This window comes from Streptomyces sp. NPDC002057 (assembly GCF_040296665.1).
Classification (GTDB): domain Bacteria; phylum Actinomycetota; class Actinomycetes; order Streptomycetales; family Streptomycetaceae; genus Streptomyces.
Genome location: NZ_JBEOXR010000009.1, coordinates 115,343 through 212,847, shown reverse-complemented (window position 1 = coordinate 212,847; position 97,505 = coordinate 115,343). Strand labels below are relative to the sequence as shown.

At 71.1% G+C, this 97,505-nt stretch carries 76 protein-coding genes and 2 pseudogenes (1 of these 78 cut by a window edge); 53 read left to right on the top strand and 25 right to left on the bottom strand.

Features of this window, described 5'->3' with window-relative positions; genetic code table 11:
• The 7 genes from ABT129_RS10910 to ABT129_RS10880 all read left to right on the top strand — a co-directional run.
• Window positions 1–2,308, top strand: a 2,308-nt coding sequence (locus ABT129_RS10910) for an amino acid adenylation domain-containing protein (RefSeq protein WP_351899345.1), incomplete at its 5' end; no start/stop codon positions are given.
• Window positions 2,309–2,659: 351 nt separating this feature from the next.
• Entirely contained in the window at window positions 2,660–3,577 is a 918-nt protein-coding gene (locus ABT129_RS10905; RefSeq protein ID WP_351899343.1) for a GHMP family kinase ATP-binding protein, read from the top strand.
• A 1-nt stretch (window position 3,578) separates the two neighbouring features.
• On the top strand, window positions 3,579–4,670 hold the full coding sequence (locus ABT129_RS10900; protein WP_351899341.1) for a PLP-dependent cysteine synthase family protein: 1,092 nt from the start codon (window positions 3,579–3,581) through the stop codon (window positions 4,668–4,670).
• Window positions 4,667–5,926: an ATP-grasp domain-containing protein gene (locus tag ABT129_RS10895; protein ID WP_351899339.1), complete on the top strand. Its 1,260-nt coding sequence runs from the start codon at window positions 4,667–4,669 to the stop codon at window positions 5,924–5,926. Before ABT129_RS10900 ends, ABT129_RS10895 begins: the two co-directional genes overlap by 4 nt.
• Complete coding sequence (argH, locus tag ABT129_RS10890; RefSeq protein WP_351899337.1) at window positions 5,923–7,530, top strand: argininosuccinate lyase; 1,608 nt, start codon at window positions 5,923–5,925, stop codon at window positions 7,528–7,530. The genes ABT129_RS10895 and argH overlap by 4 nt, the downstream gene beginning before the upstream one ends.
• On the top strand, window positions 7,527–8,945 hold the full coding sequence (locus tag ABT129_RS10885; RefSeq protein ID WP_351899335.1) for an MFS transporter: 1,419 nt from the start codon (window positions 7,527–7,529) through the stop codon (window positions 8,943–8,945). Before argH ends, ABT129_RS10885 begins: the two co-directional genes overlap by 4 nt.
• A 70-nt stretch (window positions 8,946–9,015) precedes the next feature.
• Window positions 9,016–9,873, top strand: coding sequence for a 4'-phosphopantetheinyl transferase family protein (locus ABT129_RS10880; RefSeq protein ID WP_351899333.1), 858 nt, complete (start codon window positions 9,016–9,018; stop codon window positions 9,871–9,873).
• Window positions 9,874–10,028: 155 nt separating this feature from the next.
• Here the strand turns inward: ABT129_RS10880 and ABT129_RS10875 are convergent, their stop codons facing one another.
• From ABT129_RS10875 to ABT129_RS10865, 3 genes are all read right to left on the bottom strand, one after another.
• The gene (locus ABT129_RS10875; RefSeq protein WP_351899332.1) at window positions 10,029–10,493 is read right to left on the bottom strand and encodes a hypothetical protein; all 465 of its coding nucleotides are present in this window, start codon (window positions 10,491–10,493) and stop codon (window positions 10,029–10,031) included.
• Between the two features lie 16 nt (window positions 10,494–10,509).
• Window positions 10,510–10,764 (bottom strand): hypothetical protein, encoded by a 255-nt coding sequence (locus tag ABT129_RS10870; protein WP_351899330.1) that lies wholly within the window; start codon window positions 10,762–10,764, stop codon window positions 10,510–10,512.
• Between the two features lie 132 nt (window positions 10,765–10,896).
• Complete coding sequence (locus tag ABT129_RS10865) at window positions 10,897–11,586, bottom strand: TetR/AcrR family transcriptional regulator (RefSeq protein WP_351899328.1); 690 nt, start codon at window positions 11,584–11,586, stop codon at window positions 10,897–10,899.
• 157 nt (window positions 11,587–11,743) lie between these two features.
• Here ABT129_RS10865 and ABT129_RS10860 point away from each other — a divergent pair, with 157 nt between their 5' ends.
• The 5 genes from ABT129_RS10860 to ABT129_RS10840 all read left to right on the top strand — a co-directional run bounded on the left by ABT129_RS10860 (window position 11,744) and on the right by ABT129_RS10840 (window position 18,669).
• Window positions 11,744–12,652 carry an MBL fold metallo-hydrolase gene (locus tag ABT129_RS10860; protein WP_351899326.1) on the top strand — a complete coding sequence of 303 codons (909 nt, stop codon included), beginning with the start codon at window positions 11,744–11,746 and terminating at the stop codon, window positions 12,650–12,652.
• 77 nt (window positions 12,653–12,729) lie between these two features.
• On the top strand, window positions 12,730–13,347 hold the full coding sequence (locus tag ABT129_RS10855; protein WP_351899323.1) for an isochorismatase family protein: 618 nt from the start codon (window positions 12,730–12,732) through the stop codon (window positions 13,345–13,347).
• Between the two features lie 168 nt (window positions 13,348–13,515).
• Window positions 13,516–16,239, top strand: a complete 2,724-nt coding sequence (locus tag ABT129_RS10850; RefSeq protein WP_351899322.1) for a YfhO family protein — start codon at window positions 13,516–13,518, stop codon at window positions 16,237–16,239.
• Window positions 16,240–16,290: 51 nt separating this feature from the next.
• Window positions 16,291–17,256 carry a glycosyltransferase family 2 protein gene (locus tag ABT129_RS10845; RefSeq protein ID WP_351899319.1) on the top strand — a complete coding sequence of 322 codons (966 nt, stop codon included), beginning with the start codon at window positions 16,291–16,293 and terminating at the stop codon, window positions 17,254–17,256.
• A 3-nt stretch (window positions 17,257–17,259) separates the two neighbouring features.
• Window positions 17,260–18,669: a polysialyltransferase family glycosyltransferase gene (locus ABT129_RS10840; RefSeq protein ID WP_351899317.1), complete on the top strand. Its 1,410-nt coding sequence runs from the start codon at window positions 17,260–17,262 to the stop codon at window positions 18,667–18,669.
• Here the strand turns inward: ABT129_RS10840 and ABT129_RS10835 are convergent.
• Complete coding sequence (locus ABT129_RS10835; protein WP_351899314.1) at window positions 18,650–19,423, bottom strand: VOC family protein; 774 nt, start codon at window positions 19,421–19,423, stop codon at window positions 18,650–18,652. The genes ABT129_RS10840 and ABT129_RS10835 overlap by 20 nt on opposite strands.
• Window positions 19,424–19,596: 173 nt before the next feature.
• Between ABT129_RS10835 and ABT129_RS10830 the strand changes: the two genes are divergently transcribed.
• Window positions 19,597–20,424, top strand: coding sequence for a sulfurtransferase (locus tag ABT129_RS10830; RefSeq protein ID WP_351899312.1), 828 nt, complete (start codon window positions 19,597–19,599; stop codon window positions 20,422–20,424).
• Window positions 20,425–20,501: 77 nt separating this feature from the next.
• Here ABT129_RS10830 and sepH read toward each other — a convergent pair whose 3' ends face one another.
• Window positions 20,502–21,536: a septation protein SepH gene (sepH, locus tag ABT129_RS10825; protein ID WP_351899309.1), complete on the bottom strand. Its 1,035-nt coding sequence runs from the start codon at window positions 21,534–21,536 to the stop codon at window positions 20,502–20,504.
• 498 nt (window positions 21,537–22,034) lie between these two features.
• Between sepH and ABT129_RS10820 the strand changes: the two genes are divergently transcribed.
• Window positions 22,035–22,955 carry a hypothetical protein gene (locus ABT129_RS10820; RefSeq protein WP_351899306.1) on the top strand — a complete coding sequence of 307 codons (921 nt, stop codon included), beginning with the start codon at window positions 22,035–22,037 and terminating at the stop codon, window positions 22,953–22,955.
• A 3-nt stretch (window positions 22,956–22,958) separates the two neighbouring features.
• Here the strand turns inward: ABT129_RS10820 and ABT129_RS10815 are convergent, their stop codons facing one another.
• Complete coding sequence (locus ABT129_RS10815; protein WP_351899303.1) at window positions 22,959–24,308, bottom strand: D-arabinono-1,4-lactone oxidase; 1,350 nt, start codon at window positions 24,306–24,308, stop codon at window positions 22,959–22,961.
• Complete coding sequence (locus ABT129_RS10810) at window positions 24,247–25,509, bottom strand: MFS transporter (RefSeq protein ID WP_351899300.1); 1,263 nt, start codon at window positions 25,507–25,509, stop codon at window positions 24,247–24,249. The genes ABT129_RS10815 and ABT129_RS10810 overlap by 62 nt, the downstream gene beginning before the upstream one ends.
• 174 nt (window positions 25,510–25,683) lie before the next feature.
• On the opposite strand from ABT129_RS10810, the gene ABT129_RS10805 reads away from it, so the two are divergent.
• Window positions 25,684–26,811, top strand: coding sequence for a ferrochelatase (locus ABT129_RS10805; protein WP_351899297.1), 1,128 nt, complete (start codon window positions 25,684–25,686; stop codon window positions 26,809–26,811).
• 27 nt (window positions 26,812–26,838) lie between these two features.
• Window positions 26,839–27,639: an inositol monophosphatase family protein gene (locus ABT129_RS10800; RefSeq protein ID WP_351899294.1), complete on the top strand. Its 801-nt coding sequence runs from the start codon at window positions 26,839–26,841 to the stop codon at window positions 27,637–27,639.
• 111 nt (window positions 27,640–27,750) lie between these two features.
• Here the strand turns inward: ABT129_RS10800 and ABT129_RS10795 are convergent, their stop codons facing one another.
• Window positions 27,751–27,924 carry a hypothetical protein gene (locus ABT129_RS10795; protein WP_351899291.1) on the bottom strand — a complete coding sequence of 58 codons (174 nt, stop codon included), beginning with the start codon at window positions 27,922–27,924 and terminating at the stop codon, window positions 27,751–27,753.
• A gap of 361 nt (window positions 27,925–28,285) precedes the next feature.
• Between ABT129_RS10795 and ABT129_RS10790 the strand changes: the two genes are divergently transcribed.
• The 4 genes from ABT129_RS10790 (at window position 28,286) to ABT129_RS10775 (ending at window position 31,930) form a co-directional block, all read left to right on the top strand.
• Window positions 28,286–28,939: a response regulator transcription factor gene (locus tag ABT129_RS10790; RefSeq protein WP_030146958.1), complete on the top strand. Its 654-nt coding sequence runs from the start codon at window positions 28,286–28,288 to the stop codon at window positions 28,937–28,939.
• Between the two features lie 4 nt (window positions 28,940–28,943).
• Window positions 28,944–30,182: a sensor histidine kinase gene (locus ABT129_RS10785; protein WP_351899288.1), complete on the top strand. Its 1,239-nt coding sequence runs from the start codon at window positions 28,944–28,946 to the stop codon at window positions 30,180–30,182.
• Window positions 30,183–30,578: 396 nt separating this feature from the next.
• The gene (locus ABT129_RS10780; protein ID WP_003955561.1) at window positions 30,579–30,875 is read left to right on the top strand and encodes a DUF4193 domain-containing protein; all 297 of its coding nucleotides are present in this window, start codon (window positions 30,579–30,581) and stop codon (window positions 30,873–30,875) included.
• 11 nt (window positions 30,876–30,886) lie between these two features.
• Window positions 30,887–31,930, top strand: coding sequence for a hypothetical protein (locus ABT129_RS10775; protein ID WP_351899285.1), 1,044 nt, complete (start codon window positions 30,887–30,889; stop codon window positions 31,928–31,930).
• A 209-nt stretch (window positions 31,931–32,139) separates the two neighbouring features.
• Here ABT129_RS10775 and ABT129_RS10770 read toward each other — a convergent pair whose 3' ends face one another.
• Window positions 32,140–32,649 carry a DUF3093 domain-containing protein gene (locus ABT129_RS10770; RefSeq protein WP_351899282.1) on the bottom strand — a complete coding sequence of 170 codons (510 nt, stop codon included), beginning with the start codon at window positions 32,647–32,649 and terminating at the stop codon, window positions 32,140–32,142.
• Window positions 32,650–32,707: 58 nt separating this feature from the next.
• On the opposite strand from ABT129_RS10770, the gene ABT129_RS10765 reads away from it, so the two are divergent.
• The 8 genes from ABT129_RS10765 to ABT129_RS10730 all read left to right on the top strand — a co-directional run bounded on the left by ABT129_RS10765 (window position 32,708) and on the right by ABT129_RS10730 (window position 40,253).
• Window positions 32,708–33,292, top strand: coding sequence for a PaaI family thioesterase (locus ABT129_RS10765; RefSeq protein WP_351899279.1), 585 nt, complete (start codon window positions 32,708–32,710; stop codon window positions 33,290–33,292).
• Window positions 33,292–33,804, top strand: coding sequence for a dUTP diphosphatase (gene dut / locus ABT129_RS10760; RefSeq protein ID WP_073819644.1), 513 nt, complete (start codon window positions 33,292–33,294; stop codon window positions 33,802–33,804). Before ABT129_RS10765 ends, dut begins: the two co-directional genes overlap by 1 nt.
• A gap of 1 nt (window position 33,805) precedes the next feature.
• Window positions 33,806–34,570, top strand: a complete 765-nt coding sequence (locus ABT129_RS10755) for a DUF3710 domain-containing protein (protein WP_351899276.1) — start codon at window positions 33,806–33,808, stop codon at window positions 34,568–34,570.
• A gap of 164 nt (window positions 34,571–34,734) precedes the next feature.
• Window positions 34,735–35,463 (top strand): ABC transporter ATP-binding protein, encoded by a 729-nt coding sequence (locus tag ABT129_RS10750; RefSeq protein WP_351899273.1) that lies wholly within the window; start codon window positions 34,735–34,737, stop codon window positions 35,461–35,463.
• Between the two features lie 111 nt (window positions 35,464–35,574).
• A complete protein-coding gene (locus ABT129_RS10745) occupies window positions 35,575–38,121 on the top strand; it encodes a DUF4118 domain-containing protein (RefSeq protein WP_351899272.1) in 2,547 nt (848 codons plus the stop codon).
• Window positions 38,122–38,369: 248 nt separating this feature from the next.
• Entirely contained in the window at window positions 38,370–39,056 is a 687-nt protein-coding gene (locus tag ABT129_RS10740) for a response regulator (protein WP_351899269.1), read from the top strand.
• A 57-nt stretch (window positions 39,057–39,113) separates the two neighbouring features.
• Window positions 39,114–39,512: an OB-fold nucleic acid binding domain-containing protein gene (locus ABT129_RS10735; protein ID WP_015036728.1), complete on the top strand. Its 399-nt coding sequence runs from the start codon at window positions 39,114–39,116 to the stop codon at window positions 39,510–39,512.
• 3 nt (window positions 39,513–39,515) lie between these two features.
• Entirely contained in the window at window positions 39,516–40,253 is a 738-nt protein-coding gene (locus ABT129_RS10730; protein WP_351899266.1) for a DUF3159 domain-containing protein, read from the top strand.
• A gap of 81 nt (window positions 40,254–40,334) precedes the next feature.
• On the opposite strand, the gene ABT129_RS10725 is transcribed toward ABT129_RS10730, so the two are convergent.
• On the bottom strand, window positions 40,335–41,015 hold the full coding sequence (locus tag ABT129_RS10725; protein WP_351899265.1) for a potassium channel family protein: 681 nt from the start codon (window positions 41,013–41,015) through the stop codon (window positions 40,335–40,337).
• Window positions 41,015–41,683: a potassium channel family protein gene (locus ABT129_RS10720; RefSeq protein ID WP_189832557.1), complete on the bottom strand. Its 669-nt coding sequence runs from the start codon at window positions 41,681–41,683 to the stop codon at window positions 41,015–41,017. Before ABT129_RS10720 ends, ABT129_RS10725 begins: the two co-directional genes overlap by 1 nt.
• 234 nt (window positions 41,684–41,917) lie before the next feature.
• On the opposite strand from ABT129_RS10720, the gene ABT129_RS10715 reads away from it, so the two are divergent.
• From ABT129_RS10715 to ABT129_RS10690, 6 genes are all read left to right on the top strand, one after another.
• Window positions 41,918–43,969 carry an APC family permease gene (locus ABT129_RS10715; RefSeq protein ID WP_351899263.1) on the top strand — a complete coding sequence of 684 codons (2,052 nt, stop codon included), beginning with the start codon at window positions 41,918–41,920 and terminating at the stop codon, window positions 43,967–43,969.
• 99 nt (window positions 43,970–44,068) lie between these two features.
• Window positions 44,069–45,397: a class I SAM-dependent RNA methyltransferase gene (locus tag ABT129_RS10710; protein WP_351899260.1), complete on the top strand. Its 1,329-nt coding sequence runs from the start codon at window positions 44,069–44,071 to the stop codon at window positions 45,395–45,397.
• Window positions 45,398–45,766: 369 nt separating this feature from the next.
• Entirely contained in the window at window positions 45,767–47,728 is a 1,962-nt protein-coding gene (locus ABT129_RS10705) for a protein kinase domain-containing protein (RefSeq protein ID WP_351899258.1), read from the top strand.
• A 338-nt stretch (window positions 47,729–48,066) separates the two neighbouring features.
• A complete protein-coding gene (locus ABT129_RS10700) occupies window positions 48,067–48,723 on the top strand; it encodes a DUF6928 family protein (protein ID WP_351899256.1) in 657 nt (218 codons plus the stop codon).
• Between the two features lie 66 nt (window positions 48,724–48,789).
• Window positions 48,790–50,439 (top strand): restriction endonuclease fold toxin-2 domain-containing protein, encoded by a 1,650-nt coding sequence (locus ABT129_RS10695; protein WP_351899253.1) that lies wholly within the window; start codon window positions 48,790–48,792, stop codon window positions 50,437–50,439.
• A gap of 14 nt (window positions 50,440–50,453) precedes the next feature.
• Window positions 50,454–50,906, top strand: coding sequence for a hypothetical protein (locus ABT129_RS10690; protein WP_351899251.1), 453 nt, complete (start codon window positions 50,454–50,456; stop codon window positions 50,904–50,906).
• A gap of 181 nt (window positions 50,907–51,087) precedes the next feature.
• On the opposite strand, the gene ABT129_RS10685 is transcribed toward ABT129_RS10690, so the two are convergent.
• Window positions 51,088–51,375 (bottom strand): hypothetical protein, encoded by a 288-nt coding sequence (locus ABT129_RS10685; protein ID WP_351899248.1) that lies wholly within the window; start codon window positions 51,373–51,375, stop codon window positions 51,088–51,090.
• Window positions 51,376–51,559: 184 nt separating this feature from the next.
• Between ABT129_RS10685 and ABT129_RS10680 the strand changes: the two genes are divergently transcribed.
• The 7 genes from ABT129_RS10680 (at window position 51,560) to ABT129_RS10650 (ending at window position 59,924) form a co-directional block, all read left to right on the top strand.
• A complete protein-coding gene (locus ABT129_RS10680; RefSeq protein WP_351899246.1) occupies window positions 51,560–51,745 on the top strand; it encodes a hypothetical protein in 186 nt (61 codons plus the stop codon).
• Window positions 51,727–53,157 (top strand): N-6 DNA methylase, encoded by a 1,431-nt coding sequence (locus ABT129_RS10675; RefSeq protein WP_351899244.1) that lies wholly within the window; start codon window positions 51,727–51,729, stop codon window positions 53,155–53,157. Before ABT129_RS10680 ends, ABT129_RS10675 begins: the two co-directional genes overlap by 19 nt.
• Before the next feature lie 4 nt (window positions 53,158–53,161).
• Window positions 53,162–54,355: a restriction endonuclease subunit S domain-containing protein gene (locus ABT129_RS10670; protein WP_351899241.1), complete on the top strand. Its 1,194-nt coding sequence runs from the start codon at window positions 53,162–53,164 to the stop codon at window positions 54,353–54,355.
• 29 nt (window positions 54,356–54,384) lie between these two features.
• A complete protein-coding gene (locus ABT129_RS10665) occupies window positions 54,385–55,773 on the top strand; it encodes an N-6 DNA methylase (RefSeq protein WP_351899240.1) in 1,389 nt (462 codons plus the stop codon).
• A 262-nt stretch (window positions 55,774–56,035) separates the two neighbouring features.
• Window positions 56,036–56,872 (top strand): vWA domain-containing protein, encoded by an 837-nt coding sequence (locus ABT129_RS10660; protein WP_351899238.1) that lies wholly within the window; start codon window positions 56,036–56,038, stop codon window positions 56,870–56,872.
• A 17-nt stretch (window positions 56,873–56,889) separates the two neighbouring features.
• Window positions 56,890–57,729 carry a hypothetical protein gene (locus tag ABT129_RS10655; RefSeq protein WP_351899235.1) on the top strand — a complete coding sequence of 280 codons (840 nt, stop codon included), beginning with the start codon at window positions 56,890–56,892 and terminating at the stop codon, window positions 57,727–57,729.
• Window positions 57,730–57,731: 2 nt separating this feature from the next.
• On the top strand, window positions 57,732–59,924 hold the full coding sequence (locus tag ABT129_RS10650; RefSeq protein WP_351899233.1) for a protein kinase family protein: 2,193 nt from the start codon (window positions 57,732–57,734) through the stop codon (window positions 59,922–59,924).
• A gap of 19 nt (window positions 59,925–59,943) precedes the next feature.
• Here ABT129_RS10650 and ABT129_RS10645 read toward each other — a convergent pair whose 3' ends face one another.
• Entirely contained in the window at window positions 59,944–61,530 is a 1,587-nt protein-coding gene (locus tag ABT129_RS10645; RefSeq protein WP_351899230.1) for a CBS domain-containing anti-phage protein, read from the bottom strand.
• Between the two features lie 238 nt (window positions 61,531–61,768).
• Between ABT129_RS10645 and ABT129_RS10640 the strand changes: the two genes are divergently transcribed.
• From ABT129_RS10640 to ABT129_RS10630, 3 genes are all read left to right on the top strand, one after another.
• On the top strand, window positions 61,769–63,169 hold the full coding sequence (locus ABT129_RS10640) for a protein kinase domain-containing protein (protein ID WP_351899228.1): 1,401 nt from the start codon (window positions 61,769–61,771) through the stop codon (window positions 63,167–63,169).
• Window positions 63,170–63,296: 127 nt separating this feature from the next.
• A complete protein-coding gene (locus tag ABT129_RS10635; protein WP_351899226.1) occupies window positions 63,297–66,485 on the top strand; it encodes an SNF2-related protein in 3,189 nt (1,062 codons plus the stop codon).
• Window positions 66,486–66,567: 82 nt separating this feature from the next.
• Window positions 66,568–72,078: an Eco57I restriction-modification methylase domain-containing protein gene (locus tag ABT129_RS10630; RefSeq protein WP_351899223.1), complete on the top strand. Its 5,511-nt coding sequence runs from the start codon at window positions 66,568–66,570 to the stop codon at window positions 72,076–72,078.
• A 78-nt stretch (window positions 72,079–72,156) separates the two neighbouring features.
• On the opposite strand, the gene ABT129_RS10625 is transcribed toward ABT129_RS10630, so the two are convergent.
• The 3 genes and pseudogenes from ABT129_RS10625 to ABT129_RS10615 form a co-directional block, all read right to left on the bottom strand.
• A complete protein-coding gene (locus ABT129_RS10625; RefSeq protein ID WP_351899221.1) occupies window positions 72,157–72,345 on the bottom strand; it encodes a DUF397 domain-containing protein in 189 nt (62 codons plus the stop codon).
• Window positions 72,342–73,223 (bottom strand): annotated as a pseudogene (locus ABT129_RS10620) (helix-turn-helix domain-containing protein). The gene ABT129_RS10625 and the pseudogene ABT129_RS10620 overlap by 4 nt, the downstream one beginning before the upstream one ends.
• A gap of 119 nt (window positions 73,224–73,342) precedes the next feature.
• Window positions 73,343–73,468, bottom strand: coding sequence for a hypothetical protein (locus tag ABT129_RS10615; protein WP_351899357.1), 126 nt, complete (start codon window positions 73,466–73,468; stop codon window positions 73,343–73,345).
• On the opposite strand from ABT129_RS10615, the pseudogene ABT129_RS10610 reads away from it, so the two are divergent.
• The 6 genes and pseudogenes from ABT129_RS10610 to ABT129_RS10585 all read left to right on the top strand — a co-directional run bounded on the left by ABT129_RS10610 (window position 73,452) and on the right by ABT129_RS10585 (window position 86,756).
• A pseudogene (locus ABT129_RS10610) lies at window positions 73,452–73,869 on the top strand (ATP-binding protein). The gene ABT129_RS10615 and the pseudogene ABT129_RS10610 sit on opposite strands and share 17 nt — an antisense overlap.
• Window positions 73,870–74,026: 157 nt before the next feature.
• Window positions 74,027–81,121 carry a DEAD/DEAH box helicase gene (locus tag ABT129_RS10605; RefSeq protein WP_351899218.1) on the top strand — a complete coding sequence of 2,365 codons (7,095 nt, stop codon included), beginning with the start codon at window positions 74,027–74,029 and terminating at the stop codon, window positions 81,119–81,121.
• Window positions 81,118–83,520, top strand: coding sequence for a UvrD-helicase domain-containing protein (locus ABT129_RS10600; protein WP_351899216.1), 2,403 nt, complete (start codon window positions 81,118–81,120; stop codon window positions 83,518–83,520). The genes ABT129_RS10605 and ABT129_RS10600 overlap by 4 nt, the downstream gene beginning before the upstream one ends.
• Before the next feature lie 814 nt (window positions 83,521–84,334).
• Window positions 84,335–84,748 carry a hypothetical protein gene (locus tag ABT129_RS10595; RefSeq protein ID WP_351899214.1) on the top strand — a complete coding sequence of 138 codons (414 nt, stop codon included), beginning with the start codon at window positions 84,335–84,337 and terminating at the stop codon, window positions 84,746–84,748.
• 256 nt (window positions 84,749–85,004) lie between these two features.
• The gene (locus ABT129_RS10590) at window positions 85,005–86,303 is read left to right on the top strand and encodes an ArsB/NhaD family transporter (protein WP_351899212.1); all 1,299 of its coding nucleotides are present in this window, start codon (window positions 85,005–85,007) and stop codon (window positions 86,301–86,303) included.
• Window positions 86,304–86,477: 174 nt separating this feature from the next.
• Window positions 86,478–86,756 carry a DUF3040 domain-containing protein gene (locus ABT129_RS10585; protein WP_351899210.1) on the top strand — a complete coding sequence of 93 codons (279 nt, stop codon included), beginning with the start codon at window positions 86,478–86,480 and terminating at the stop codon, window positions 86,754–86,756.
• 54 nt (window positions 86,757–86,810) lie between these two features.
• On the opposite strand, the gene ABT129_RS10580 is transcribed toward ABT129_RS10585, so the two are convergent.
• Window positions 86,811–88,061, bottom strand: coding sequence for a cation:proton antiporter (locus tag ABT129_RS10580; RefSeq protein WP_351899207.1), 1,251 nt, complete (start codon window positions 88,059–88,061; stop codon window positions 86,811–86,813).
• Between the two features lie 6 nt (window positions 88,062–88,067).
• Window positions 88,068–88,538 carry a cation:proton antiporter regulatory subunit gene (locus ABT129_RS10575; RefSeq protein ID WP_351899206.1) on the bottom strand — a complete coding sequence of 157 codons (471 nt, stop codon included), beginning with the start codon at window positions 88,536–88,538 and terminating at the stop codon, window positions 88,068–88,070.
• Window positions 88,539–88,827: 289 nt separating this feature from the next.
• On the opposite strand from ABT129_RS10575, the gene ABT129_RS10570 reads away from it, so the two are divergent.
• Window positions 88,828–89,781 carry a HAMP domain-containing sensor histidine kinase gene (locus ABT129_RS10570; protein ID WP_351899355.1) on the top strand — a complete coding sequence of 318 codons (954 nt, stop codon included), beginning with the start codon at window positions 88,828–88,830 and terminating at the stop codon, window positions 89,779–89,781.
• Here ABT129_RS10570 and ABT129_RS10565 read toward each other — a convergent pair.
• Both ABT129_RS10565 and ABT129_RS10560 read right to left on the bottom strand, forming a co-directional pair.
• Complete coding sequence (locus tag ABT129_RS10565) at window positions 89,768–90,466, bottom strand: response regulator transcription factor (protein ID WP_351899203.1); 699 nt, start codon at window positions 90,464–90,466, stop codon at window positions 89,768–89,770. The genes ABT129_RS10570 and ABT129_RS10565 overlap by 14 nt on opposite strands.
• Window positions 90,463–91,413 carry a HAMP domain-containing sensor histidine kinase gene (locus ABT129_RS10560; protein WP_351899201.1) on the bottom strand — a complete coding sequence of 317 codons (951 nt, stop codon included), beginning with the start codon at window positions 91,411–91,413 and terminating at the stop codon, window positions 90,463–90,465. The genes ABT129_RS10565 and ABT129_RS10560 overlap by 4 nt, the downstream gene beginning before the upstream one ends.
• Before the next feature lie 338 nt (window positions 91,414–91,751).
• On the opposite strand from ABT129_RS10560, the gene ABT129_RS10555 reads away from it, so the two are divergent.
• Window positions 91,752–92,237, top strand: a complete 486-nt coding sequence (locus ABT129_RS10555; RefSeq protein WP_351899200.1) for a cation:proton antiporter regulatory subunit — start codon at window positions 91,752–91,754, stop codon at window positions 92,235–92,237.
• Window positions 92,238–92,244: 7 nt separating this feature from the next.
• Window positions 92,245–93,498: a cation:proton antiporter gene (locus tag ABT129_RS10550; protein WP_351899198.1), complete on the top strand. Its 1,254-nt coding sequence runs from the start codon at window positions 92,245–92,247 to the stop codon at window positions 93,496–93,498.
• Between the two features lie 23 nt (window positions 93,499–93,521).
• Here the strand turns inward: ABT129_RS10550 and ABT129_RS10545 are convergent, their stop codons facing one another.
• From ABT129_RS10545 to ABT129_RS10525, 5 genes are all read right to left on the bottom strand, one after another.
• Window positions 93,522–94,946 carry a flotillin family protein gene (locus ABT129_RS10545; RefSeq protein WP_351899196.1) on the bottom strand — a complete coding sequence of 475 codons (1,425 nt, stop codon included), beginning with the start codon at window positions 94,944–94,946 and terminating at the stop codon, window positions 93,522–93,524.
• Between the two features lie 110 nt (window positions 94,947–95,056).
• Window positions 95,057–95,551 (bottom strand): NfeD C-terminal domain-containing protein, encoded by a 495-nt coding sequence (locus tag ABT129_RS10540; protein WP_351899193.1) that lies wholly within the window; start codon window positions 95,549–95,551, stop codon window positions 95,057–95,059.
• 146 nt (window positions 95,552–95,697) lie between these two features.
• Window positions 95,698–96,042: a hypothetical protein gene (locus ABT129_RS10535; protein WP_351899191.1), complete on the bottom strand. Its 345-nt coding sequence runs from the start codon at window positions 96,040–96,042 to the stop codon at window positions 95,698–95,700.
• Between the two features lie 104 nt (window positions 96,043–96,146).
• A complete protein-coding gene (locus ABT129_RS10530; RefSeq protein WP_351899188.1) occupies window positions 96,147–96,602 on the bottom strand; it encodes a tellurite resistance TerB family protein in 456 nt (151 codons plus the stop codon).
• A gap of 124 nt (window positions 96,603–96,726) precedes the next feature.
• Window positions 96,727–97,505: the 3' portion of an arsenic transporter gene (locus tag ABT129_RS10525; RefSeq protein WP_351899187.1), read on the bottom strand. 469 nt of this gene lie beyond the right edge of the window; only the last 779 of its 1,248 coding nucleotides appear in the window; its start codon lies beyond the right edge, outside the window; it ends in the stop codon at window positions 96,727–96,729.

Sequence of the window (97,505 nt, the reverse complement as noted above, 5' to 3'; positions counted from 1 at the left end):
GCTGGATCCGCTGTTCCCGGTGGAGCGGTTGAACGGTGTGCTGGGTCAGGTGGCGCCGGCGGCGCTCATCACCCAGACGCACCTTCCGAGGCTGAGTACGGACGCGGTCGTCGTCGATCTGACGGCCGAGATCGCCGAGGTCAGCGGGTTGTCGGGCGCGGCCGTGGACACGTCCGGATCTCCGGAGTCGGTGGCGTGTGTGATGTTCACGTCGGGTTCGACGGGTCTGCCGAAGGGTGTGATGGCTTCGCACCGGGCGCTGGCGGCGACGTTCGTGGGTCCGGACTATCTGGCCTTCGGTCCGCAGCAGACGTTCCTGCAGTGCTCGCCGGTGTCATGGGACGCGTTCGCCCTTGAGGTGTTCGGCCCGCTGCTGCACGGCGGCGTGTGTGTCCTGCAGCCCGGTCAGCACACCGACCCGCATCTCATCTCCGAGCTGGTCGAGCAGCACCAGGTGACCACGCTCCAGATGTCCGCGAGCCTCTTCAACCACATGCTCGACGAGCACCCGCAGACCTTCTCCCACCTCAAGGAGGCGATGACCGCCGGCGAAGCGGCGTCCCCGGCCCACACGGCCCGGGCGCTGGTCCGGCACCCCCGGCTGCACCTCCTCAACGGTTATGGTCCGGCGGAGAGCATGGGTTTCACGACGGCGTTCGTGATCGAGCCGGGTGCGGCGGCCGGTGCGGTGAGCATCCCGGTCGGCGGTCCGCTGGCCGGCAAGCACGCCTACGTCCTGGACGCGAGCCTGGAGCTGGTGCCTCCGGGTGTGCCGGGGGAGCTGTATGTCGCCGGGCATGGTCTGGCGCACGGCTACATCGGTCAGCAGGCGTTGACGGCGGACCGGTTCGTGGCGGACCCGCACGGTCCCGCAGGTTCGCGGATGTACCGCACGGGCGACCTGGCCCGGTGGAACAAGCAGGGCGCCCTTGAGTACCTCGGGCGGGGTGACGAGCAGATCAAGCTGCGCGGGTTCCGCATCGAGCCCGGTGAGATCGAGGCGGCGGTCCTCGCCCACCCGGCCGTCATCCAGGCCGCCGCGGTGGTACGGGAGGACCGGCCCGGCGACAAGCGGCTGGTCGCCTACGCGGTCGGTGCGGTGACGCCCGAGGACCTGCGGCGGCACGTCACCGCACGCCTGCCCGAACACCTCGTGCCCTCCGCGTTCGTCGTCCTCGACGAGCTCCCCCGTACGGTCAACGGCAAGCTCGACCGTCGTGCCCTGCCCGCCCCCGACGACAGCACCCGTTCCGAAGGCGGACGCGCCCCGCGCAACCCCGCCGAGGAGATCCTCTGCGGACTCTTCGCCGACACCCTCGGCCTCGACACCGTCACCATCGACGACAACTTCTTCCACCGCGGCGGACACTCCCTCCGCGCCACCCTCCTGATCAGCCGCATCCGCGCCGTCTGGAACACCCGCACCACCATCAGCGACCTGTTCCGGAGCCCCACCCCGGCCCTCCTCGCCGAGCACATCGCGGCGGGCGGCGGGGGAGACCCCCTCGGAACCGTGCTGCCCATCCGGGCCGTCACGGAGACGAACTCCGGCGAACCGCCCCTGTTCTGCGTCCACGCCGTGTCCGGGATGAGCTGGGGGTACGCGGGGCTGCTGCCCCACCTCGACCAGGACCGGCCGGTCATCGCGCTCCAGTCCCGCAGGCTCGGCGGCTCCCACGACGCCCCCTCCTCCATCGAGGAGATGGCCGACGACTACCTCGCCGAGATCCGCAGGATCCAGCCGCAGGGCCCGTACCACCTGCTCGGCTGGTCCTTCGGCGGCATGGTCGCGCACGCCGTCGCGGCCCGTCTCGAAGCGGCCGGGGAAGAGGTCGCCCTGCTGGCCCTCCTCGACTCCTATCCGCTGCCCGACGGCTTCAGCGCCCCGGAGATCGACGGCCGGCACGTACTGACCGCCCTGCTCGGCTCCCTCGGCGAGACCGTGCCCGTGCGCTGCGCGGACACGGCCCCGGACATCGCCGAACTCGCCGAGGCGCTGCGCCGGTCGGACCCGGTGCTCGGCGCCCTCGAACACGCCCAGGCGGCGGCCGTCGTGGAGGCCACCCTCGACAACCTGCGGATGCGCTACCGCTACGTGCCGGACGTCCGGTTCGGCGGAGACGCGGTGTTCTTCGACGCCACCGGCACGCCGGCTCCCCTGTCCGGCGCCGAGGCCTGGGCGCCGTACGTGGCGGGCCGCGTCGAGGAGTTCGCCGTCGACTGCGAGCACGCCCGGATGACGGAGGCGGAGCCCCTGCGGGCGATCGGCCGGGTCCTGGCCCGCAGGCTGCGGCCCGCGCGTATCTGACCGGCATCCGATCCGCAGCGGCTCAGATCCCTGCCCGATCCCTACCCGTTCCTATCGGATCCGCGTCCGATTCCCATCCGATCCGATCCCAGTCGATCCCAACCGATCCCATCCGCTCCGAAGGAGCGACCCCGGGGCCCGTACGGCAGCGTGACCGCCGTACGGGCCCCGGCCTGTCCCTGCTCGGTTCCCCCGGCGCCCGCGCCGACCGGCGCGCCCCGCGCGGAACTGCCCGCATACTGCCGCCCGACCAGCCGGATCCGTCCCCCCGCGCTGCCTAGCGTGAGGGTGTCCGCACGATCGGCCACGCCTTGTGAGTGGTGCGGCCGGCCCTCAGAGGAAGTCAAGGACATGGTGGATCATTCCGGTTGGCGGGTCGGCGTCGCCTCGGCCCCCATACATCACGGCGAAATTCTCCAGGGCGTCTTTCCGCACCAGGGCCAGCTCACCCGGGGACTGGTCACCCTGCCCTGCACCGTCCACACCACCCGGGCCTCGTTCATCCCCGCGCGGGGCGAGGAGCTGACCGTCTCCCCGGTCTGGAAGTCCAAGGCACGGCGGGCCGCCCAGCTCACCGCCGAGGCCTGCGTCCCGCCCGGGGAGGGACCGGTCGGCGGGCATCTCGAACTCACCGGCGACGTCCCGCTCTGCCGTGGCTTCGGCTCGTCCACGAGCGACGTCCTGGCCGCGGTCTGGGCCGTACAGGACGCCCTGGTGTGCCCCCTGCCGCCGGAGGAGGTCGCCCGTATCGCGGTGAAGGCCGAGACGGCGTCCGACTCGCTGATGTTCAACGAGAGTTCGGTCCTCTTCGCCCAGCGCGAGGGCAAGGTCATCGAGGACTTCGGGTACCGCATGCCGGCCGTACGGGTCCTCGGGTTCGGCTCGCGGCCCGAGAACGAGGGCAAGGGCATCGACACACTGGCCTTCCCGCCCGCCGAGTACGGCGGCGCGGAACTCGAACTCTTCGCCGAACTCCAGGTCATGCTGCGCGAGGCCATCCACACCAAGGACGTCGCCCTCATCGGGGCAGTCGCCACCGCCAGTACCGACATCAACCAGCGGCACCTGCCCATCCCGCGCCTCGACTCCCTGCGCGCCATCGTGCGGGAGACCGGCGGCCTCGGCATCCAGGCCGCGCACAGCGGCGACATCGCGGGGCTCCTCTTCGACCGCGACGACCCCGAGGTCGAGGCCCGTACCGAGCACGCCCAGCGACTGCTGCACAACATCGGCATCCACGAGCAGTGGATCTTCACGACGGGTGACTGACATGACTACGACCACGATCGCGGGCGCCGTCAAGCTGCACGACTCGGTGGTGGACGCCACCGAACTGCCCCGCATCATCCAGGTGACCGACAACCTCTACGCGGCGGCGTTCAGCCTGATGAAGCTGCTGCCGGCGCGGTTCATCATCGACCGGGCCGAGGCCGCCGGCGTGCTGCGGCCCGGCAGCCGCGTCATCGAGACCTCCTCCGGCACCTTCGCGCTCGGCCTGGCGATGGTCTGCCGCCTGCGCGGCTACGACCTGACCATCGTCGGCGACTCCGCCATCGACCGCGACCTGCGCAACCGCCTGGAGATGCTGGGCGCCACCGTCGAGATCGTCGAGTACGCCGGCCAGAGCGGCGGCATCCAGGGCGCCCGCCTCGCCCGCGTCGAGGAACTGCGCCGGCTCCACCCGGACAGCTTCGTGCCCGGCCAGTACGACAACCCGGACAACCCCGGTGCCTACGCGGTGGTCGCCGACCTCATCGGGGAGACCGTCGGCTCCGTGGACTGCCTGGTCGGACCGGTCGGCTCCGGCGGCTCCACCGGCGGCCTCGCCGCCGCCCTGCGCCCCGCCGACCCGGCGCTGCACCTCGTCGGCGTGGACACCCACGGCTCGATCATCTTCGGCACGCCCGACGGCTCGCGCACCCTGCGCGGCCTCGGCAGCAGCATCCACCCGGGGAACGTGCGCCACAGCGCCTACGACGAGGTGCACTGGGTCACCGCCCCCGAGGCCTTCCACGCCACCCACGAACTCTTCCGCAACCACGGCCTGTTCATGGGCCCCACCAGCGGCGCCTCCTTCCAGGTCGCCTCCTGGTGGGCCGCGCGCAACCCCGACAGCAAGGTCGTCATGGTGCTGCCCGACGAGGGCTACCGCTACCAGTCCACCGTCTACCACGCCGAGTGGCTGCGCGAGCAGGGCATCGAGCCGGCCCCCACCGTCGGCGGCCCGGTCACCGTCGACCACCCGCTGGACGCCCCGTCCACGTGGACCCGCCTGGTGTGGGCCCGCCGCGGCTTCGACGACGTGATGACGCCCGAGGTCCACGCCCTCGACGGCGTGACGACGCCGGAGGCCCAGTCATGAGCACCCCCCTGCTGCTGCTCGTCGAGTCCAACACCACCGGCACGGGACGCCAGTTCGCCCAGCGGGCCCGCGGGCTCGGGACCGAACCCGTCCTGCTGAGCGCGGACCCCGCCCGCTATCCGTACGCCGCCGAGGACGGGCTGCGCACCGTCGTCGTGGACACCGCCGACGACGAGGCGCTCCGGGCCGCCGTCACCACCCTGGCGGCCGGTGCGCCGGTCGCCGGAGTGCTCTCCAGCTCCGAGTACTACGTCGCCACGGCAGCCGGCCTCGCCCGGCGCCTCGGACTGCCGGGGCCGTCCGCCGACGCCGTCCGCGCCTGCCGCGACAAGGCCCTGCAGCGCCGCACCCTGACCGAGGCGGGAGTGCCCGTGCCCCGCTTCTCGGTGGCCGGCTCCGTCGCCGAGGCGATCGCCGCGGCCCAGTGGCTCGGCGGCCCGGTCGTCGTCAAGCCCGTCCAGGGGTCGGGGAGTCTGGGCGTACGCCTCTGCCGCGACCGGGATGAGGTCGCCGAGCACGCCGGGAGCCTGCTGGCCGCCACCGTCAACGAACGCGGGCTGACCACGCCCGGCGTGGTGCTCGTCGAGCAGTACCTGACCGGGCGGGAGTTCTCCGTGGAGGTCTTCGGCGAGGACGTCGTCACCACGGTCGCCAAGCACGTCGGCGCGCCGCCGGTCTTCGTCGAGACCGGACACGACGTGCCCGCCGTCCTGCCCGCCGAGCGGTCCGCCTCCCTCGTCGACAGCGCCGTGCACGCGGTCAAGGCCCTCGGCCTCGGCTGGGGCGCCGCCCACGTCGAGCTGCGGCTCGACGGCGACGTCGCCCGCGTCATCGAGGTCAACCCGCGGCTCGCGGGCGGCATGATCCCGGAGCTCGTCCGCCGGGCCCTCGGCGTCGACCTGGTCGGCGCCCAGGTTCGGGCCGCGCTCGGCGCGCCCGTCGACCTCACCGGGACACCGGACGCCGTCGGCGCGGCCTCGATCCGCTTCCTCACCGCCGGCGACGACAGCGTCCTCACGCACGTGGTCACCGCCGAGTCCGCGGCCCGCGCGGTGCCCGGCGTCGTCGACGCGTCCTTCTACCGCCCGGCCGGAACCCCGGTCGCCCCGGCCGAGGACTTCCGGGGACGGGTGGGGCACGTGATCGCGGCCGGCACCGATCCGGGGGAGACGGCCGAGGTGGCCGGAACCGCCCTCACGCTCGGACTGGCCACCGCCCTGGTGCCCGCGGCCGCGCGGGCGGCGGTGCCGGCATGAGCGGCCCGCAGCAGACGGAGTCCCGGCCCGAAGCCCCCGCCGGGACGTCGCACGAGATCCCGGCCGGGGCCTCCGCCGGGGCATCGGCCGGGCTACCCGCCGAGCCCTCCGCCGAAGCCCCCGCCGGCGTCCACACCGGGCGTCTGCGCACCGGGCTCGACCCGCGGGCCCACCGCATCGTCTACGACCAGTACCGGACGGACGACGGCGACCCCATCGGCGACGAACTGCGGCTGATCAGCGAGGTGGACCGGGCCCACCTGGTGATGCTCGCCGAGCGCGGCATCGTCGACGCGTCCCGCGCCGGGGCCCTCCTGGAGACCGTCGACGCCCTGCGCGCCGAGGACTTCGCCCCCGTCCGCTCCCGCCCCATGCCCCGCGGCCTCTACCTGGCCTACGAGGGCTGGCTGGTCGACCGGCTCGGCCAGGAGACCGGCGGCGTGCTGCACACCGGGCGCTCCCGCAACGACCTCAACGCCACCACTGTACGACTGAGGGTGCGCGGCCCCTACGGCGAGCTCCTCGACGAGGTGGCCGAGCTGGCACGGGTGCTCCTGGACCGGGCGGAGGCGTACCAGGACGTCGTCATGCCCGCCTACACCCACGGCCAGCCCGCCGTGCCCATCAGCTACGGCCACTACCTGACCGGGATCGCCGGCGCCGTGCTGCGGTCGCTGGAGGGACTGCTCGACGCCGGTCGGGAGATCGACGTCAACCCGCTCGGCGCGGGAGCCGTCGGCGGCACCTCCGTGCCCGTCGACCCGGCCCGTACCGCCGACCTCCTCGGCTTCACCGCCGCCGTGCCCAACTCGGTCGACGCCGTCGCCTCCCGCGACTTCGTGCTGCGCATGCTGTCCGCAGCCGCCGTCCTCGGCGTCCTCATGGCCCGGGTGGCCCGCGACCTGACCTGGTGGACCACGGAGGAGTTCGGGCTCCTGCGGATGGCCGACGACCTGGTCGGCTCCAGCTCGATGATGCCGCAGAAGCGCAACCCCTTCCTCCTGGAGCACATCCAGGGCCGCTCGACGGCCGCCCTCGCCGGCTTCACCGGCGCCGCCGCCGCCATGTCCACCGCCGGCTACACCAACGCCATCGCCGTCGGCACCGAGGCCGCCCGCCACCTCTGGCCCGGCCTGGCCGACACCACCCGGGCGGTGACCCTGCTCCGGCTCGTCGTCGACGGGGCGGAACCCGAACGCGACCGGATGCGCGACCGCGCCCGGGAGGGCTTCACCTCGGCGACCTACCTCGCCGAACGCCTCGTCGTCGACGGCATGCCCTTCCGCACCGCCCACCACCTCGTCGGCGAGACCGTCCTCACCGCCCTGGACGGCGGCACACCCCTGTCCGAGGCGGCCCGTTCCCAGCCCGACGTGGCAGCGGCCGCCGCCGGATACCCGGCCGACTGGCTTGACCCGGAGACCGTGGCCGCCGCGTGCGCCCACGGCGGTGGCCCCGGCGGCACCGCGACGGCCGGGGCCCTCGCCCGGGCCCGCGCCGAACTCGCCCTGCTCACCGCCGAGTCGGCCGCCCGGCGGGCCCGCTGGTCCGAGGCCGCCGAGCGGCTGTCCGCCGAGGCCGCCAAGGTGGTGGCGGCCGGATGAACACGCGGCGCGGGGACGGGCTGCTGAGGCAGCGCGACTTCCGGCTGCTGTGGGCGGGGGAGACCACCAGCCGCTTCGGCAGCAACATCACGGGCGTCGCCATGCCCCTCGTCGCGGTGGTCACCCTGGACGCGAGCACCTTCTGGGTGAGCGCCCTGGCCGCCGCCGCCTGGCTCCCCTGGCTCCTCCTCGGGCTGCCGGCCGGCGCCTGGGTGGACCGCCTTGCGCGCAAGCCGCTCATGGTGGCCTGCAACCTCGGCTCGCTGCTGCTCCTGCTCAGCGTGCCGGCCGCCGCCTGGCTGGACGTGCTGACCATGACCCAACTGGTCGTGGTGTCCCTGCTGACCGGGCTCGCCAACGTCTTCTTCTCCATCGCCTACCGGGTCTACGTGCCGTTCGTCGTCCCCCGGAAACACCTCACCGAGGCGAACGCCAAGCTCCAGGGCAGCGAATCGGCGGCGCAGCTCGCCGGGCTCGGCGGCGGCGGCGTCCTGGCCGGCGCGTTCGGAGCGGTCAACGGCCTCCTCGCCGACGCCGCGACCTTCCTGGTCTCCACGCTGTGCCTGCTCGGCATCCGCGCGAAGGAGCCGCCGCCGAAGCGACCCGAGCGGCCCACGACGCTCCGCAAGGACGTGGCGGTGGGCCTGCGGCACACCGTGCGCGACCCCTACCTGCGCGTCCTGACCACCTACGGCACCGTCACCAACCTGCTGCTCACCGGCTACCAGGCCATCCTGACCGTGTTCCTCGTGCGCGAACTCCACGTCGGCGAGGTCGCGGTGGGGTGGCTGCTCGCGGGCAGCAGCGTGGGCGGACTGCTCGGCGCCGTCGTCGCCACCCCCGTGGCCCGACGCTTCGGCACCGCGCGCGGGATGCTGCTCTGCAAGTTCGCCACCGCCCCCTTCGGACTGCTCATCCCGCTCGCCGAACCGGGCTGGCGGGTCGTGCTGCTGCCCGTCGGCGGAGCCGTCCTCGCCCTCGGCGTGGTCTCCGCCAACGTCATCCAGGGCACGTTCCGCCAGCAGTACTGCCCGCCGCACCTGCTCGGCCGGATCACCGCTACCGTGTCGGTCGCCAACTTCGGCGCCATTCCGATCGGTTCGCTCCTCGGCGGTGTGCTCGGCGGCGTGCTCGGACTGCGGCCCGCGCTCTGGCTGCTCACCGGCGGCCTCGCGGTCAGCTCCGCACTGCTGCTCGCGGGCCCCCTGCGCGCCCGCCGCGACCTGCCGACCGAACCTCCCGCCGAGCCGACCGAACCGCCCACCGAGCCGACCGAACCGCCCACCGGGACGGCCGAAGCCTCCACCGAGCCGGCCCCGCCGGCCCCCGAGCCACCGCAGCCACCCGTGCCCTCCGAGGAGCCCGCCGCGTCCGAGCGGCGGGCCGCTCGGCACACCGTTCCCGAACGGGGCTGATCCGTCCCGACGGCCACCCGCGCCCGCGCATCCGTCATCGAACAGGACGTCATCGAACAGGAGGGGCCCCGTGAGTGATCCCAGAAGCGGCTACCGGAGTTCCGCGAGCGGCCTGCTGCTGCCCGCGCACCCACCGGGCGGTCCGCCGCCCGCGCCACCCCCCGGCGCCCTGCCGCTGCTTGCCCCCGGGCCGCCGCCGCGCGCCCTGCCGCGGCCGGGCTCCCTCGACCTGTGGCTGCTCAGGGTCTCCGACGCCCGGGGCACCGGGCTCGACACGGGAGTCCTGGACGCCTCGGAACGGGAGCGCGCCGCGGGAATGGCGTACGCGGAGGACCGGGTCCGCTTCACCGCCGCCCATCTGGCGCTGCGCCGACTGCTCGGCGCGTACCTCGACATGCTGCCGCAGGACATCCGCTACGGCCGGGAGACCTGCCCGTGCTGCGGCGGCCCGCACGGGCGGCCGACCGTCCTGGGCGCCCGGCGGGGACTGCACTTCTCGCTCTCCCACCGCGGCGACCTCGTCCTCGTGGGGACGGCGGTGGTGCCCATCGGCGTCGACGTCGACCTGGTCGCCGATCCGGGGGGCGCCGCGGAGCTCGCCACCATGCTGCACCCCGCCGAGCAGCGCGAGATCGCGGCGCTGCCGCCCCCGCGCCGCCCCAGGGCGCTGGCCCGGCTGTGGACCCGCAAGGAGGCCTACCTCAAGGGTCTCGGGACCGGTCTCGGCCGTGACCCGGCGGCCGACTACGTGGGCTCGGGCAGCCCCGACGGAGCGGAGCCACCCGAGGGCTGGACCCTGCTCGACATCCCCGTCGACCGCGGCTACGCGGCGGCGGTGGCCGTCCGGGGCGAGCTCACGACGCCCTCGCCCCGGGTGAACCGGATGTCGGAGCGGGACATCCGGGGAGACCCGCCCCGGCGCGAGTGAGACGGGGAGACCCGCCCCGGCGCGAGTGATGCGCGGAGACCCGCCCCGGCGCGGGTGAGGGAGACCGTCCCGGCGCACAGGGAGACGGGCCGGATGTACGCGGAAGGTCCCCGGACGGTTCGTCCGGGGACCTTCCGCGTATCGGGACCGGGGACTCAGCCCGCCACCGCGATCCACTCGTCGAGCTGTTCCTGCGTGGTGGCCGGGTCGGCCACGAGTTCGGCCAGCTCGTCGTCGGCGCGGTGGAGGGTCGAGACCGCGGGGCAGCGCACGCACGCGGCGACCCCGGTCTGCTTCCACCACTGGCACCGCGCCCTGAGGTGACACCGTGGGACGTTGCCGTCCTCCTGCGCGGCGGGCCGGGACAGCACCCGCTCGACGAGCGTGCAGTCGTCGCCCCTGCGGTTGAGACAGTCGCTCACACAGTGCGAGGCGAAGCGCAGGAGGCGCCGCGGTTCGATGCCCTCCGGCACCTCTCCGAGCACCTCGGCCGCCGGCACGGGATCGGCCAGGTAGACCACGCGCCCGTCCTGCCCGGACCGTACGCCCAGGACGACGGACTCGGGCGCGTGCGCGTCTCCGCTGGGGCACCAGGTCTGCGAGGAGGTCGCCTCGCCCACGGTGGTCACCCCGGCCTCAGCAGTCGACCGAGCGGGAGCCGGCGAGGCCCGTGATCCGACCGCCGACGCTCTGGCTCAGCGCGTCGGCCCCGGTCGGCTCCTCCTGGGCGGCGGCGAGCCTGATGCCGTCCTTGAGCTGCGCGACCGAGGTGATGCGCTCGTTCTTCTCGGCCGCCGACGCGCTGGCCGTACCGGCGCCGGTGACGACGAGCCCGGCGGCCAGCAGCGCCGCGGCACCGGCCGCGGCCACCTTACGGGTCGGGTTCTCCATGGCGTACTCCTCTGTCTCCTGGTGATGGGAGCTGCGAGCGTAGGCGCGTGGAGAGCCGTGAACGGCAGGTGGCGGCGGCAGCCGACCGGCGGTTTCCTGGCGGGATTCCGCCTCTCGGACGGCCGGTTCGGGTCAGGGCTCCGAGGGCGGGGCCGTCGGGAGCAGCGCCTCGGCCAGCCGGCCGAGGCCGGCGGCGTCGACGGGCGCCGTCCCCGTGAGGGTGCCGACGAGGGCCTGCGCGAGGACGGTCGCCGTACCGATCCGGGCATCCTCCCGTTCGTCCCCGGTGACCTTCCCGATCACCGCGTCCCGCACGGCCGGTGAGATGTCGGAGCCGCCGAACAGGTCGGGGAACGACAGCGCCGTCATGCAGACGCCCACGTTCGCGGAGAGGATCGACTGCCCCGCGAGCTCCGGAGCCATCCGGAGGCGTCCGGCGTCACGGCAGCGCTCGACGGCCTTCAGGAGGATCGCCTGCGCCTCCTTGATGGCCCCCGGCCTGGCGTCGCCGGTCGGCGTGAACATCAGGCGGTAGAGGTACGGGTTGCGGAGCGCGAACGCGACGTGGCTGTCCCACGCGGTCCGCAGGTCCGCCACTGGGTCGTCGGTGAGCGGGTTGCGCCGCTTCTCGGCGAGGAAGCGGGCGAAGCCGAGGTCGGCGACCGCCGTGAGCAGACCCTGCTTGTCGCCGAACTGGCGGTAGATCTCGGGCATGCCGACCTTGGCGCGGTCGCAGATGGCGCGGGTCGAGATCGCCAGCGCGTCCTTGGTGGCGAGAAGTTCCTCGGTGGCTTCCAGGATGCGCTCTCGTGCCGTCGACATGGCTCCCACGATAACAGCGCTAACACCCCGGACCTGGGGAATCCCATGACTTTGTAAGCGATGCTTACGAACTGTGTTAGCGTTGCAAACGTCTTGGGGGACGGCCGCTCCCGAGCCGCTGTCCGACCCTTCGCAACGAGAGAGCTGGTGTTCCCCCATGAACCGTCCGACGTTCCGTCGCGCGGCCCCAGGCGTCGTCGCGGCCGCCGTGGGCGTGACCCTCCTCGCCGGCTGCGCCGGCGAGGCCACGGGCCGGGACGAGAGCCCCGACCCCGCCGCGGAACCCGCCGCGTTCACCGCCACCCACGTCGGCGGGCCGACCACGATCCTGGAGGTCGGCGGCCTGCGCGTCCTGCTCGACCCCACGTTCGACGCGCCGAGGAAGTACAGGAGCGGCCTGGAGAAGATCCAGGCACCCGCCTTCGGCACCGACGGGCTGGGCAGGATCGACGCCGTCCTGCTCTCGCACGACCAGCACGACGACAACCTCGACGACGCGGGCCGCGCGCTGCTCGACGAGGTGCCCGTCGTGCTCTCCACGCCCGGCGCGCGCAAACGCCTCGGGGACCACGTCACCGCCCTGAGGAGCTGGGACTCCCAGGAGCTGAGGACCGCCGGCGGCACCGTCAGGGTCACCGCCGTACCCGCCCTGCACGGCCCCGACGGAGTGGACCGCGGCGCGGACGGCGAGGTCACCGGCTTCGTCCTGAGCGGCAAGGGCGTCCCCACCACGTACATCTCCGGTGACAACGCCTCCGTCACGGTCGCCGGGCAGGTCGGCGACCGGATCAGGAAGGAGATCGGTCCCGTCGACACGGCCGTCCTCTTCGCCGGCGCCGCCCGCACCCCCGCGATCCTCGACAACGCGCCGCTGACCCTGACCTCGAAGAACGCGGCGCTCGTGGCGAAGCGCCTCGACCCGCGCAAGGTCGTCCCGGTCCACACCGACAGCTGGAACATCTACTCCGAGGACATGGGCTCCCTCGTGCAGGCCTTCCGCGACCAGGGCATCGAGTCCAAGCTCGTCGACCTCGCGCCGGACGGCACCCCGAAGAACCTCTCGTAGGGGCCCCTTCCGCGAGAGCCCCGCCCGTCAGTACTTCCCCTTCCCCGTCCTCTTCCCCGTCCTCGAAAGGATCCGCCATGACCGCCTCCACCACCCTCCGTGATGTGATCGGCCTTCCCCAGGAGCTGCCGCGGCTGGGCGAGTCGGCCCTGATCATGATCGACTTCCAGAACACCTACCGCACCGGTGTCATGCGGCTCGACGGCGCGGAGCGGGCCGTCGCCGCCGGGGCGCGTCTGCTCGCCGCCGCCCGCGCCGCGGGTGCCCCCGTCGTCCACGTCGTCAACGACGGCGGCGAGGGCACCCCGTACGACATCCGGGCCGAGATCGGCGCGATCAGTGCCGAGGTCGCCCCGGTCGAGGGCGAGAAGGTCGTCGTCAAGCAGGTCCCCGACGCCTTCCACGGCACGGACCTGGAGGAGACCCTGAAGGACCTCGGGGTCTCCGGCGACCTGGTCATCGCCGGGTTCATGACGCACATGTGCGTCCTCTTCACCGCGCAGGGCGCCTTCAACCGCGGCTACCGACCCACCGTGGTCGCCGAGGCCACCGCGACCCGTCCCCTGGAGGGCCCGGACGGCGCCGTCCTGCCGTCGGACGCCCTGCAGACGGCGAGCCTGACGACGGTCACGGACCTGTTCGGCACGGTGGCCCGTACGGTCGACGAGCTCGTCGCCCCGACACCGGCGGGCTGACCCGCGGGCGGCGGCCGGCCACCCGCCCCGCCGACCCCGGGAGTTCACCCGAGGTGTGCCGGAACACCGCCTGATGATGGGTTACGGGTCGTCCGACTCGGCGGTAATGGCGGTCGGCCCGTGACGCCTCACCCGGGCTTCCCCGTTCCGTACGCCCCTGGAGGACGTGTGCCACCCGCCGCCGAGACCCTGCCGGCCGAGGTCGACGGCGAGGACGGGGCGGGTGGCGCCCCGCTCCGTCCCGGCACACCGCGGCGCGGCCCGCGCTCCCCGGCCGTCGCCGGTCCGCTCGCCGCCGCCCTGCTCACCGCCACGCTGCTCGCCCTCGCCACCCGGCTCTCCCGCAGCTACCCCTTCGGGCCGGTGACCAGGAACATCGTCGACCTGGGCCAGCAGTACCTGCCGTTCCACGCCTACTGGCGCTCGTTCCTCCTCGGCGAGACGCACGGCGACGCCTTCCTCAACTGGAACTCCGGCTTCGGCTCCAACTTCCTCGGCGACATCGGCACCTATCTGAGCAGCCCCTTCGACCTGCTCGTCGTGGCCTTCCCGGCCGACCGCGTCGAACTCGCCCTGTACGTCGTCACCGCCGTCAAGATCAGCGCGGCCGGAGCCGCGATGGCGCTCCTGCTCCTGCGGCTGCGCCCCGGCCCCTGGCCGGTCGCCGCCGTGCTCGGCACCGCGTACGCCCTCTCCGGCTGGACCTTCAACTTCGGCGCCACCGTCCCCATGTGGCTCGACGGGCTCGTCGCCTTCCCGCTGCTCTGCCTCGTCGGGGAGTGGGCCCGCACCGGGCGCCGCCCCGTCCTCGGCCCCCTGGTCGTCGCCCTGGCCTGGATCGCCAACTTCTACACGGCGTACATGGCCACCCTCGGCGCCGCCGTCGTCCTCCTCGTCCGGCTCCTCACCGCGGAGGAGACGGCCACCGCCCGGCAGCGCCTCGCCGGGGCGCTGCGCGCCGCGCGGGGCGTCCTCATCGGCATCGGTCTCGCCGCACCGCTCGTCGTGGTGGTCTTCCTGGCCACCAAGGTCGCCGACCCCACCCCCGAGACCACCTTCGCGCCCGCGGCCTGGGCCGACGTCCTCGCCCGGTTCCTGCCCGCCACCGCGAGCGTGGCCAGCCCCGCCCTCTTCGTCGGCACGCCCGCGCTCGCCCTGGCCCTCACCCTGCCGTTCAACCGGGCCGTCGCCCCGCGCGTCCGGGCCGGCCTGTCGGCCGCGATCGTCCTGGTGACCCTCTCCCTCCAGTGGGAGCCGACCCATCTGCTCTGGCACGCCGGAGCCTCGCCGAACGGCGCTCCGTACCGTCAGACCTTCGTCCTGTGCGGGCTGCTGCTCGTCGCCGCCTGGTTCTCGGCGGCCGGGGGCGTGCCGCGACCGGCCGCGCTGCTCGCGGGCGGCGCGCTGCTCGCGGTCCTGGCGTGGGGGGCTTCGGGGAGCGTGGACATCGACGGATGGACCTATCCGGCCTTCGGCGTGGCCGCGGCCCTCGGGCTCGCCGCCGTCCTCCTCGCCCTGCTGAACGACCGCCGGAACACCGCACGCGGAACGTCCCCTTCGGGTACGCGGCCCCTCACGCGCGGAGCGTCCCCCGCGGCTACGCCCCTCGGAACCTCCCCTTCGGGTGCGCCCTCCCTCCCGGGCGTACGGCCCACCTCGCGCGCGCTCTCCGTCCGCACCGCGCGCGTCCTGCCCGTCCTGGCCGTGGTCCTCCTCGTCGCCGCGCAGGCGGGCGAGGCGGTCGTCACGGGGAAGCGGATCGAGGAGCAGCAGCGCGCCAAGGTCTCCTGGTCCCCCCGGATCGGCCCCTGGCACACCTCCGTGGCCGACGAGGCGGCCCGCGCGGACGCCTGGCCCCGCCACCGTACGGACCCCGGAGAGGTCCCCGGCGGCAACGACGTCCTGATCGTGGGCGGACAGGGCGCCGACTACTACAGCAGCCTCACCGCCGAGGTCACCTCCGGCACCCTGTCCTCCCTGGGCTTCGGCCACTACGCTAAGGGCCGGCACCCGGTCACCCTCGACAACCCGGTGACCGACGCCCTCTTCTCCATCGGCACCCGCATCCGCTCGCGGCCCACGGAGCCGGTACGCCAGGACGCCCTGCCCCGGGCCACGGTCTCCGTCACCACGACCCCCGTACCGCCCCTGGTCACCGTCCGTCCGGCGCGGCGGCCGGCCACCCACCCCGGGGACTCCGCCTTCGCCCTCCAGGAACGGCTGCTCGGCGCCGACGTGTACGAGCTGCCGGCCGTCTCCCGTACCGGACGGACCCTCACCGCCCGCTGCCCGGCGGGCTCCCAGGTTTGGTTCTGGGCCCCCGAGTACCGGGGCGCGGCCGCCCTCGCGGGGGAGCGGCCGGTGGACTTCGAGGGCAGACCGCCCGCCGTCCGCGCCCCCATGCGGAGCCTCGGCACCGCGCCCGCCGCCGGGGACGTACGGATCGAGCTGACCCCCGGGGGAAAGCTCAGGCTGCCCGCCCAGCCGCTCGGCTGCCTGCTGCCCGCCCGGCTCGACTCCGCCGTCCGGCAGCTGACCGCCACCGGTGCCACCGAGGTGCGCGCCACCGGACACACCGTCACGGCCGAACTCCCCCCGGGCAGCACGGGGACCGCCGTGCTCGCCGCGCCCCGCATCTCCGGCTGGCGCTGCGCCGCGGGTGACGCGGAACTCCGCCCCGCGCGCGCCCATCACGGCCTCGTCGCCGTTCCGCTCGACGGCCGGGCGCAGACCGTCACGTGCTCCTTCCGCCCCCCGGGCCTCAAGCTCGGCGGCGCGGTCGGCCTGGCCGCGCTCCTCGCCCTGATCGCGACGGCGACTTTCCACGGGAGACGACAAGAGTTCACCCGGAGTGCACGCGCGGATCGTTCACCCGGAAAAGCGGAGGGTTAACGTACCCGCCGTAGCGGCGTTTAATTGTTCGATTCAGTGTGGGGATTCCGCGTGCCGAAACTGTCCGTCGTCGTACCGTTCCACAATGTCGGGGCATACGCGCCCGACACCCTGCGCAGTCTCGCGAACAACGCGGATCCGGAATTCGAGTTCCTGCTGATCGACGACTGCTCGACCGACGACACCCCGGAAATCCTCGACCGCTGGCGGGACCGTCTGCCGAACGCCACCGTCATCCGGCACGAGACGAACCGCGGCGTCGCCCAGGCGCGCAACACGGGAATCGACGCGGCACGCGGCGACTACCTCACCTTCCTCGACGGGGACGACTGGTACGCGCCCGGCCACCTGAGCGCCACCGTGGCCGGAATCGAACGGCTGGGCTGCGATTTCGCCCGCACCGACCACGTCCTCTCGGAGGGCCGGAAGCGGCAGATCCGATACGCCCCCGCCAAACGCCGCGACACGGTGATGGACCCCCGCGACGGAATCTCGCCCGCCAGCATGGTGACGATGGTGGACTATCCGTTCGTCCCCTTCGGCATTTACGGAGCCGGTCTCTTCGAGAACGGCGCCTCGCGTTTCGAGACCTCGCTGAGAACGGCCGAGGACCGGCTCTGGATCTGGCGGCTCCACCTCAAGGCCCGCACCTTCGCCGCGCTTTCCCTGCACGGGGTCTTCTACCGGCGGGGCGTCACCACCTCGCTCACCCAGATCACCGACAACCGCCAGCTGGACTTCATCCCGTCGTACGACCTGCTGCTGGACGACATCTCCCGGGACCCGGAGGCGGACCGCTTCCTCCCGAAGGCGGTCCGCACCTACTGCGCGATGATCGCCTTCCACATGGGCAAGGTCGACACGTACGAGCCCGCCGTCGCCGGACGACTCCGCGCCGACGTCGCCGACGCCCTGCACCGGATGCCGCAGCAGGTCCTCGACGAGACCCTCGCCACCATGGACACCCCCCGCAGCACCCTCCTCCGGAGCCTGCGCGACACCGTAAGGACCGCCTGACCCATGGCCCCCGCCCCCGACAAGGCCCCGGCCCCCGCCCCCGCCGAGCGGGCACCGGCGTACGACCCGGCCACCGACGGCCGCCCGGTCCAGATCTTCCAGGTGTCCACCCTGTACGGCGCGGCCACCCTCGCGGCCTCCCTGGACGCCGGACAGTTCGGCCGCCGCGAGGACGCCCGCAGACTCCTGCTGATCTCGCACAACGCCGAGATCCCGGAGACCGCGCTGCGCCTGGAGACCATGACCGGCTACGGGCGGATCGCCGCCCGCTTCGACGCCACCCTCGACTGGAACGAGACGATCCACCCGTACCACCCCGCCACCTGGGCCCCCCGCCCCGAAGAGGCACCCCTCTGGCAGCGCGTGCTGCGCACCGCCTGGGACCTCGGCACCGCCCCGGTCGAGCTGATCGTCGAATCCATCCAGGTCAACCCCGCCAAGGCACTCGCCGGCGCCTTCCCCGAGAGCGCCGTCCACGTCTACGCGGACGGCCTCATGAGCTACGGCCCGACCCGCAACGACCTCGCGCAGTCCCTCGCCTGCCGCATCCGGCGCGTCCTCCACCTCGACCTGGTGCCGGGCCTGCGGCCACTCCTCCTGAGCGAGTACGGGGTCGAGCCCGAACTCGTCCCCGACGGCGCCTTCCGCGCGGTCCTCGCCGAGATCGCCGAGGAGGCGGCCGCCGACCCGGCCGTCGCGCGCGCGGCCGCCGCCGGGCCCACGGCCCTCCTGCTCGGCCAGTACCTCGCCGCCCTCTCCCTCCTCACCGCCGAGGAGGAGGAGGAACTGCACGTACGGATGCTGCGCGGAGCGGCGGCGGCCGGCCACCGCTCGATCGTCTTCAAGCCGCACCCGACCGCGCCCCCCAGCTACTCCCTGGCCCTCCAGGAGGAGGCGGAACGGTCCGGCGTACGGCTCACCGTCCTCGACGGACCCCTGCTCGCCGAGACCTTCTACGAACGGTGCGCGCCCCGGCTCGTCGTCGGCTGCTTCTCCACGGCGATGCTCACCGCCGCCGTCTACTACGGCATCCCGGTCGCACGGGTGGGCACGGCCGAGGTCCTCGAACGGCTCACCCCCTTCGAGAACAGCAACCGCGTCCCGCTCACCGTCGTCGACCACCTGGTCGCGGACCTGGAAGGCGGCGAGGAGCCCGCGGTCCCCGGACCGGCACCGGAGTCGCTCACCCCGCTCGTCCGCGCCGTCGGCTACTGCATGCGGCACAAGAGCCACCCGGGGATGCGCGAGGAGACCACGCGCTTCCTCGCCGCGCACCACGCCGACCCGGACGTCGCGCACCACTTCTCCGCCGAACGGCTGACCCAGCTCGGCCTGCCGGGCGGCACCGCGACCTCCGGCAGGAGCGGCGGCGCCGGGTGGATCAGGACGCGGATCAGGACGGGGCGGACCTGACCAGGGTGAAGACCGCGCCCTCCGGGTCCGCCACCAGGGCGAGCCGCCCCGCCGTGGCGTCGCGCGGCGGTTGCAGCACCTGACCGCCGAGCTGCAGGACGAGCCGGGCGGCCGCGTCGGTGTCGGCGACCTCGAAGTACGTCATCCAGTGCGGGCCCCGGTCCCGGGGCAGCGCGTTGCCGACGCCGTGCAGGGACGCCACCGGCCGCCCGTCCACCAGGAGCGTCGCGTAGTCGTGGTCGGCGGACACGACCGGCTCCACCTCGTACCCGAAGACCGACCGGTAGAACTTGCCGACCGAGGACGTCTCGTACGTGATGAGCTCGTTCCACACCGAGGTCCCGGGCGGTCCGGCCGTCGCCGTCCCGTGGTGCGCCGCGGCCTCCCAGACGCCGAAGACCGCGCCCACCGGGTCGGAACAGATCGCGAGCCGGCCGGCCTCGCCCGCGTCCAGCGGTCCCACCGCCACGGTGCCGCCGCAGCCGCGGATGCCCTCGGCCGTCTCGTCGGCGTCGACGGTGGCCAGGTACGGCGTCCAGGCGATGGGCAGGTGCTGGTCGGGCGGCAGCTGGCCGATGCCCGCCACCTCCCTGCCGTCGAGCAGCGCGCGCACGTACGGCCCGAGCTGCTGCGGTCCCGGCACGAACTCCCACTCGAAGAGCGCGTTGTAGAACTCCTGCGTGGCGTCAAGCCCGTGCACCATCAGGCTCACCCAACAGGGTGCGCCGGGTGTGTGCCGAGTCGCCTCGGTCATCGTGACTCTCTCCTCGGACCATCGTCGTGGCCGTGCCCCGGCTCCGATGGTGTCACCGAAGGGGGCGCGGCGCGCCCCGGTCGCACCAAAGAGTGGCGCGATCCCGCCGCGCTGACGCGGGAGGACGCCTGGTGACGTCCCCGCGCCCGTGCGGCTGCGCGAGGATGGCACCCATGAAGCCCATCATCTCCGCAAGCGAACTGCTGAGCGAGTCGGCCGGGGCCCGGCCGCCGGTCCTCCTGGACGTCCGCTGGACACTGGGCGGGCCGCCCGGACGGCCCGCGTACGAGGCCGGACACCTGCCCGGCGCGGTCTACGTCGACCTGGACGCGGAACTGGCGGGACCGGCCGGCGGCGGCGGTCGCCACCCGCTGCCCGACCCGGAGGCCTTCGGCGCCACGATGCGCCGTGCGGGTGTCTCGGCGGACACCCCGGTCGTGGTCTACGACGGCGGCCTCGGCTGGGGCGCGGCCCGCGCCTGGTGGCTGCTCCGCTGGGCGGGCCACCCGGACGTACGCGTCCTGGACGGTGGCCTCGCGGCCTGGACGGGTGAGCTCACGGAGAAGGTGCCCGCGCCGGAGCAGGGCGACTTCCGGCCGGAGCCGGGCGGGCTCGGTCTGCTCGACGCGGACGGGGCGGCGGCGCTCGCCCGTTCCGGGCTGCTCCTGGACGCGCGGGCGGCCGAGCGCTACCGCGGGGACGTGGAGCCGATCGACCGGATCGGCGGGCACATCCCGGGCGCGGTCTCGGCCCCGACGACCGAGAACGTCGACGCGGAGGGGCGCTTCCTGGACGCCGACGCGCTGCGGGACCGTTTCGCCGCCCTCGGCGCGGCCGGGGGGACCCCGGTCGCGGTCTACTGCGGCTCGGGCGTCTCCGGCGCCCACGAGGTCCTGGCCCTGGAGATCGCGGGTCTGCCCGCCGCCCTCTACGCGGGCTCGTGGTCGGAGTGGTCGTCGGACCCCTCCCGCCCGGTGGCCACGGGCCCGGACCCGCGGTAGTCCGTACGAGAAGGGCCCGCGACCGTGACGGTCGCGGGCCCTTTCCGTACGCGCACGCGTCCCGTACGGGTACGGCGTCAGTCCTGCTTCTTCCTGCGGGTGCCGAAGACGATCTCGTCCCAGCTCGGCACCGCCGCGCGGCGGCCCGGGCGGACGCCGTCCGCCTCGGCCTGGCGGTCCGTGGTGCCGGTGAGGCGGTCCCGGTGGCCCGACACCGCGCGCGGCATCAGGACGTCGGCGTACGCGGAGCCGGCACCCGCCGACGCGGCCGGAGCCGGCGGCTCCTCCGCCTCGGCCTCTTCCGAGGGCTCCGAGTCCGGCTGCTCGGGCACGATCATGTCGCCGCGGAAACTCGGCACGGCCTCCAGGAGGCTCGTCAGGGAGTCCCGCTCCTCCTCCGGCTCGGCGGGCGCGGAGGCCCGCTCCAGCTGGCGGTGGTCGAGCTGACGGTCCAGGGCGCGGTCGAGCGGCCTGTCCCGGGGCAGCCGGGCGATGCGCGGCACGAACGGAAAGCTCGGCTCCGGCGCGGCGGCGATCGTGTCGTCCGTCTCGCCGATCAGGGCACGGGCCTCGTCGTCCACGGCCTGGACGAGCCGCCGGGGCGGGTCGTAGGTCCAGCTGGCCGTGTGGACCTCACCGGCGACCCGGTAGACGAGCAGCACCTCCCAGGTGCCGTCGTCGCGCCGCCAGGAGTCCCACTGGACGGTGTCCTTCTCGGCGCCGCGCAGCAGCAGCCGCTCCTGCACGGCCTCGCCGAGCTGGGGTCCGCTGTTCTCACCGGGCCTGCGGACCGGGGTCTTGCGGGCCCGCTCCGCCATGAAGGCGCGCTCGGCGAGCACGGGGCCCTCGAAGCGGCGTACGCGGTCGACGGGGATGCCGGCGAGCTGTGCGACCTCCTCGGCGGAGGCACCGGCTCGTATCCGTGCCTGGATGTCGCGGGGGCGGAGGTGGCTCTCCACCTCGATCTCGATCTGGCCGAGGCGCGCGCGGTCGTTCCGCACGGCGGCGCGGAGCCGCTCGTCGATCGGAAGTGTGTACTCCGTGCTGTCAGCAGCCTTCAGCACCAGTCGTGTGCCGTCGTTGGAGACGGCCACGACACGCAGTTCGGGCATGGGGACCTCCCGGGTGGTGCCTGCCGACGTCACGTGCGTCGCTGCTTCCGCTAGTCGAGTGTGGCCTGCCCGGGTGCAGCCTGCCACTACCTTGCCGAGTTGCCCGGCGTGTCGGGCGTGGACCCTGGAACGCCGTTATGACACGGTTACCTGTTGACTACCCGGAGTGACGGGCGGTCACTCTGTGCAGTCGATCCCCGTGCGATGCCTTGGCGCCGCTGGTTCGAGTGCCGTGTCCGGCCCCCTCTCCATGATCCAGGGCACCCGTGAAGGCGTCCGGACCCAGGGTTCGTCAATGTACTCCATTCGGGCCACCTGGGTGGACCGGCGCGCCGCCCAACTTTGCGGGCGGTACGGGAGTTGAGTGTCCGCGATCTTCCCCCGTACGTGTCGCTCTTCACAGAAAGAGTGGAAACGGAACTATTCGCTTCGCCCATTTGTCCCTTCTGGGTGCAAGGCGAACGGATGAGCCACGAGGGGCTGGATCAGGGGTTGGAGATGCGTCACAGGCCGGATACCGACACGGGCGAGCCGGAGGAGAAGGAGGGCGGGAGGCGACGGATCGACCTGAGCGTCGCCCAGGTCTCGGGCAGCGCCCTCGCCGCGGTCATCGCCGCCAAACTCGCCTCCACCCTCGGCGTGTACGGCACGATCGTGGGCGCCGGTGTGATCAGTGTCATCGCCACCTGCGGCGGCCCGCTCTTCCAGCACCTCTTCCGGCGCACCGGTGAACAGGTGCGCGACGCGACCGCCGCGGCCAAGCCGAAGGCGCGTCGGACACCGCTCCAGGGCGGCCCCCGGGACGACCGCACCCTGATGCTCGGCACGGTCCGGGCCACCCTCCCGCACGCCGGGGAGGCCGACGAGGAGTTCGGCGCGGCGACCACCCACGGCACCCGCGTCCGGGGCTGGAAGCGCCCGGCGATCGCCGCCGCCCTCGTCTTCGGCGTCACCATGGGCGGCATCACCACCTACGAGCTGGTCTCCGGCCAGGACTTCAGCGGCAAGCAGGGGACCACCACCTTCGGCTCCGTCGTCCGCGGCGGCGCGAGCGAGGGCCAGGAGAAGCCGGCCGGGAACGAGGACCCCACGCCCACGCCGTCCGGGTCCACGGACGGCACCGGGCGGCCGGGGGACGGCGCCGGCACCCCCTCCCAGGGGGACACCCCGTCCCCGGACGACCGGGGCGACGGGCGGAGCGGCATCGCGACCCCCTCGCCGGAGCCGACGCCCTCCGGCTCCACCGGCGGTGAGCCGACCCCCACCCCGACGCCGACCGGCCCCACCACCGAGCCGACGACGCCGACCCAGGAGCCGACCCCGGGGACCGGCGGGCCCGAGACCCCCTCGGCCCCGCCCCCGGCCGGCGCGGCGGCCGGAGCCGACGCGGGAGCCGAGGGAGCCGAGGGAGCCGAGTGACCGTCAGTCGCCCAGGACCCGGCGCAGGTAGTCGTTGGCGAACAGCCGGTCCGGGTCGAGCCGGTCGCGCAGCGCCGTGAACTCGGCGAAGCGCGGATAGACCCCGGAGAGGTATCCGGCCTCGCGGGTGTGGACCTTGCCCCAGTGGGGGCGGCCCCCGTGCGCCGTCATGATGCGCTCCACCGCGGTGAAGTACCCGCGGTGGGGCGTTCCCTTGTAGAGGTGGACGGCGATGTACGCGGTCTCCCGCCCCGAGGCCGTGGACAGCGCGATGTCGTCGGCCGGCGCCGTCCGCACCTCCACCGGGAAGCTCACCTTGAGCGGCGAGCGCTCCACCATCGCCTTGAGCTCGCGCAGCGCGGCGACCGCCGCCTCACGCGGAAGCGCGTACTCCATCTCCAGGAAGCGCACCCGGCGCGGCGAGGTGAAGACCTTGTACGGGATGTCCGTGTACGTACGGGCCGACAGGGCCCGGCTGGAGAGCTTGGCGATCGAGGGGATGACCGGCGGCACCGCGCGGCCCAGCGAGCAGGCCACCTGGAAGAGACCGTTGGAGAGGAGCTCGTCGTCGATCCAGCCGCTGACGCGGCCGGGCGGAGCGGCGGGACCCGCGCTGCGGTTGTTGCGCTTGGTGTTGCAGTTGTCCGTGTGGGGGAACCAGTAGAACTCGAAGTGCTCGTTCTCCGCGTGCAGCGCGTCGAACTCCGAGGTGACCCGGTCGAAGGTCATCGGCTCCTCGCGCGCGGTGAGCAGGAAGACCGGCTCCACGGCGAAGGTGATCGCCGTGACCACGCCGAGCGCGCCGAGCCCGACGCGGGCGGCGGCGAAGACCGCGCGCTCCTCGGCGTTTCCCTTCTCCGAACAGGTGAGCAGGTCGCCCGAGGCCGTCACCAGCTCCAGCTCGCGGATCTGCGCCGCTATCGAGGCGGAGTCGCGGCCCGTGCCGTGCGTCCCCGTGGAGGTGGCCCCGGCGACGGTCTGCTCCATGATGTCGCCCATGTTCGTGAGCGACAGGCCCTCCCGGGCCAGCGCCACGTTGAGCCGCTTGAGCGGGGTGCCCGACTCGACCGTGACGGTCATCGCCTCGCGGTCGATCCGCCGGATCCCGGTCAGCAGCCCCGGCCGGATCAGGACCCCGTCGGTGGCCGCGATCGAGGTGAAGGAGTGGCCGGTGCCGACCGTCTTCACCCGCAGCCCGTCCGCGGCCGCCCGGCGCACCGCCTCGGCGAGCTCCTCGGCCGAGGCCGGGCTCACCTCCCGCACGGGGCGGGAGGTGACGTTCCCCGCCCAGTTACGCCACGGGCTGTTCGCCGTCCTGGTGCTCCCCGACCCCGCTGTTGTCGTCCCGCTCACGCTGCCCCTCCCGGTTCGGCACCGGCCTGCGCAGCCGGCGGTGTCCGAGGAGACCCACCGCGACCGCGAGCGCACCCGAGACGACGGGCACCACGTACCCCGCCTCGGCCCCCGACGCGTCGACCACCCAGCCGGCGGCCGAGGAGCCGAGCGCCACGCCGACCGCGAGCCCGGTACCCGTCCAGGTCATGCCCTCGGTCAGCTTGGTGCGCGGTACGTGCGCTTCGACGAGGGCCATCGTGGTCACCATCGTCGGTGCGATGGACAGGCCCGCGACAAAGAGCGCCACGGCCAGCAACGGCAAGTTCCCGGCCAGTAGGAGGGGGATCATACTCACGGCCATCGCGCAGATGCCCAGGAGCCAGCGGCGGGACGGGTCGCCCTTGAGGTGGAGCAGCCCGAAGACGGCGCCGGCCAGACAGGAGCCGAGCGCGTAGACGGCCAGAACGAGACTGGCGGCGGCCTTGTGGCCCTGCTCCTCGGCGAAGGCCACGGTCACCACGTCCACCGAGCCGAAGATGGCGCCGGTGGCGACGAAGGCGAGGGCCAGGACCTGCAGACCGGGGGAGCGGAGCGCGGAGACGCCGCGGACACCCTGCTGGGGGTGGGGCACGGGCTCGGTGGCGCGCTGCGAGGTCAGCCAGAAGACGCCGACGGCCAGGAAGACCGCGGCGAACAGCGGACCGGCCTCGGGGAACCAGGCCGTCGACAGACCGATCGAGATGATCGGGCCGAAGATGAAGCACACCTCGTCGACGATCGACTCCCAGGAGTACGCCGTGTGCAGGCGCCGCTCCTCGCCCCGGTAGATCTCCGCCCAGCGGGCCCGTGTCATGGCGCCGACGCTCGGCACGCAGCCGATCACGGCCGTGAAGACGAAGAGCGTCCAGTCCGGGGCCTCCTGCTGCACGCAGAGGAGGAGTCCGGCGGCCGCGACGAGCGAGACCAGCGTCACCGGGCGGAGCACCCGGCGCTGACCGTGCCGGTCGACCAGGCGGGAGACCAGGGGGCCGAGGACCGCGGCGGACATCGCGAGCGTCGCCGAGAGCGCGCCGGCGAGCCCGTACCGGCCGGTGACCTGCGAGATCATGGTCACGATGCCGATGCCCATCATGGACAGCGGCATCCGGCCGAAGAAGCCCGCGACGGAGAACGAGGCGGTGCCGGGCGCCTTGAAGATCGCGCGGTAGGGACTGGGCAAGAGGCTCTCCGGATCTGAGTGCTTCGGAGCTGGCTCCGCGCGAGGACTCAACACGTGTAATTAATAGCTAAAGCCTACGGTGTTGAAGTCGATGGGTCATCCCCCTTTTTCGGACGCGTGCCGTCGGACGGGCCGCGCCGCTCGCCGTCAGGGGCGGGTGGGAAGATCGGTGCCATGTCCGATCAGCACGATCCCGCCCCGTACGACGCCCTGCTGCTGCTCTCGTTCGGCGGCCCCGAGGGCCCGGACGACGTGGTCCCGTTCCTGGAGAACGTGACGCGCGGCCGCGGCATCCCCAAGGAACGGCTCAGGGAAGTGGGGCAGCACTACTTCCTCTTCGGTGGCGTCTCCCCGATCAACGACCAGAACCGCGCGCTCCTCGAAGCGCTGCGGACGGACTTCGCCGGGGCCGGCCTGGCACTGCCCGTGTACTGGGGAAACCGGAACTGGGCCCCGTACCTCACCGACACCCTCCGCGAGATGATCACCGACGGCCGCCGCCACATCGCCGTCCTGACCACCAGCGCGTACGCCTCCTACTCCGGCTGCCGCCAGTACCGCGAGAACCTCGCCGACGCGCTCGCCACCCTGGAGGCGGAGGGCCTCCCGCTGCCCCGGGTCGACAAGCTCCGGCACTACTTCAACCACCCCGGCTTCGTCGAACCGATGGTCGAGGGCGTCCTGGCCTCCCTCGCCGCGCTCGACCCGGCCGTCCGCGACGGCGCCCACCTCGCCTTCACCACCCACTCCATCCCCGACTCCGCCGCCGACTCCTCCGGACCGGTCACCGAGCACGGCGACGGCGGCGCCTACGTCCGCCAGCACCTCGACGTGGCCCGGGTGATCGCCGACGCGGTCCGCGAGGCCACCGGCACCGACCACCCCTGGCGGCTCGTCTACCAGTCCCGCAGCGGCGCCCCCCACATCCCGTGGCTCGAGCCCGACATCTGCGACCACCTGGAGACCCTCCACGGCGCCGGAGCGCCCGCCGTCGTCATGGTCCCGATCGGCTTCGTCTCCGACCACATGGAGGTCCTCTACGACCTCGACACCGAGGCCACCGCCAAGGCCGCCGAACTCGGCCTGCCCGTCGGCCGCTCCGCGACCGTCGGATCCGACCCCCGCTTCGCCGCCGCCGTCCGCGAACTCGTCCTGGAGCGGGCCACCGCCGAGCGGGGCACCCGCGCCGAGCGGTGCGCCCTGGGCGCGCTCGGGCCCTCGCACGACCTCTGCCCCATCGGCTGCTGCCCGGCCAGGGCGGAGCGCCCCGCCGCGGCCGGCGCCGACAGCCCGTACGCCTGAGGGCCCGCCCGACCACAAGGAGACCCCGTGACCGACCCGCTCCTCCCCGAACTGCTCGACCTCGCCCTGGAGGCCGCCCGGCGGGCCGGCGCGCTGCTGCGCGACGGCAGGCCGGACGACCTGGCCGTGGCGAAGACCAAGTCGAGCCCCATCGACGTGGTCACCGAGATGGACATCGCCGCCGAGAAGCTGATCACCGGCTTCCTCGCCGAGCACCGCCCGCAGGACGGATTCCTCGGCGAGGAGGGCGCGTCCAGCCCCGGCACCAGCGGGGTCCGCTGGGTGATCGACCCGCTCGACGGCACCGTGAACTACCTCTACGGTCTGCCCACCTGGGCGGTCTCGATCGCCGCCGAACGGGACGGCGAGACCGTGGTCGGCGTGGTCGAGGCCCCGATGCGCGGCGAGACGTACCGGGCGGTCCTCGGCGGCGGCGCGTACGCGGCGGAGCGGCGCCTCGCCGTCCGCCCCTCGCCGCCCCTCGACCAGGCCCTCCTCGGCACGGGCTTCGGGTACGTGCAGTCCCGGCGCGCCCACCAGGCGGAGGTCGCCGCCCAGGTGATCCCGCGCGTCCGCGACATCCGGCGGGGCGGCTCGGCCGCCATCGACCTCTGCGACGTCGCCGCCGGCCGCCTCGACGCCTACTACGAGCGCGGCCTCAACCCCTGGGACCTCGCCGCCGGCGCCCTGATCGCCCGCGAGGCGGGCGCGCTGACCGGTGGCCGCCCGGGGGAGCCGGAGTCCGGCGAACTGACCCTGGCGGCCTCCCCGGGCCTCTTCGAGCCCCTCCAGGAGCTCCTGGAGGGGCTCGGGGCCTGGCACGACTGAGCACCCCGGCGACGGACGTGCGAGGGCCCCGGTGCCGGGAACGGCGCCGGGGCCCTCGCACGTGGTGCGGGTCATACGGGTCGGACGGGTCTGGCGGGTCCGACGGCAGGGTCAGACGCCTTGCGCGGCAACCTCCACGCCGTGCTCGGCGGCCAGCCGGTGCAGGTCCTCGAGCTCCGCCTGCTCGACCTCCACCAGGTAGTCGTCGCCCGTCTCACGAGCTCGCGTGAGGTCCGTCTGCGTGGTCCTGATGCGGTGCAGCAGGCCTGCGGTGAAAGCGTCCATCGTGCGCCCCCTCGTCATGGGTCCGGTGGCACGGGGGTGTGCCGAGGGTGGTGGATCACGCTCCGCTGCCTCTGGGCGACAGAGAGCGGTAGGTGGCGCGCCACATACAGGGCGTGATCACGGGGTGTGCAGTCGTCCTCCCCAGCCCTTTCCTCAGAGAAACCTCAACTGGCCCGCGAATCCGGTGAATTCTTCGGTTCCGGCCGGGCCCCCGCCGCACGACCCGCGCCCGCCGAGAGCCCCGCACCGCCGCCTTACAGCCGGTTTACGCGCGTACGGGGCAGGATGGACACGCACAGTCAGTGCTCAGGTTTTCAGCCGGTCCCCCCGGGACGGCGGCTCAACGGGAAGGAAGTACGACGTGCGCGTACTCGTCGTCGAGGACGAGCAGCTGCTCGCCGATGCGGTGGCCACCGGACTGCGCCGGGAGGCCATGGCCGTCGACGTCGTGTACGACGGCGCCGCGGCCCTGGAGCGCGTCGGAGTCAACGACTACGACGTCGTCGTCCTCGACCGTGACCTGCCCCTCGTCCACGGTGACGACGTCTGCCGCAAGATCGTGGAGCTGGGCATGCCCACCCGCGTCCTGATGCTCACCGCGTCCGGCGACGTCAGCGACCGGGTGGAGGGACTGGAGCTCGGCGCGGACGACTACCTTCCCAAGCCCTTCGCCTTCACCGAGCTCACCGCCCGCGTGCGCGCCCTCGGGCGCCGCACCAGCGTGCCCCTGCCGCCCGTCCTGGAGCGCGCGGGCATCAAGCTCGACCCGAACCGCCGCGAGGTCTTCCGCGAGGGCAAGGAGGTCCAGCTCGCGCCGAAGGAGTTCGCCGTCCTGGAGGTCCTCATGCGCAGCGAGGGCGCCGTCGTCTCGGCCGAGCAGCTCCTGGAGAAGGCCTGGGACGAGAACACCGACCCCTTCACCAACGTCGTACGCGTGACCGTCATGACCCTCCGCCGCAAGCTCGGCGAGCCGCCGGTCATCGTCACGGTCCCCGGCTCCGGGTACCGGATCTGACCTGATGGCCACGACGCCCGCGCCCCACCCCCAGGCGCCCCCGAAACCGACCTGGGACCCCAGGGACCCGGTCCGGCCCCTGCTGCGCCCGACCATCCGGATACGACTGACCCTGCTGTACGGCGGGATGTTCCTGATCGCGGGCATCCTGCTGCTCTCGATCATCTACCTCTTCACCGCGCAGGCGCTCAGCGACAGCGCGGCCCAGCTGCCCTTCAAGATCGTCAAGGGTGAGGTCCAGCCCACCACCTCGTGGTGCGTCCTGCCCAACACGGGCACCGGCGAGCAGTTCAACGACGCCGTGTCCGTCTGTCTGCGGCACCAGAGCGACCTGGCCCTGGACGACCTCCTGCGCCGCTCGCTCTTCGCCCTGCTCGGCCTGAGCATCATCGCCTTCGCCTTCGGCTACGCCATGGCGGGACGGGTGCTCTCCCCGCTCGGCCGGATCACCCGTACCGCCCGCCAGGTGGCCGGCTCCGACCTCTCCCGGCGGATCGAGCTGGACGGCCCCGACGACGAGCTCAAGGAGCTCGCCGACACCTTCGACGAGATGCTGGACCGCCTGGAGCGGGCCTTCACCGCGCAGCAGCGGTTCGTCGCGAACGCCTCGCACGAGCTGCGGACCCCGCTCGCGATCAACCGCACCCTCCTGGAGGTCCACCTCTCGGACCCCGGGGCGCCGGTGGAGCTCCAGCAGCTCGGCAAGACCCTGCTCGCCACCAACGAGCGCAGCGAACAGCTCGTCGAGGGCCTGCTGCTGCTCGCCCGGAGCGACAACCAGATCATCGAGCGCAAGCCCGTCGACCTCGCCGAGGTCGCCGAGCGGGGCGTCGACCAGGTGCACGCCGAGGCGGCGGCCAAGGGCGTCGAGATCCGCGGCGAGCGCGAGCCGGCGGTCGTCCAGGGCAACGGCGTGCTGCTCGAACGGATCGCGCTGAACCTGCTCCAGAACGCCGTCCGGTACAACGTGCCGGAGGGCGGCTGGGTGGAGGTCACCACCGAGACCCAGGACGGGCAGGCGGTCCTGCTCGTCTCGAACACGGGGCCGGTGGTTCCCGCGTACGAGATCGACAACCTCTTCGAACCGTTCCGGCGGCTCCGCCAGGAGCGGACCGGCAGCGACAAGGGAGTCGGTCTCGGCCTGTCGATCGCCCGGTCCGTGGCGCGGGCCCACGGCGGCCGTATCATCGCGGAGCCCCGCGAGGGAGGCGGTCTCGTGATGCGCGTCACTCTGCCGATCTGACAGACTGCACGAGCCGACCCGGTTCCGTTCGCTTTGCGCGGAATTCCGGGGCCCTGATCCCTGAGACGCTCATGTGTGATCGATCACAGGACAGGTGTCCGGACCTCCACTCTCCGTGACCGGGGAATCCCCCGGAAAACCAGGAAAAGTCCGGGTTTCCGGGGCCCGGAATGACGGGAAGTACACGGGGTGGCGCCTGTGAAGGGCGCCCGGAGGACCGTGTACGGTCCGGTTCGCCACCCGAAGCCGATCACTCGTGAGAGGACGGGACGGGTGTCGATTGAGTAACAGACCTTGATGTGAGGCAAAATCTCCGCCTCAGGTCGGGCACAAGTCCGACCTCTCACGCGTTACGTGCGCTGGAGACACCGCAACCACCCAGAGGGGGAGAGCGACATGGCAACGGATTACGACACCCCACGCAAGACCGACGACGACGTCGATTCGGACAGCCTTGAGGAACTGAAGGCCCGCCGGAACGACAAGTCGACCTCGACCGTCGACGTCGACGAGTTCGAGGCCGCCGAAGGCCTGGAGCTTCCCGGCGCCGACCTCTCGAACGAGGAGCTGGCCGTCCGGGTCCTGCCCAAGCAGGCCGATGAGTTCACCTGCATGAGCTGCTTCCTCGTGCACCACCGCAGCCAGCTGGCCAGGGAGAAGAACGGCCAGCCCATCTGCCGCGACTGCGACTGAGATCGCTGACCGTGGCAGGCGACACACCGTCCCGGAAGCGGCGTCTACGGCTCCCCGGGAGCCCTCGGACGTACAAGGGCGGCACAGGCCCGGCAGAGGGCGCCCACGAGGCCTCTGAAGCCGAGCCCACCGCCTCCCCGCCCTCCCTCGGCGAACGTGACGACGAGCGGGGCCACCCGGCCTCGCTCGATGCGGTCACCGAGCCGGACCCGGCACACCTGCCGGTGGAGCGGGGAGCGGGAGGGAGCGACGTGCCCGAGGCACCGCAGGACGGCCGCTTCGGCGCCGTCAAGCGCCTCGCCAATCCGGCGCGGGCGCGACTCGACAGGATCAGGATCGACTCCGACCGGATCGACGCCGTCCGGCGCGGCGTCGCGCAGGGCGTCCGCCAGGGCGTGAAGCGCGGCGGCGACAGCGCCAAGGCCGGCCTCGGCCATCTGGCCGACCGGTTGATCGACCTCGCCCCGCGGATCCCCGTCCGCGATCTGGCGACCCTTCGCAAACAGTTCCCGGGGCTCGGACCCGAGGAACTCGCCGACAAGCTCGTCGCCGGCGCGGCGAACGCGAGCTCGACCGTGGGCGCGAGCATCGGCGCCGCCGCCATGCTCCCGGTACCCCCGGCCATGCCCGCGGAGCTCGCCGCGGAGATCACCGGCGTCGCCGCCGTGGAACTCAAACTCATCGCCGAACTGCACGAGGTCTACGGGCTGCGGCCGCCCGGCCGGCTCACCCAGCGTTCGATGGCCTATCTGACCTCCTGGGCCGAGGAGCGGGGCGTCGACCCCACCAGGCCCACCACGGTCAACGCGGCGCTCGGCGGACAGCTCAAGCGCGAGCTGCGCCAGCAGATCATGAAGCGCATGGTGCGCAACCTGCCGAACCTCATGCCTTTCATGGTGGGCGCGGCGGTCGGCGCGGTCATGAACCGCCGCGACACCAAGAAGCTCGCCGGACACATCCGCAAGGACCTGCGCGCCCGCCAGGTCCCCTGGGACGCCCTCCGGGAGCTGCCGCCGCTGGAACAGCCCGAGAACCCCAAGGAACTGGGCTTCTGAGGACCGGCTGAACCGGGCGTCCGCACCCCGGGGGCGGCATCCACGACCGGGCCGGGTAACGGGGCGAAGGCCCCGGATCACCCGGCCCGAGGCACACCCCGGACCCACCGGTCCCGGACCCACCGGTCCCGGACCCACCGGTCCCGGACCTACCGGTCCCGGAGCGCCGGCCCGGGAGCCATCGGTCCTGGGTCCCGTCAGCGCGTCCGTCAGCGTTCGTCCCCGGATTCCGCGCGGACCGCTTCCAGCGCCGCCACGAGGGCCTCCGGCTCACGGCTGGAGAGGTACACGTACGGCGTCGGGTCCGCCGGGTCCGTCACCTCGACCCGCACCGCCCGCGGCACGTAGCTGCGCATCAGCATGAAGGCGCGCGGATCGGCCTTGTGCGTGCGCCAGGCGCGCGCCTCCTCCGCGTCGAGCGCCTCGGCCGCCCCGAGGGCCGCTACCGGAATCCGCGCGTCGCCCGCCACGAGCGAACCCGCCACCACCCTGACCCGCGCGGAGCCGTACGAGGAGACCGCCGCCCCCGCGAGCACCGCCGCCACGATCAGACCGCCCAGCATCGGGACCGTACCCAGCGGAAACAGGATCAGGCCGCCCGACAGACCGAGCAGGCCCGCGATGACCCACCACGATCGGGGAGCCGTCAGCCGCTCGTCGAAGCGCGGCGCGGCGGAGGGCGCGGGGGAGGGGGCGGAAGACGATGCGGAAGGCTGCATGCGTCCAAGCTTGGCACGGCGCGACCAGGGCACTGCCGCGCGGGTAAGGTCTGCGCCTGTGACTGCAACATCTGCCGCCCTGACCCCGCCGGCCGACGCCATACCGCCGGTACGCCACCCCGACGCGCCGGCCCCCGGCGAGCTGCTCGGTTCGCACTACGAGCAGTGTTTCGGGTGCGGCGGCGGGCAGCCCCACGGCCTCCACCTGGAGGCGCGCGCGGGCGACGGCGTGACCGTCACCGCCGAGTTCACGGTGACCACCGACCACCAGGGCGCCCCCGGCCTCGCGCACGGCGGCGTCCTCGCCACCGCGCTCGACGAGACCCTCGGCTCCCTGAACTGGCTGCTGCGGGTCATCGCCGTGACCGGACGCCTGGAGACCGACTTCGTCCGGCCCGTCCCGGTGGGCACCGTGCTCCACCTGGAGGCCGAGGTCACCGCCGTCCACGGCCGCAAGATCTTCTCGACCGCCGTCGGCCGGATCGGCGGGCCCGAGGGCCCCGTCGCCGTCCGCGCCGACGCCCTCTTCGTCGAGGTCAAGGTCGACCACTTCATCGACAACGGCCGTCCGGAGGAGATCCGGGCCGCCATGTCCGACCCCGACCAGGTCCGGCGCACCCGCGCCTTCGAGGTGAACCCCTGATGCGCAACCCTGTCGACGTACTGATCCGCCGCGTGGACCCGGACGTGCCGATCCCGGCCTACGGGCACCCCGGCGACGCCGGCGCGGACCTCGTGACCACCGAGGCCGCCGAGCTGGCCCCCGGGGAGCGCGCCGTGCTGCCCACCGGGGTCTCCATCGCCCTCCCGGACGGGTACGCCGCCTTCGTGCACCCCCGCTCCGGACTCGCCGCCCGCTGCGGAGTGGCGCTCGTGAATGCCCCGGGGACGGTGGATGCCGGGTACCGTGGAGAGATCAAGGTGATCGTGGTCAATCTCGACCCGCGCGAGACCGTGCGGTTCGAACGATTCGATCGGATTGCCCAACTTGTCGTCCAACAGGTCGAGAAGGTGCGCTTCCACGAGGTCGCGGAACTTCCCGGCTCGGCGCGGGCCGAGGGGGGCTTCGGGTCCACCGGCGGTCACGCCGCCGTGGACGGCACAACGGGTGGGAATCGATACGCTTCGGTCGTATCCGACCGGGAAGGACAGTGACGTGTTCGGACGTCGCAAGAAGAGCGGTGCCGCAGAGGACGCGGCGGGCGAGGCCGAGCAGGTCGTCGACGCGGTGGACGGCGAGGACGCGGACGACGCGGCCCCGCGCCGTGTGAACCTTCCGCCGGCGCCCCGGCCCGACGGACCCTGGGACATCTCCGAGGTCACCAAGCCCGACGAGGGCCGGGTGGACCTGGGCGGCGTCTTCGTGCCCGGAGTCGAGGGCATGGAGCTGCGGGTGGAGGTGGCGGGCGACGCGATCGTCGCGGCCACCGTCGTCCTGCGCGACAGCGCCGTACAGCTGCAGGCCTTCGCCGCCCCGAAGAACGAGGGCATCTGGGGCGAGGTCCGCGACGAGATCGCCACGGGCATCGTCCAGCAGGGCGGTGTCATCGACGAGGTCGAGGGCCCGCTGGGCTGGGAGCTGCGCGCCCAGGTCCCCGTGCAGCTGCCGGACGGCAACCGCGGTGTGCAGCTGGTCCGCTTCGTGGGCGTCGACGGTCCCCGCTGGTTCCTGCGCGGAGTGATCTCCGGACAGGGCGCGGTCCAGCCCGAGGCCGCCGGTCTCCTGGAGCAGATCGTCCGGGACACCGTGGTCGTCCGCGGCGAGGGCCCGATGGCCCCGCGCGACCCGATCGTCCTCAAGCTGCCGAACGACGCGCAGATGGTGCCGGACGGCGTGCAGCAGGAGGAGCAGGAGAACTCCCGCTTCTCCGGCGGCATGGGCCAGCTCCAGCGCGGCCCGGAGATCTCCGAGATCCGCTGATCGCCCCAGCCGGTCGTCCCTGTCGATGGGCCGCGTTCCCGTACCTCTCGTACGGGAACGCGGCCCATCGGCCGTTGTCCACAGGTTCCGCCCACCGGCCCTGGTCCTCCGGCCCGGCCGCGGACCATACTGGCGGGCACATGTTCGAGGAGGGGGAGCGCAGCGTGAGTGAGAGCAGCACGGGGTCCGCGACGGCCGTGGCCGAGGACCCGGCCGGCCGGCCGATGGTCCGCGTGACGGACCTGCGCCGTTCGTACGGCACGGGCGAAGCCGCCGTCCACGCCCTGCGCGGGGTCTCCTTCGACGTCCCGCGCGGCGAGCTCGTCGCGCTCAAGGGCCGCTCGGGCTCCGGCAAGACCACGCTGCTCAACCTCGTGGGCGGTCTCGACACCGCCGACGGGGGCACGATCGTCATCGACGGCGTCGACCTCTCCACCCTCGGTGAGAACGGTCTCCTGGAACTGCGCCGCGACCGGATCGGCTTCATCTTCCAGTCCTTCGGACTGCTCCCGATCCTCTCCGCCGCCGAGAACGTGGGCGTACCGATGCGGCTGCGCAAGGCCGACCCCAAGGAGCGCGAGGAGCGGGTGGCCCTCCTCCTCGGCCTGGTGGGCCTCGCGGACCAGGCGGCCCAGCGGCCCGGCGAGCTCTCCGGCGGTCAGCAGCAGCGCGTCGCCATCGCCCGCGCCCTCGCCAACAAGCCGGCCCTGCTGATAGCCGACGAGCCCACCGGCCAGCTGGACGCGGAGACCGGGCTCGCCGTGATGCAGCTGCTGCGCGCGGTGGTGCGCAGCGAGGGCTGCACGGCCCTGGTCGCCACCCACGACCCGCAGCTCCTGGGGCTGGCCGACCGGGTCCTGGAGCTGAGCGACGGCGAGATCATCGAGCACTGAGCACATCCCCCGGTCGGACAGGGGGCGGCGGCACATCAGAATCACGTCAAGACCGCCCCACCCCCCTCCCGACGTGCGGAATGTCCGATTGACTGGACGTATGGTCGTCCCATGGGACGCGGCAAGCTTCGGATCTACCTCGGCGCTGCGCCGGGCGTCGGCAAGACCTACGCGATGCTCTCGGAGGGGCACCGCCGGGTCGAGCGCGGCACGGACTGCGTCGTGGCGTTCGTGGAGCACCACGGGCGGCCGCGCACGGAGGTGATGCTGCACGGCCTGGAGCAGGTGCCGCGCCGCACCCTGGAGTACCGGGGGACCACCTTCACGGAGATGGACATCGACGCGGTCCTGGCCCGTCGTCCCGCCGTCGCCCTCGTCGACGAACTCGCCCACACGAACGTCCCCGGCTCCCGCAACCCCAAGCGGTGGCAGGACGTCGCCGAGCTGCTCGCGGCCGGCATCGACGTCGTCTCGACCGTCAACATCCAGCACCTGGAATCGCTCGGCGACGTCGTCGAGGCGATCACGGGCGTACGGCAGCGGGAGACCGTCCCCGACGAGGTCGTGCGCCGGGCGGACCAGATCGAGCTGGTCGACATGTCGCCCGAGGCGCTGCGGCGCCGGATGGCCCACGGCAACGTCTACACCTCGGACAAGGTCGACGCGGCCCTCTCCAACTACTTCCGCCCCGGCAACCTCACCGCCCTGCGCGAGCTGGCCCTGCTCTGGACCGCCGACCGGGTCGACGAGTACCTCCAGCAGTACCGGGGCGAGCACAACATCCGCTCCACCTGGCAGGCCCGCGAGCGCATCGTCGTCGGGCTGACCGGAGGCCCGGAGGGCCGCACGCTCATACGGCGCGCCACCCGTCTCGCGGAGAAGGGCGCCGGGGGCGAGGTCCTCGCCGTCTACATCGCCCGCAGCGACGGTCTCACCGCGGCCTCGCCGAAGGAGCTGGCGGTCCAGCGGACCCTCGTCGAGGACCTCGGCGGAACGTTCCACCACGTCATCGGCGACGACATACCCTCCGCGCTCCTGGAGTTCGCCCGCGGGGTCAACGCCACCCAGATCGTCCTCGGCTCCAGCCGCCGCCGCACCTGGCAGTACGTGCTGGGCCCCGGCGTCGGCCAGACCGTGGCCCGGGACTCCGGGACCGACCTCGACGTCCACATCGTCACCCACGGCGAGGTCGCCAAGGGACGCGGACTGCCGGTCGCCCGCGGCGCCCGCCTCGGCCGCTCCCGGATCATCAGCGGCTGGATGGTCGGCGTCGCCGGTCCCATCCTCCTCGCCCTGCTCCTCACCCATGTCGACGCCGACCTCGGTCTCGCCAACGACATGCTGCTCTTCCTCGCCCTGACCGTCGCCGCGGCCCTGCTCGGCGGGTTCCTGCCGGCGCTCGCCTCCGCGGCGGCCGGCTCCCTCCTCCTCAACTGGTTCTTCACCCCGCCCGTCCACCGCCTCACCATCGCCGACCCCAAGAACATCGTCGCCATAGCGGTCTTCCTCGGCGTCGCCATGTCGGTCGCCTCGGTGGTCGACCTGGCCGCCCGGCGCACCCACCAGGCCGCCCGGCTGCGCGCCGAGTCCGAGGTGCTCTCCTACCTCGCCGGCAGCGTGCTGCGCGGCGAGACCAGCCTCGACGCCCTGCTCGAACGGGTCCGCGAGACCTTCTCCATGGAGTCCGTCGCCCTCCTCGAACGGGAGAACGAGGTCGAGCCGTGGACCCGGGCGGCGAGCGTGGGACCCCACCCCGCGGCCCGGCCCGAGGAGGCGGACGTGGACATGCCGGTCGGCGACCGCCTGGCCCTCGCCCTCTCCGGCCGGGTGCTGCCCGCGGAGGACCGGCGCGTCCTCGGCGCCTTCGCCGCCCAGGCCGCCGTCGTCCTCGACCGGCAGCGGCTCGTCGGCGAGGCGGAGGTGGCCCGCAAGCTCGCCGAGGGCAACAAGATCCGCACCTCCCTGCTCGCCGCCGTCAGCCACGACCTGCGGACCCCGCTCGCGAGCATCAAGGCCTCCGTCTCCTCCCTCCGCTCCGACGACGTCGAATGGTCCGAGCAGGACCGCGCCGAACTCCTCGAAGGCATCGAGGCCGGCGCCGACCGCCTCGACCACCTCGTCGGCAACCTCCTCGACATGTCCCGCCTCCAGACCGGCACCGTCACCCCGCTGATCCGTACCGTCGACCTCGACGAGGTCGTCCCCATGGCCCTCGGGGGAGTGCCGGACGGCAGCGCGGAGCTCGACATCCCCGAGACGCTGCCGATGGTCGAGGTCGACAAGGGCCTCCTGGAGCGGGCCGTCGCCAACATCGTCGAGAACGCCGTCAAGTACAGCCCCGAGGACGTTCCCGTCGCCGTCGCCGCCAGCACCCTGGGGGACCGGGTCGAACTGAGGGTCGTGGACCGCGGTCCCGGCGTGCCCGACGAGGCCAAGGACGGCATCTTCGAGCCCTTCCAGCGCTTCGGCGACGCCCCTCGCGGCTCCGGCGTCGGCCTCGGCCTCGCGGTGGCCCGCGGCTTCGTCGAGGCCATGGGCGGGACGCTCGGCGCCGAGGACACCCCGGGCGGCGGCCTGACGATGGTGCTCACCCTGCGGGCCGCCCCGCGCGGGACCCCGCCGCCCGCCGCCGACCTCCCGGCCCACGCCGTGACCTGACCGGGGGCCGTGGTCGTACGGCCCCTTCCCCGCAGGTCCCGGACGGGCTCCCCGCTCCGGTGGCCGCCGCCCCCTCCGGGCCGTCGCCGTCGGTTCGGCGAGGTCCGGTCCGCCGCAGGTCCGCCGGAGGCCCCCCTCCGGGACCGCCCCCGGTACGGACGCGGTCCCGCTTCCCGTACCGCCCGCTCCCCCTCCCGTACCCTCTTGCTCCCGCCCGCACGGGCGACCGAAGAAGGAAGGCCCCCTCCATGACCCGGGTCCTCGTGGTCGACGACGAGCCGCAGATCGTCCGCGCGCTGGTGATCAACCTCAAGGCGCGGAAGTACGAGGTCGATGCCGCGCCCGACGGCGCCACCGCCCTCCGGCTCGCCGCCGAACGCCACCCCGACGTCGTCGTCCTCGACCTCGGCCTGCCCGACATGGACGGCGTCGAGGTCATCAAGGGCCTGCGCGGCTGGACGCGGGTGCCGATCCTGGTCCTCTCGGCCCGGCAGACCTCCGACGAGAAGGTCGAGGCGCTCGACGCGGGCGCCGACGACTACGTCACCAAGCCCTTCGGCATGGACGAGCTGCTCGCCCGGCTGCGCGCGGCCGTCCGGCGGGCCGAGCCGGTCGGCGGCGCCGAGGACGGGGTCGTGGTCGTCGAGACCGCGGGCTTCACCGTCGACCTGGCGGCGAAGAAGGTCCACCGCGAGGGCCGGGACGTCCGGCTCACCCCCACCGAGTGGCACCTCCTCGAAGTCCTCGTCCGCAACAGCGGCCGCCTGGTCAGCCAGAAGCAGCTGCTCCAGGAGGTCTGGGGACCCTCGTACGGCACGGAGACCAACTACCTCCGGGTGTACATGGCGCAGCTCCGGCGCAAGCTGGAGACCGACCCCTCCCACCCGCGCCATTTCGTCACCGAACCGGGCATGGGCTACCGCTTCGAACGGTGAACGGACGGCGCCTCCCGGGCCGGTCCCGGTGACAGCGGTGGCCGGTACGCTTTCTGTATGAGCGCTGCACCACGTACAGAGAAGCCGGCCGGTCGGTTCCGCCGGATGCTCGACCGGCTCTCCTCCTCCCCGGAGGACCTGGAGTCGGAGGAGCTCCAGGAGGACGCCGAAGCGTCGGGGTGCACGCGAATCAGCGACTGCTCCGACCGCCAGATAGTCAAGGTGACTGGTACCTTGCGCACGGTCACGTTGCGTCCTCGGGCCGGCGTGCCCGCGCTGGAGGCCGAACTCTTCGACGGCACGGCACCGCTCGACGTCGTATGGCTCGGCCGGCGCTCCATCGTGGGCATCGAACCGGGCCGCAAGCTGATCGCCTCCGGCCGGATCTCCATGAGCCACGGCCGGCGGGTCCTCTTCAACCCCAAATACGAGCTCCGACCGCTCGGACAGGAGTAGCCGGTGACGTCCCTCGACAAGCCGACCACCACGGACCAGGACGCCCAGGCCTCGAAGGAGGTCACCGAGGCCGCGCTGTTCGAGGCCTTCGGCGGCGTGCGGGGCATGGTCGAGACGGTCGTGCCCGGCCTGCTGTTCGTCACGATCTTCACGATCAACAAGAACCTGCACGTCTCGGCGATCGCCGCGCTCGCGGTCTCGCTGGTCCTGGTCGCCGTCCGGCTGATCCGCCGGGACACCGTCAAGCACGCCTTCAGCGGTGTCTTCGGCGTCGCCTTCGGTGTCGTCTTCGCGATGATGACGGGGAACGCCAAGGACTTCTACCTGCCGGGCATGCTGTACACCCTGGGCCTCGCCCTCGCGTACATCGTCACCGCGCTCGCCGGAGTGCCCCTGATCGGCCTGATCCTCGGCCCGGTCTTCAAGGAGAACCTCTCCTGGCGCACCCGCAACCCGGGCCGGAAGAAGGCGTACACGAAGGCGAGCTGGGCCTGGGGCCTGATCCTGCTCGGCAAGTGCGCGATCCTCTTCCCGATGTACTGGTGGGCCGACACGACCAAGTTCGGCTGGGTCCTCATCGCACTCAAGATCCCGCCGTTCCTGCTCGCGGTCTACCTCACCTGGGTCTTCCTCGCGAAGGCGCCGCCGCCGATCGACGTCTTCGCCGAGATGGAGGCCGAGGAGCGCGCCGAGAAGGAGCGCAAGGCAGCCGCCGCGGCGCGGAGCCACCCGGAGGCCTGAACCCCGTACCGGGGCAGCACGCGGGAGGGCCCGGACCTGTTCGTCAGGTCCGGGCCCTCCCGCGTGTCTCCCGCGCTGTGCTCAGGCCTCGGAGTCGGCCTCGCGGCGGACCTGCAGCAGGTCCTCCAGCTGCTCCTCGCGGGCCTGCGCGGCCACGAACAGCAGCTCGTCACCGGCCTCCAGCGTCTCCTCGGGGCTCGGCGTCAGCACCCGCGAACCGCGGATGATCGTCACCAGCGAGGTGTCCTGCGGCCAGGGAACGTCCCCGACGGAGGTGCCGGCGACCGCCGACTCCGGCGGGAGCGTCAGCTCGACCAGGTTCGCGTCGCCGTGGCTGAAGCGCAGCAGCCGGACCAGGTCGCCGACGCTCACCGCCTCCTCGACCAGGGCCGACATGAGGCGCGGCGTCGAGACGGCCACGTCCACACCCCAGGCCTCGTTGAACAGCCACTCGTTCTTCGGGTTGTTCACCCGGGCGACGACCCGCGGCACGCCGTACTCGGTCTTGGCGAGCAGCGAGACGACGAGGTTCACCTTGTCGTCACCGGTCGCCGCGATCACCACGTTGCAGCGCTGGAGCGCCGCCTCGTCGAGCGAGGTGATCTCACAGGCGTCGGCGAGCAGCCACTCCGCCTGCGGCACCCGCTCCACCGAGATGGCGGTCGGCGCCTTGTCGATGAGCAGGACCTCGTGCCCGTTCTCCAGGAGCTCGCCCGCGATGGAACGGCCCACCGCACCCGCGCCCGCAATAGCGACACGCATCAGTGACCGCCCTCCTCGGGACCCTCGGCGAAGGCCTCCTCGACCTTCGCGATCTCGTCCGTACGCATCATCACGTGCACCAGATCACCCTCCTGGAGCACCGTCTGCGAGGTGGGCAGAATCGCTTCGCCCAGCCGGGTGAGGAACGCGACACGCACACCGGTCTCCTCCTGGAGCCGGCTCACCTTGTGGCCGATCCAGGCCGGGGTCGTGTGGACCTCCGCGAGCTGCACACCACCGCTCGGGTCCCGCCACAGCGGCTCCGCGCCGGAGGGCAGCAGCCGCCGCAGCATCTGGTCGGCGGTCCAGCGGACCGTCGCGACGGTCGGGATGCCGAGACGCTGGTAGACCTCGGCGCGACGCGGGTCGTAGATCCGCGCCGCCACGTTCTCGATGCCGAACATCTCGCGCGCGACCCGCGCCGCGATGATGTTCGAGTTGTCGCCGCTGCTCACCGCGGCGAAGGCCCCCGCGTCCTCGATGCCGGCCTCACGCAGCGTGTCCTGGTCGAAGCCCACGCCCGTGACGCGCCGACCGCCGAAACCCGACCCCAGACGACGGAAAGCCGTCGGGTCCTGGTCAACCACGGCGACGGTGTGCCCCTGCTGCTCCAAGGTCTGCGCGAGAGCGGCTCCCACTCGCCCGCAGCCCATGATGACGATGTGCACGTCCCCTTACCCCGCACTCCTGATCGCCTTGCTGACCTGCGAAAACACCCTGCTCACAACTTTCCTCACCCGATGCGCCCGGGTCGCGGCGGGCAACACCCTGCCGGGTCACCCGGTCCGAGCTTAAGCGGCAACGCTGGCCGAGACCGCATCCGAGGTGGTACTGAGGGAGATTCGGTGCCGATCGGGGGTGCCGGTGCGCGTGGCTCTTTTCGAACGCTTACGATCCTCTCCGTGTCCAAACTGACCGACGTGCCCAAACGGATCCTGATCGGGCGGGCCCTGCGCAGCGACAAGCTCGGAGAGACCCTTCTCTCGAAGCGGATCGCCCTCCCCGTCTTCGCCTCCGACCCGCTGTCCTCGGTGGCGTACGCACCCGGGGAGGTGCTGCTCGTCCTGTCGATCGCGGGTCTGTCGGCGTACCACTTCAGCCCGTGGATCGCGCTGGCCGTCGTCGTCCTGATGTTCACGGTCGTCGCCTCCTACCGGCAGAACGTCCACGCCTACCCGAGCGGCGGCGGCGACTACGAGGTCGCCAACACCAACCTCGGCCCCAAGGCCGGACTCACCGTCGCCAGCGCCCTGCTCGTCGACTACGTCCTGACCGTCGCCGTGTCGATCTCCTCCGGGATCGAGAACCTCGGCTCGGCCGTCCCGTTCGTCGTCGAGCACAAGGTCCTCTGCGCGGTCGGCGTCATCGTGCTGCTCACGGTGATGAACCTGCGCGGGGTGAAGGAGTCGGGCAGCCTCTTCGCCATCCCGACGTACGTCTTCGTCGCCGGCGTCTTCCTGATGATCGCCTGGGGCGCGTACCGGGGGATCGTCCTCGACGAGACCATGCAGGCCCCCACCGCCGACTTCGAGATCAAGCCCGAGCACCAGGGCCTGGCCGGCTTCGCGCTCTTCTTCCTGCTGCTGCGCGCCTTCTCCTCCGGCTGCGCCGCCCTCACCGGCGTCGAGGCGATCTCCAACGGGGTCCCGGCCTTTCGCAAGCCCAAGTCCAAGAACGCGGCCACCACGCTCGCGCTCATGGGCGCGCTGGCCGTCACCATGTTCTGCGGCATCATCTTCCTGGCCCTCGCCACCGACGTACGGATGGCGGAGAAGCCCGCCCAGGACCTGCTCCTGAACGGTGTGCCGGTCGGCGACGGATACGTCCAGGACCCGGTCATCTCCCAGGTCGCCGCCGCCGTCTTCGGCGACGGGACGTTCTTGTTCGTCGTCCTCGCCGCCGCCACCGCGCTGGTCCTCTTCCTGGCCGCGAACACCGCGTACAACGGCTTCCCGCTCCTCGGCTCGATCCTCGCCCAGGACCGCTACCTGCCGCGCCAGCTGCACACCCGCGGCGACCGCCTCACCTTCTCCAACGGCATCGTGCTCCTCGCCGGCGCCGCCGCCCTCCTCGTCTGGGCCTACGGAGCCGACTCGACGAAGCTGATCCAGCTGTACATCGTCGGCGTCTTCGTCTCCTTCACCCTCAGCCAGACCGGCATGGTCCGGCACTGGAACCGGCACCTGAAGACCGAGAAGGACCCGGCCAAGCGCCGCCACATGATCCGCTCCCGCGCGATCAACGCCTTCGGCGCCTTCTTCACCGGCCTCGTCCTCGTCGTCGTCCTCGCCACCAAGTTCACCCACGGCGCCTGGGTCGCCCTGCTCGGCATGGTGATCTTCTACGGGACGATGTCCGCGATCCGCAGGCACTACGACTCCGTCTCCGCCGAGATCGCCGCCGCGGAGGAACGGCCCGACGAGTACGTACGCCCCTCCCGGGTCCGCTCCATCGTCCTCGTCTCCAAGCTCCACAAGCCCACGCTCCGCGCCCTGGCCTACGCCAAGCTCATGCACGCGAACGAGCTGGAGGCGCTGACCGTCAACGTCGACCCCGTCGAGACGAAGGCGCTCCGGGAGGAGTGGGAGCGGCGCGGCATCAACGTCCCGCTCAAGATCCTCGACTCGCCGTACCGCGAGATCACCCGCCCGGTGATCGAGTACGTCAAGAACATCCGCCGCGAGAGCCCGCGCGACGCCGTCTCCGTCTACATCCCCGAGTACGTCGTCGGCCACTGGTACGAGCACCTGCTGCACAACCAGAGCGCCCTGCGCCTCAAGGGCCGGCTGCTCTTCACCCCGGGCGTCATGGTGACCTCGGTCCCGTACCAGCTCCAGTCCTCCGAGGCCGCGAAGAAGCGGGCCAGGAAGCGCCAGGAGTGGACCGCGCCGGGCTCGGTCCGCCGCGGCCCGGTCGAGAAGGGCCACAAGGAGCCGACGGTGAAGAGCGGCTGAGAAGCCGCTCGCGGAGAACAACCGGACAAGAACAACTAGACTGGTGGGCTGCCGTCCGTACGGCAGCCCACCGCCACTTCCCCTTGGAGTCCCCCCACCATGCAGAACGCCCCTGTTTCGTCGTTGGTCGGGGAAGAGTACGAGGTCGAGGTCGGTCCGGTGGCCCACGGCGGCCACTGCATCGCCCGCACCGAGGAGGGCCGCGTCCTCTTCGTCCGCCACGCGCTGCCCGGCGAGAGGATCGTCGCCCGCGTCACCGAGGGCGAGGAGACCTCCCGCTTCCTGCGCGCCGACGCGATCACGATCCTCGACCCGTCCAAGGACCGCGTCGAGGCCCCGTGCCCGTTCGCGGGCCCGGGCAAGTGCGGCGGCTGCGACTGGCAGCACGCCAAGCCCGGCGCCCAGCGCCGCCTCAAGGGCGAGGTCATCGCGGAACAGCTCCAGCGCCTGGCCGGGCTCACCCCGGAGGAGGCCGGCTGGGACGGCACCGTCATGCCCGCCGAGGGCGACAAGCTCCCGCCGGGCGAGGTCCCGCAGTGGCGCACCCGCGTCCAGTACACGGTCGACGCCGACGGCAACGCGGGCCTGCGCAAGCACCGCTCGCACGACGTCGAGGTCATCGACCACTGCATGATCGCGGCGCAGGGCGTCTCGGAGCTCGGCATCGAGAAGCGCGACTGGGCGGGCATGGCCTCCGTCGAGGCCATCGCCGCCTCCGGCTCGAACGACCGCCAGGTCATCCTGACCCCGAAGCCCGGCGGCCGCCTCCCCCTGGTGGAACTGGACAAGCCGGTCTCCGTCCTGCGCGTCGACGAGAAGGACGGCGGCGTCCACCGCGTCCACGGCCGCGCCTTCGTCCGCGAGCGCGCCGACGAGCGCACCTACCGCGTCGGCAGCGGCGGCTTCTGGCAGATCCACCCGAAGGCCGCCCAGACCCTCATGCTCGCCGTCATGCAGGGCCTCACCCCCCGCAAGGGCGAGACGGCCCTCGACCTCTACTGCGGCGTCGGCCTCTTCGCGGGCGCCCTCGCCGACCGCGTCGGCGACCAGGGCGCGGTCCTCGGCATCGAGTCCGGCAAGCGCGCGGTGGAGGACGCCCGCCACAACCTGGCCGCCTTCCCGCGCGTCCGCATCGAACAGGGCAAGGTCGAGTCGGTCCTCCCGCGCACGGGCATCACCGAGGTCGACCTCATCGTCCTGGACCCCCCGCGCGCCGGCGCCGGCAAGCAGACCGTCCACCACCTCGCAAGCCTCGGCGCCCGCCGCATCGCCTACGTCGCCTGCGACCCGGCAGCCCTCGCCCGCGACCTCGCCTACTTCGCGGAACGCGGCTACAAGGTCCGGACACTGCGCGCGTTCGACCTGTTCCCGATGACGCATCATGTGGAGTGCGTCGCGATCCTGGAGCCGGTTAAGAAGGACGCCTGACCTGGGGTTTTGCCGGTGCGCGGTAGGTGCCGTGTGGGCGTTACGGGCGATATCTTGACGCTGAAGTGACGCTCGTTCTGATGGGTCGGCAGTCGATTGTCGGGGAGGGTCGGGCCGCGGCGCGCACCGATGAACAGACGCGCTGCGGCGAAAGAGACGGAGCACGGCGAGCGAGGCTCGTCGGCTCCGTTTCGCTCTTGTGCGCTCGATGAGGAAGTGTTGCCGACCATTGCCTGAGAAGGCGGTGCCTATCGCCTCGACGCGCGGCTAATATCCAGCTTTCAGGTACCGGCATGCGTCCGGCCTTTGGCTGCTGCACGTCTGAAGGAGATCGGAAGCCCGGTGAGCGGTGCTCGTTCTGGTGGGCGGGTGCTGGCTGCCCACCCCGGTGACCCCAAGCGCGTCGGCCCCTACCGGATCATCGGACGCCTCGGCTCAGGGGGCATGGGCACGGTGTTCGCCGGCCTCGACGCCGCCGGTCTGCGGGTCGCGGTCAAGGTCGTCCACCCTGCCCAGGCGGACGACGCGGAGTTCCGGGCGCGCTTCCGCCGAGAAGTCCAGCTCTCCGCCCGTGTCCAGGGCCCCTGCCTCATACCCCTGATCGCGGCTGACGCCGAAGCACCGTCACCGTGGCTGGCCACTGCCTATGCCCCAGGGCTCACCCTCGATCGGTACATCGCCGCGTACGGGCCGCTGGCCGGTGGAACCCTCTACGCCTTTGCTACGGGCACAGCCCAGGCCCTCGCGGCCATTCACGCCGCAGGTGTCGTCCACAGGGACGTCAAGCCGCAGAACGTCATCCTGACCCCGGTCGGTCCCCGAGTCCTGGACTTCGGCATCGCCCATGCCGCCGACGGCACATCCGTGACGCGCACCGGCATTCTGACCGGCACTCCTGGCTGGATCAGCCCTGAGCATTACCGCACCGGTACAACGGGTCCCGAGGGCGACATGTTCGTCTGGGGCGCCCTCGTAGCCTTCGCGGCCACGGGGCGCGCGCCCTTCGGTGGGGGAGCCCCTGACGCGGTCGCCTACCGGGTCATGTCCGGGGAGCCTGATCTGCGTGGCCTTCCTGGCGAACTCCACGCCATCGTGAGCAGTGCTCTTGCCAAGGAGCCGGGGGACCGAGCCACCGCGTGGGACGCCGCCGAGACGTGTGCCGTCCTCCTCGCAGCACAGGCCACACAGGTCGCGCCGACGGGTGCGGAGCCGACACTGGTGGGCGATCCCGTTGCTGCCCAGTGGGCCGTCTCCACTCTGGACGACCCGAACTGGAGACGTCCTGCCCTTTCCAGCAGACGACTCGTCGGCATCGCGGCGGCGGTGGGCACTGTCATAGGTGGCCTGGCGGGTGGAGTGCTGGCCCTGCAGCCCGACAAGACGGAGACGACTTCGACGAGTTCCCGTCCCCCCGCCAGCGCATCCCCCGGCATGACCGCCACCATGCCGGCTTCCGCTTCACCCGCAGCAAGCTCCCAGGCCGCGGTGGACGCCGCGTCATCCCCTACTCCTGCGAACGCGGACGAGGCGACGATCGCCACGTGGCGTGCGGCTCGTCGTGCCAAAGGAGAAGCGGAGATCGAGACCGAGGCCGCACTCGGGCATGCCCTCAGTTACGGCATGGGCGAGGACTACGACTACAGCGGTCAGTACGACGTGGGCTACGCCCCGTCCCGGAGAGAGCTCTACATAGCCATCAGTGGCCCGGCCTTGGAGTCACGCGTCGTGCAGGGAGTGGCCAAGAATGCCTGTCTCACCTTGCGCATGATGGCGGACATCTACAAGTCCCTTCCGTACGACGAGTACGTCCTGGTCGACACCACCACGTCCACGGCGCCGGCGATCGTGTGGGAGGACGACTTCCGCGCCAACACCGGCTGCATCACGCAGACCATCGACCGCACCGCCGCCGACCCCGGGCAGGAGCCGAGCTGGCACCCCACCGACGAAGGACTGGCCGCGGCCCAGATCCCCAGCGTCGACCAGCGCGAAATCAGAGTGGCAACCGAGGCGGTCCACCAGCTCTTTGCCGACTGGAACGCCAACTCCCGGCTGTTCGAAGACCCCCGCTACATCAGCGACGAGAACACCAGTATCGGCTTCGCTCCGCACGAAGGTGTGATGTACGTGTGGGCCACGAAGCCCGAGTGGGACCAGAGCACGCGAGCGGAGTGGGCAGAGGCCGCCGCCGGCGTTGCCTGCCGGACAGTTCTCGCGGAATCTCGCGCGGGGCAGGCATGGGGCTACGCCCAGTACGCGGTGGCAGTACTTGACGGCGCTGGAGGCACGGAGTTCCTTCGCTGGGGCACGGCCGGCAGCTGCACGAGCTGATTCGTCTCAGGCCGGCATCGTTGCGCTGGGTGGTGGTCAGCCGAGCCTGAGACGCCTGCGGCACTGCTGCCAGATGCTGAGCACGGGCCTTGGGCCTGCCCGGACCTGCGAGTTCCGTCCAGGCTCGCGTCGGAGTTCGGCGCGGTTCCAACTGTGGACCTCATGCTGATTGGAGTGCCGCGCGCTCCGCCGCCAAGTGCTTAGAAGATACTCGCGTGGGTGGGGGGCGAGGGGCGGCTTTGACCTCAGCGGGTGCGGCCGGTAGCCGGGCGCCGCCGAAAACTTCGGGCGTTTTCGGGACGGCTGGACTGTCGGTGGCTCCGGATAGCGTGCGGCGCATGGGAGCGAAGACGGCGCTGCTGGCGTACGCGGACGGAGATGTGGCCTCGGTGCTGAAGGCGGCGGCGGGTGAGCCGACAGTCGAGGACACGGCGGCGCTGATCGCCCGGGTCTTCCCGGGCTGTCGTGCGGAGTCGACGGAGGGTGAGGTCCTGGGGGAGGCGACGTACCCGCTGGACGGCCTCACGTACGCGGCGAGCTTCCCCGGCGTGGACCTGGTCTGCGACCGGCGCCTGACGTTCGACCGCCCATCGGAGCTGCCGGCGCACCTTCTTGAACCGGCAGCAGGACGCCGCGTGATCCTGCACGCGATGCACAGCGTCTCGGACTGGCTCGCCTTCGCGGTCTGGGAAGACGGCCGTCTGGTCCGCTCGCTGAGCCTCTCCCCGGGCGGCGGCATCGTGGAGAATACCGGCGACCCTTTCCCCTTCGAGACGCCGTACTGGGCGGGTGACCGGCCCGTGGAGCTCGACCCGGAGTGGGACGAGGAGCCGTACGCGCTGCCCTTCCACCCTCTGGAACTGGGCAACGAAGCCCTGCGCGCCTTCTTCGGCTTCCTTCTGGAAGGCCGACCCGCCCCCGACGACGTCGACCCGGATGCGGTGCCACTGCTCGGTTTCCGCCTGTTCGCCGACAGCAATGAGCCGAGCAGCTGACACCGCCCAGACGATGCCACACGCCTGAGATAGGTTGACGATTCACGTCTGCAAGGGGGTGCGACGGTGGCCGGTCTTGCTCCGGACGTCAAGTTCATCGCGGAGGGAATGATCCGCGGGTCCATGGGGCTTCTCGACACGATGCGGGGAGCACGTGACGCGGCCATTGCCGTCGGCCACGAACTGGCTCGACAACAGGGGATGGCAGGGGACGACGAGGCGGGGCGAGCCTTCGCCAAGGTGTACGTCTCGGCAGCCGCCGCGACGCTCGACAAGATGGGCTTCAGCTCCTACGTCCTTGGCGAGACGAGCAAGGGGCTGATGCGTAACGCCCGCGAGTTCATGGCCGAGGAGAGCCGACAGGTCTCTGCCTTCCTGGGACGGCAGGCCGACCTCACCGCAGGGATGGGCGACCCCGGCGCCGACTGCACCGAGAACTACCTCGGGCTGGGCCAGGAACTCCCCGAAGTCGTAGGGGAGACCGCCTGGTACGAGCAGTACGCCCCCGGCGGCGGCAGCGACCGCTTCCGTGGCTCGCCGGAGAAGATCCGGGGCGTCGCCGGCTCCTGGCGGCACGCCGGGGTACTCATGCAGCGCTTCCTGGAGGACGCGCAGGCGTACGCCCTCACCGCGAGCAAGGCACACTCCGGCGAGGCCGCCGACGCCTTCCAGACGTACGTCAAGCACAGCGTCGGCCTCACCTGCCCGCCGGCGAAGGCGGAGGAAGGCGAGCCGCTGGTGACGAACCTCGTCGCTGCCTGCACGCAGATAGCCAAGGCATGTGACCGGTACGCCGAGCACGTGGAGGCCGCCAAGGGGAAGATCGCCGAGCGCAAGCTGGACTTCTTCGCGGTCGACATGCCCTGGGAACAGCCGATGTTCGGCGGCAACGGATACGACGGCGGACTGCTCGACGCCGTACTAGGAGACTCCTGGATCCGGGACCTCGGCTCCGTGAGCCACGCACTGGACTCGTCCGCCGCCCGCATCAAGCTCCCCACCGCCGATCCGCCGACAGCGCCCGCCATCCCCGGACTCCCGCTCCTGCCGCCCCTCATCCCCGCGCCGATTCCCGTACCCGTCCCGATCGTCCTCGCCTCGTACACCGGGCAGGTCCCGGCGCTGGCTCCGATGATCAACCCTGTCGACCCGGGTATCTCCTTCGCCGACCCGATTCCACCGGTCCCAGGGACCACCCGTCTACTCACCGCGGCAGAGCAGCAGCAGTTCCGCACCTGGGCGAATACCCTCCGGCCCGGCGGCTTGGCCGGTGGCGGTGGCCCGGCGGCCCCGGACAACGCCTACCAGCTCCGCGTGGCCGGCTACCCCGAGCGGGAAGTGCCGCTGCTCGGGAGCAAGCGCGGGCTCATGGTGGACGGCATCCGCCCCCTCGACGGCCACCTCGTCGAGGCGAAGCACGTACGGGACCCGGACTGCACGAAGAAGAGCTTCCGCACACTCGACCGAGTCGAAGAGACGTTGACGAAGCCCGTCAAGATCAACAATCAGGGGAAGATCTCATGGGACCCCGTCGTCGACTCCATGTACGCGGGTGACGAGAAGGAACTCGTCCGCTACAAGCAGGCCATGGCCAACCCCGCCAACAGCGAGATCAGGGGCCTGGAGATCGTGACGAACGGCAGGGAAAACGCCGTCTACTGGCAGTCCATGATGGCGATGACGGGCACGCCCGGCTCGACGCGCTACGTCCCCTGAGAACAAGGAAGACCATGGTCACGGAACGAAACATCCGGACGAACTTCGCCTTCTATCCCCCCGAGGGGGACGGTGGAGCCTGGCACGCCACGCTGGACTCCCTGGAGCGGGCGCTGCGAGAGGCATTCCCCGACGCCACCATCGGGCACCGGCGGTCCGGCGTCCACGAGATGACGGTGTTGGACTTCGAGATCGAGCTGTCGCCGGACGTGTGGCTGGACGGCACCGCGGCCATCACCGAGCCCGACTACGCCTACATCACCCTCACCGACGTGACCGCGCACGAAGCCGGCGCGTTCGCCGTCTGGCTGCGTGACTCCTTCGCTCCAGCACCCAACCTCGTGTGCTTCGCCAGCAGCCTAGCCATGGCGAACGGGGAGGACACCCCCTCGCCGCTGCCAGTCGAAGGGGGCCGAGAAGACATCGGTGACCTGCTGCGCCGGCACCTCGACGCATTCGACCACTGACCGGCGGCCAATCAGGGGGACTGTCGCCTGTGCGACGTGGAGGTGGCCAGCGGGTGCAATGGAGGCCGTTCTGCCTCTGCCGGAGGCGACTTGTGCTGACACTGTCGGCGGGTGACCGCAGCGCGCCGCATCTCATTGGGCCAGCCCTGCCCACAACCGCGCGTCGGGCGCGCGCCGCGCTCTACGTAGAGGGCGAGCTGAGTATCTGCCTACCGGCATGGACGAGCTCGTTCTCCAGGTAGTCCATGATCACTTGGTGCGCCCGCCGCCCGTCGGGGTTCCGTGGTACGTCGAGAGCGGCCGGGCTGTTGCGGGGGTGCCGGTCCAGGAGGTTGGTGCTGTCGGGGAGGGCCACGACTATGGAGGCGAAACGGTGGTGGGGGAGCAGGACGCACAGGCGGCCGGGGAGCGGGTGCCAGACCAACGTGACGTGGAAGTCGCGGCCCTGGAGACGGTTGGCAGTATCCACTGGGATACCTGTGAGCCCCCGCGTCTCCAGCCACGATCAGAACACGCCTGCATCCCATCTGACCGGCGTGACGCTGACCTTTGCCCAAAACAAAAATTGCATGCTGCAGTAGATGCGCGCGCCTGCACGGCTACGTTCATCCCGTCAGAAGTTCTGCCGCTCAGATGGATCGAGGAGGCGTAGCGTGCAGCACAGAACGCTGCTGTTCATGACGATCGTTCAGACATCCATGATCATCGGCCTGTTGGCTGGCATCATCCAGTTTGCCGATGAGGGGCAGCTGGTGGGGGCGATCAAGTATGGAGGGTTGGGTTTCGGAGGCGCCATGGGGCTGGGGATCTCCGCGATCACGTGGCTGAAGCAGTCGTGACAGCACCATCAAGTTACGGCTCGCTGGAGTGGAAGGGCGTATGGCGCGCGCTGGATGCACTTTGCGCCGGCGTCGCGCCTGAAGTAGGTCACCAGCTCGCCTTCCAGGTGATCTTCCTGCGGTGTTGGCCGACACCGTTCGGGGTCGGCCTTGCCCGGATCTCAGGGCCTGCCGAACCGGCCCTGAGCAGCGTGTGGGCTCGCCTGGGCCTCCATCGGCCGGTCGGCCCGGGAGCGACGGGAGGGGCGCAGGCCCGCCGGTTGCACCCGAAGGCCGATCGCGCACTGGCCGCCCTGATTGCCGAGGTGGAACGGCTGGAGGAGACATCGGGTCTCTTCGATGCGTGCCTTGACCGGTATTCGTCCCGATTCGGTACTGGTGGGGACTACTACACACCACGCTCGCTGGCCAGGCTCATGGTCGGCCTGGCCGCACCACGGGCCGGGGACCGTGTACTGGACCCGGCCTGCGGAAGCGGCAGGCTCCTGATTGCTGCGGAGCAGTGGGCGCGCAAGCAGGATCACGGCACTGGTGTGCTGTCCCTTCACGGCAGGGACATCAGACCCGAGGCCCGTCGGGTCGCGGCAATGAACCTCATGCTCCACGGGCTGCACCACGATCTTGGAGAAGGCGCGATCGATAGCCTGCGCACCACCCCGGCCGACCTGCTCACCGATATCGTCCTTGTCAACCCGCCCCTGAACGTGAAGGACTGGCAAGGCGGGGAGTTGACCGAAGATCCGCGCTGGAGGCTGGGTACTCCGCCCAAAGGCAATGCCAACTTCGTCTGGGTGCAACACGTTCTGAACAGGCTTTCGTCCGAGGGACAGGCGGTCGTACTGCTTCCGGACAGCGCCACGAGGAGCCTCAGTACGGCGGAGACACGTATCCGTCGACGTTTGGTGGAGAGAGATTTGCTGGCCGGAGTGGTGGCCCTGCCGGCGCGCCTGTTCCCCCACACACGAACCGGCACGACCCTGTGGCTGTTCAGCAAGGACAAGAGGGCGAGTGGCCGGTGGGGCCGCAGATCCAGGGTGGGAGAGACTCTCTTTGTGGACGGGCGGCAACTGGGTGCGCGTAGTGGACGGTCGGCGCGTCGGCTCACGGACGAGAACATCGACCTGATCTGTTCCCTCTTCGCCAGCTGGCGCGGAATTTCCTCCGACGAGGACTGCAGTGAGCCCCGAGAGGTGAACTGGTGTCGCTCGGTGCGCCAGGACGACATCGCGCGACGCGGATACGACCTGGGCCCGGGTAGCTACGTGCAGACACCGATTGCAGCCCTCGGCCCAGCAGGGGCCGAGGGCCAGCACCGGTTCGCGAGGGACACTCTGTACGAGCACTTCGATCACACCGCGCGCATCAGCCAACGGCTTCGACACGTGTTGGGGACGGAGGATGGGTCATGGTGAGGCGATGAACTGGAGGGAAGAACCGGGAGACTTCGAGTCGGCCAGGTGGATCACCAGAGAGCTGGCTGGCATGCCTGGAGTGGAGTCGGTGACCTATGGCGTTGTGAGTCCCGGCAGACATGATCCGGCGGGAGTTCCCATGGTCCGTGCCCGCGACGTTGTGGAGGGGGCAGTCGACGACAGCGATCTCGCAAGGATCTCCCCCACCGTGGATGCGCAGAACCGTCGGACGGCGTTGCGGATGGACGATCTCCTGGTCGTGCTGGTCGGAAGAATTGGGGATACGGCAGTTGTAGCCCCGCGGCACGAGGGCTGGAACGTAGCCCGATCCGTCGCAGTCATCCGGTTCACCTCCGCGGGACTGGACCACGGCATCAACACGTGGATTCGCTGGTGGCTCGGCGCACCGGAAACTCGTGCTTTGCTCCGAGCGGGCTCCGCCGGTGCAGAGCACGCGACACTTCCTCTCGGCGATCTCAAGCAGCTTCCTGTCTCGTTGCCGCCGCGCCTCCTTCGTACGCGGATCCTGCGCACGATGGACCTCGCGCAACGGAAGCTTGCCCTCAACAGCCGGATCGTGGACTGCGCGACAGAACTCGCGGATGCGCACTTCAGCCGCCTTACGCAGGAGCGCGGCCGCGCCCGGCGGCCAGGTGTGGTGGTCGCCGATGTGGCTCGGGTGATCGGCGGGGCTCCCCGGTCCGACCCGGTCGAGGGCGCGGCAGCCCTCGCATGGGCATCGCCGAGGGAGGTACTGAACAGCGCGACAGCTCACCTGGAGCGAACAACGGAGATCACATGGGCCCCTATGGAGGCCGCTTGCGTTCCCGGGACACTGCTGGTTGCGCCCAGGCCGGGTGAAGTGAGGACGGTGGCAGCCGCGATCCCCGTCGTCCCGGGGCGTGGCATGCTGGCGATTCGCACCCACGATGAGGCGGACCGGATGTGGCTCTTGCACGAGCTGCGCTCCAGGAGCGGGGACCTGGTCACCGCAGTGCAAGGAGAGCAGGCGCGGGCGATGAGCCGGAAGAAATTCGCGGCGTTTCCCTTGTTCTGGCCGGCCGCGGAGGTACGGGAGCGATTCGCCCGTATCGCAGCCCCACTCCACGATCGGATCCTTGCCGCGCTCAGGGAAAGCCGAGCGCTCCAGGAACTGGTCGTGTCGGAGATGACCATGCGTCCGGATGGTGAGAGATGACGGGCGCCCCGGCAACCGGCGAGCAGCCGATGGCAGCCATCGACCTGTTGCGGAAGGCCGTGGACATCCTGCGCGGCACTGTGGACGAGGCGGGATACAAGAGCATCGTTCTGACGTTGCTGTACCTCCATGTGGTGTCCTCGGAATTCAAGCAGTGGGACCCCCCTTCTGAGCGCGTCCGGAATCCTGATCAGGATCCTGTGGCAGTGCTCGATGAGATGATCGACGCCGTAAGGCGCACCCGTCGCGATTTCGCCGAGGTGTTTCCATCTGCCAGTGCACTCCTCAGGGGTCTGGAGCGCCGACGCATCACGGAACTCTTCACGATCCTCGCAGACAGCCGGGGCGCCGCAGTGTACGAGGACCTTCTCGCTGAGTTCGCCCGCTTTGAAGGGAGGAAGGGCGGAGATTTCCACACTCCGAGGAGCGTAGCGCGACTCCTCGTCGAGGCGTTGCAGCCACAGCAAGGGCGGGTGTACGACCCATGCTGTGGTTCTGGCGGGATGTTGGTGCAGGCGGCAAGGTTCGCGGCGGAGCGTGGGGGAGACCCGGCTGCTGATCTGGCCTGCTACGGGCAGGAGATCAACGTCCAGAGCTGGCGGCTCGGGCGGATGAACGTCGACATACAAGGACAGCTCCCGGTGGAGCTGGGCTGCGCCGACACGCTCGCCCGGGACCTGTGGCCGTCGCTCAAGGCGGACATCGTGCTGGCCAACCCGCCTTTCAACATGTCGGATTGGGCGAACCGGACCTCGGATCCGCGATGGCGGTACGGCACTCCACCGTCCGCCAACGCGAACTTCGCCTGGTTGCAACACACAGTCGACAAGCTGAGCGATCGTGGCAGTGCAGGCGTCGTGCTGGCGAACGGTTCGGTGTCGTCGAAGCAGAGGGGCGAGGGCGAGATCCGCACGGCGATGGTGGAGGACGATTTGATCGCGTGCATCGTGGCGCTACCTGCCCAGCTGTTCAACTCCACCTCGATCCCGGCCTGCGTTTGGTTTCTGACAAAGGACAAGTCGTCGCAGGGCTCGCGTGGGCTGACTGATCGACGGGGCCAGACGCTGTTCATCGATGCACGTGCCATGGGTGAGTTGACCGGGCGGTCACATCGTCTGCTGACGGCTGGGGAGTTGTCCGAGATTGCCGGTGCCTACCGCGCCTGGCGCGGTACCGGTCGCCGTGAGCAGGAGTACAAGGATGTGCCGGGCTTCTGTCAGACCGCAACGCTCGAGGAAATCCGGGAGAACCAGCACATCCTCGCACCCGGACGGTACGTCGGCGCAGCGGATGTCGATCGGGAGCGAGGCTGGGGCCAGCCCGACGATCGCCTGGACGTGCTGACCAAGGAGCTGATTGAACTCCTGGACAAATCTGATCACCTGACGAAAAGGCTGCGTAAGCACCTGGATGCATGAACCACTCCACCTCGGTGATGCCCCCACGAACGAGCGGGTGCGCCGTGTGAGGAATTGGCGCCGGGCTGACTCCGGGGCGACGCAGTGCGAAGGCCTCGGAGAGGCCACTTTCGCCATGTGCGCCCACACGCCGAACGGCTCGAACTACGATGGAGGCGGGGGGACTCGGGGTCCTGATGTGCGCGCCGGCGTCCGGAACGCCAGCATGTCGTGTGAGCTCCTCTGACGACCGACCTCTTTCGCAGTTCGCCAGGAGCGCAACGTGCCGTACACGGCCGAGATCAGCCGCAGCAACCCGACGAGCATCATCTTCCTCGTCGATCAGTCGACTTCCATGAGCGATCCGATCGGCGGTGAAGTCCCGCAGCAGAAGGCTGACGTCGTCGCCGACGCCATCAACCGACTCCTCACTGAGCTCTCGGTCAAGTGCGCGAAGGAGGAGGGGGTGCGTGACTACTTCCATGTCGCTGTCATCGGCTACGGGGCCACCGTCGGCTCGGCGTTCGCAGGCTCGCTCGCCGGCCGGGACATCGTTCCCCTCAGTGAGGTGGCGGACCATCCCGCCCGCGTTGACGAGCGCAGCAAGAAGGTGCCCGACGGAGCCGGAGGTCTGGTGGAGACCACCGTCAACTTCCCCCTGTGGATGGACCCGGTCGCCCACGGCGGAACCCCGATGAACCGCGCTCTGCAGTACGCGGAGAGCCTCGTCTCCGGCTGGACCGAGCGCTATCCGGCCGGCTTCCCTCCGATCGTTATCAATCTGACGGACGGTGAGTCGACCGACGGCGACCCCACAGCAGCCGCCGACGCCATCACTTCCCATGCCACGGCGGATGGTGCGGCGCTCCTGTTCAATCTGCACGTCTCCGCCTCGGGCGGATCACCGACTGCATTCCCTGACACCGCCGATGGTCTTCCCGACAGTTACGCCCGCACCCTCTTCTCCATGTCGAGCCCCCTGCCCAGCCACATGCGTTCGTACGCCGCCTCTCAGGGGCAAAGGGTCAGCGAGACCACCCGCGGCTTCGTCTACAACGCGGACATCACCACGGTCGTCCAGTTCCTCGACATCGGCACCCGCGCCACCGAACTTCGGTGACGCGTCCACCCTCCTGCGTGTACGTCACACATCTCGTAGTCTCCAAAGCCGGCAGCACGGCGGCGGAATGCGAGGACGCCGTCGCCGTGCTGCCGAGCCGGTCACACGACGACATGCTGCGGGAACCGCTTACCGCGGCAATCTGTGACGGGGCGACGGAGAGCGCTCTGGCCAAGGACTGGGCTCGGCTGCTTTCGCGCGTGGCAGTCGAACGTGCCATGGAGCAGCCGGACGTGCTGGCCGGCGGGGCCGCCTTCGAGGAATTCGCTTCGTCGGCCGTGGCTCAGTGGGACCCCTGGCTCGCGCAGTACACGCAGGCGCGAGTTGCGGAAGGGCGCCCATTGAAGTGGTATGAGAACACCAAGCTTGCCGAAGGCGCCTACGCGACACTGCTCACTCTGCGAATCGACCCGGTCCCCAGTAGTGAAGCAGGTACTGACATCGAGGTGGCCGAGCCGGCATGGCAGTGGCGTGCCGCCGCTCTGGGGGACAGCTGTCTGTTCCACTTGCGTGACGACCGGCTCGTGGAGGCGTTCCCGGTGACGGCCGCCGAGGAGTTCGGCACGGTCCCTGACCTCTTCGGCAGCCGTAACCGTGATGTGGGGCTGCTGGCGCGCCGTACTCGGTTCACCGAAGGCTGGTCCCGGCCCGGTGACCGGCTGTTCCTGATGACGGACGCGTTGGCTGCGTGGTTCCTGGCGACGTCCGACCGTGACATAGCCGTACGTCAGTTGTTGGAATTCTCCGGACCCGACGACCTGAGCGCGTTTGCGGAGTGGCTGGACGGTCTTCGGGAGTCGCGGCAGTTGCGCAACGACGATGTGGCGATCGTGCGGGTCGACTTCGAAGGGCGGTGAACGTGAGCTCGAACACTGTTCCGCAGTTTCCCAGCGGTGCCGCCTATGCAGAGGCGCTGCAGCACACGCATCTCTGTTTCCGGCATCCAGAACTCAAGGGTGCCAGACCCGAGCTGACCAAGCTAGGTCTGCCTCGCGCCATCTCGGGAGCCTTCGCCAGCGTTTTCTCGCTGACCTCTGCCACTTCCGGGCAGCGGTACGCGGTCAAGTGCTTCACTCGCCATGTTCCCGACCAGGAGCGTCGCTACCAGGCCATCAGCGCTCGACTCGCGCAGCTGGACCCGGCCGAACTCTCCCAACCGTGGAAACTCGGATTCGAGTACCTGCCCGATGCGATCAGCGTCGGCCAGGATCGTTATCCGGTCCTGAAGATGGAGTGGATAGACGCCGTCACCCTGTCTTCCTGGCTCGACGACAACTACATGGACAGCTTCGCCGTCACTCGTCTGGCCGACCGGTTTGAGGCATTGACCCGCGACCTGTCGGCCCACGAGATCGCCCACGGTGATCTCCAGCACGGCAATCTGCTTGTCGCGAGCGACGACACGTTCCGCCTGGTCGACTATGACGGCATGTACGTGCCGGGGCTGGCCGGCTTGGGGGGAACCGAGCGCGGCCACCGCAACTACCAGTCGCCGATGCGCGGGAACGACGACTTCGGGGCGATGCTGGACCGGTTCTCGACGTGGGTCATCTTCCTGTCGCTCAAGGCGGTCGCCGCCGATCCCGCATTGTGGAACCGGCTCCATGAACCGCAGGGCGAGTCTCTTCTTCTCACCGAGGACGACTTCAAGAGTCCGGCAGGCTCCACGGGGCTGCGGACACTCCTCGCCCATCAGGACCGGACGGTGAGTGGTCTCGCAGACCAGGTGAGATCCCTGGCCTTCCAGCCGCTGGACCTGTTGCCGCCGCTGGCGCAGGCAGTCCTCCCCAAGCAGCGGGTCTCCCCTGCGTCAATGACTCCGGCGTCGCCCACCCCCACGGCCGCTCCCGGTGCGAGCGGACTCCCTGGTTGGATGGCGGGACACGTCTCCCGGCAGGCCACGCCACCGCTGGTTGCGCCCATCACGTCTCCGGACCGTTTCCGTTCCGGGACGTTGCTCGATGTCGTCGCGGCCGTGCTCTGGCCGCTGGCGCTGGCTGCGGCCGTGCTACTGGTCGTCCTAGGATTCCCGACGCCACTTATCGCGGGCGTGGCACCCGCCATCGTTGCTGCTGCTCCCCTCGTCCTCGCCGCTGTCGCCACCGCATTCGCCCGGAGCCGTCGTGTGGAGCGGGCACAGTCACGGGAGGCCCTGGCCACCCTGACGAACGAGTTGAACCGACTCGAGAACCCAGTGAAGGCAGCAGAGAAGCTGCGCAAGGACCAGGCGAAGTTCGACGCGGCGCAGGCCGACCGGAATGCCGCCTATCCACGGGCTCAGGACAAGCTCACTGCTCAATACCACGGCGAGCTCAAGGAGGCCGAGAAACGCAATATCCGCAAACAGCGCGACATCGACAAGAAGATCGACGGACTCGCGGAAGAACTCCGGACCGCCTTGACCAAGGCGCTCGCCGACAAGCAGTCCGCGTTCGTCCGGGACCAGCTCGGCCGCCGGTTGATCGCGAAATCCCCACCGCACGGCATCGGGCCGAAGCTCGTCGCCCGTCTTGCCGCGATGGGCGTCACGACCGCAGCCGACTTCACGGGATACCGTGCCGTGCAGAACAGCGCCTACAACAACACGAGCGCCGTCATTGTGCTGAGTGGCGGCCGCTTGATCCATGTCCCGGGTATCGGTGAAGCCAAGGCCAGGACCCTCGACGAATGGCGGAAGCACGTGCTCGCGTCGGCCGTCGCCAGACAGCCCGCCGCCCTCGACGCCGGGGAGAGAAGGTCGATCGAGCAGGGCAATGCCCGTCGTCGGGAGCAGCTCACCGTTCAGCGCAAGGCCGTGGAGTCAGAAGCAGATGCCATGCGCGAACAGGCACGGAAGCGGCTGGAGAACAGCCAGGCGCGGCTGGCAAGGGAGAACACCGCGGCAGGCGACCGGGCCCGGCAACAGCGGCAGGAGTTCAGTCGCCGTACAGTCGCCGTCCAGCAGAACAGCGATCTCCACGGAACATTGAGCGCCGCGGTGGGGGAGGCCAAGCTCCGGCGACGCGGGCTGTCGTACCGGCGCTATCTGCACTTCCTTTACACCGGTCGCTGAGCCCGCGCCGTCTTCGCCGTCAGCCCTGCGGATCCATGGAGCGCAGCAGCTCAAGAAGACCCTGAGCCGGGCGCAGTTGGTCATCCGTGACAGGGTCAGGGCTGAAGTGCATCAGGCTGTTGCGGAAGTTCCGGCACTCCTCCAGAGCGGAGAGGAAATGCTGCTGGTCGATGCCCCAACCCAGCGCGGACCAGTTTTCGGCCACCTTGAACAGGTGTCCGTACGCACCGAACGTCAGGTTGGCGGCGGAGTTCACGCGGGAGGCGCGGTGCCTGGGCACGGCGGCCCGAATGCGGTCGATCGGAATGCTGCGGTCGACGATTCGGCGCAGGCGCTGCTCGATCTCCTCCACGAGGACGAAGGGGCGCACGCGGATGCCGAACTGGACCGTCAGGTCGGAGTCGGTGATCAGACCGCACACCTTGTGGTCGTGATCGCGTACGAGGACGTAGCCGGACTTCTGGATGGTCACGATCCAGTCGAGCAGGTCATCGGACCGGTCGGCTTCCTGAGCCCGGACCGTCGCGGCCGCGAGATCGGCCCGGGGATCAGCCATGCGGGCGCGCCCGATGGACTCCCAGCTGACCACTCCGCGCAGCCGTCCGTCCACGTCGAGTACGGGCAGCTGACTGTAGTCGCGGAGCACCATGAGCGTCATCGCGGTACCGAGGCTGTCCCCGACTCGTACGGACTCGGGCATGCGATTGGCCGAATCGAGGTTGCTCACCCGGTACGCGACGGTCCGCGCCCGGGCATCCTCGTCAGACAGGTGCCCGGCGGCGTCCGCCGCACTCTGGACCACGGCCGAAAGGCTGGTCGTGCCGGTAAGTCGGGTGACGGCACTCGTCCCTGCCTCGTCCGGCTCGGCGCCGCCCGCCAGAACCGCGATCTGGCTCTCGAGGCTGCCTTCCGTAAAGGGTGGAACGGTGACGAGCCCGCGGGCGTCCAGGTCGCTCTGGACCTGCTCGACCACCGCCGGGTAGCGGCGCTGCACTCCCCAGACGGCGAGGAAGTCCCGGATCGACAGGGTGAGCGGCTCGGCGGCGCTCCGTCGACGCACCTCCTCGAAGAGCTTCGCCGGCTCGGTGAGGGTGGCGGCGAACTCGTCGGCGTCAGGACGGCCGGGGTCCGCTTTACCCTCGGCGAGGGCGGCGATGCGTTCGGCCGCCCCGAACCTGCTGAGTTCGAAGACCGTGAGCAAGGACCCCATGCTGTCCAGGAGGTCGGACTGGATCACCTGCCGATCGATGTCCTTGAGGACCCATTCGACCCGCCGGACATGACGGATTCCGTCGACGGCGTGGGGGCGGTGCTCGTATCCCCCCGATACCCGGCCGACTGCCACGAGCAGCGACTTGAGGGGGAGGACGACGAGGTCTCCGGGCTGTATCTCGTGGACGAAACGGAACAGCTGTCCGGTCCAGTTCCCGACCGTGTAGGGGCCCTCGTCGGGGTAGGCGGCGGCCACGGCCGCCTTGATGTCGTCCCGTGCGGTGGTGCCGGTCAAGTCCCCCAGCTCCCACCATCCGGCGATCAGGATCCCCTCTTCCAGGGCGGCCTGCTCCCGCTCGCCGTTCTCCCCCGCGCGTACGACCCAGGCCCGCATGCGGCCCCTCTCCGAGTGACAGACGATCGCCGTGATCGCGTGCCGCGACTTTAGGACAGGTTCGGCCCGTCGACGGCGGCCGGGAGCGCTTTTCCGTCACCTTGCCCGGCGGCGGAGCGGCGTCTGCGGGCATCCGCGGAGTGCGCTGAGGCGGCCGCCCCTAGACTGATCGACAGCCGTGCGGCCGGGGCTGGGGCCGCGACGATCGCGTGGGGGTACGAGAGCGCCGATGAAACCCTTGGACATCGATGCTGAGCAGCGTGTGGTGGGGCCCTTCGAGCTGCTCGCACGGCTCGGGGAGGGCGGCATGGGCGTCGCCTACCTGGCACGGGCACTCCCCCTGGAGGGCCTCGGCGACGAGCTGGCCGCGATATACCGCATGACCGAGTCCGACGGGAGCGTGGACTCGGCCGAGGACCGGCTCGTGGTCGTCAAGATGATCCAGCCCGGGCTGCTGAACGGCCAGCCGCAGGCGCTGGATCGCTTCGACCGCGAGATCGACGCCGTACGCGCCGTCGTCAGCGACAGGGTTCCGGCACTGATCGCGGCGGCTCCGCCCCAGTCTCTCCAGCCGTGGTTCGCCATGGACTACATCGCCGGGCCCAACCTGCACACCCTGGTGACGAGGGCCGGTCCCCTCGCCGTCGGCCCCTGCGCCGCGCTCGGACTCGCTCTGGTGGACGCCCTGCGTGCGATCCACGGGGTGAAACTGCTCCACCGGGACCTCAAGCCGGAGAACGTGGTCCTGGGCCCGGATGGTCCGGTGGTCCTGGACTTCGGGCTAGCGGTCCTCGCCGAACGCCGGACCAGCCAGGCCCTCACCAAACCGGGCGAGGCTTGGGGGTCATGGCCATACGCCTCGTACGAGCAGCTTCACGATTTCCAGAGCGTCAAGGAGCCTGCGGATGTGTACGCACTCGGCGCCGTGCTGTTCTTCGCGCTGACGGGGCGGCCGCCCTACCTTGCCCAACCGATGCTCACGCCGCCCGACTGGAACGGCGTCGATGCCGCCTTCCTCCCTCTGCTCGGCCAGATCCTCGTTCCGGGCGCGGGACATCGGCCCGACCTCGACAGCGTGGACATGGGGCTGCGGGCCGTCCTTGTTCAGCTCGGGCTCACTCCGGAGCACGCCGCGAAGCAGCTCGGCACCCTCGTCGAGGCCGCGGGACTCACCCCGGAGCTACCTCCCGAGGCACTTGCCGATCACGCCGATCCGATGGTCCAGGACCTCGCCCAGAAGGCGGTCGACGCCGGCGCGGCCCCGGACGCTCCGTGGGCGGGAGACGGGCTGGTGGATCTGCCCGACGTCGACCCGGGGTTCTACGGGCTCGTCGACACCGACGAGATCGAGTGGGCAGCCGAGGCCGACGCCGCGGACCAAGAGGAACAGGCTGTCGTGCCCGAGGGCTACACACCCACGCTCATCGATCCCGCACCGGCCCCCGGTGAGCCGCCCGCAGGCGTTGCGCCGCCGCATGGGCAGACCCCTGGGACGGCACCGCTTCCCACCGGTCATCCCCTTCCGTCCCCGCGCCCGGCGGGGGAACACCCGCCGTCCACTTCGCGGGCCCTGCCCCGCGCGGCCTCGGCGGTCGCAGCAGAGCTGCGCGAGGCGTACGCGCGCCGCGGAACCCTGTAGATCCGCCCGTACCTCACGAGGGTCGGGCGTCCGCGCCGGCCTGACCGGTATGACGGACCTGCTCCCGGGCCCCGGCGGGGCGCCTACCCTTGCAGAGACCCCGATCCGAGAGGCAGGACCACCCCTGATGCCCGACGCAGTGCCCGGCACCCCCGAGGCCCGCACCGACGCCCAGGTCACGCCGGCACCCGAGGGGCCTCCTCCCGCGGGCACGGTCATCGAGGTGCGGGACGAGGAGTGGATGGTCCGCAGCAGCCGTCAGGTGCGGATGGGGGAGTACCTGATCGAGGCGGTCGGCGCCTCGGATCTGGTCCGTGGGCACGAGGCCCGGTTCCTCGCGCCCACGATGGACCGCCCCCGGGTGCTGCGCCCGGAGGACACGAAGCTCGTCGCCGACGGGTCGCCGCACTTCCGGCGCAGCCGCCTCTTCCTGGAAGCGGTGCTGCGCAAGACCCCGCTGCCCCAGACGGAGCGCCGCCTGTCCCTGAGCGACGGCTTCCTCCTGGACCGCATGGACTACCAGCTGCGGCCCGCCGCGAAGGCGCTCGCCAATCCGCTGCGGCCGCGGCTGCTGATCGGTGACGTGGTGGGTCTGGGCAAGACCCTGGAGATCGGGGTCCTGCTTGGCGAGCTGATCCGGCGTGGCCGCGGCGAGCGCATTCTCGTCGTCACTCCCGCGCCGGTCCTGGAGCAGTTCCAGCACGAGATGTGGACGCGCTTCTCCCTGCCGCTGGTACGTCTGGACAGCGCGGGCATCGCCCGGATCGAGCGGAGGATCCCGGCGGGGCGCAATCCGTTCACCTACTACAAGCGCGTGATCATCTCGATGGACACACTGAAGAACCCCCGTCGCTACCGTCCCTGGCTGGAGCACATCCACTGGGACGCGGTCGTCATCGACGAGTCCCACAACCTCATCAACCAGGGCAGCGACCGCCGTGCCCTCGCCGATCTGCTTGCCGAGCGCACCGACGCCCTGATCCTGGCCAGCGCCACCCCGCACAACGGCGACATGCCGGCCTTCACCGGACTGATCCGTCTCCTCGATCCCATGGCGGTCAAGGACCCGCGCGACCCGAAGGCCGCGGAGCTGGAGCACCTGATGGTGCGCCGTACCAAGGTCAGCGACGAGGTCGCCGGCCAGCTGAAGGACTGGGCGCCGCGCGGAGACTCCCGGCCGGTCCGCCGCCAGGCGAGCAGACTGGAGGAGAAGGTCTTCCAGGAGCTCGCCGACCACTGGCTGAAGCGGCCGACCGGCGGTGCGACGCCGGCGGGCGGCCTGGGCAAGGCAGGGGCCTCCGGGGGCACCGAGGACCACCTCTTCCCCTACGTCCTCCTGAAGTCGTTCCTCTCCTCCCACCGGGCCCTGTTCGCCACGGCTCGCGAACGCCTCACCAAGACCGGGCACGCACTCCCCGACAAGCACCGGATCATCGACGAGTCGCCGTCCGGCGTCGAGGCGCGGACGCCCGAGGGAGCCTCGCTGTTGCGCCTCTTGGAGTTCGCGCGTGCGATCGAGCGGACGACCGCCGACGGCCGCGAGCCGGGTGCCGCCTCCAAGCTGGCGGCCCTCGTCGACGAGCTGCTCGACATCGGCGTCAAGGCGGGCAGCCCCACCCGTGCGGTCGTCTTCTCCGAGCGCCGCGAGACCCTCGACTGGCTCGGCAAGGTCCTCCCGCCGCTGCTCGGGTGGACGGACCTGGACGATGCCAGGGCAGCGGTCAAGGTCCTGCACAGCACTGGCGTCTCGGACCGCGTACAGATGGAGTACGTGGACGAGTTCGCCCGCGCCGGCGGAGACGTGCGCCTGCTGCTCTCCGGCGACGGCGCGTCCGAGGGTGTCAACCTGCACCGCCAGTGCCACCACCTGATCCACTGGGACCTGCCGTGGAGCCTGATCAGGGTCGAGCAACGCAACGGCCGCATCGACCGGTACGGGCAGGCCGAGCGGCCCGAGTTCCGCGCGATGATCCTCGAATCGGCCGTCGAGGGGGCCCTCGACGACACGGACATCGCCGAGAAGGTCCTCGCCCGCGAGGAGAAGGTGCACGCGATCCTCGGTGCGGTGGAGGCGGCGACCAAGGAGAACGACGGCACGCTGGAGGAGCGGCGCGTCATGGAGGCGCTGTTCAAGGGGGCGGCACCGCAGCAGGCCGTGGCCGACCTGGAGGCCGTACCCCTGTCCGAGGACGCGGAGACGGCCCCGGCGGACCTGCCGCTCGCCCAGCGGCTGAACGCGGAGTTCGGCGCGAGCGGAGACCCGTACGGCGACTTCGGATTCGGCGACTCCGGTTTCGGCTTCGACTTCGACACGGACTTCACCGAAGAGGTCGGCTTCGACTTCGACACCGACGCCTCCGACGATCTGTCCGGCCAGGAGCCGGCGGCCGAGGAAGCGACCCCGGACGGCGGCAGCGCGAGTGCCAAGGGCGCTGCCACCCCCCTTCGCTTCGTCGAAGAGCTCCGCCTCTTCACCGACCGTCGCGACTACGTCCTGACCGGCCTGGAGGAACTGGCCGACCTGGAGTCGTTCCGTCTGGACACCACCGTGGACGGCACCGACCTCAGCTTCGACACCCCCGAGGACCTCGGCGACCGGCTCGACGTCCTGCCCCCGGGATATCTGCGTGACCACGGCATCACCCGCCGGATGAAGCTCACCTTCAGCCGGGAGGACGCTGCCGACTCGCTGAAGCGGGCCCGCGAGGACGCCGACTCGCCCTCCCTGTGGCCGGACGCCCACTACGTCGGCGAGCTCCACCCTGTCCTGGAATGGATCACCGACAAGGTCCTCGTCCAGCTCGGCCGCCAGCAGGCGCCGGTGCTCCAGGTGGACCGCACCCGCGTGCCGGAACCGGTGTTCCTCACCCAGGGAGTCTGGTCGAACCAGGACGGCCGCCCGACCGTGGTGGCGTACCTCGCCGTCGACCGGCTCGGCCGGACGGGCGAGGGCCCTCGGGTACGGGAGTTGACCCGTGAGCTCCTCGCCGAGCTCGGGCTGCGCCCGGACATGCCCGACCACTTCGCCCAGGGCGACCCGGCCGCGCTCCAGCAGCACGTGGCAGAGGCCGTCGCCGCGACCCGCAGCGCGATGGCGGACCGGCGGGGCAGGGCGGAGGAGCTCGTCGACCAGCCGCTGCGCGAGTACGAGGAACGCGTCGGCCTCTGGCGGGCAGAGCCGCTCCCGGGCTTCAGCGGCGGCCGAGGGGCGCGCGAGCGGGCCGCCGAGAACCTGGAGAAGGCCTCGACCCGCCTCCGTACCGCCGGCGAGGACCCGATGGTACGCATCCTGGCCGTCCTGGAGCCGAGCGCGTGACCGCCTCCGCCGCGCCCCGCGCGACCCACGACCTCGGTCCCACCCGTCCCACCCGTCACGTCATCCGGCAGGAGCGCCACGCGTGAAGTTCGACGCGCTGATCAACGAGGGCGAGTACTTTCCGCCCTTCTACTTGGACACGATCCTGCCCAAGCAGCTGAAGACCGGCCGCCTGAAGGAGTGGGCGGCCGAGGAGCGGCACGGCCGCCCCACGCCCCGGCAGGGTCTCCGCGATCTCACGGGCCGCTACTTCGACGTACGGCTCACGGTGGGCGGCGAGGCGGAGAAGTTCAACGTCCTGCCCGATGCGGAGGCCCAGGCGGCCCAGCAGCGGGCCGCCGAGGAACTGAAGGCGCACAGCGGTACGGACGAGCCGCCCGCCTTCCAGCCCGAGCCCGGACCCCGCGGGTACGGAGACGGCCCCGAGGGTGACTGGCGTGGAGCCCTGGCCACCTGGCACACGCACGTCCTCAAGGCCCTCGGCTTCGCCTCGGCCCCCGGGCACCTCACCGTCCATGGAGCCGCCGGGCCGATCGCCGTGCCCGTCGCCCACCACGAGCCCGGCATCGCCGTCCTGACCGGTGGCTTCGCCGACGACATCGCCGCCACCCGCGGCGACGGCCCGGCGAACGTGCTGTCCGCCCCCGTCCGTGTCGCCTCCGGCCGAACCCTGACCACGGTCACGGACCTCGCGGCCTGGCTGCTCGCGGCCGACGACGCCCCCCGGTACGCGCTGCTCCTCTTCGGCGGGGTCATGGTCCTCGCCGACCGCGAAAACTACGCGCGCGGCCGGTACCTCGCCGTCAGCCTGGAAGTGGCACTGCCCCGCAAGGGGACGAAGGGCGCGACGGCCGGCGAGATCGACGTGATCGCCGCCCTCTTCGGCGCCCAGGCGTTCCGCCCCGCCGAGGACGGCGGAGACGACGACATCTCCCGCCTGGTCGCGGAGTCCCGCGACCACTCCGTGGGCGTGACCGATGCCCTGCGCGAAGGCCTGAAGGAATCCGTCCATCTGATCGCCAACGAGGTCCTGGAACTCGCCGGCAAGAAGGACGTCACCCCCGGCGACCTCCCCGCGTGGCTCCCCGACACCCTCGCCGAGCCCGGTTCGCTCCAGCGCGTCCTCACCAAGGAATCGCTGCGCTACCTGTACCGCATCCTCTTCCTGCTGTACGCCGAGGCCCGCCCCGAACTCGACATCCTCCCGATGAAGAGCGAGGAGTACGCCTCCGGCTACAGCGTGGCCCGCCTCCGCGAGCTCGTCGTCCAGGAGAAGCTGTCCAGCGCCTCCCGCGGCCGCCACCACTTCCACGACTCCCTGGCCCTGCTCTTCGAGAAGGTCTTCACGGGCCACCCGGTCGCCGACACGGTCACCTCGCGCGACCCCCTGCCGGCCTACGGCCCCGACTCCGGGGCCGATGCCGACGTCGCGGACCTGACCGAGGACGACGGCTACGAGGGCATCCGCATCGAGGCCCTCCGCTCCCGCCTCTTCGACCCGACGTCGATAAGGCTCGTCGACCAGGTGATCGTCCACCCCGACGACCTCGACCCCGACGGCACGGCCCGGGACGGAGCCCGCCGCCTCGACCTGCGGCTCCGCAACAAGGTCCTGCACCAGGTGCTGCGCCACCTGACCGTCGCCGAGGGCACCGGGCGCACCGGCCGGGGCGGCTTCATCTCGTACGCCAACCTCAGCATCAACCACCTCGGCGCCGTGTACGAGGGCCTGATGTCGTACACCGGCTTCATCGCCGAAAAGCCGCTGTACGAGGTCGCCAAGGGCGGCAACCCCAGCGGTGGTTCCTGGCTGATCCGCCCGGACCAGGTGGCCTCCAAGCGCTACCCGGACGGCCCCGAGGACAGTGTCTTCGTCAAGACGGACGTCAACCCGGAGACCAACGAGCGGGTGGCTATCCCGCACAAGGTCGGCTCGTACGTCTACCGCCTCGCAGGCCGGGACCGCCAGACCAGCGCCTCCTACTACACCCCCGAGTCCCTCACCCAGGCCACGGTCGAGCAGACCCTGCGCTTCCGCCTCGACGAGAAGGGCGCGGTCGACCCGAAGGAGCCGGAGAAGGCGTGGGTCAACGCCGCCGACGTCCTCCGGTGGCGGGTCTGCGAACCGGCCCTCGGCTCCGGCGCGTTCCTCAACGAGGCCGTCAACCAGCTCGCGGAGCTGTACCTGCGGCTCGCGCAGCGGGAGCGGGGCGTGGAGATCGACCCCGAGGATTACCAGGCCGAACTGCAGAAGGCCAAGGCGTACATCGCCCTGCACAACGCGTACGGCGTCGACCTCAACGAAACCGCCGTCGAACTGGCCGAGATCTCGCTGTGGCTGAACACCATGTACCGGGGAATGAAGGCGCCTTGGTACGGGCTCCACCTGCACCGGGGCAACTCGCTCATCGGCGCGGTGCGCAAGGTCTACCCGGGCAACAGCCTGAGGGACGGCGGCTGGCTGACGTCGAAGGCCCCGCAGAAGCCGAGGCACGTGCCGCTGGGCGAGAAGTTGAAGGCCCGGGAGGTGCACCAGTTCCTGCTGCCTGCCATGGGGTGGGGCTCCATCGGCGAGAAAGTGTCTGTACGGACGCTGAGCAAGGGCACGCCTGAGGAGACCGTCAAGGCTGTTGTCGACGGCGATGTGGTCGATTGGCTGGAGCCGGAGCTCGTCGAGGCGATGCGGAAGTGGCGCTCGGCGATGCGGCGCAACCCGAAGGGCGACCCGAAGAAGCGGGAGCCGGGCGCGCCGAAGAAGCGGACGGTCCTGGCGGCAGCCCCGGAGCAGGGAGCGCTGGACCTGGACCTGGGGCTCTGGGAGCAGCCGGTGCTTGCGGCGCCTGTCCAGACCGTGAGCGCGCGCGACACGGACGAGGACGGGGAGCCCGGCGAGAAGACCCAGACGGGCCGGCTCATCCGGCTCGCGCGACGCGTCGAGTTCCTGTGGGACCTGGTCGTCATGCGGCTGACGCTGTCCGAACAGGAGATCTCCCGGCACGTGGACGTCTGGGGCGCGCCGGCTCCGGCGGGTGACGGTCGTACGCCGACGGACCGCGACGCGGTCCTGAAGGCTCTGCACCGGACGGGCACGCCGTACTGGCGGCTCAAGCAGGTGATGGATGCCTGGTGCGCGCTCTGGTTCTGGCCGCTGGAGGAGGTCGGGCTGCTGGACGGCTCGGACGACTTCCACTACCGGTCGGGTGACGAGGACCTGCGGAGTCTTCCCAAGGACAGTCGCCGTCGCAGGGTTGCTCTCTCGGACCTCAACGACTGGCTGGAGTTCGCCGAGGCGGTCGTGGGGCGCGTGGACGCGCACACGGAGGAGGGACGGCAGGCCTCGCTCCTGTCCTTCGACGGTGTCCGGAACCTGGAGGAGCTGGACGCGAAGGAGCTGGAGCTCGATCAGATGATGATCGAGGCGACGGGGTGGTCCACGCCGCTGGATCTCGGCGACACGTTCCCTTGGTACGAGACGGCTGAGCGGATCGCGCGGGAGCGGGGGTTCTTCCACTGGGAGCTGGACTTCGCGCACGTGTTCGCGGAGGGCGGGTTCGACCTGATGGTGGGGAATCCGCCGTGGGTCAAGCAGGAGTGGAAGGAGAGCGGGGTCCTCGCGGAGTTCGAGCCGTGGTTCGAGCTGGCTGAGAAGCCGAGCAATGCGGCGTGGGACGAACGCAAGGCCGAGGTGATGGAGTGGCCCGGCGTCCGGTCGGCCTTCATGGGGGAGCTGGCGGACCACGCGGCGATGTCCGGGTTTCTGGGGTCGGTGGACACGTATCCGGAGCTGGCGGGGACACAGCCGGATCTGTATCGGGCGTTCATGCTGCTGGTGTGGCGGGCGGTGGGGGAGCGAGGGACAGCGGGGCTGATCCATCCGTCGACGCATCTGACGGGGGCGAAGGAGGGGACGCTACGCGCAGCTTCGTATCGACACCTCCGCTTTCACGCGGACTTCACCAACGAGCTGCTGATCTTCGCCAATCCTGTGGGGAACAGCAGTCACTTCAGTGTCAACGTGTACGGCAAGGATCAGGAAATCTACTTCCAGCACATGAGCTGGCTCTTGCACCCCAGCGTGCTTGTCAAGTCCGTACGCCACGGTGGCGAGGGCCCTGTGCCAGGCGTTAAGGACAGGGGTAAGTGGGACCTGAGGCCGCACCAGGAGCGGATCGTCACGGTGGAGAGGAAGCGTCTCGCTGAATGGCGTGCGCTGGCGGGCGAAAGAGATCTTCCACCGGTCGAGCAGGCCAAGGTTTTGTACCCGGTGACGCGGTCAGAAGAAGCGGCAATTTCGGCCCTTGCGAAGTGGCCGCGTCGACTAGCTGCGTTCGGTCCGCGCATCAGCCCTGGGTTTCACGAGAAGAACGACCGTACGGCGGGGTACTTCGCCTGGACTCCAGGTCCTGTGGACAGCTGGCAGGGCGTCATTCTCCAGGGGCCGCTGATCCATATCGCCACGCCGTTTCACAAGCAGCCGCCAGAAGGCGGCTCGAAGAGCATGCGTGACTACGACGCCTGGGGCCACTCGGACTTGGTGGTGGATGCGGTACCACGTACGAACTATCGACGGTCCGCCGCATGCTCGGTCACGGACTACTTCGAGGCTCTTGCCCGACGTACCTGGACCGATCAAGAACTGCTTAACGAGCTCCGGAACGACGAGCAGGTGCTCGATGTCCTGCAAAGCCTCACCGCCGATGAAGCGGAGCGGGAGGCGACACTCAGGAGTTGGGCCGCGCGCCCGTACTCGCGGTTCTTCCGCGTGGCATGGCGTCGCCAGATCGCGTCCAACACGGAGCGGAGCCTCTTCGCTGCTTTGATTCCGCCAGGCGCGGCTCATGTGCACATGATGCATAGCGCCGCACTGGATACAACCCGGAATACTGCACTGACGGCCGGTTTCTGGGCGTCGCTGCCGCTGGACTACTTCTTGCGGGCCACTGGCCGAGGTGACCTCCAGGTGGGTGAGGCCCAGGTCATGCCCGCGCACACACCAGGCCACCCCCTGGAGCAGGCCCTCCTTCTCCGCACTCTCCGACTCAACGCACAGACCAACGCATACGCCCCCCTGTGGGAAGAGCTTTACGACCCGGCCTGGCAGCAGGAAACCTGGGCCGCCTCCGCCAACTGGCCCAAGAGCACACCCCCGCTCACCGACGGCGTCGCCCCCACCTGGACCCGCGACACCCCCCTCCGCGTGGAGTTCGCGCGCCGCGCCGCCCTCGTGGAGATCGACGCCCTTGTCGCCGTCTGGCTCGGCATCAGCGCCGACGAGCTGGTCGCCATGTACGACGCCAGGTTCCCCGTGCTCCAGCAGTACGAGGAGAACATGTGGTTCGACGCGAACGGGCGGCGAATCGCCAAGGCACATCAGCAGCACGGGTACGGCCAGCCCAAGGAGGCGTGGAAGCAGCTGAGCAAGCCCGAGGCGTTCCCGAACGAGTACGAGGTTCCCGACGGCTACACCGGGCCCCTCTATCGGGCCAGTCGCAAGGACGAGATGAAGGCCGCGCACGCTGAGTTCACCCGGCGGATGCGGGAGGCCGGCTGGGAGCCCGGTGACACGGAGGCCCCTGAGAAGTCCGGGGCCTGACCCCGTACCCGTACAGGCGAGAGCCCTGCCGTCCGACACGGACTGGCAGGGCTCTCGCGCGCGCAACCGTCGGATGTGCTACTCCGTCGAGGCGAGCCCCACGAACTCCGTCCAGGCCTCACGCGACACCTGGAGGACCGACCCCGTAGCGACCTTGAAGTCGCGGACGTGCACGGTTCCCGCGCCCGCCGCGACCTCAACGCACTGGCCGCCTTCTCCGCCGCTGTAGCTGCTCTTGAACCAGGCGAGGGAATCCGTGCTGCTCACAGCTCTCCCAACAACTTCTCGATGAACACCAGCGACTCTCGCGGGGTGTGAGCCTGTGACCGGATGATCCCATAGCGGGCTGCCGCCAGGACGGCCTGCTTGGGGTCAGTCTCCAAGGCGCTGGCACCTTGCGCTTCGGAGTAAACGAATCTCTTGCCGTCCTCACGGGTGATGACGGTGAACGGCCCATCCACCCCGGAGTTGTCAACGGTGTTCAGCGGCATGACCTGAAGTTCGACGTTCCGTCTTTGTCCCACAAGAAGCAGCTGCTCCACCTGGCCGCGCAAGACTTCCCGGCCGCCGAACTCTCTGCGTAGTACTCACTCGCACACGACGAAGCCCAGCAGTGGCTCGGGTCGACGGTCGAAGATGTCCTGACGGGACAGACGAGCGGTCACACGCTGCTCTATGGTCTCCGCGTCGAACAGCGGGCGTCGATTGGTGAACAAGGCCCGCATGTACTGCTCTGTCTGAAGTAGGCCGTTGCACACCAGGGTGTCGTAAGCCAACAGCTCCATCGCCTGCTTCTCCAGCTGTGCCATCCCCTGGAAGAACACCGGGTACTGCGCCCGTTCCACCTGGTCCTTCCACACCGTCAGCAGCCCACCCGCGTCCACCACCTCGTCCGCCCGGTCGATCGCCCTCGGTGACGGAATCCGCCGGCCCTGCTCGAACGACGCGATGCTCGATGCCGAGTACCCCAGCCGCTTCCCCAGCTCCTCCCGTTCCATCCCCGCGCGTACCCGCAGCGTCTTCATGCTCTGCCCGAACGCCGCGACCACGCCCTGACCGGACTTGTCCGCCGCCCGCCCGCCGCTCTCGGCGTCCTCCCCGTCGCGGCCTGCCTCGGCCTCGGACTCCGCCCGCTCCGTCGTCATCGCACCCTGCCTCCCCGGACGAACGCCCACCCGTGAGCGCCCGTCACACCGTGCCCTTCGTACCGACGCCGACACCGCGCGTACAAGCACTCCGCGCCAGTGCGTCACCACTGGTCACGCTACGTCACCACGAGGACCGTGGTGGCCATGGAGAGCAACCTCGACAGCCCCGGTGGCACCACCCAACCCAGCATTCCCTCGCCGTACTTGGGCGCCCGCGTCTTCGCGATGCGGTTCACCTCCACGCCCAGAGGCGCCCGGCTCGCCCGCCGCCTGGTCGCCCTCCGCCTGGACGAGTGGGGAGTCCCGAACGTGACCGGGCCGCACGAGGCGATCGTGGTGGTCGCGGCCGAGCTGACGGCGAACGCCGTGCGACACGGACACGTCCCCGGGCGGGACTTCCACCTCCGCCTCCGTGTCACGGCGGAGCCCCGGCCGACCGCGCGGGTCGAGGGGGAGCGACACCCGGGCCGAGCGGGTGCCGCCACGGCCCGGCACCCTCCCCATACCCGGGCTCGCGGACGGCGGCCGGGGGCTGCTCTTCGTCGCGGGGCTCGCCGCGCGCTGGAACTGGCACACGCGGCCCCGCGGGCCGGGTAGGACGGTCTGGGCGGAGTACGAGCTCCCCGGGTCGCCGCCCTGGTAAGTGATGCGGTCGGATCCGGCGAACGGGACGGGTCTGTCGGTCTCCCCTCGTAGAGTGGAACGTGATCGATCCTGGTCACCGCCAGTGAGGCGCTGGGGGCCGGCCGGATCGTGCACCACCTACGAGACGACTACGGGAGACGGGGGCCACGCACGTCATGCGACCCACACTCGCCGCGCAGACACTGCGCGACACCACGGTCGAGTATCTGACGACGACGTTCGCGCTGGCCGAGCCCGACACCCAGGACGCCCTGGAGGACTTCCTCACGGATCCGGCCGACGGGCTCTTCCGCGGGCCGTACCTCCGCATCCGGCGTCCTTTCCGTCCGGCGGCTGACGACTGGCAGCGTCATCTGGACTGGCACCCGACCACCCTTCCCGCTCCGTACGCTCATCAGGCCGAAGCCTTCGCCCGGCTGACCAGCAAGGACGGGCACCGGCCTCAGCCGACCCTGGTCACCACGGGTACCGGCTCCGGAAAGACGGAGTCCTTCCTCGTTCCCGTACTCGATCACTGCCGACGGGAGAGGGCGGCCGGACGGGCGGGGATCAAGGCCGTCCTGCTGTATCCGATGAACGCCCTCGCCGGCGATCAGGCGGACCGGCTCGGGGAGCTCCTCGACCAGGACAAGCGCCTGGAGGACGTCACGGCCGGCCTGTACATCGGAGAGGCGTCCTCGGGGGGCACGTCGCCGTACGGGCGGGTGATGGTGGACCGGGCGGAGATCCGCCGCAATCCGCCGGACGTCCTGATCACCAACTACAAGATGCTCGACCTGCTGCTCCAGCGGCAGCAGGACGCCCCCCTGTGGATGGACGCCGACCTGACATACATCGTCATCGACGAGTTCCACACCTACGACGGGGCGCAGGGCACCGACGTGGCGATGCTGCTGCGGCGGCTCGCCGCCGTCGTCGGTGCAGGTGAGGACGGGCGACCGCTGGGGAAGATCTGCCCGGTCGCGACCTCGGCGACGCTCGGCTCCGCCGGTGGAACGGACGGTGGGGCGGACGCCGGGGTGGGCGGTCCGCGGGCCATGCTGGACGTGGCCTCCCAGGTGTTCGGTGTGCGGTTCCCCGACGACGCGGTGATCGGGGAGGACCGGCGGGATGCCGAGGAGTTCCTGCTCGCCGTCGATCGTTCCCTGCCGCTTCCGTCGCCTGCCGAGCTGGCCGCTCTGCCGGACCCTGCGCGGACCCCCGGCGGCCTGGACGCCGTGGCGCGCGCGACCCTCGGGTGCGACACGGCCGACCCGCGCGAGCTGGGGCGACGCCTGCTCACGCACCCGCTCACGCACGAGCTGCTCCGGGCCAAGGACGCGCCGCTCACCGCGGTGGAGGCCCTGGAGACCTTCCCGGACGCCTCGGCCTGGCGGGCCGCGGCCGAGCGGGACCCCGAGACCGCCGCCACCGCGCTCGCGCGGTTCGTGGCGCTGATTTCGGTGGCGCGCGACCCCAAGCCCGCTCCCGACGGGCGGGACCGGCCGCTGCTGCTCGTGGAGAACCACCTGTGGCTGCGAGCCCTTTCCCGGGTCCTTCGATTCGTCGCACCCCGGCCGGTGTTCTCCTGGTCGGACGCCGACCAGGTCGCCCTCGCCGAGCAGGACCGTGCGGACGCCGAGCGGCGCTCCGTGGCCGTGGCCGCCCAGGCGGAGCGGCGTCTGCACGTGCGGGGGGCCGGACGGCTGCCCGCCGCCTCCTGCAGGCACTGCGGACGCTCCGGCTGGGCGGCGATCTGCCCGGACCGCAACCCACAGGACCTGAACCACGCGCCGGACGAGATCTACCGTGCCGCCGTGGCCGGCGGCGCCGCGAAGGGGCGCGTGCGGGCGATGATCGCCGCCACCCCGACCGAGGCGGCCGAGCAGGCCCGGGCCGTGCTGGCCCGCCGGGCCGCCCATCGGGGCCGCAAGGGCGCCGCCCACGACGCGAGCCTCCTTGTCCTGGAGGACAACGGGAAGGCCCTGCGCAGGCTCGACCCGGACGAGGTCCTGCCCGACGGGGACGGAGGCGCGGTCTCCCCGGCACCCGAGAACGGCGTGTACGTATGGGTGTGGTTCGACAACCAGGAGAAGAGCGACTACGCCAAGCAGGACCGCTGCCCGGCCTGCGGGCAGGCCCAGGGCATCCGCTTCCTCGGTGCGGGCGTCGCCCAGCTCGCCTCGGTCGTCGTCACTCAGCTCTTCACCGGAGGTGAGCTGCGCAAGAAGGACGAGCGGAATCGGGACGCCCGCAAGACGCTCATCTTCAACGACTCGGTGCAGGACGCCGCCCACCGCGCGGGGTTCGTGGCCAGCCGCTCCTGGAAGTTCTCGCTGCGTTCCCTCATCCACGACCAGCTGGCGGAAGGCATCGGGGCGAAGTCCGAGTACGCGGCCGACGGCGTTCCGCTCAACGAACTGATCGCCTCCCTGGTGACCACGGCCGCCGCGTCCGAGGAGCGGCTCCTCGCCTCCGTCGTCCCACCCGACCTGCACGACATCGACCGGGTGGCACGCCTTCTCGGGGGCAAGAAGCGCATCCCCAAGTCGACGTGGAAGCTGGTCGCCGAGCGCCTCGCCTTCAACACCCTCCTTGAGTTCGGCCTCCACTCCCGGCTCGGCAGGACCCTGGAGCTGACCCGCACGGTCGCGGCCGAGGTGTACCTGCCCGAGCCCGAGAAGACGGCGCACGCGGCCGAAGCCCTGTACCGCGTTCATGTGGAGAAGCTCCTGCCCCTGGCCGCGGAACCGGAACCGGAGCCGGAGGCGGACGAAGAGCCGTCGGCCACCGCGAAGGCGCGGAGGTCCGGACCGCCCGCCGAGGACGGCCCCGAGCGGCTGCGCTACTTCGAGGGGTACGTCCGCGGCCTCCTCGAACACGTCCGGCAGATCGGCGGCATCCACCACACTTGGCTGGACGCCTTCATCGACGACGAAGGCCGCAGCCGGCACTTCCTCTCCACGGGCCGCCCCGAGGGCATGCCCGCATTCGGACGCCACTCCGAGGCCCCGGCGTTCGTCCTGGTCACCGCCCGCAGTGGACGCAGCGAATTCGAACGGGTCGACACCCGCGAAAGCTGGTACGTCGACTTCACCCAGCGTTGTCTCGGCCTGGACCGGGAGACGGCGGGGAAGTACCTGGCGGAACTCTTCGAGCAGCTCGCCGACGACTCGATCGGCGCGCTGGCCCGGCGACGCACCACCCCCGGCGACAGCCAGCAGGGACACGGTGTGTACGGCCTCACCCCCGGGCACGTCCGCGTCCGGCCTCTGGAGGACGAGCAGACCCGACTCGCCGCCCTCACCTGCCCCGAGTGCGGCTGGACCCAGACCGTGCCGCCCCAGCGCGCCTCCGTGTGGCAGGGCACGCGCTGCCCGCTCAAGCGGTGTGACGGGACCCTTTCCCGGCCCTCGGCCGAGGTGGGGGGCCGGGCCGCCCGTGACTACCGCTCCGACTACTACCGGCGTCTCTACCGGGAGACCGACCCGTACAGCGTGGTCGCCGCCGAACACACCGGCGTCCTCACCCGCAAGGAACGCGAAGAGGTGGAGAAGGGGTTCCGACGCGGCGAGAAGCACACCGATCCGAACGTCCTCTCCTGCACCCCGACGCTCGAACTCGGCATCGACATCGGTCAGCTCGAAGCGGTCGTCCTCGCCTCGCTGCCCCCGTCCACGGCCGGCTACGTGCAGCGGGTCGGCCGCGCAGGACGCTCCACCGGCAACGCGTTCATGGTCTCGCTGGCCGACACCAGCCCCCGCGCGCTGTACCACCTCGCCGAGCCCCGTCACCTGATCGCTGGACCCATCCTGCCGCCCGGCTGTTTCCTGTCCGCAGGTGAACTGCTGTGCCGTCAGTACACCGCGTATCTGATCGACCGCGCGGCGCGGGGCTCCCTCGAGGGTGTCCCGCCCCTGCCGGACCGGGTCACCCAACTCATGGGCCGCAACGGCTGGCTCAAGCAGTTCGGCAAGGCCGCCCTCGCCCACGCGGACCTTGTGGAGGACTTCCTCCGGTTGTTCCCCGACATCGACGGCGTCCCGGGTTCCGGAGTCTCCCGGGACGCGCGAGCCACCGTGCGGCGACATGCGCGGACGAAGCTCGCCGACGACCTGCGTGACGCGGAAGCGGCCTGGGAGGCCGAGCGCGCCGAGCTCGCCCGCCGCCGCAACATGATCAACGACACGGTGGAATCCCTCCAGGAGGCAGTGGAGGACGAGGCCCGGGAGAAGCGGAACCTGGTCCGGGAGGCGTCCGGCGTCTCGTCGCGTCTCCAGGAGATGGCCCAGGCCGACGCCCAGGGCTTCCTCGTCGAGTACGGGCTGCTGCCCAACTACAGCCTCGTCGAGGACGGTGTACGCCTGGAGGCCATGCTCAGCCGCAAGGAGCCCGCGCGGAAGACGGGCGACGGTGCATACGCCGCCGACGCCGGGGGCACCCCCAAGCCACGCTGGCGGACCGAACCCCGCGTCTACGACCGGCCCTCCGAGGCCGCGCTCACCGAACTCGCCCCGGGCAACGCCTACTACGTCCGCGGCTACCGCCACGTCGTCGACGGATTCGACCTCGGGCCCGAGCGGAAGGACTCCTCCGACGGCCTCCCCGTGGGTCTGCAGATCTGGAGGGTCTGCAAGGAGTGCGGCCACGTCCGCACCGGTGAGCGCGCCGAACAGGACATTTCGGCCTGCCCGCGCTGCGATGGCACCGGCATCGGCGGACGCACCGCCCTCCACCAGGTCGTGGTGCCCCGCAAGGTGACCGCCCACGACAAGCGGGACGACGCCCGGATCGTCGACGACCACGACAACCGCACCCGGACGCCGTACACCACGGTCACCGCCGTCGACGTCGACCCTGCCGACATCAAGGACACCTGGCGCCACCAGAAGACCACCTTCGGCGTGGACCACGTCCGCGAGGCAGTCATCCGCCGCTTCAACCTCGGCAAGACCAGGCACGGCCGGCGCAACGACACCTTCTTCGCGGGCCAGGAGACCAACGTCACCGGGTTCACCGTCTGCCCGAGCTGCGGCGGTGCCACGGACCGTGAGCCCGGCCACGGCCCCACCCAGGAGACGATCAGCCAGTCACTGCTCGGCCGGGCCGAACTCGCTCACCACCGGCCCTGGTGCGCGGTCCGCCGCCGCGACAAGCAGGCCAGGCCCCAGGACGTACGGGTGATCACCGCGACCGAGCACCGCACGGAAGCCCTTCGCATCCTGCTGCCCGCCGCCACCCTCAACGTGCCGGAACGCCTGGCCTCCTTCTCCGCCGCCCTCCACCTCGGCCTGGCCCTGCGCTACGGCGGCGACCCCGCGCACATCCGCTCCGCCTCCGCCACCGAACCCGACCGCGAGACCGACCTCACCCGCAACTACCTGGTGCTCTACGACGCCCTGCCCGGCGGCACCGGCTACCTCCAGCGCCTCGCGGACCGCGAGGGCGAGGAGTTCCGCGCGGTCCTCGCCGAGGCCCAGGAGCGGCTGCGGAACTGCCCCTGCAAGGACAGCCGCCGCCGGGCATGCCATCATTGCCTGCTGCCCTACGCGCCCGAGCGGGACTACAAGGACGTAGACCGGCAAGAAGCCCTGTGGATGCTGGACAACCTCCTCGGCGTCGACGGAATCAGCGGCTGGGACGTCCGCAAGGAGGCCCCCGACGCCGAAGTCCGCTTCGCCGACCAGGCGGAGAGTGACCTGGAGTGCCGCTTCATCGAATGCCTCGACCGATGGCTCGTCGCCCCCGGCAGCTCCGCCGCGGCCGACCACGTCGAGACACCCACCGGCCGGCAGGGCAAGCAGTTCGGGCTGACCGGGCCGAACGGGCAGCCCGTGCGCTGGGAGGTCGTGGCCCAGAAGGACCTCCACGGCTACCGCACCCGCCCCGACCTCCTCTTCCGCCCGATCGCCGGAGACACCACCGGCGACGGGGCCCCGCCGCTGCCGATCGCCGTCTACCTCGACGGCTACCGCTGGCACGCCTCCTCCCGTACCAACCGCATCGCCTCCGACGCGGCCAAGCGAGCCCGGCTGCGCGCGGACGGGATACTCGTCTGGCAGATCACCTGGGACGACGTCGTCGCATGGGACCAGGCCCTGAAGGGCGACCCGGCGCCGGAGGTCGACGCCGCCCCCGATCCGCTCGCCGCCGTCGTCGCCGGACCCGCGGCCGCCGCGGCCTGGCCGCCGTACGACGTGACGAGCCCGACCGGACCCGGCGCCGCGGTGCGCAAGCAGTGGGCAGGGCTCCGACGTGACCCCGCGGAGGTGAACGCCCTGTTGTACGAGGGAGCCATCCCCTCCCTGCTCGGCTTCCTGCGGGACCCCCGGCTCGACAAGTGGGAGCGGCTGGCCATGCTGGCCGTCAGTGCACCTGCCTCTCTCCGCCAGCGGGAACTCGTGGACGCGGACGCGGCTTCCGCAACCGGCTGGATCGAGGCGGCCGTACGCGAGGAATCCCTGCCGGATACCTCGGGACAGGGCCTCAAGCTCCTGCGATTCCTGGACGACTCCGGACTTCCCCTCGTTCTCGCGGGCGCCCGGCGTCCTGATGGCAAGGGGTTCCGGTGGAACGCCCTTGCCATCCTGGACGATCGGGCCGAAGCCGTCGACGGCGACCGTACCGACCACCGACGTCGGTGGAAGGCCTGGCTGTGCTGGGGCAACATCATCCAGTTCCTCGACCCCACAGGTACCGGCCGGGCCGACGGCCTCGCCCTGGCCCGCACCACGCTCGACACCTTTGACGCGGCGCTCCTCGCCGCCACGGCCGGTCCGGTCGGCGGGCTGCTGACCGCCCTGCGCGCCGATGCACCGGGGACGGGGCTCCACGCGTCTGCGGACGAGGCCGACGACCAGCTCCGTGACGGGGAGTCCGCGACGGTGCCGGAGATCGAGGTGGAGGCCGACGGCAGAGTGGTGGCCGAGGTTGCCGCGCCCGGCATGACCCCGTTGGAAGAAAGTGCCTGGCAGCTGCTCCTGGGGGAGCTGTCGAAGTACGGCGATCCCGATGTCGCGGAGTTCGCCGGGCACCTCGCCGCCCGCGGAGATGTTCCCGCCGGACAGGTGGGCTGGGATGTCGACGGAGTGTCACGCATCGTCGAACTCGCCTGGCCCGACCACAGGATCGGCATCGTGCTCACCGAGGACGCCGAGGACACGGAGTACATGACGCAGTGCGCGGCGGCCGGCTGGCACGTGCGCGCACCGCAGAACTGGGATGTCGAGGAGCTCGCCCGCATGCTGGGCGAAGAGGGGGGCATGCGATGACCCACGGGGCAGGGCGACCGGCGGGCCCGGCCAGGACACGAGTACGGGCGAGCCTCCAGGCGAGCGCGGACATCGCCCGGCGGGGCGGGGCCGTGCAGGACGCGGTCAACACGTTCGTCCGCCGCCTGCGAGCGGACCGCGCCAACCCGGCGCTGCGGCAGACCTTCCTGCGCGCCGCCGGCGACAACGGAGACCTGTACCTCGGAACCGTCGACGCCCGCTGCATGGTCCTGCTCCTCTCGACGGACAGCGGGGACGACATGCAGCTCCTCGCGGTACGCGACGGAGCCTTCGCCCGCGACGAGCTCACCCGGCTCACCGTCGGCATCAACTCCGTTTCGGGCGGGGTCGAGGTGGTCGACCAGAGCGAGGTCGGCGCCAACGTCGTCGCCCTGTCCGAGCGGGCCGAGACCGGTGCTGCGGCTCCCGAACCGGACGCGTCTGTCGTGCCCACCGGGGAAGCGGCCGCGACGAGCAATCTGCGCCCTCCGCTCTTCGCCGCCCATGACGACCAGCGCCTCACCGAGCTCGGCGTAGTGCCGTCCCTTCTGCCGACGATCCGGAAGATCACCACCGACGAGCAGTTCGACAAGCTGCTCAGCCACAATCTTCCGGAACTGACCCGAGACGTCCTGCTCGCCCTGCGCGACCGCATGGACCCCGCGGACGTCCAGCGTCTCGTCACGGACAAGTGGCGCCCTGAGGATGAGGAGGACATCGACGTCCGGGACTGGGCCCGTGCGGCCCGGCGCGCCGTCTCCCAGGCCGAGACCGACGACGACGCCGTATTGGGCGCGCTGGGCAGCGGGTTCGACGCCTGGCGGCTGTTTCTCCACCCGGAGCAGCGGCGTCTCGCCGTAGCCGATTTCAAGGGCTCCGCCAAGGTCACCGGCGGTCCCGGCACCGGCAAGACGGTCGTCGCTCTGCATCGCGTACGACACCTGGTCGACCGGCTGGGCCCTGGCCACACCCGCCCGGTCCTGCTCACCACGTACACCACCAACCTCGCTCTGGACCTGCGAGAACGGCTACGGGACCTGGGAGGCGAGGAGCTGCTCCGCCGCGTGGACGTCAAGTCCGTGGACTTGCTCGCGCGTGAGGTCCTTCAGGAGTCCCGCGCGGAGCTCGGCGCGCCCCTGGACGACGAAGCGGCGATGAACCTGTGGCACACCGTGCGCATCGAGACCAACCAGCACGATTACGACGCGGAGTTCCTCGACAGCGAGTTCAAGCACGTCATCCTTGCCAACCGGTGTGGTTCGTGGGAGCTCTACCGACGCGTGAGCCGCACCGGCCGCCCTCGCGTCACCATCGCCCAGAAGCACGACATCTGGCAGCTCGTCCAGGCCTACAGGGCCCTTTTGGAAGCGCCGCCACGGCAGACGACGTACGCGATCCTCGCCGACCGGGCCGCCGGCCTCGAACAGCACCGCATGGCCCGCGTCGAGGAGCAGGTACGTTACAAGAACGAGCAGGGCGGCCTGGACCTCGTCCACCGGGAGGCCGGTAGCGGCCAGTGGCTCAAGCCCCGGTACCAGCACGTAGTGGTCGACGAGGCGCAGGACCTGTCCGCCTCGCACTGGCGGATGCTCCGCGCCATGGTCCGCAAGGGGCCCAACGACATCTTCCTCGTCGGAGACGCCCACCAGCGCATCTACGGCAGCCGCGTCGTCCTCGGCCACCAGGGCATCGAAATCCGGGGACGCGCCTCACGCCGTCTCATGCTCAACTACCGCACCACCCGTCAGATCCTGGGCAGCGCCAACCGCTTGATCGAGGGCGCCCCCTTCGACGACCTGGACACGGGAATCGACACACTCGACGGTTACCGTTCGGTGCTGACCGGCCTTGCTCCGCAGTTCTGGCGGGCACCGGACAGGGTGACCGAGATGCGGGCGGTCGCCACGCTCATCAAGGAACGTCACGACGCCCATGGCACGCCCTACTCGGCGATGGCGGTGGCCGTGCCCGATGGCAGTTCTGCTCAGGAGTTCGCGTCCCGGCTTGTCAGCGGGTTCCGCATCCCGGTTGCACCGCTGGGCAAGGAAGGAGTCCGCTCCGACGAGGACGCGGTGCGCATCGGCACCATGCACCGCTTCAAGGGCCTCGAATTCCAGCGCGTCTTCCTGACGTCCGTGGGTGAGGGGCAGGTGCCGCACCAGCGCATCGAGCAGTACAGGCTCGCGAACCCTGATCGATACCGCTTGGAGGAGCAGCGGGCTCGTTCCCTTGTGTTCGTCGCGGCCACCCGCGCCCGTGACGAGCTCGTCGTCACATGGAGTGGCAAAGCCAGCCGCTTCCTGCCCCCGGACGCCGACACCACTGCCCTCCGAGCGGTAGACCTGCTCGGGCCGGACGGGCCACCGTCCGGGTCGCGGCGGTCGATTGCCGCGGCCTGACAGAGAGGCGGTGGGTAGGGGAAGACCGGATGAGCAGGTTTCGGGCGGAGATGCTCTGTTCGAGCAAAGTGCGCCGACCTCCGCAGTGCGGTTCTGGTCGCCATTACTCGCTGGGGTGCGGCACGCCCTCGAGGCGCTGCTCCGTCACCAGCGCGCTCCGGACAGTCGTAGGTGCAGCGATCGCCGACCCACTCGCGGAGCTGTGCCTGTTGTCCCACGAGCTGGCCTATGCCGATTGCCGGATCTCCGGCGAGACTCCACGCTTGGTTTGCTGGAGAGGCGGCGGACGCGCTGGGCAGGGTGACGTGCGTGGTTGCTGCCGGAGGCCGGAGCCCCCGCGTCGAACCACTCCACGACATAGCCTGGCGGGCCCTCGTGTCCTGTCGTCGTACATGGTGGGGGCGTGTTTGACGCAGTGCTGGTGAAAGGGTCGCGGCGGTCTCGGCGAGCAAGCGCCGCCGCTCCTCCCGGTCCTCGACCTTGCGGGAACGTAATGCACGTTGATCTTGAGTCCGCTTAGCGCCCCACACGTCTCTGATCTGCTGATTTCCTTTATCTGTCCTTGGCTCTACAGCTTCTTGATGACGCACCATGTGGAGTGCGTCGCGATCCTGGAGCCGATCAAGAAGGACGCGTGAGGTAGAGCCCCCCGCGTCTCCTCTCCGGTGAGGTCCGTGGGCCCGAGACCTGGCCCAGGGCATTCGGTCCTGGACACATGGTCGTTCGGCCTCGGGGGTTCGTACCATGGGGAGATCGACAGCCGTGGCGGTGCACTCGTGGTGCCGTTGTGGAGGCGGATCCAAGGGGGCGGATCGTGACGACGTGGGGGCTGGTTCTTGAGGCCACCGTGGGCATCGGGCAGCGCAAGCACACCGAGGCCCAGGTGCTGACGCAGGTGGAGGGGACGCGGGAGGCCGCGCTCGCCGAGTTGGAGGTGCGGGCCCGGCGCCATGAGCCGGAGCATCCCCGGAGTCCCAAGCGGCGCCGGCTCTTCCGTCACGCCGACGGGTTTCTGCTGGTCGTGGACGGTGCCGTGCAGTCGCACGCCGTCCGGTTCAGTGTCGTCGAGCTCGTCCACGACAGCGACCAGCCTCCCTCGGCCGGTCGGCCGGCGCCTCCGGTCGAGCCCGTGGCACTTCCCTCGCCGACGCCCGACACCGTCGAGCACGATGAGGACGGCGTACCCCTCAAGCCCGCCTGGCTGGGGCGGGGCGATCTGTCCCGTTGATCCGCGGGTCGGCCTGTGGTGCTGAAGATGGGTGTCGGCCCCGATGTGGGGCGATGGTGCCTCGGGTGATGGTGGGGTGGAGGAGCACCCGGAACCCCTGGTGACGGCCTCGGTGGCCGGCGGGGTGGGTGTTCGAGGCCCCGGCCTGAACGGAGCCCGTGCCGATGATCCACCTTGCCGGTTCCCTGTCCGTGCCACTCTCGCCAGGCACGCCAACCGGGCGCGACCGTGCCGTACTTCACCAGGCCGGCCCGCCGTGAGTGGCAGCGCGTGGCTCGCCCTGGTGGTCTTCGCCACCGTCTACGTGCTGATCGCCACGGAGAAGGTCCACCGCGTCGCCGCGGCCCTCGGCGGTGCCGTCGTCATGCTGCTGATCGGGGCCACGAGTCCGGAGCACGCCTTCTTCTCCGAAGCGGCCGGGATCGACTGGAACGTCATCTTCCTGCTCCTGGGCATGATGCTGATCGTCTCCGTGCTCAAGCGCACCGGCCTCTTCGAGTTCGTCGCCATCTGGGCGGCCAAGCGGTCGCGCGGGCGTCCCTACCGGCTGATGGTGCTGCTGATCCTCGCCACCGCCTTCCTGTCGGCGTGGCTGGACAACGTCACCACCGTCATGCTGATCGCCCCCGTGACCATCGCCGTCTGCACCAGGCTCGGCGTTCCGGTCGTGCCCTATCTCATCGCCGAGGTGATGGCCTGCAACATCGGAGGCGCCGCCACCCTGATCGGCGACCCGCCCAACATCATGATCGGCTCCCGTGCCGGACTGTCCTTCAACGACTTCCTGCTCCACATGGCGCCCATCACCACGGTGCTGATCGTGGTGTTCGCGTCGATGGCCCGCTGGATGTTCCGCGGCGCCTTCTCGTACGACCCCGAGCGCGCCGCCCACGTCATGGCCATGCGCGAGCGGGACGCCCTCACCGACACCCGGCTCCTGGCCGTCAGCGGCGTCGTCGTCGCGGTCGTGATGGCCTGCTTCGTCCTCCACACCACCCTGCGTCTGGAGCCCTCGGTGGTGGCGATCTCCGGCGGTCTGATCCTCCTCGCCGCATCCCGGCTCAACGCGCGCAAGGTCGCGGCCGACGTCGAGTGGGAGACCCTGGCTTTCTTCGTCGGCCTGTTCGTGATGGTCGGCGCCATGGTGCGGACGGGGATCCTCACCGACCTCGGTCAGGCGGCCGCCCGCGCGCTGGACGGCAACCTGTTCGGCGCCTCCATGGCCCTGCTGTTCGGGTCGATCGTCCCGTCCGCGTTCATCGACAACATCCCCTTCGTCGCCTCGACCAGCCCGATCGTCTCCGAGATCGTCGCCACCTCCGGAGGGGGCGAGCAGGCCCAGGTGCTGTGGTGGTCCTTCGCCCTCGGCGCCGACCTCGCCGGCAACGCCACGATCATCGCCTCCTCCGCCAACGTCGTCACCGTCGGCATCGCCGACCGGGCCGGACATCACATCTCCTTCTGGGAGTTCAGCCGCTACGGCCTGGTCGTCACCGCCGTCACCACCGTGCTCGCCGGGGCGTATGTCTGGCTGCGTTACTTCGTGCCGGCCTGAACCGGCCCCGAGGCCATCGGGCCCGAGGCCGGGACCGAGCCACGGGTCCGGGCTCGCGGCCGGGACCCGAGCCACGGGTCCGTAGCCCCGTAACCCGAGACCCCGTAACCCGAGACCCCGTAACCCGAGACCCCGGGGCCCGAGCCCCTGAGACCCCGGAAGGAGGAAGCGTCCATGCCCGAATCCGACGACGAGAGGCTCGCCGACCTCGAAGCCGCGCTGTGGCGTGACGATCCGCGCTTCGCCCGCGGCCTGGGGAAGGGGCGTCCCCGGCGGCCACGGGAGTACCGGCGCGGGCCGGCCTGGCCGGTCATGACCTTGGCCGTGGCCGTGGCTGCCGTGATCGCCGGACTGACGGTGCCGAACGGAGTGCTGCTGGCCGTCGGCCTGATCCTCGCCGCGCCCGCGATGAACCGCTTCCACACCACCCGCCGGCGCCGCCACGACCTCTGATGCCGCCTCCGGCACCCCGGCGTGCGGCCCGCGCGGACGTCGCGGGCCTCGGCGTCAGGTGCGGCCCGCCGGGTCCTGGGCTGCGGGACGGGCGTCGTCCGGGGACGCCGACGGGGAGGGTACGGCGGTCGGGGCCGGCCCCGACGGGGTGCGGCGGCTGCCGATCCAGGTGGCGACCGGTTCGGTGTAGCGGGCGGTGAGCGGGCCGATCACCACGAGGATCAGGACGTACGCGGTCGCGAGCGGGCCCATCGCCGGTTCGATTCCGGCGCTGACGGCGAGGCCGGCGATGACGATGGAGAACTCGCCGCGCGCGACGAGCGTGCCGCCCGCGCGCCACCGGCCCTTGACCCCGACCCCGGCCCGCTTGGCCGCCCAGTAGCCGGTGGCGATCTTCGTGCCCGCGGTGACCACGGCGAGCGCGAGCGCGGGCAGCAGGACCGGCGGAATGCTGGCGGGGTCGGTGTGCAGGCCGAAGAAGACGAAGAACACCGCGGCGAACAGGTCCCGCAGCGGGCTGAGCAGCGTGTGGGTTCCTTCGGCGACCTCGCCGGAGAGGGCGATGCCGACGAGGAACGCGCCGACGGCCGCGGAGACCTGGAGCTGCTGGGCCACACCGGCGACGAGCAGGGTCAGGCCGAGCACGACCAGGAGCAGCTTCTCCGGGTCGTCGCTGGAGACGAAGCGGGAGATCAGCCGTCCGTAGCGGACCGCGACGAAGAGCACCGCTCCGGCGACACCGAGGGCGATGGCCAGGGTCGCGCTGCCGGCGGCGAGGCTCACGCCCGCGAGGAGGGCGGTGATGATGGGCAGGTAGACGGCCATGGCGAGGTCTTCGAGGACCAGGATGCTGAGGATCACCGGGGTCTCCCGGTTGCCGACGCGGCCCAGGTCGCCCATGACCTTGGCGATGACCCCCGACGAGGAGATCCAGGTGACGCCCGCCAGGACGACGGCGGCCACCGGACCCCACCCCATCAGCAGGGCCGCGACCGCACCCGGTACCGCGTTCAGACCGAAGTCGACGAGCCCGGCGGGATACTGCGTCTTGAGGTTGGAGACCAGGTCGCTCGCCGTGTACTCCAGGCCGAGCATGAGGAGCAGCAGGTTGACGCCGATCTCGGCGCCGATCGCGACGAACTCCTCACTCGCCGGCAGCGGGAGCAGACCGCCCGTGCCGAAGGCGAGCCCCGCGAGGAGGTAGAGGGGGATGGGGGAGAACTTCAGACGTCCGGCCACCCGGCCGAGCAGGCCGAGGCCGAGGATGATCGCACCGAACTCGATGAGGAAGAGGGCGGAATGCACAGGCTGTCACTCCTGTCCGAGTATCGCGGCGGCCGCGTCGACGCCCTCGCGGGTGCCGATGACGATGAGCGTGTCGCCGCCCGCCAGACGGAAGTCCGGCGCGGGCGAGGGGCGGGCCTCCGCCCGTCGCAGCACGGCCACGATCGAGACCCCGGTCTCGGTGCGCATCCGGGTCTCGCCCAGCACCCGGCCGTTCCAGTGCGAATGGGCCGACAGCTCGATCCGTTCGGCGACGAGCCCCAGGTCGGTGGTGTGCAGCACGTTGGGGCTGTGATGGGCCGGCATCAGCGCGTCGATGAGCACGGTCGTCTCCGCACCCGTCAGGTGCAGCGACTGCGCGCACGCGTCGGGGTCGTCACCGCGGTAGACGTTCACGGTTCGCGTGCCGTCGCGGTGCGCGACCACCGACAGATGGCGGTGTTCGCGCGTGGTGAGGTCGTACTGGACCCCGATGCCGGGCAGTGGTGTGGTGCTCATCCGTGGAGCGGGCACAGCTGTCCCCCTAGTGTTCGTTCCGTACGTGACGCCGTCGCGGCGCAGCTCTTCTCCGGGCAGGAGCGGCCGTTCGGCGGGGCCCATCGTGTCACTTTCCGCGTGGCCGAAATATGGGTGCCGGCACGGATGGACAGCGGTCTTCCACCCCGGTCAGGATGGGGTGGGGGAGTGGGCTCCGTCGCAGCTCGGAGGGGTGGTAGCCGAGAACGGAGCGGTACGGCCACCGGGCCGTGACGGAAGGTTGGGGGACCGGCTGGAAAGGCGTGTGGCCGTGTCTTTGTACTGGCGGATCTTCCTCCTGAACGCCTGCGTTCTGGCCACGTCGGTGATCCTGCTCCTCGGCCCGGTCACCGTCTCCACCCCGGTCCTGTTCGGGGAGGCGCTCGTGCTGCTCGGAGGGCTCGCCGCGATGCTGGCGGTCAACGCGGCCCTGCTCAGGATCGGCCTGGCCCCACTCGTCCGGCTGAGCCGGGCGATGACCACGGCCGACCTCCTCAAGCCCGGGGCCCGCCCGGCCGTCACCGGGGACGGGGAGATCGCCGCCCTCACCCGGACCTTCAACGCCATGCTCGACCGGCTCGAAGCCGAGCGGGCCACCAGCAGTGGCCGGGTGCTCACCGCCCTGGAGGGCGAACGCAAGCGCATCGCCCAGGAGCTCCACGACGAGATCGGCCAGACCCTCACCGCCGTCCTCCTGCAGCTCAAGCACGCCGCCGACCGCTGCCCCGAACCGGTCCGCACCGACCTGCGCCAGGCGCAGGAGACCACCCGTGCCAGCCTGGACGAGATCCGCCGCATCGCGCGCCGGCTGCGCCCCGGGGTCCTGGAGGAACTCGGCCTGCACAGTGCCCTGCGCTCCCTCGCCGCCGAGGTCGGGACCCCGCGTCTGGGCGTCACCGCCCACATCACCCCCGGCCTGCCGCACCTGGACCCGGCCGCCGAGCTCGTCGTCTACCGCGTCGCCCAGGAGGGGCTGACCAACGCGGCACGCCATTCGGGTGCCACCCGCGTCGAGATCCATCTCCGGCCCCGCCCCGGGGGCGGCGTCGGACTGCTGGTCCGCGACGACGGGCAGGGCCTCGGGGACGCACCCGAGGGCGCCGGCATCGGCGGCATGCGTGAACGCGCCCTGCTGATCGGCGCCGAACTCGGTGTCGGGGCGGGCCCGCACGGTGGTACGCAGGTGTCCCTGGACCTCCCGGACGCGGGCCCTACGGCTCGATGAGACCCACCCGGATCGCGTACCGCGTGAGTTCCAGGCGGTCGCGCATGCCCAGTTTCTGGAGCAGGTTGGCGCGGTGGCGCTCCACCGTCTTCGGACTGATGACGAGCAGGTCGCCGATCTCCTTGGAACTGTGACCCTCCGCCACGAGCTTGAGGATCTCCTCCTCGCGTTCCGTGACGGCCTTGTCCGGCAGGGGGCGGCCCTGTTCCGCGCGGTCCAGGTAGGTGCGGATCAGGGCGGTCTCGGCGCCCGGGTAGATGAAGGGTTCGTCGCGGACGGCCGCCCGGCACGCCTCGACCAGGTCGCGGTCGGCCACCGACTTCGGCACGTAGCCGCTCGCGCCCGCCTTCAGCGCCTCGAAGAAGTACTGCTCGTTGTCGTACATGGTGAGGATCAGGATCCTCAGCTCCGGCTTGATCCTGCTCAGTTCGCGGGCCGCCTGGAGGCCGGTCCTGCGGGGCATCGAGATGTCGAGGACCGCCAGGTCGATCTCCTCGGAGCGGGCCAGGGCCACCGCCTCCGCCCCGTCCGCCGCCTCCGCGACGACCGTCAGGTCCGGTTCCGCGTCGAGGATGAGCCGTACCCCTCCCCGTACCAGCGCGTGGTCGTCCGCGAGCAGGATGCGGGTGGGGGCGCGGGTGGGCGTGGGGGCGGGGGTGCGGCTGGGGGTGGTCGGTCCGGTCATGACATCGCCTTATCAGGTGGTGTGCTCAGGTGGACTTCCGTACCGCCGAACCTGCCGTCGCGGACCGTCAGTTCCGCGCCGATCAGGAGGGCGCGTTCCCTCATCCCCTGGAGGCCCGCGCCGTCGGGCGCCCGTCCGATGCCGCGGCCGTCGTCCTTGACCAGGAGGCAGACCCCGCCGCCGGGCCGGCGGCGCAGGCGCAGGTCGACCTGGGTCGCGTCCGCGTGGCGGGCCGTGTTGGTGAGGCCCTCCTGCGCCACGCGGTAGAGGACCAGCTCCGTCGCGTCGTCGAGTTTCGGCAGGCCGGGTTCGATGTGGGGCCGTACCGTCAGGCTCCGCGTCGAGAACTCCGAGGCGAGGGAACGCAGGGCGCTGTGCAGGCCGAGTTCCTCCAGGACCCCGGGCCGCAGCCGCCGGGCGATGCGGCGGATCTCGTCCAGGCCCGCCCGGGTCGTCTCCTGTGCCTGGTGGAGCTCCGGCCGCAGTTCGTCCGGGGCATGGCTCGCGGCGTGCTTGAGCTGGAGGAGTACGGCGGTGAGGGTCTGCCCGACCTCGTCGTGCAGTTCCTGTGCGATACGCCTCCGCTCCTCCTCCTGCGCCGACAGGACCCGGGCGGTGCTCGTGGCCCGTTCCGCTTCGAGCCGGTCGAGCATCGTGTTGAACGTACGCGTCAGGTCGGCGATCTCGCCCCGCCCCGGCACCGCGGTCCGCCGCCCCGGCCGGAGCAGGTCCGCCGTCCGCATCGCCCGGGTGAGGCGCTGGAGCGGCGCGAGGCCCACCCGCAGGAGGAGGGCGTTCGCGAGGAGCATCGCGGCCAGACCGGCCACGAGCACCACGGCCTCACCGAGGAGTACGGGCGTGGAGACCGTGACGGGGCCGAACAGCAACAGCACGGCGACGACGAGGACCGAGGCGTTGAGGAGGAAGACGCGCCAGTACAACGACACCGATCCGACTCTCCCCGTTCGACCTTCGAGCGTCCTACGCGCCCCGCCCCCTGGCCCGTCCACTCCTGCGCCCGGCGGCGGAATCCACCCATCCGCCCGGCGGCGGAATCCACTCCTCCGTCCCATCCTGACCAGATCGCGGCGCCTTGTCCATCCGTGCGGACACCCATGTCCCGGCGCTCCGGCGGGTGACACGATGGCCCGACCGGACCCCCGACCGGACCCCCGACCGACGCCTGACGACATCCCCGACCGCACCCCCGGACGACATCCCCGACCACGCCCCCGCCCACCAGCCCCCTCTCACCGGCCGACACCATCACAGGAGGGACGGGCCCTTGCCTGCTCCGCGGACGAGAACGACACCCCTGCCCGGCATCGGAGTCCAGTACGACCTCACCACCCGCGAGCACCGACAGCTGTCGGTCATCGCGCACCGGGACGGGACCCGCACCGTGAACCTGTACCGGGTCGACGACCCCGACGCCTGCGCGCAGTCGCTGCACCTCACCGAGGCCGAGACCGCCTCACTGATCGACGCGCTGATGCCCGCCCACCACAGCCCCAACGTGCTGCACACCACCGACCTGGGGCTCGTCGCCGAACGGATCGAGCTGTCCGCGCACTCGTACTGGAACGGGCGCGTCCTCGGCGAGACGCGGATGCGCACCGACGCCGGCGCCTCCGTCGTCGCCGTCCTGCGCCGCTCCGGGGCGATACCGTCACCGACACCCGCCTTCCGGCTCGCCGGCGGCGACACGCTCATCGTCATCGGCACCCGCGAGGGTGTCGACGCGGCCGCCGCGATCCTCGGTCGGGAGTGAGGCCGGCGTGCACTCCGCGGTCTTCCTGATCGAATTCGGCGCCATCATCCTCGGCCTCGGCCTGCTCGGGCGCTTCGCCGGCCGGTTCCGCTTCTCCCCGATACCCCTCTACCTGCTCGCGGGGCTCGCCTTCGGCAAGGGCGGTCTGCTGCCGTTCGGCGCGAGTGAGGAGTTCGTCGCGATCGGCGCCGAGATCGGCGTGATCCTGCTCCTGCTGATGCTGGGTCTGGAGTACACGGCGAGTGACCTGGTCTCCAACCTCAAGACGCAGTATCCCGCCGGGCTCGTCGACTTCGGTCTGAACGCGGTCCCGGGTGCGGTCGCGGCCCTGCTGATGGGGTGGGGTCCGGTGGCCGCCGTCGTCCTGGCGGGCGTCACCTGGATCTCCTCGTCGGGGGTCATCGCCAAGGTCATGGGCGACCTCGGACGGCTCGGCAACCGGGAGACCCCGGTGATCCTCAGCATCCTGGTCCTCGAAGACCTCGCCATGGCCGTGTACCTGCCCATCATCACCGCCCTCCTCGCCGGGGTCGGCCTCGCGGCAGGCAGCGCCACGCTCGCCATCGCCCTGGGCGTCGCCGGGGCCGTCCTGTTCGTGGCGGTCCGCTACGGACGGCTGATCTCGCGCTTCGTCTCCAGCGACGACCCGGAGAAGCTGCTCCTGGTCGTGCTCGGCCTGACCCTGCTCGTCGCCGGTGTGGCCCAGCAGCTCCAGGTCTCCGCGGCCGTCGGCGCGTTCCTCGTCGGCATCGCCCTCTCCGGCGAGGTCGCCGACGGCGCCCATACGCTGCTGAGTCCGCTGCGGGACCTGTTCGCCGCGGTGTTCTTCGTCTTCTTCGGCCTGCACACCGATCCCGCCAGCATTCCGCCGGTGCTCCTCCCGGCCCTCGCCCTGGCCGTCGTCACCGCGCTGACCAAGATCGCCACCGGGTACTGGGCCGCGCGTCGTGCCGGGATCGGGGTCAAGGGCCGGTGGCGGGCGGGCGGCACGCTCGTCGCGCGCGGCGAGTTCTCCATCGTCATCGCCGGCCTCGCCGTCACCGCCGGGGTACAGCCCGAACTCGGCCCCTTCGCCACCGCGTACGTGCTGATCCTCGTGGTGATCGGCCCGCTCACCGCCCGCTACACCGAGCCGGTCGCCACCTGGATCGGCAGCCGCCGCACGTCTCCGCCCCCGGAGGAAGCCCCCGTACCCGAACCGGCGCCGGAGCCCGTACGGGTACCCGACGCGGGGCCCGGGTCGGCGACCGACCGGGTGTGAGGGCGGGGGACGGCCGTCTCGCCTCAGTCCGCGATCTCGACCGTCTCCCGTACCTCGACCGTCTCCCGCTGCGGCTCCTTCTGCTTCTGCGTGATGCCCCGGAGGAGCTGGGCGAGGTCGACCCCGGTCGTGGAGGAGAGGAGTTCCATGCCCTGGGCGACGTTGTCCGCGACCGTACGGGAGAGCTGACTGGCGCCGTCCGTCGAGATGACGGTCATCTTGTCGACGGCCGACAGCGGCTCGGACGCCTTGGCGACGACCTGCGGCAGGACCTCGACGAGCATCTGGAGAACGGCCGCGTCCCCGTACCGGGCGAACGCGTCGGCCTTCTTCTCCATCGCCTCGGCCTCGGCGGAACCCCGGGCGGCGATTGCCGCGGCCTCCGCCTCGCCCTCGATGCGTACGGCGTCGGCGAGGGCCGCCCGGTGGGCCTTCTCGCCCTCACCGGTGAGCCTGGCCCGCTGCGCGTCGGCCTCGGCCTCCTTGACCAGGGCGATACGGCGGGCCTCGGCCTCCTGCTCGGCCTGGTAGCGGGCGGCGTCGGCGGGCTTGCGGACCTGGGTGTCGAGCTGGCGGTCGGTCAGTTCGGCCTGGCGTGCGGCGACCTTCTCCTGCTCGGACAGGATGTCCTGCTGACGGGCGGCCTCGGCGAGCGGGCCGGCCGCGTTCGCCTGGGCGGAGGCCTCGTCGGTCTGGGCCTTGATCTCGGCCTGCTTCAGGTAGAGGGTCCGCTGGGCGATCGCGATCTCCTCCTCCGCCTTCAGACGGGCCTGCTCGGCGGCGCGACGGGCGACGGCCTCGGCGATGTCGGCCTCCTGCCTGGCGCGGGCGGCCTCGGGGCGCCCGAGGTCTTCGAGGTACGAGCCCTCGGTGGTGATGTCCTGGATCTGGAAGGCGTCCAGGACCAGGCCCTGCCCGGAGAGACTGGCCTCGGCCTCCTCGGCGACCTGACCGGCGAAGGCGGCGCGGTCGCGGATGATGTCCTCGACGGACATGCGGCCGACGATGGAGCGCAGCGCGCCGGAGAGCACCTCCTGGGTGAAGCCGACGATGCCGTCCTGCTGCATCAGGAACCGCTGCGCGGCCGCCCGGATCGAGTCCTCGGTGCCGCCGACCTTGACGATCGCGACGCCCTCCAGGTTGGCCTTCACCCCGCGCAGGGTGACCGCGCCGCGCACAGCGACCGGAATGTGCCGGCTGGAGAGGTCGAGCGTGAACTTCTGCTGCACGAACGGGACGACGAACACGCCGCCGCCCACCACGACCTTCTGACCGCTGTTGTCGGTGAACACCCGCCCCGTGGCGGGATCGGTGGCCTTCTTGCCGCGTCGGCCGGTGATGATGAACGCCTCGCTGGGACCGGCGACCTTGTAGCGCGTGACGACGACGAGGCCGAGCAGGACGACGAGGGCGACTATTCCCACGACAGCGGTCAGGACAGGGCTCATGAAGAAATCCCCTTGAAGGTAAGGACGGAAGGGCGGGACGGAAGGGCGGAAGGAACGGTGCGCGGGAAGTTAGGGAAGTGGGGGAGCGGGTGTCGGAGGAGGGCGAGAGGTCAGCGTTCTACGGGGCGGACCGCGACCGACGTCGGTGACAGCACCGACTCCACCCACACCTCGGAGCCCCGCCCGATCGGCGCCGACGCCTTCGCCGCGTACTTCACCGGCTGGCCCGCGAGGTACAACAGGACCTCGCCGTAACCCCCTACGGGGATCGCCGTGACGACCGCGCCCGACGTCCCCGTCAGGTCCTCGCCCCGGGGCGCGGGCGCGTCGCCGTCGCGGAGCAGCGCGCGGCTGAAGCGCCAGGTGGCCCAGCCGACGAGAGCGCCCGCTCCGACTCCCGCGAGGGTGGCGGGGACGACCCCGGCGCCGGCCGCGCCCATCGCGATCGCGCCCGTGAAGCCGAGGGCCGATACGAATCCGGCGATCACCGGGAGCGAGAGGAATCCGTCGAGTCCGCCGCCGAGGCTCTCCAGGAAGCCGTCGAACACCAGGGAGAGCGCGGTGACGATCAGCCCCGCGATGCCGAATCCCAGAAACCATGCCATGCGTCGGCCCCCCTCTTCTCCTGAATTGTTCCATGTAAAGGGTGCGTAGGACATGGGTGTCAGCACCCATTGACCTGCGGAGACGGCTCCGACGTTCCGTAGGGGGCCAGGGTCCGTCCGGCGGATCTTGTGACGAACGGGTTCCGTCAGCGAGCGTTCAGTTCTTCGGCCCTCTTCGTGAGCTCCGCCGCGATGTCGTCCCAGTCCGGACCGTGCAGCCACAGGTTCTGCGCGGCCTCCAGCAGGAGAGCCGGCTCGTCGGCCCTCTGCAGCAGTACGAGCCGGTAGGCGAGGTTGCGGATCCACACCGGGAGCCGGCCGTCGACCAGGTTCGGGCAGAGTTCCCGCAGCATCGAGAGGATCGCGTCCGCGTCAGCGAACGTCAGCTCTTCCACGAAGTAGTGCTCGCGGTGCTCCTGGCCGCACGCCGGGGTCGGACGGAACTCGTCTCCGTAAAGACACCGGGCGTGCTCGGTCAGCGTGCTGTGCATGCGCTGCAGCTTACGAGGTCATGATCCGGCGGACGGAACCTGGCCGCCGTGGGAGCCTTCGCCTTCCTTCCCCTCGTTCTTCCGCTCCCCGCGTGGCCGGGTGGCTAGAGGTCGAACTCGTGGGGCGGCAGGTCGAGGGTGAAGCACGCCTCGCGGACCACGGCCTGCTCCGTCTTGTCGAAGTCGCCGTCGGCGCCGCCGATGACGATGCCGATCTGGACGACGGCACGGGCCTCGGCCGGCTTCTTCTTCGCCTTGGCGATCTCCTGGAGGACGCTGACCTTGCCGAAGTCGAAGTCGGCGGTCAGCTTGTCCAGGTTGGCGTCGAAGCGGCGCTGGAGGTCGAGCGCGTCGAAGTTCTGCAGCACCTCGTTGGTCGAGATGAGCTGGGCGACCCGGCGGCGCTCGGCGGGGTCGATCGTGCCGTCGGCGGCGGCGACCAGCGCGCACATGGCCATGCTCGCGTCCCGGAACGCGCCGCTCTTCAGGTCGTTCTTCTTCGCCATCAGCTGGTTCTGCATCGTCGATGCGGATTCCTTGACGCGGTCCCACAGGGCCATGAGTGCTCCAGAGGTCGATTACTTCTACGGTCTTGTAGAACGTAGCAGTGCGTCACGGAGTTCCCGGGATCTTGGATCGTGGGGTGGGGCGGGGGAGGGGCTCCGGGTGGTTCGTGCCCGCTGATCAGACGCCCAGGAGCTGGAGCGAGCCCCACAGGGCCACGGTCGAGGCGATGAGGGTGGCCGGGACGGTCAGGAGGCCGAGCCGGGTGAACTCCCCGAGGGCGACGGGGTGCTCGTGTTCGTGGGCGATGCGGCGCCAGAGGAGGGTGGCGAGGGAGCCGGCGTACGTGAGGTTGGGGCCGATGTTGACGCCCAGCAGTACGGCGAGCACCGCGCCCGGCCCCGAGGCCGCCGCGAGCGGGACCAGGGCCAGGGTCGCGGGCAGGTTGTTGATCAGGTTGGCGAGAATGGCGGCGACCGCCGCGATGCCGAGCAGGGCCGGGAGCGAGGTGCCGTCGGGGAGGACGTGCGCGAGGACGGTGCCGAGGCCGTTGTCGACGACGGCCCGGACGACGATCCCGAGGGCCAGGACGAACGCCAGGAACGGCACCGACGCCGAGCGGACGAGCGCGCGCGGGGTGGTGCGCCGACGGGCCAGGGCGCGTACGGCGAGGGTGGCGGCGCCGGCCGCGGCCGCCCACGCCGGGTCCACCCCCGTCGCCGAGGCCAGCGCGAATCCACCCAGGGTCGCCGCCACGGTGAGCAGGGCGAAGAGCGGGACCTCGACGGGCTCCGGCGGAACGGTCGGGGTCGCGGTGGCGGCGAGGTCGCGGGCGAAGAAGCGGCGGAAGACGCCGTACTCGACCGCGATCGCGACCAGCCAGGGAAGCAGCATCAGCAGCGCGAAGCGGGTGAAGCCGAGCCCGGAGGCCGTGAAGGCGAGCAGGTTGGTGAGGTTCG

Excerpts from the sequence above, each read along its gene's own strand:
- ABT129_RS10905 (WP_351899343.1), top strand. The coding sequence starts at position 2,660 with ATGGTGGATCATTCCGGTTGGCGGGTCGGCGTCGCCTCGGCCCCCATA.
- ABT129_RS10900 (WP_351899341.1), top strand. The coding sequence starts at position 3,579 with ATGACTACGACCACGATCGCGGGCGCCGTCAAGCTGCACGACTCGGTG.
- ABT129_RS10895 (WP_351899339.1), top strand. The coding sequence starts at position 4,667 with ATGAGCACCCCCCTGCTGCTGCTCGTCGAGTCCAACACCACCGGCACG.
- argH (WP_351899337.1), top strand. The coding sequence starts at position 5,923 with ATGAGCGGCCCGCAGCAGACGGAGTCCCGGCCCGAAGCCCCCGCCGGG.
- ABT129_RS10885 (WP_351899335.1), top strand. The coding sequence starts at position 7,527 with ATGAACACGCGGCGCGGGGACGGGCTGCTGAGGCAGCGCGACTTCCGG.
- ABT129_RS10870 (WP_351899330.1), bottom strand. The coding sequence starts at position 10,764 with ATGGAGAACCCGACCCGTAAGGTGGCCGCGGCCGGTGCCGCGGCGCTG.
- ABT129_RS10865 (WP_351899328.1), bottom strand. The coding sequence starts at position 11,586 with ATGTCGACGGCACGAGAGCGCATCCTGGAAGCCACCGAGGAACTTCTC.
- ABT129_RS10860 (WP_351899326.1), top strand. The coding sequence starts at position 11,744 with ATGAACCGTCCGACGTTCCGTCGCGCGGCCCCAGGCGTCGTCGCGGCC.
- ABT129_RS10855 (WP_351899323.1), top strand. The coding sequence starts at position 12,730 with ATGACCGCCTCCACCACCCTCCGTGATGTGATCGGCCTTCCCCAGGAG.
- ABT129_RS10840 (WP_351899317.1), top strand. The coding sequence starts at position 17,260 with ATGGCCCCCGCCCCCGACAAGGCCCCGGCCCCCGCCCCCGCCGAGCGG.
- ABT129_RS10835 (WP_351899314.1), bottom strand. The coding sequence starts at position 19,423 with ATGACCGAGGCGACTCGGCACACACCCGGCGCACCCTGTTGGGTGAGC.
- ABT129_RS10830 (WP_351899312.1), top strand. The coding sequence starts at position 19,597 with ATGAAGCCCATCATCTCCGCAAGCGAACTGCTGAGCGAGTCGGCCGGG.
- sepH (WP_351899309.1), bottom strand. The coding sequence starts at position 21,536 with ATGCCCGAACTGCGTGTCGTGGCCGTCTCCAACGACGGCACACGACTG.
- ABT129_RS10820 (WP_351899306.1), top strand. The coding sequence starts at position 22,035 with ATGCGTCACAGGCCGGATACCGACACGGGCGAGCCGGAGGAGAAGGAG.
- ABT129_RS10805 (WP_351899297.1), top strand. The coding sequence starts at position 25,684 with ATGTCCGATCAGCACGATCCCGCCCCGTACGACGCCCTGCTGCTGCTC.
- ABT129_RS10795 (WP_351899291.1), bottom strand. The coding sequence starts at position 27,924 with ATGGACGCTTTCACCGCAGGCCTGCTGCACCGCATCAGGACCACGCAG.
- ABT129_RS10785 (WP_351899288.1), top strand. The coding sequence starts at position 28,944 with ATGGCCACGACGCCCGCGCCCCACCCCCAGGCGCCCCCGAAACCGACC.
- ABT129_RS10780 (WP_003955561.1), top strand. The coding sequence starts at position 30,579 with ATGGCAACGGATTACGACACCCCACGCAAGACCGACGACGACGTCGAT.
- ABT129_RS10770 (WP_351899282.1), bottom strand. The coding sequence starts at position 32,649 with ATGCAGCCTTCCGCATCGTCTTCCGCCCCCTCCCCCGCGCCCTCCGCC.
- dut (WP_073819644.1), top strand. The coding sequence starts at position 33,292 with ATGCGCAACCCTGTCGACGTACTGATCCGCCGCGTGGACCCGGACGTG.
- ABT129_RS10745 (WP_351899272.1), top strand. The coding sequence starts at position 35,575 with ATGGGACGCGGCAAGCTTCGGATCTACCTCGGCGCTGCGCCGGGCGTC.
- ABT129_RS10740 (WP_351899269.1), top strand. The coding sequence starts at position 38,370 with ATGACCCGGGTCCTCGTGGTCGACGACGAGCCGCAGATCGTCCGCGCG.
- ABT129_RS10735 (WP_015036728.1), top strand. The coding sequence starts at position 39,114 with ATGAGCGCTGCACCACGTACAGAGAAGCCGGCCGGTCGGTTCCGCCGG.
- ABT129_RS10725 (WP_351899265.1), bottom strand. The coding sequence starts at position 41,015 with ATGCGTGTCGCTATTGCGGGCGCGGGTGCGGTGGGCCGTTCCATCGCG.
- ABT129_RS10710 (WP_351899260.1), top strand. The coding sequence starts at position 44,069 with ATGCAGAACGCCCCTGTTTCGTCGTTGGTCGGGGAAGAGTACGAGGTC.
- ABT129_RS10700 (WP_351899256.1), top strand. The coding sequence starts at position 48,067 with ATGGGAGCGAAGACGGCGCTGCTGGCGTACGCGGACGGAGATGTGGCC.
- ABT129_RS10690 (WP_351899251.1), top strand. The coding sequence starts at position 50,454 with ATGGTCACGGAACGAAACATCCGGACGAACTTCGCCTTCTATCCCCCC.
- ABT129_RS10670 (WP_351899241.1), top strand. The coding sequence starts at position 53,162 with ATGAACTGGAGGGAAGAACCGGGAGACTTCGAGTCGGCCAGGTGGATC.
- ABT129_RS10665 (WP_351899240.1), top strand. The coding sequence starts at position 54,385 with ATGGCAGCCATCGACCTGTTGCGGAAGGCCGTGGACATCCTGCGCGGC.
- ABT129_RS10645 (WP_351899230.1), bottom strand. The coding sequence starts at position 61,530 with ATGCGGGCCTGGGTCGTACGCGCGGGGGAGAACGGCGAGCGGGAGCAG.
- ABT129_RS10635 (WP_351899226.1), top strand. The coding sequence starts at position 63,297 with ATGCCCGACGCAGTGCCCGGCACCCCCGAGGCCCGCACCGACGCCCAG.
- ABT129_RS10605 (WP_351899218.1), top strand. The coding sequence starts at position 74,027 with ATGCGACCCACACTCGCCGCGCAGACACTGCGCGACACCACGGTCGAG.
- ABT129_RS10600 (WP_351899216.1), top strand. The coding sequence starts at position 81,118 with ATGACCCACGGGGCAGGGCGACCGGCGGGCCCGGCCAGGACACGAGTA.
- ABT129_RS10585 (WP_351899210.1), top strand. The coding sequence starts at position 86,478 with ATGCCCGAATCCGACGACGAGAGGCTCGCCGACCTCGAAGCCGCGCTG.
- ABT129_RS10575 (WP_351899206.1), bottom strand. The coding sequence starts at position 88,538 with ATGAGCACCACACCACTGCCCGGCATCGGGGTCCAGTACGACCTCACC.
- ABT129_RS10565 (WP_351899203.1), bottom strand. The coding sequence starts at position 90,466 with ATGACCGGACCGACCACCCCCAGCCGCACCCCCGCCCCCACGCCCACC.
- ABT129_RS10545 (WP_351899196.1), bottom strand. The coding sequence starts at position 94,946 with ATGAGCCCTGTCCTGACCGCTGTCGTGGGAATAGTCGCCCTCGTCGTC.
- ABT129_RS10540 (WP_351899193.1), bottom strand. The coding sequence starts at position 95,551 with ATGGCATGGTTTCTGGGATTCGGCATCGCGGGGCTGATCGTCACCGCG.
- ABT129_RS10535 (WP_351899191.1), bottom strand. The coding sequence starts at position 96,042 with ATGCACAGCACGCTGACCGAGCACGCCCGGTGTCTTTACGGAGACGAG.
- ABT129_RS10530 (WP_351899188.1), bottom strand. The coding sequence starts at position 96,602 with ATGGCCCTGTGGGACCGCGTCAAGGAATCCGCATCGACGATGCAGAAC.